Source organism: Gloeomargarita sp. SRBZ-1_bins_9 (genome assembly GCA_039794565.1).
Lineage (GTDB): Bacteria > Cyanobacteriota > Cyanobacteriia > Gloeomargaritales > Gloeomargaritaceae > Gloeomargarita.
The window spans coordinates 1-115,343 of sequence record JAUQVX010000003.1 but is presented as its reverse complement, the minus strand read 5'-3'; the positions used below and the strand labels follow the sequence as shown (position 1 = coordinate 115,343).

At 60.1% G+C, this 115,343-nt stretch carries 102 protein-coding genes (1 of these 102 running past the window's edge); 40 read left to right on the top strand and 62 right to left on the bottom strand.

Annotated elements, in window-relative coordinates; genetic code table 11:
* A protein-coding gene (locus Q6L55_04780) for a glycosyltransferase family 4 protein (GenBank protein ID MEN9258035.1) crosses the window boundary here: on the top strand, positions 1-556 show its 3' portion. Its footprint begins 545 nt before the window's first position; the window shows 556 of its 1,101 coding nt (coding positions 546-1,101); the start codon falls outside the window, past its left edge; the stop codon is at positions 554-556.
* Here Q6L55_04780 and fabG read toward each other — a convergent pair.
* Positions 546-1,286 carry a 3-oxoacyl-[acyl-carrier-protein] reductase gene (gene fabG / locus Q6L55_04775; protein MEN9258034.1) on the bottom strand — a complete coding sequence of 247 codons (741 nt, stop codon included), beginning with the start codon at positions 1,284-1,286 and terminating at the stop codon, positions 546-548. The genes Q6L55_04780 and fabG overlap by 11 nt on opposite strands.
* A 38-nt stretch (positions 1,287-1,324) precedes the next feature.
* Entirely contained in the window at positions 1,325-2,626 is a 1,302-nt protein-coding gene (locus Q6L55_04770) for a tetratricopeptide repeat protein (protein ID MEN9258033.1), read from the bottom strand.
* 242 nt (positions 2,627-2,868) lie between these two features.
* On the opposite strand from Q6L55_04770, the gene Q6L55_04765 reads away from it, so the two are divergent.
* From Q6L55_04765 to Q6L55_04755, 3 genes are read left to right on the top strand one after another with little or no spacing between them, the layout of a single operon-like run.
* Positions 2,869-3,297, top strand: coding sequence for a pentapeptide repeat-containing protein (locus Q6L55_04765; protein ID MEN9258032.1), 429 nt, complete (start codon positions 2,869-2,871; stop codon positions 3,295-3,297).
* 58 nt (positions 3,298-3,355) lie between these two features.
* The gene (locus Q6L55_04760) at positions 3,356-4,246 is read left to right on the top strand and encodes a tetratricopeptide repeat protein (protein MEN9258031.1); all 891 of its coding nucleotides are present in this window, start codon (positions 3,356-3,358) and stop codon (positions 4,244-4,246) included.
* A complete protein-coding gene (locus tag Q6L55_04755) occupies positions 4,243-6,042 on the top strand; it encodes an NFACT RNA binding domain-containing protein (GenBank protein MEN9258030.1) in 1,800 nt (599 codons plus the stop codon). Before Q6L55_04760 ends, Q6L55_04755 begins: the two co-directional genes overlap by 4 nt.
* Here the strand turns inward: Q6L55_04755 and cbiB are convergent.
* Positions 5,974-6,945 (bottom strand): adenosylcobinamide-phosphate synthase CbiB, encoded by a 972-nt coding sequence (cbiB, locus tag Q6L55_04750; GenBank protein ID MEN9258029.1) that lies wholly within the window; start codon positions 6,943-6,945, stop codon positions 5,974-5,976. The genes Q6L55_04755 and cbiB overlap by 69 nt on opposite strands.
* Before the next feature lie 151 nt (positions 6,946-7,096).
* Between cbiB and Q6L55_04745 the strand changes: the two genes are divergently transcribed.
* Entirely contained in the window at positions 7,097-8,104 is a 1,008-nt protein-coding gene (locus tag Q6L55_04745) for an NAD(P)H-binding protein (protein MEN9258028.1), read from the top strand.
* A gap of 44 nt (positions 8,105-8,148) precedes the next feature.
* Complete coding sequence (locus Q6L55_04740; GenBank protein ID MEN9258027.1) at positions 8,149-9,054, top strand: NAD(+) kinase; 906 nt, start codon at positions 8,149-8,151, stop codon at positions 9,052-9,054.
* A 7-nt stretch (positions 9,055-9,061) separates the two neighbouring features.
* Here Q6L55_04740 and purB read toward each other — a convergent pair whose 3' ends face one another.
* Positions 9,062-10,363 carry an adenylosuccinate lyase gene (gene purB, locus Q6L55_04735; protein MEN9258026.1) on the bottom strand — a complete coding sequence of 434 codons (1,302 nt, stop codon included), beginning with the start codon at positions 10,361-10,363 and terminating at the stop codon, positions 9,062-9,064.
* 176 nt (positions 10,364-10,539) lie between these two features.
* On the opposite strand from purB, the gene Q6L55_04730 reads away from it, so the two are divergent.
* A complete protein-coding gene (locus Q6L55_04730; GenBank protein ID MEN9258025.1) occupies positions 10,540-11,301 on the top strand; it encodes a DUF928 domain-containing protein in 762 nt (253 codons plus the stop codon).
* A 3-nt stretch (positions 11,302-11,304) separates the two neighbouring features.
* Here the strand turns inward: Q6L55_04730 and Q6L55_04725 are convergent, their stop codons facing one another.
* Complete coding sequence (locus Q6L55_04725; protein ID MEN9258024.1) at positions 11,305-12,978, bottom strand: EAL domain-containing protein; 1,674 nt, start codon at positions 12,976-12,978, stop codon at positions 11,305-11,307.
* Positions 12,979-13,101: 123 nt separating this feature from the next.
* Between Q6L55_04725 and clpS the strand changes: the two genes are divergently transcribed.
* Genes clpS through Q6L55_04710 form a run of 3 tightly spaced genes read left to right on the top strand, consistent with a single transcriptional unit; the run spans position 13,102 to position 16,163 of the window.
* Positions 13,102-13,401, top strand: coding sequence for an ATP-dependent Clp protease adapter ClpS (clpS, locus tag Q6L55_04720; protein MEN9258023.1), 300 nt, complete (start codon positions 13,102-13,104; stop codon positions 13,399-13,401).
* Positions 13,398-15,392: an excinuclease ABC subunit UvrB gene (gene uvrB / locus Q6L55_04715; GenBank protein ID MEN9258022.1), complete on the top strand. Its 1,995-nt coding sequence runs from the start codon at positions 13,398-13,400 to the stop codon at positions 15,390-15,392. Before clpS ends, uvrB begins: the two co-directional genes overlap by 4 nt.
* Positions 15,393-15,395: 3 nt before the next feature.
* A complete protein-coding gene (locus tag Q6L55_04710; GenBank protein MEN9258021.1) occupies positions 15,396-16,163 on the top strand; it encodes a proteasome-type protease in 768 nt (255 codons plus the stop codon).
* On the opposite strand, the gene Q6L55_04705 is transcribed toward Q6L55_04710, so the two are convergent.
* Complete coding sequence (locus Q6L55_04705; GenBank protein ID MEN9258020.1) at positions 16,160-17,473, bottom strand: FAD/NAD(P)-binding oxidoreductase; 1,314 nt, start codon at positions 17,471-17,473, stop codon at positions 16,160-16,162. The genes Q6L55_04710 and Q6L55_04705 overlap by 4 nt on opposite strands.
* 244 nt (positions 17,474-17,717) lie before the next feature.
* Here Q6L55_04705 and Q6L55_04700 point away from each other — a divergent pair, with 244 nt between their 5' ends.
* Positions 17,718-18,533, top strand: coding sequence for a sulfite exporter TauE/SafE family protein (locus tag Q6L55_04700; protein ID MEN9258019.1), 816 nt, complete (start codon positions 17,718-17,720; stop codon positions 18,531-18,533).
* 346 nt (positions 18,534-18,879) lie between these two features.
* On the top strand, positions 18,880-19,203 hold the full coding sequence (locus Q6L55_04695) for a hypothetical protein (protein MEN9258018.1): 324 nt from the start codon (positions 18,880-18,882) through the stop codon (positions 19,201-19,203).
* Between the two features lie 53 nt (positions 19,204-19,256).
* Here Q6L55_04695 and groL read toward each other — a convergent pair whose 3' ends face one another.
* Positions 19,257-20,888 (bottom strand): chaperonin GroEL, encoded by a 1,632-nt coding sequence (gene groL / locus Q6L55_04690; protein MEN9258017.1) that lies wholly within the window; start codon positions 20,886-20,888, stop codon positions 19,257-19,259.
* A gap of 15 nt (positions 20,889-20,903) precedes the next feature.
* On the bottom strand, positions 20,904-21,215 hold the full coding sequence (gene groES, locus Q6L55_04685; GenBank protein ID MEN9258016.1) for a co-chaperone GroES: 312 nt from the start codon (positions 21,213-21,215) through the stop codon (positions 20,904-20,906).
* 244 nt (positions 21,216-21,459) lie between these two features.
* On the opposite strand from groES, the gene psaK reads away from it, so the two are divergent.
* The gene (gene psaK / locus Q6L55_04680; protein ID MEN9258015.1) at positions 21,460-21,717 is read left to right on the top strand and encodes a photosystem I reaction center subunit PsaK; all 258 of its coding nucleotides are present in this window, start codon (positions 21,460-21,462) and stop codon (positions 21,715-21,717) included.
* A 58-nt stretch (positions 21,718-21,775) separates the two neighbouring features.
* Positions 21,776-23,002: a site-2 protease family protein gene (locus tag Q6L55_04675; GenBank protein MEN9258014.1), complete on the top strand. Its 1,227-nt coding sequence runs from the start codon at positions 21,776-21,778 to the stop codon at positions 23,000-23,002.
* Here Q6L55_04675 and Q6L55_04670 read toward each other — a convergent pair.
* The gene (locus Q6L55_04670) at positions 22,999-24,042 is read right to left on the bottom strand and encodes a type I glyceraldehyde-3-phosphate dehydrogenase (GenBank protein MEN9258013.1); all 1,044 of its coding nucleotides are present in this window, start codon (positions 24,040-24,042) and stop codon (positions 22,999-23,001) included. The two genes, Q6L55_04675 and Q6L55_04670, sit on opposite strands and share 4 nt — an antisense overlap.
* Before the next feature lie 171 nt (positions 24,043-24,213).
* Between Q6L55_04670 and murC the strand changes: the two genes are divergently transcribed.
* From murC to Q6L55_04650, 4 genes are read left to right on the top strand one after another with little or no spacing between them, the layout of a single operon-like run.
* Entirely contained in the window at positions 24,214-25,626 is a 1,413-nt protein-coding gene (gene murC, locus Q6L55_04665) for a UDP-N-acetylmuramate--L-alanine ligase (protein MEN9258012.1), read from the top strand.
* The gene (gene murB / locus Q6L55_04660) at positions 25,623-26,495 is read left to right on the top strand and encodes a UDP-N-acetylmuramate dehydrogenase (protein MEN9258011.1); all 873 of its coding nucleotides are present in this window, start codon (positions 25,623-25,625) and stop codon (positions 26,493-26,495) included. The genes murC and murB overlap by 4 nt, the downstream gene beginning before the upstream one ends.
* A 50-nt stretch (positions 26,496-26,545) precedes the next feature.
* Complete coding sequence (locus tag Q6L55_04655) at positions 26,546-28,183, top strand: AarF/UbiB family protein (GenBank protein ID MEN9258010.1); 1,638 nt, start codon at positions 26,546-26,548, stop codon at positions 28,181-28,183.
* A gap of 54 nt (positions 28,184-28,237) precedes the next feature.
* Complete coding sequence (locus Q6L55_04650) at positions 28,238-29,986, top strand: chloride channel protein (protein ID MEN9258009.1); 1,749 nt, start codon at positions 28,238-28,240, stop codon at positions 29,984-29,986.
* Here Q6L55_04650 and Q6L55_04645 read toward each other — a convergent pair.
* Positions 29,983-30,402, bottom strand: a complete 420-nt coding sequence (locus Q6L55_04645) for a nucleoside 2-deoxyribosyltransferase (GenBank protein ID MEN9258008.1) — start codon at positions 30,400-30,402, stop codon at positions 29,983-29,985. The genes Q6L55_04650 and Q6L55_04645 overlap by 4 nt on opposite strands.
* A 77-nt stretch (positions 30,403-30,479) precedes the next feature.
* Between Q6L55_04645 and Q6L55_04640 the strand changes: the two genes are divergently transcribed.
* Positions 30,480-30,899: an MAPEG family protein gene (locus tag Q6L55_04640; GenBank protein ID MEN9258007.1), complete on the top strand. Its 420-nt coding sequence runs from the start codon at positions 30,480-30,482 to the stop codon at positions 30,897-30,899.
* On the opposite strand, the gene Q6L55_04635 is transcribed toward Q6L55_04640, so the two are convergent.
* The 5 genes from Q6L55_04635 to Q6L55_04615 are packed head-to-tail and all read right to left on the bottom strand — an operon-like array spanning position 30,893 to position 36,759.
* Positions 30,893-32,374 carry a cryptochrome/photolyase family protein gene (locus Q6L55_04635; protein MEN9258006.1) on the bottom strand — a complete coding sequence of 494 codons (1,482 nt, stop codon included), beginning with the start codon at positions 32,372-32,374 and terminating at the stop codon, positions 30,893-30,895. The two genes, Q6L55_04640 and Q6L55_04635, sit on opposite strands and share 7 nt — an antisense overlap.
* Positions 32,374-33,390 (bottom strand): ribosome small subunit-dependent GTPase A, encoded by a 1,017-nt coding sequence (rsgA, locus tag Q6L55_04630; protein MEN9258005.1) that lies wholly within the window; start codon positions 33,388-33,390, stop codon positions 32,374-32,376. The genes Q6L55_04635 and rsgA overlap by 1 nt, the downstream gene beginning before the upstream one ends.
* Positions 33,390-33,608 (bottom strand): sulfurtransferase TusA family protein, encoded by a 219-nt coding sequence (locus Q6L55_04625; GenBank protein ID MEN9258004.1) that lies wholly within the window; start codon positions 33,606-33,608, stop codon positions 33,390-33,392. The genes rsgA and Q6L55_04625 overlap by 1 nt, the downstream gene beginning before the upstream one ends.
* Entirely contained in the window at positions 33,605-34,726 is a 1,122-nt protein-coding gene (gene dnaJ, locus Q6L55_04620) for a molecular chaperone DnaJ (GenBank protein ID MEN9258003.1), read from the bottom strand. Before dnaJ ends, Q6L55_04625 begins: the two co-directional genes overlap by 4 nt.
* 59 nt (positions 34,727-34,785) lie before the next feature.
* Entirely contained in the window at positions 34,786-36,759 is a 1,974-nt protein-coding gene (locus tag Q6L55_04615; protein ID MEN9258002.1) for a PBP1A family penicillin-binding protein, read from the bottom strand.
* A 59-nt stretch (positions 36,760-36,818) separates the two neighbouring features.
* Here Q6L55_04615 and tyrS point away from each other — a divergent pair, with 59 nt between their 5' ends.
* From tyrS to Q6L55_04600, 3 genes are all read left to right on the top strand, one after another.
* Positions 36,819-38,003 (top strand): tyrosine--tRNA ligase, encoded by a 1,185-nt coding sequence (gene tyrS, locus Q6L55_04610; GenBank protein ID MEN9258001.1) that lies wholly within the window; start codon positions 36,819-36,821, stop codon positions 38,001-38,003.
* Between the two features lie 44 nt (positions 38,004-38,047).
* Positions 38,048-41,596: a methionine synthase gene (gene metH / locus Q6L55_04605; GenBank protein MEN9258000.1), complete on the top strand. Its 3,549-nt coding sequence runs from the start codon at positions 38,048-38,050 to the stop codon at positions 41,594-41,596.
* A 168-nt stretch (positions 41,597-41,764) separates the two neighbouring features.
* Positions 41,765-42,487, top strand: a complete 723-nt coding sequence (locus Q6L55_04600) for a DUF4079 domain-containing protein (GenBank protein MEN9257999.1) — start codon at positions 41,765-41,767, stop codon at positions 42,485-42,487.
* Here Q6L55_04600 and Q6L55_04595 read toward each other — a convergent pair.
* The 6 genes from Q6L55_04595 to Q6L55_04570 are packed head-to-tail and all read right to left on the bottom strand — an operon-like array spanning position 42,484 to position 50,970.
* On the bottom strand, positions 42,484-43,101 hold the full coding sequence (locus Q6L55_04595) for an exopolysaccharide biosynthesis protein (GenBank protein MEN9257998.1): 618 nt from the start codon (positions 43,099-43,101) through the stop codon (positions 42,484-42,486). The two genes, Q6L55_04600 and Q6L55_04595, sit on opposite strands and share 4 nt — an antisense overlap.
* Positions 43,102-43,153: 52 nt before the next feature.
* Positions 43,154-44,731, bottom strand: a complete 1,578-nt coding sequence (locus Q6L55_04590) for a glycosyltransferase family 39 protein (protein MEN9257997.1) — start codon at positions 44,729-44,731, stop codon at positions 43,154-43,156.
* The gene (locus Q6L55_04585) at positions 44,728-47,355 is read right to left on the bottom strand and encodes an ATP-binding protein (GenBank protein MEN9257996.1); all 2,628 of its coding nucleotides are present in this window, start codon (positions 47,353-47,355) and stop codon (positions 44,728-44,730) included. Before Q6L55_04585 ends, Q6L55_04590 begins: the two co-directional genes overlap by 4 nt.
* 36 nt (positions 47,356-47,391) lie before the next feature.
* Entirely contained in the window at positions 47,392-49,179 is a 1,788-nt protein-coding gene (locus tag Q6L55_04580; protein ID MEN9257995.1) for a M3 family metallopeptidase, read from the bottom strand.
* Positions 49,176-49,916 carry a 16S rRNA (uracil(1498)-N(3))-methyltransferase gene (locus Q6L55_04575; GenBank protein ID MEN9257994.1) on the bottom strand — a complete coding sequence of 247 codons (741 nt, stop codon included), beginning with the start codon at positions 49,914-49,916 and terminating at the stop codon, positions 49,176-49,178. The genes Q6L55_04580 and Q6L55_04575 overlap by 4 nt, the downstream gene beginning before the upstream one ends.
* Positions 49,906-50,970, bottom strand: coding sequence for an ABC transporter ATP-binding protein (locus Q6L55_04570; protein ID MEN9257993.1), 1,065 nt, complete (start codon positions 50,968-50,970; stop codon positions 49,906-49,908). The genes Q6L55_04575 and Q6L55_04570 overlap by 11 nt, the downstream gene beginning before the upstream one ends.
* A gap of 62 nt (positions 50,971-51,032) precedes the next feature.
* On the opposite strand from Q6L55_04570, the gene Q6L55_04565 reads away from it, so the two are divergent.
* On the top strand, positions 51,033-52,640 hold the full coding sequence (locus Q6L55_04565) for an iron ABC transporter permease (GenBank protein MEN9257992.1): 1,608 nt from the start codon (positions 51,033-51,035) through the stop codon (positions 52,638-52,640).
* Here Q6L55_04565 and miaA read toward each other — a convergent pair.
* The gene (gene miaA, locus Q6L55_04560; GenBank protein MEN9257991.1) at positions 52,634-53,521 is read right to left on the bottom strand and encodes a tRNA (adenosine(37)-N6)-dimethylallyltransferase MiaA; all 888 of its coding nucleotides are present in this window, start codon (positions 53,519-53,521) and stop codon (positions 52,634-52,636) included. The genes Q6L55_04565 and miaA overlap by 7 nt on opposite strands.
* A gap of 139 nt (positions 53,522-53,660) precedes the next feature.
* Between miaA and gyrB the strand changes: the two genes are divergently transcribed.
* Positions 53,661-55,595, top strand: a complete 1,935-nt coding sequence (gyrB, locus tag Q6L55_04555; GenBank protein ID MEN9257990.1) for a DNA topoisomerase (ATP-hydrolyzing) subunit B — start codon at positions 53,661-53,663, stop codon at positions 55,593-55,595.
* Here the strand turns inward: gyrB and Q6L55_04550 are convergent.
* Positions 55,592-56,713 (bottom strand): ABC transporter permease, encoded by a 1,122-nt coding sequence (locus Q6L55_04550; protein ID MEN9257989.1) that lies wholly within the window; start codon positions 56,711-56,713, stop codon positions 55,592-55,594. The two genes, gyrB and Q6L55_04550, sit on opposite strands and share 4 nt — an antisense overlap.
* A 167-nt stretch (positions 56,714-56,880) precedes the next feature.
* Here Q6L55_04550 and Q6L55_04545 point away from each other — a divergent pair, with 167 nt between their 5' ends.
* Positions 56,881-57,348, top strand: coding sequence for a hypothetical protein (locus Q6L55_04545; GenBank protein ID MEN9257988.1), 468 nt, complete (start codon positions 56,881-56,883; stop codon positions 57,346-57,348).
* A 9-nt stretch (positions 57,349-57,357) separates the two neighbouring features.
* Complete coding sequence (gene ispD / locus Q6L55_04540) at positions 57,358-58,044, top strand: 2-C-methyl-D-erythritol 4-phosphate cytidylyltransferase (protein MEN9257987.1); 687 nt, start codon at positions 57,358-57,360, stop codon at positions 58,042-58,044.
* On the opposite strand, the gene Q6L55_04535 is transcribed toward ispD, so the two are convergent.
* From Q6L55_04535 to Q6L55_04520, 4 genes are all read right to left on the bottom strand, one after another.
* Complete coding sequence (locus Q6L55_04535; GenBank protein ID MEN9257986.1) at positions 58,000-59,028, bottom strand: hypothetical protein; 1,029 nt, start codon at positions 59,026-59,028, stop codon at positions 58,000-58,002. The genes ispD and Q6L55_04535 overlap by 45 nt on opposite strands.
* A gap of 82 nt (positions 59,029-59,110) precedes the next feature.
* The gene (locus tag Q6L55_04530) at positions 59,111-59,410 is read right to left on the bottom strand and encodes a DUF3155 domain-containing protein (GenBank protein ID MEN9257985.1); all 300 of its coding nucleotides are present in this window, start codon (positions 59,408-59,410) and stop codon (positions 59,111-59,113) included.
* Positions 59,411-59,652: 242 nt separating this feature from the next.
* Positions 59,653-60,558, bottom strand: a complete 906-nt coding sequence (locus Q6L55_04525) for a MazG family protein (protein MEN9257984.1) — start codon at positions 60,556-60,558, stop codon at positions 59,653-59,655.
* Positions 60,555-61,055 carry a hypothetical protein gene (locus Q6L55_04520; GenBank protein MEN9257983.1) on the bottom strand — a complete coding sequence of 167 codons (501 nt, stop codon included), beginning with the start codon at positions 61,053-61,055 and terminating at the stop codon, positions 60,555-60,557. The genes Q6L55_04525 and Q6L55_04520 overlap by 4 nt, the downstream gene beginning before the upstream one ends.
* Positions 61,056-61,104: 49 nt before the next feature.
* Here Q6L55_04520 and Q6L55_04515 point away from each other — a divergent pair, with 49 nt between their 5' ends.
* From Q6L55_04515 to Q6L55_04500, 4 genes are read left to right on the top strand one after another with little or no spacing between them, the layout of a single operon-like run.
* Positions 61,105-62,439, top strand: a complete 1,335-nt coding sequence (locus tag Q6L55_04515; GenBank protein MEN9257982.1) for a dihydroorotase — start codon at positions 61,105-61,107, stop codon at positions 62,437-62,439.
* A gap of 11 nt (positions 62,440-62,450) precedes the next feature.
* The gene (locus Q6L55_04510; GenBank protein MEN9257981.1) at positions 62,451-64,172 is read left to right on the top strand and encodes a PDZ domain-containing protein; all 1,722 of its coding nucleotides are present in this window, start codon (positions 62,451-62,453) and stop codon (positions 64,170-64,172) included.
* Between the two features lie 25 nt (positions 64,173-64,197).
* Complete coding sequence (locus Q6L55_04505; GenBank protein ID MEN9257980.1) at positions 64,198-64,428, top strand: hypothetical protein; 231 nt, start codon at positions 64,198-64,200, stop codon at positions 64,426-64,428.
* Positions 64,425-65,873 (top strand): FAD-linked oxidase C-terminal domain-containing protein, encoded by a 1,449-nt coding sequence (locus Q6L55_04500; protein MEN9257979.1) that lies wholly within the window; start codon positions 64,425-64,427, stop codon positions 65,871-65,873. Before Q6L55_04505 ends, Q6L55_04500 begins: the two co-directional genes overlap by 4 nt.
* 1,026 nt (positions 65,874-66,899) lie before the next feature.
* Here the strand turns inward: Q6L55_04500 and Q6L55_04495 are convergent.
* From Q6L55_04495 to Q6L55_04435, 13 genes are all read right to left on the bottom strand, one after another.
* Complete coding sequence (locus tag Q6L55_04495; GenBank protein ID MEN9257978.1) at positions 66,900-67,721, bottom strand: phytoene/squalene synthase family protein; 822 nt, start codon at positions 67,719-67,721, stop codon at positions 66,900-66,902.
* A 73-nt stretch (positions 67,722-67,794) separates the two neighbouring features.
* Positions 67,795-69,684, bottom strand: a complete 1,890-nt coding sequence (gene shc / locus Q6L55_04490; GenBank protein ID MEN9257977.1) for a squalene--hopene cyclase — start codon at positions 69,682-69,684, stop codon at positions 67,795-67,797.
* Between the two features lie 61 nt (positions 69,685-69,745).
* Positions 69,746-71,782: a thioredoxin domain-containing protein gene (locus tag Q6L55_04485; protein MEN9257976.1), complete on the bottom strand. Its 2,037-nt coding sequence runs from the start codon at positions 71,780-71,782 to the stop codon at positions 69,746-69,748.
* A gap of 46 nt (positions 71,783-71,828) precedes the next feature.
* A complete protein-coding gene (locus tag Q6L55_04480; protein MEN9257975.1) occupies positions 71,829-73,916 on the bottom strand; it encodes an FkbM family methyltransferase in 2,088 nt (695 codons plus the stop codon).
* 15 nt (positions 73,917-73,931) lie between these two features.
* Positions 73,932-74,861, bottom strand: coding sequence for a hypothetical protein (locus tag Q6L55_04475; GenBank protein MEN9257974.1), 930 nt, complete (start codon positions 74,859-74,861; stop codon positions 73,932-73,934).
* A gap of 2 nt (positions 74,862-74,863) precedes the next feature.
* Entirely contained in the window at positions 74,864-75,193 is a 330-nt protein-coding gene (locus tag Q6L55_04470; GenBank protein MEN9257973.1) for a hypothetical protein, read from the bottom strand.
* 93 nt (positions 75,194-75,286) lie between these two features.
* Positions 75,287-75,808 (bottom strand): hypothetical protein, encoded by a 522-nt coding sequence (locus tag Q6L55_04465; GenBank protein MEN9257972.1) that lies wholly within the window; start codon positions 75,806-75,808, stop codon positions 75,287-75,289.
* A 1-nt stretch (position 75,809) separates the two neighbouring features.
* Entirely contained in the window at positions 75,810-77,714 is a 1,905-nt protein-coding gene (locus Q6L55_04460) for a ribulose bisphosphate carboxylase small subunit (protein ID MEN9257971.1), read from the bottom strand.
* A gap of 38 nt (positions 77,715-77,752) precedes the next feature.
* Positions 77,753-78,058 (bottom strand): EutN/CcmL family microcompartment protein, encoded by a 306-nt coding sequence (locus Q6L55_04455; protein ID MEN9257970.1) that lies wholly within the window; start codon positions 78,056-78,058, stop codon positions 77,753-77,755.
* Entirely contained in the window at positions 78,058-78,399 is a 342-nt protein-coding gene (locus tag Q6L55_04450; GenBank protein MEN9257969.1) for a carbon dioxide-concentrating mechanism protein CcmK, read from the bottom strand. Before Q6L55_04450 ends, Q6L55_04455 begins: the two co-directional genes overlap by 1 nt.
* 14 nt (positions 78,400-78,413) lie before the next feature.
* The gene (locus Q6L55_04445) at positions 78,414-78,722 is read right to left on the bottom strand and encodes a carbon dioxide-concentrating mechanism protein CcmK (protein ID MEN9257968.1); all 309 of its coding nucleotides are present in this window, start codon (positions 78,720-78,722) and stop codon (positions 78,414-78,416) included.
* A 225-nt stretch (positions 78,723-78,947) separates the two neighbouring features.
* Complete coding sequence (locus Q6L55_04440) at positions 78,948-80,780, bottom strand: cation:proton antiporter (GenBank protein ID MEN9257967.1); 1,833 nt, start codon at positions 80,778-80,780, stop codon at positions 78,948-78,950.
* Between the two features lie 17 nt (positions 80,781-80,797).
* Positions 80,798-81,046: a hypothetical protein gene (locus Q6L55_04435; protein ID MEN9257966.1), complete on the bottom strand. Its 249-nt coding sequence runs from the start codon at positions 81,044-81,046 to the stop codon at positions 80,798-80,800.
* 109 nt (positions 81,047-81,155) lie between these two features.
* Between Q6L55_04435 and Q6L55_04430 the strand changes: the two genes are divergently transcribed.
* The gene (locus tag Q6L55_04430) at positions 81,156-81,563 is read left to right on the top strand and encodes a DUF4168 domain-containing protein (protein ID MEN9257965.1); all 408 of its coding nucleotides are present in this window, start codon (positions 81,156-81,158) and stop codon (positions 81,561-81,563) included.
* Here the strand turns inward: Q6L55_04430 and Q6L55_04425 are convergent.
* From Q6L55_04425 to Q6L55_04415, 3 genes are read right to left on the bottom strand one after another with little or no spacing between them, the layout of a single operon-like run.
* Positions 81,560-82,195 carry a ribonuclease H-like domain-containing protein gene (locus Q6L55_04425; protein MEN9257964.1) on the bottom strand — a complete coding sequence of 212 codons (636 nt, stop codon included), beginning with the start codon at positions 82,193-82,195 and terminating at the stop codon, positions 81,560-81,562. The two genes, Q6L55_04430 and Q6L55_04425, sit on opposite strands and share 4 nt — an antisense overlap.
* Complete coding sequence (locus Q6L55_04420; protein ID MEN9257963.1) at positions 82,185-82,508, bottom strand: STAS domain-containing protein; 324 nt, start codon at positions 82,506-82,508, stop codon at positions 82,185-82,187. The genes Q6L55_04425 and Q6L55_04420 overlap by 11 nt, the downstream gene beginning before the upstream one ends.
* A gap of 57 nt (positions 82,509-82,565) precedes the next feature.
* Positions 82,566-82,784, bottom strand: a complete 219-nt coding sequence (locus tag Q6L55_04415; GenBank protein MEN9257962.1) for a hypothetical protein — start codon at positions 82,782-82,784, stop codon at positions 82,566-82,568.
* 494 nt (positions 82,785-83,278) lie between these two features.
* On the opposite strand from Q6L55_04415, the gene Q6L55_04410 reads away from it, so the two are divergent.
* Positions 83,279-84,157: a hypothetical protein gene (locus Q6L55_04410; GenBank protein ID MEN9257961.1), complete on the top strand. Its 879-nt coding sequence runs from the start codon at positions 83,279-83,281 to the stop codon at positions 84,155-84,157.
* On the opposite strand, the gene Q6L55_04405 is transcribed toward Q6L55_04410, so the two are convergent.
* Entirely contained in the window at positions 84,154-85,155 is a 1,002-nt protein-coding gene (locus Q6L55_04405) for a zinc-dependent alcohol dehydrogenase family protein (protein MEN9257960.1), read from the bottom strand. The genes Q6L55_04410 and Q6L55_04405 overlap by 4 nt on opposite strands.
* Before the next feature lie 111 nt (positions 85,156-85,266).
* Between Q6L55_04405 and Q6L55_04400 the strand changes: the two genes are divergently transcribed.
* The 3 genes from Q6L55_04400 (at position 85,267) to Q6L55_04390 (ending at position 88,903) form a co-directional block, all read left to right on the top strand.
* On the top strand, positions 85,267-85,875 hold the full coding sequence (locus tag Q6L55_04400; protein MEN9257959.1) for a DUF3038 domain-containing protein: 609 nt from the start codon (positions 85,267-85,269) through the stop codon (positions 85,873-85,875).
* Positions 85,872-86,798, top strand: coding sequence for a DUF4335 domain-containing protein (locus tag Q6L55_04395; GenBank protein MEN9257958.1), 927 nt, complete (start codon positions 85,872-85,874; stop codon positions 86,796-86,798). The genes Q6L55_04400 and Q6L55_04395 overlap by 4 nt, the downstream gene beginning before the upstream one ends.
* Positions 86,799-86,860: 62 nt before the next feature.
* Positions 86,861-88,903 (top strand): NAD-binding protein, encoded by a 2,043-nt coding sequence (locus Q6L55_04390; protein MEN9257957.1) that lies wholly within the window; start codon positions 86,861-86,863, stop codon positions 88,901-88,903.
* On the opposite strand, the gene Q6L55_04385 is transcribed toward Q6L55_04390, so the two are convergent.
* Complete coding sequence (locus Q6L55_04385; GenBank protein MEN9257956.1) at positions 88,900-89,838, bottom strand: ABC transporter ATP-binding protein; 939 nt, start codon at positions 89,836-89,838, stop codon at positions 88,900-88,902. The genes Q6L55_04390 and Q6L55_04385 overlap by 4 nt on opposite strands.
* Positions 89,839-89,915: 77 nt before the next feature.
* On the opposite strand from Q6L55_04385, the gene hemE reads away from it, so the two are divergent.
* A complete protein-coding gene (gene hemE / locus Q6L55_04380; GenBank protein ID MEN9257955.1) occupies positions 89,916-90,962 on the top strand; it encodes a uroporphyrinogen decarboxylase in 1,047 nt (348 codons plus the stop codon).
* Complete coding sequence (locus tag Q6L55_04375) at positions 90,955-91,932, top strand: NAD(P)-dependent oxidoreductase (protein MEN9257954.1); 978 nt, start codon at positions 90,955-90,957, stop codon at positions 91,930-91,932. The genes hemE and Q6L55_04375 overlap by 8 nt, the downstream gene beginning before the upstream one ends.
* Here the strand turns inward: Q6L55_04375 and Q6L55_04370 are convergent.
* From Q6L55_04370 to Q6L55_04325, 10 genes are all read right to left on the bottom strand, one after another.
* Positions 91,899-93,377 carry a RecQ family ATP-dependent DNA helicase gene (locus Q6L55_04370; GenBank protein ID MEN9257953.1) on the bottom strand — a complete coding sequence of 493 codons (1,479 nt, stop codon included), beginning with the start codon at positions 93,375-93,377 and terminating at the stop codon, positions 91,899-91,901. The two genes, Q6L55_04375 and Q6L55_04370, sit on opposite strands and share 34 nt — an antisense overlap.
* A 6-nt stretch (positions 93,378-93,383) precedes the next feature.
* Positions 93,384-94,826, bottom strand: a complete 1,443-nt coding sequence (gene gndA, locus Q6L55_04365; protein MEN9257952.1) for an NADP-dependent phosphogluconate dehydrogenase — start codon at positions 94,824-94,826, stop codon at positions 93,384-93,386.
* A gap of 75 nt (positions 94,827-94,901) precedes the next feature.
* Entirely contained in the window at positions 94,902-95,702 is an 801-nt protein-coding gene (gene otsB / locus Q6L55_04360; protein ID MEN9257951.1) for a trehalose-phosphatase, read from the bottom strand.
* Positions 95,671-97,164 (bottom strand): trehalose-6-phosphate synthase, encoded by a 1,494-nt coding sequence (locus tag Q6L55_04355; GenBank protein MEN9257950.1) that lies wholly within the window; start codon positions 97,162-97,164, stop codon positions 95,671-95,673. Before Q6L55_04355 ends, otsB begins: the two co-directional genes overlap by 32 nt.
* 12 nt (positions 97,165-97,176) lie before the next feature.
* Positions 97,177-98,970, bottom strand: a complete 1,794-nt coding sequence (locus tag Q6L55_04350; GenBank protein ID MEN9257949.1) for a glycoside hydrolase family 15 protein — start codon at positions 98,968-98,970, stop codon at positions 97,177-97,179.
* A 38-nt stretch (positions 98,971-99,008) separates the two neighbouring features.
* Positions 99,009-100,646 (bottom strand): acetolactate synthase large subunit, encoded by a 1,638-nt coding sequence (locus Q6L55_04345; GenBank protein ID MEN9257948.1) that lies wholly within the window; start codon positions 100,644-100,646, stop codon positions 99,009-99,011.
* A gap of 83 nt (positions 100,647-100,729) precedes the next feature.
* Positions 100,730-101,359 carry a Maf family protein gene (locus Q6L55_04340; protein MEN9257947.1) on the bottom strand — a complete coding sequence of 210 codons (630 nt, stop codon included), beginning with the start codon at positions 101,357-101,359 and terminating at the stop codon, positions 100,730-100,732.
* Positions 101,360-101,722: 363 nt separating this feature from the next.
* On the bottom strand, positions 101,723-102,151 hold the full coding sequence (locus tag Q6L55_04335; GenBank protein ID MEN9257946.1) for a thioesterase family protein: 429 nt from the start codon (positions 102,149-102,151) through the stop codon (positions 101,723-101,725).
* Positions 102,148-102,723 (bottom strand): FHA domain-containing protein, encoded by a 576-nt coding sequence (locus tag Q6L55_04330; protein ID MEN9257945.1) that lies wholly within the window; start codon positions 102,721-102,723, stop codon positions 102,148-102,150. Before Q6L55_04330 ends, Q6L55_04335 begins: the two co-directional genes overlap by 4 nt.
* Before the next feature lie 24 nt (positions 102,724-102,747).
* Positions 102,748-104,916, bottom strand: a complete 2,169-nt coding sequence (locus tag Q6L55_04325; protein ID MEN9257944.1) for a CHASE2 domain-containing serine/threonine-protein kinase — start codon at positions 104,914-104,916, stop codon at positions 102,748-102,750.
* 115 nt (positions 104,917-105,031) lie between these two features.
* Between Q6L55_04325 and Q6L55_04320 the strand changes: the two genes are divergently transcribed.
* Both Q6L55_04320 and Q6L55_04315 read left to right on the top strand, forming a co-directional pair.
* The gene (locus tag Q6L55_04320; protein MEN9257943.1) at positions 105,032-105,688 is read left to right on the top strand and encodes a response regulator transcription factor; all 657 of its coding nucleotides are present in this window, start codon (positions 105,032-105,034) and stop codon (positions 105,686-105,688) included.
* A gap of 68 nt (positions 105,689-105,756) precedes the next feature.
* The gene (locus Q6L55_04315; GenBank protein ID MEN9257942.1) at positions 105,757-106,125 is read left to right on the top strand and encodes a chlorophyll a/b-binding protein; all 369 of its coding nucleotides are present in this window, start codon (positions 105,757-105,759) and stop codon (positions 106,123-106,125) included.
* Here Q6L55_04315 and Q6L55_04310 read toward each other — a convergent pair.
* The 7 genes from Q6L55_04310 to msrB form a co-directional block, all read right to left on the bottom strand.
* The gene (locus Q6L55_04310) at positions 106,028-108,226 is read right to left on the bottom strand and encodes a glycoside hydrolase (protein MEN9257941.1); all 2,199 of its coding nucleotides are present in this window, start codon (positions 108,224-108,226) and stop codon (positions 106,028-106,030) included. The genes Q6L55_04315 and Q6L55_04310 overlap by 98 nt on opposite strands.
* A 47-nt stretch (positions 108,227-108,273) precedes the next feature.
* Positions 108,274-108,645 carry a hypothetical protein gene (locus tag Q6L55_04305; protein ID MEN9257940.1) on the bottom strand — a complete coding sequence of 124 codons (372 nt, stop codon included), beginning with the start codon at positions 108,643-108,645 and terminating at the stop codon, positions 108,274-108,276.
* Positions 108,646-108,674: 29 nt separating this feature from the next.
* Entirely contained in the window at positions 108,675-109,565 is an 891-nt protein-coding gene (locus Q6L55_04300) for a cation diffusion facilitator family transporter (GenBank protein MEN9257939.1), read from the bottom strand.
* Positions 109,555-110,016: a cyclic nucleotide-binding domain-containing protein gene (locus Q6L55_04295; GenBank protein MEN9257938.1), complete on the bottom strand. Its 462-nt coding sequence runs from the start codon at positions 110,014-110,016 to the stop codon at positions 109,555-109,557. Before Q6L55_04295 ends, Q6L55_04300 begins: the two co-directional genes overlap by 11 nt.
* Before the next feature lie 131 nt (positions 110,017-110,147).
* Positions 110,148-112,142: a ribonuclease R gene (locus Q6L55_04290; protein MEN9257937.1), complete on the bottom strand. Its 1,995-nt coding sequence runs from the start codon at positions 112,140-112,142 to the stop codon at positions 110,148-110,150.
* Positions 112,143-112,186: 44 nt separating this feature from the next.
* Entirely contained in the window at positions 112,187-112,786 is a 600-nt protein-coding gene (recR, locus tag Q6L55_04285; GenBank protein ID MEN9257936.1) for a recombination mediator RecR, read from the bottom strand.
* Positions 112,787-112,795: 9 nt separating this feature from the next.
* Entirely contained in the window at positions 112,796-113,218 is a 423-nt protein-coding gene (gene msrB, locus Q6L55_04280) for a peptide-methionine (R)-S-oxide reductase MsrB (protein MEN9257935.1), read from the bottom strand.
* A 107-nt stretch (positions 113,219-113,325) separates the two neighbouring features.
* Between msrB and guaA the strand changes: the two genes are divergently transcribed.
* Positions 113,326-114,903: a glutamine-hydrolyzing GMP synthase gene (guaA, locus tag Q6L55_04275; protein ID MEN9257934.1), complete on the top strand. Its 1,578-nt coding sequence runs from the start codon at positions 113,326-113,328 to the stop codon at positions 114,901-114,903.
* The last annotated feature ends 440 nt before the right edge of the window (positions 114,904-115,343 follow it).

The following is a 115,343-nucleotide window of genomic DNA, read 5'->3' as shown; positions in this document are numbered from 1 at the left end:
ACCGGGACGGGGAACTCCTGTGCGCATTATCACGGTCGGTCGTCTGGAACCCCAAAAAGCCCACGCCGATTTGCTCCGGGCGGTGGCCCAGCTACCGGATAAAACCGTGCGGGTGGAGGTGGTAGGCGATGGTCCCCTGCGCCCCCAACTGGAACACCTGGCCCAGGCCTTGGGTTTGCAGGAGCGGGTGACCTTTTGGGGGTATCGCACCGATGTGGCGCGTTTGTTGGCCCAGGCCCACATCTTTGCCCTGATTTCCCACTGGGAGGCTTTTCCCCGTTCGACCTTGGAGGCCATGCGGGCGGGGTTGCCGGTGGTGGTCTCAGCTGTGGGGGGGGCGGCAGAGGCGGTCGTTCCGGGGGTGACGGGGTATGTGATTCCCCCAGGGGACCAGGAACAACTGGTTCGGTGTCTCCAGCGGCTGGTGCAGGACCCCCAGCATCGCCAGCATCTGGGAGCAGCCGGACGCCGCCGTTACGAAACCCATTTCACCTTTGGGCGGCTGTTGCAGGAGACCTTGGCGGTGTACCGGGAGGTGACCGGCATCACCCCATGACCAGACCGCCGTCAATGTGGAACACCTGGCCGGTGATGTAACGCGCCGCCGGATGCAACCCCAAAAAGGCCACTAACCCCGCTACTTCTTCCGGTTCGCCAAAACGCCCCAGGGGAATCAGCTTAAGCAGTTCGTCTTTTTTCAAGTCCGCCGTCATTTCGGTGGCGATAAAGCCGGGGGCGACGGCGTTGACCGTAATGCCCCGCGAAGCGTATTCTTTAGCGACGGTGCGGGTTAGACCGATCACACCGGCTTTGGCGGCGCTGTAGTTGGCCTGGCCGGGGTTGCCCATCACCCCCGCAATCGAAGTGATGTTGATGATCCGCCCCCCTTTTTGCCGCAGCATGTGCTTCACCGCCGCCCGCGTGCAGTAAAACACGCCGTGGAGATTAAGGTTGATAACCGCGTGCCAGTCCTCGTCCTTGAGGCGCACTAGCAGCCCGTCCCGGGTGATCCCGGCATTGTTGACCAGCACATCCACCCGCCCCCAGTGGGCCATGACCTGTTGAAACAGAGCATCCACCTGGTCCGGTTGGGAAACATCCGCCGGCACCAGCAGGGCCTGGCCCCCCAAACGTTCCACCTCCTGGGCCACCGTTTCCGCCTCAGTAACGGAGCGATGAAAGTTGATGACCACCCGCGCCGGATGGGTTGCAAAGGCCAAAGCGGTGGCTCGACCAATTCCCCGGGAGGCCCCGGTAATCACCACAACGGGTAACTCCTGTGTCATGGTTGTCTCTTTACCCAAGCCCAATGATTATCCCACAGTTAGGGGGACTTAGGCTTCGAGGCGACCTTCTGGATGAGTTCCATGATTTGTTGATACATGGCCTGGTCTCCCCGCTGCTCAAACAAGGACGCCGCCTTGCGAAAGTCTGCCAGGGCCTCCCGCTTGTTCCCCAGCCGCAGGCGTGCCAATCCCCGGTTGAGGTAGGCATCGGCAAAATTGGGGTCGAGCCGCAGGGTGCGGTTGTAGTCCTCGATTTCCCCCAGCACGTCCCCCAGATCAAAGCGTGCTGTCGCTCGGTTGTAGTAGGCCACCGCGTAATCGGGGTTAATGCGGATGGCTTCGGTGTAGTCCGCAATCGCCCCCGTGACATCCCCCAGGTCAAACCGGGCATTGCCCCGCTTGCTATAGACCTCCGCCAAATCCGGGTCCAGCTCCAGGGCCTTGGTGTAGTCGGCAATGGCCTCCGGGAGCCGGTTGAGGCTGTGGTAGGCAAAGCCCCGGTTGCTGTAACAACGGGCGTCTTCGGGGTTGAGCTGAATCGCCTTGGTGTAGTCCGCCAGCGCCCCCTCCTTATCGCCGCTGATGAACCGGGCAATCCCGCGGTTGTAATAGGCCTCGGCAAAGTCTGGGTTAAAGCGAATGGCCTCCGTGTAGTCTTCGATTTCCCGCTGGACCTGCCCCAGCTCCCCGTAGGCCACCCCCCGGTTGTAGTAGGCCTCCGCCAGGGCGGGATTGAGCCGTAGGGCTTCGTTATAGTCCCGCAGGGCTTCCTGGATGTGTCCCAACTCGAAATAGGCGCTCCCTCGCTTGTTGTAGGCCTCGGCAAACTCCGGGTTGTACCGCAGGGCCTGGTCAAAATCAGCGATAGCCGCCGCGTATTGCTCGAGAGCCAGATAGGCCACCCCCCGGTTGTAGTAGGCCTTGGCATCTTGGGGTTGCAACGCCAGGGCCGCCGTGTAGTCGGCAATCGCCTGGGTGTAGTTTTTCAGCATCAGGTGGGCAAAGCCCCGGTTGCCGTGGGCCTTGGGGTCCTGGGGCCGCAACTGAATCGCCTGGGTGTAGTCGGCAATGGCCCCCTCGTAATCCCCCACCATGAAGCGGGCAATCCCCCGGTTGTAATAGGCTTCGCCAAAGTTGGGGTCAATCTGCAAAGCACTGGTGTAATCGTGGATGGCCCGCTCGTAGTCCCCGAGCATGAAGTGGGCAAAGCCCCGGTTATTAAAGGCCTTGGCATCGCCGGGGTTGACCTGCAACGCCTGGGTATAATCCAGAATCGCCCCTTGGTAATCCCCGCGTCGCGCCTTATCAAAAGCCCGGATGAAGAAATTCTCCACAATCATTGGGAGCCGTCCGGTAAACGATTCGCCCTGGGCAGTGGCGATTCCCTGATAGGCACAGGAGTATCAGGGACGTGGTTTTGACCGCAACATGGGAACCTAGTTCGGTTCACTTCCATCTTAAAGTTTCTGGTTTCCCAGACAGGAAACTTTATCTAGGCCGCCAGCGTCTCTCCTGTTTGGTTATACGCTGGCCAATGGTATAGAGACTGCCATCCCAACCTGTCAGTTGAGGGGGTGATTGCATGAACGGTAAATGCTCAGCCCTTACCTTGGTGTTGTTAGCGCTGCTGGCGATGCCGGCCCAGGGCGCGGAAGCGGAACATGTCCGGCAATTACTGCGCACCAATAAATGTACGGGCTGTGACCTGCGGGAAGCCGACCTAAGACGGTTGGAGTTACGTAACGCCGATTTGGCCGATTCGGACCTCACCCGCGCCAACCTGGAGGGGGCGGACCTAAGTGGGGCCAACCTGCGCAATACCGACCTGCGGGGCGCTAATTTCCGTAATGCCAATTTGCGCTATGCCGACCTGCGGGGAGCCGATATTCGGGGTGCCGATTTTACAGGCGCCATTCTCACGGGCACGGAGCTAGAAGACAGTATCCGCCCCCGCGGTTTCATTGAAATTCCCGGTCGACCTGGGCTGCCCCCACGACGCTTCCCGCGCTAGACTTGCGCCGCAATCCCTCCTGTGGGAACATGGGGTAGGGGCCAGGCATGGTGCAGCGATGGAACTGCGCGAGCAAATCGGCCACTACATTGCCCAAGGGGTCCAACAGGCGTTGCAGGGCGAAGGAGCGAGGGCATTGGTATCCCTGGATAAGGCTCTGCTCCTTCAGCCCCATCAGGCAGAAACCCATCTGTTGCAGGCGTTGATTTACACCCAGCAGGAGAAGTACCCCGAGGCCCTGGCCGCCTGTCAACGGGCGTTGCACCTCCAGGGGGAGCTACCGGAAGCGCTGGTGTTGCGGGCCTATCTCTACTGCCGGGGAAAGAAAGTCGCTGCCGCCTTGCCGGACCTAGACCGGGTGCAGGCTTTGTGTCCTCGGTGGTGGCCGGTTTATGCCATCCGCGCCTGGGTCTATAGCCGCCTGGACCGCTGGGCAGAGGCGGAGCAGGATTTGCGGCAGGCCTTGCGTCTAGAGCCGGGGAGTGCAGAAATCTGTTACAACCTGGGGCTGGTGTACCAGGGGCTGGGGCAAAAGGAAACGGCGTTGGAGTACTGGGGGCGAGCCTTGCTGTTACAGCCCCATTTCCCCGAAGCCCATGCCCAGCGGGCTGCCCTGTATGGGGAGATGAAGGACTACGCCCGCAGCCTAGCGGAATACGACCAGTGGTTGCAGCAACAGCCGGACGAACCGCGGGCCTATTACGGGCGGGGACGGGTGCGGGCGGCCAGCGGCGACCGGGAAGGGGCGATTCAGGATTTCAGCCGGGTGCTGGCCTTGAACCCCAACCATGGGGAGGCCTGGTTCCAGCGGGGATTGGCCTACTCGGTGTTGGGACAGACGGAAGCTGCCCTCGCCGATGCCCGTCGCGCCGCCCAGATTTTCCATCAGCAGGGCAACACCACAGCCTACCATCGCGCCCAGGGGCTGGTGGCCTACCTGAAAAAATGACCCTACAACCCTGTGATCTGACGACCCTGGTGGCGGTTTGCCAGGAATTGCGCCGGGATTGGTTGCCTGCCCGCCTGGAACGGGTGCGCCAAACGGACAAGCATCACCTGTACTTGGAATTGCGTACCTGGCAGCGCCGGGGTTGGTTGTTGCTGTCTTGGCATCCCCAGGCCGCCCGGTTGCACCTGAGCGATGGCCCCCCGGATGTACCAGATACCTTCACCTTTAGCCAGCAGCTCTGGCACCAACTGGGGCACCTGGCCCTGACGGATTTGCGGTTGCTGGACCCCTGGGAACGGGTAGTGGTTTTATCCTTTGCCCGGCGCCCCGACGATTCTCCCCGCTGGCACTTGTACCTGGAGGTCATGGGGCGTTACAGCAATGCCGTTTTGACTCAAGCCGACGGCCTGATCATCACCTGCGCCCACCAGGTCAGCCCTCAGGAATCCCGGGTACGCCCCCTCCAAACCGGCGACCATTATCAACCGCCCCCACCCCTAAACCAGACGATTCCCCGCTTAGATGAACCCTTTGAGCCGTGGCATCGGCGGTTGAGTCTGCTGCCTGTCCCCCTACGCCGCGCCCTACTGGAGAACTACCGGGGCCTGAGCGCCAAGTTGGTGCGGGAGATGGCTACCCAACTGGACCTGGACCCGGAGACCCCCGTATCCCACCTGACACCAGACCAATGGCAGCAGCTTTGGACCCTCTGGCAAGGTTGGTTACAGGCCCTCTACAGGGGGCAATTTACACCGGGTTTGACCGAACAGGGATATACCGTGTTGGGGTGGGGCATTACCGAACCCTGCGCCAGCGTAAGTCAACTGCTCCAGGGCTACTACCACCGGCAGCTGACGGCCCAGGCCCTGCACCAGCAACGCCAGCATTTGCAGCACAAGCTCCAGCAGCAGCGGCATAAACTCCAACAAAAACGGCACCTGTTTCAGGCCAAGTTAGACCAGGTCGCCCAGGCGGAAACCTATCGCCAGCAGGCGGATTTGCTCATGGCCCATTTGCAGCTTTGGTCGCCGGGGATGCCAGCGATCCAGGTGCTCGATTTCGCCACCGACAGGCCCATAACCATCCCCATTCCCGCCGATAAAACCGCCCTGCAAACTGCCCAGGACTTGTACAGGCAATATCAAAAACTCAAACGGGCGAAGGCCACCATTGTCCCCCTACTGGCGGAGGTCCAGACCCAACTGGCCTACCTCGACCAAATCGAGACCCAGGTGGATCAACTCGACACAACCGATCCGGAAACGGCCCTGGATTTACTGGCGGACATCTACCAGGAACTGGCCCAACAGGGCTACGACTGGCAACCGACCACCTATCGTCCCCGCACCCCTGGCCGCAACCTTCCCTTCCTCACCTTCACCAGCCCCAGCGGCTATCCCATCTATGTGGGCCGCAACAATCGCCAAAACGAAGCCCTCACCTTTGCTTACGCCGGCGACGATGATTGGTGGTTTCACGCCCAGGAAATTCCGGGAAGTCACGTGCTGCTGCGCCTACCTGCCGGTGTCCCCTTGGACGAAGCCGATGTGCAGGCCGCCGCCGACATTGCTGCCTATTACAGCCGCGCCCGCCAGAGCCAGCAGGTGCCTGTGGTGTACACCCGCGCCCGGTATGTGCAGCGGCTCAAGGGCCATCCCCCCGGCACGGTGCAGTACCGCCGCGAGCAGGTGGTGTGGGGGCATCCTGCCCAGGCACCCATCGTCCCCTCAACGGGGCCATATCCCCAGGACCAGCACCCCCAGCGCCAGCCACGTCAAAAAGCACCGGCGGGTTAGAGTGAGGGCTTGGTGAATGACCGTCGGCGTAATCGGTTGCCCCGGATCGCCCAGGGTCGGTTTCACCTTGACCACCCCCTGGTAGGTATTCACCCCCCCCATTTGCACCCCCAGGGCCGCCGCATAACAGCATTCGCTCCAACCGGCATTAGGACTAGGGTCCTGGGGGGCATCCCGGCAACAAACCCGCCAGACATAACCCGGTCGGCCCGACAGCAGGGCGATGGTGAATACCACCAGGCGACAGGGTAACCACGTCAACAGGTCCTCTAGGCGGGCACTGGCCCAGCCCAGATGGGTATAGGGTTCCCTGCGATAGCCCACCATGGAATCCAAGGTGCTGACCGCCTTGTAGGCCAAGGACCAGACCGCCGGCGATGGTCCCACCACTGCCCCCACCAGCCCATAAAACAGGGGGGCCATGACCCCATCGGTGGCGTTTTCACTCACCGTTTCCAGCACCGCCCGCAAAATTTCCCCTTCCGATAGGTGGGCCGTATCCCGCCCGACGTACCGGCTCAGGACCTGCCGCGCCAGCACCAGGTCTCCCGCCTGCAACGGTGCGAGTACCTCCAGGGCCGCCCGGCGTAAACTGCGTCCGGCGAAGCTACTGGCCAGCCACACCGTCTCCAGGACCCAGGCCCATCCCGGCACCAGGGACCGGACCAGCCCTATCCCCCCCCAGACGACGGCCACCGTCACCCCAACGGTTCCCACCACCAGGCCCACGCCCGCGCTCTTTTGTCCCCGCGCCCCCCATTCTTGGCGCCAGACCCAGCGGCAGTAGCGGTCAATGCCCCACCCCATCACCTGCACCGGATGGAGCCATTGGGGCGGGTCCCCCAGGAGATAGTCCAACCCGGCGGCGACGATGATAATCCCCACCCCCTGCCCGGTCATCATCCTGTCCTTGAGCCAACCCCATTCATCCTAAAAGGAAGGAAGTCACTAGGCACCCGGATCAATGGCCAACCGACCCCCGGGGATCAAGGGTGACCGGGGAAGTTTTCTGATAAACTCTTAATGAAATGTAAAAAAGTTTTTCAGCGGGCGCATGAAGATTTTGGTGGTTGGGGCGACGGGGACGCTGGGACGGCAGGTGGCGCGGCGGGCCTTACAGGAGGGGCATCAGGTGCGGTGTTTCGTGCGCAGTTTGGGCAAGGCCACCTTTTTGCGGGAATGGGGAGCGGAATTGGTCCCGGGCAACCTCTGTCGTCCCGAAACCCTGGCACCGGCCCTGGAGGGGATGGACGTCGTAATTGACGCCGCCACGGCTCGACCCACCGACGCCATTGGCATCCGGGAGGTGGACTGGCAGGGCAAGGTGAGTCTGGTTCAGGCCATGGTGCGGGCCGGGGTGAAGCGACTGGTGTTTTTCTCCATCCTGGGCTGTGAGCGCTATCCCCAAGTGCCGTTGATGAGCGTCAAGGCGGCCACCGAGGCTTTTTTGGCGGAATCGGGGTTGGATTACACCATCTTGGCGCCGGCGGGTTTTTTCCAAGGCTTAATCGGCCAGTTTGCCATTCCTATCCTGGAGGAACAGTCGGTCTGGCTGACCGGGACCTCCACCGCCGTGGCCTACATGGATACCCAAGACATTGCCCGGTTGACCCTGCGTTGTCTGGAGGTGCCGACGACTATCGGCCAAAAACTACCCATGGTGGGACCGCGCCCCTGGACCTCGGAAGAGATTATCGCCCTGTGTGAACGCCTCAGCGGCAAGACGGCCAAGGTGTTGCGGGTGCCCCTGGGGGTATTGACGGCCACCCGGCACCTTTTGCGGGGGTTTCAGTGGACCTGGAATATGGCGGACCGGCTGGCCTTTGCGGCGTTGCTGGCGCGGGGGGAAGTGCTGGATGCGGACATGACGCCGGTGTATGCCCTGTTGGGGGTCGCGCCGACGGAGGTGACGACTCTAGAGGATTACTTGGCGGAGTACTTCGCCCGCATTCTCCAGAAATTAAAGGAGCGCCACTACGAACTCGACCGGCAGAAGCGGCAAGAGGCCGAAAAACGCCAGCGGCGGCGTCCCTTCAAAACGTCGGCGAAAAGCGGCGGTTAAATGGGTTTTATAATCGCTGATTACGGTGGGGGTAAGGGGCATTCGTGGGCAAAATCGGCATTATCTATAACGACGGCAAACCCGAAGCGGCTCAGTACGCCCAGGCGTTGCGGGAGTGGTTGCACCAGCGCGGTCGGCAAGTGTGTGTAGCAACGGGGGTCGGGGGGCTGTTGGGTTACGCCCAGGCGGGGAGTCCGGTCTGTCACACGCCGGTGGAGTGGCTGGTACCGCCGGGGTTTGACCGGGATGTGGAGCTGACGATTGTGTTGGGGGGGGATGGCACCGTTTTATCGGCCAGTCGTCAGTGTGCACCTTTGGGGATTCCCCTGTTGACAGTCAACACCGGACACTTAGGCTTCTTGACGGAAATCTACGTGGAATCCCTGCCGACTGCCCTGGAGGCGGTCTTGAGTGGGGATTACCAGGTGGAAGAACGCATTACGTTACTGGTGCAGGTCTGGGAGGAGGACGCCCGTATTTGGGAGGCCCTGGCCCTGAACGAGGTGGTGCTCCACCGGGAACCCCTGGCCAAACTCTGCCATTTTGAGGTGCAGGTGGGGCACCACGCGGCGGTGGACATTCCGGCGGATGGGGTGATCGTCTCTACTCCCACGGGTTCGACGGCCTATGCCCTGTCGGCGGGGGGACCGGTGCTGGCCCCAGGAGTGGCAGCTTTATTGTTGATTCCCATCTGTCCCCATTCCTTGGCCTCCCGGGCGCTGGTGTTTGACGACCGGGAAAAGGTGCAGGTCTGGGCGGCCAACGCATCGCGGCTGGTCCTGGTGGCGGATGGCAATGCCGGGTGTTACGTGCAGCCGGGCCACTATGTGACCATCCAGCGTTCGCCCTACCTGGCCCGGTTTGTCCGCCTGCGCCCGCCGGAATTTTTTGACCTGCTGCGCCAGAAATTGGGGTGGGGGTTGCCGCACCAGGCCAAGCCTAAAAATTAATTAGTTTTTAGATGTTCAACCGCTGGTAGATGGTCTCCAGGTGCTGGAGATGGGCGGTGGGGTCAAAACAGGCGGCGATCTCCTCCGGGGACAAATACCGTCGCACCGTGGTGTCCTGTTCTACCAGGGCCTGGAAGTTGCCCGCTTCCTGGTTCCAGGCCTGGTGGGCCAGCCGTTGCACCAGGGCGTAGGCCTCCTCCCGGCTCAGGCCCTTTTCCACCAGCGCTAAAAGCACTTGCTGACTGAAGATAACGCCCCCAAACCGGTACAAATTGCGGCGCATGTTGTCCGGATAGACCTGCCATGTCTGCACCAGGTCGGTCAACTCCACCAGCATAAAGTGCAGGGCAATGCTGGCATCCGCCAGGGCCACCCGTTCCACCGCGCTGTGGGAAATATCCCGCTCGTGCCACAGGGCCACATTTTCCAAGCCCGCCGTGGCATAGCCCCGTAACAGGCGCGCCAGACCGGTCAACCGCTCCGAACGCACGGGATTGCGCTTGTGGGGCATGGCCGATGAGCCTTTCTGGCCCGGAGCAAAATACTCCTCCACCTCCAGTACCTCCGTGCGTTGCAGGTGACGGATTTCTACGGCAAAGCGCTCGATGGAGGCCCCCAGCAGCGCCAGGGTCTGGAGATATTCCGCATGGCGGTCGCGGCTGATCACCTGGGTGGAGGCGGTATCGGGCGTCAATCCCAACCGTTGGCAGGTCAGCACCTCCACCCGCGGGTCTACGTGGGCATAGGTCCCTACCGCCCCGGAAATTTTCCCCACCGCCACCTGACTGCGCAGACGGGTCAACCGTTCCCGGTGCCGCAACAGTTCCGCCAGCCACCCCGCCAGCTTGAACCCAAAGGTGATCGGTTCGGCGTGAATCCCGTGGGAGCGTCCCACCATGACCGTATGGCGATGCTGTTGCGCCTGGGAACGCACGGCCTGGATTAACTGTTCCAACTGGGTCAGCAGCACCTCCAGACTGGCCACCAATTGCAGCGCCAGCCCCGTATCCAGCACGTCGGAACTGGTCAACCCCAGGTGCACATAGCGGCCTGCATCCCCCAGGTACTCGTTCAGGTTGGTGAGAAAGGCAATCACGTCATGGCGTACCGTTTGCTCGATTTCCCGGATCCGGGCCGGGTCAAAGCGGGCGTGCTGGCGGATGTGCTCCAGGGCCTCAGGGGGAATGCGCCCTAAAGTGGCTTGGGCTTCACAGACCGCCAATTCCACCCGCAACCAAGTCTGGAATTTGTATTCCTCCGTCCAGAGCTGCCCCATCGCCGGCAAGGTGTAGCGTTCGATCACAGCCATTCCTTTCACAACAGCAGTTCTATCCTACGTCCCCGGTGAGGCCGGTCACCGATGAGATGCCAGTCTATCACCGTAATCCTAATGACCAGGGATTACCCTAGGATGTAGGCAAGGCGGAACCTGCAAACCCGCTTGTCCTTCCTAACTATCATCGCCTTACCCCCGAGGATGGTTCTATGGCTTGCTTCCGATCCCTTGCTTTGGCCACGGCTTTAACCCTCACCCTAACCGCCACCCCCGCCACGGCTAACCCCTTGCAGATATGGGCCGGTCGTCTCCTGCAGTGGAGTCAACGGCGGGCCACGGCCCAACCCACCACGCCGGTTATCGGCTTTGTACCACCCGCGGCCGGATTGCCGGGCAACCGGGAAGGAGGGGCCACCCGGGGAGCCGTTTGTCCGGTGAGCCATAAACGGTTGACCGCCCTACTCCCTGCTTCCCACCTGGGGTTAACCGCCGCCGCCCGGCCCAGCTTCTTCTTCTACCTGCCCCCGGTGGGGGACCGGGAGGTGGAACTGGTCCTCATGGATGGCCGGGGGATGGAACATTACACCTATCGAGGCCGTGCCCAGCAAAGTGGCATCGTGCGCCTGGACCTACCGGAAGAGGCCCCCGCCCTGGCCGTGGGGGACACCTACCAATGGTACTTTTCGGTCATTTGCGACCCCCAGGACCGGACGGCTGACCTGTTTGTACGCGGCTGGGTGCAACGGGTGGCCCTTGCCCCCTCCTTTGAACAGCAACTCCAACGCGCCCCCCGCAGCCAGCATCCCTACCTATACGCCGGCGCCGGCCTGTGGCACGAAACCCTAGCGGCCCTGGTGGAGTTACGCCAATCCCAACCCCAAAATAAGGCCCTCCTCGTGGACTGGCTGGCCCTGTTGCAAACCGAGGGTTTGGACCAATTGGCCACCGAACCCCTGGCGGGTCGGCTCTAGGGCTTACCAGCGCGGCGACTGGTGCAGGAGTTGTTCTACCTGGGCGGCGTCTAGCGGCGGGGAGAACAGATACCCCTGGCCGAAGGCGCACCCCATCTGCCGCAACTGCTGAAGCTGCTCCGCCGTTTCGATGCCCTCCACCACCACCGCCTTCCCAAGGGAGTGGGCCAGCGCCACAATGCCCTGTACAAAGGCCCAGGTGTCCGCATCCGCCGTCTGGATAAAGGATTTATCCACCTTGACCATGTCAATCGGCAGGGTGCGCAGCCGGCTGAGGTTGGAATACCCGGTGCCGAAGTCGTCCATCAGAATCTGTAACCCCAAATCCCGCAACTGGGCCAGCATGGTGGTCACAGTCTCCGGGTTTTCCATGATCAAACTTTCGGTGAGTTCCAATTTCAGGTGATTCCCCGGCAAGCTGGTTTCCTGGAGCAGTTGGGTCACTTGGGCCACCAGGTCCGCCTGGAGAAACTGTTTGCTGGAGACATTCACACTCACGGTCAAGGGCCGCCAGTTGGGAAATTGCTGGTGCCACCGGCAGAGCTGGATGCAGGCCATCTCCAGGACCCACCGGCCAATAGGCTGGATCAAACCGGTTTCTTCCGCCAGGGCAATCAACTGGTCCGAAGGAATGAGACCTACCTGGGGATGCCGCCAGCGCACCAGGGCTTCAAACCCCACAATCTGCCCACTGGCCAGGGCCACAATGGGCTGGTAGCGCAGGGATAACTCGTGGCGTTCCACCGCCCGGCTTAAATCCGTTTCCAACCGCAGGCGCCACCCCGAATCCTCCATCCCTGGGCGAAAAACCACCAACCGCCCCCGGCCCAACTGCTTGGCTTTTTGGGTAGCCGCCCGGGCAAACCGCAACCAGTCCTCCGGCTGCTGCACCGCCACCTGGCTCCAGACCACCCCCATGCTCACCGTAATAAACACCTCCTGCTCCTCCAGCTGGAAGGGTTTGTGTAAATCCTGCTGGATGGTCTCGATATGGGCCAGGGCCGCCTCCGGGGAAGCCAGGTTCTCCAAAATCAAGGCAAATTCATCCCCCTCCAGACGCACCGCCGTATCCCCCGGCGCCAGCCGTTGCCGCAACTTCCGGGCCACCGCCGCTAGCAATTTATCCCCCACCCGGTAGCCTAAGCTGTCGTTGACCTGCTGGAGCCGGTCAATATCCAGATGCACCACCGCAAACTGGAGGGCCGTCTCCACCACCAACCGTTCCTCCAGGGTTTGCAGCAGGGACAGGAACATATGGCGATTGGGCAACCCGGTCAGGGCATCGTGATACACCCCCGGCACGACCGCTGTACTTTCGGAAACGTCTGATGACACCGGCGGTAGCGAACCCAGGGTGCTGAGCACGATCCGGTAGGGACCAATTTGCAGCCGGTCGCCATGGTGGATCTGCCGGTTCGTACCCAAAAAATGCTGGCCGTTCAAAAACGTACCGTTAGTGCTTTTGTCCACCAATTCCAACCCGTTTTCCCCCAGGATGATCAGGGCATGGCAACGGGAGACCTGCTTGTGGGTCAGAACCACCACACTGCCCTTGCCGCCCATGGCTGCCCGCATCGCCTGTTCATCCCGACCAAAGGCTACCGGCACCCTCACCCGGCGTTGCTGCAGATGGCCGGTGGTCAAATCCTCCCAACTCAATTGCAGTTCCACAGTCATCTGGCCGTTGCCTGCCCAGGCGCACCTAATTATCTTAACGGCTGGCCGACCCGGACCGGCCCCGGCGTTCAACTCATATACTAGAACCAGAATCTTGCGTCCAAATGAAGTGGGGAGTTTGCTATGGCTGTGATGATGTCCACCCAAGTCCTACCGGAAAAAGGCCGTCAAGCCACAACCAAGCACTATCCCAACTACAAAGTGATCGTACTCAACGACGACGTCAACACCTTTGAGCACGTGGCCCGGTGCCTGATGCAGTACATTCCCGGCATGACCCCGGACCGGGCCTGGGAACTCACCAACCAGGTGCACTACGAAGGTCAAGCCGTGGTCTGGGTTGGTCCCCAGGAACCGGCGGAACTCTACCATGAACAACTCCAACGGGCCGGTCTGACCATGGCTCCCCTAGAACCCGCATGAGCCGTCCCTTTCACCTACAGGCGCCGTTTGCCCCCACGGGAGACCAGCCCCAGGCCATCGCGCAGTTGGTGCGGGGTCTCCAGGCCGGCTATCGCTACCAAACCCTGTTGGGGGCGACCGGCACCGGCAAAACCTTTGTCATGGCCAATGTCATTGCCCAGGTGGGACGTCCTACCCTGGTGCTGGCCCACAACAAAACTCTGGCGGCCCAACTGTGCAACGAACTGCGGGAATTCTTCCCCCACAACGCCGTCGAGTACTTCATCAGCTATTACGACTACTATCAACCGGAGGCGTATATCCCGGTCACCGACACCTACATCGCCAAAAGCGCCTCCATTAACGACGAGATTGACATGCTACGCCACTCGGCCACCCGGTCTTTGTTTGAACGGCGGGATGTGATCGTGGTGGCCTCCATCAGTTGCATCTATGGGTTGGGGATTCCCAGCGAGTATTTGAAGGCGGCGGTGCATTTGGCGGTGGGGCTGAGTGTGGCGCCGACGCAGGTGGTCCAGGCCCTGGTGAATATCCAGTACGACCGCAACGATAGGGAACTGGGGCGGGGCAAATTCCGGCTGCGGGGGGATGTGCTGGAAATCGGTCCGGCCTACGAAGACCGGGTAATCCGGGTGGCATTTTGGGGGGATGAAATCGAACGCATCGAGCTGCGGGACCCCCTGACGGGCGCGGTGTTGGAAACCCTAGACGCCATTAACATTTACCCGGCCCGCCACTTCGTCACCCCGCCGGAGCAGTTGGAACGGGCCTGTCAGGCCATCGAACAGGAACTGGAGGAACGGCTGGCGGCACTGGAAGCCCAGGGCAAACTCCTGGAGGCCCAACGGCTGAAGCAACGCACCCGCTATGACCTGGAGTTACTGCGTACGGTGGGCTATTGCAACGGGGTAGAAAATTACTCGCGCCACTTAGCGGGCCGGCCCCCCGGTTCTCCCCCCGAATGCCTGGTGGACTATTTCCCCGCCGACTGGTTGCTGATCGTAGATGAATCCCACGTCACCGTGCCGCAACTGCGGGGCATGTACGAAGGGGACCAATCCCGTAAGCAGGTGCTGATTGAGCACGGGTTTCGCCTGCCCAGCGCCGCCGACAACCGCCCCCTGAAAGCGGAAGAATTCTGGGCCAAGGTCAACCAGTGCATCTTTGTCTCGGCCACCCCGGGGGACTGGGAACTGGCGGTGTCCGAACAGGTGGTGGAATTGATCATCCGCCCCACCGGCGTACTGGACCCGGAAATCCTGGTGCGGCCCACGGTCAACCAGGTGGAGGACCTCACCGGCGAGGTGTACCGGCGGGTGGAACGGGGGGAAAAGGTGCTGGTGACCACCTTGACCAAACGCATGGCCGAAGACCTGACCAGCTACTGGCAGGAGCAGGGGTTACGGGTGCGCTACCTGCACTCGGAAATTGACGCCATTGGTCGCATCGAAATTCTACAGGGGCTGCGGGCCGATGAATGCGACGTGATTGTGGGGGTGAACCTGCTGCGGGAGGGGTTGGATTTGCCGGAGGTCTCCCTGGTGGCCATTCTGGATGCGGATAAGGAGGGTTTTTTGCGGTCAGAGCGCTCCCTCATCCAAACCATCGGCCGGGCGGCGCGCCATGTCAACGGCCAAGCCATTTTATACGCCGACATCCTCACCGAAAGCATGCAAAAGGCCATCCAAGAAACCCGACGCCGCCGGCAAAAACAACTGGCCTACAACCAGGCCCACGGCCTCACCCCCCAGCCCATCCGGCGCAAACCGGCCAACCGCATCCTCCAAACCCTGGAGTTCTCCCGTCGGGTGCAGGCCAAAGAGACCCCAGCAACCTACCAAGCGACACCCATGGCCGCCGCCGATATATCTGCCCACATCCAGGAGTTAGAGCAGAAAATGCGCGAGGCCGCTCGCCGCTTAGAATTTGAACAGGCAGCCCGTTACCGAGACCAAATCCAGCAGCTCAAGCAACACCTTGCCGCCCCGTAAGCCATGACCTACTGTTTAGGCATCTTGACCCGGCAGGGATTGGTGATGGCCGCCGATTCCCGCACCCACGCCGGCGTAGACTACATTTCCACCTACCGCAAACTCTTTGACTTTTCCGTGCCGGGACAGCGGGTGCTGTTGCTGTGTACCTCAGGCAATTTAGCCATGACCCAGGCGGTGGTGGCCCAACTGCGGCAGGACATTCACCAACAGTTGCCGGAAAACCTCCACACCATTGGCTGCCTGTACGAAGTGGCGGCCTATTTAGGCAAAAAAATCCGCAAACTCCAGGAGGAGCACCGGCCCTGGCTCGAGCGAGACCACATTGATTACCAGTGCAACTTCCTGTTGGGGGGCCAAATTCCTGGGGAGGACCCGCAACTGTTTCTCATCTATCCCCAGGGCAACTGCATCCACGCCACCCCGGAGACCCCTTTTTTGCAAATCGGGGAGACCAAATACGGCAAGCCCATCCTGGACCGCACCCTCACCTACGAAACCCCCCTGGTAGCCGCCGCCAAGTGCGCCCTGCTGTCATTGGACTCCACCATGAAATCCAATATTTCCGTTGGCCCCCCCATTCACCTGGTGGCCTACGAGCGGGATAGCTTTCAGGTGCTCTACCGGCTGGAGCTGGGGTTAGGGGACCCCTACCTGCTGGAGATGCGCCGCTTTTGGGAACGGTCCCTCAAGGAGGCCTTTGCCCAGGTTCCCGACCCCCACTGGCACACCCAGCCCCCCGCCGATAGCCCTGACGACCCCCTGCTCTAGCGCCGATGCACCAGCCGATTAATGGGCTTGAAGATGTCCGCCTCAAAGGCCTTGCCCTTCAACATGCGGTTCCAGTATAGCCAGGGGAGGACATGCACCTTGGCCAAGTACATCGAATACCGCTCCTGGGTGGGGTCTAAGGGGAATGAGGGCAGCAGCTTGCCGTCATAGCCAAACTCCGCCATGATCGCCGAGTTGTAGCCCGTGATCAAAGGACAGCAGGTATAGCCGTCATAACGGGCCGGCAAGGGTTGCCCATCCATCAACGCCAGCAGGTTTTGCGCCACCACCGGTGCCTGCTTCCGAGCCGCCGCCGCCGTTTTGGACGTAGGCAGGGAAGAGGCATCCCCCAAAGAAAAGACCTCGGGGTAGCGCACATGTTGTAGGGTGTGTTTGTCCACCTCCACCCAGCCCCCCGGACCCGCCAAGGGACTGTTTTTGACAAAATCCGGCGCCCCCATCGGCGGTGTCACATGAATCATGTCGTAGTGCAGGCTGACTTCTTCCACCCCCCCGTCGGTGGTCACCTCAAAGATGGCCTCCCGGGTCTCCGGCCGAATTTCCTTGAGGTTGTGTTTGTACTTCACCACAATGCCCCGCCGGACCACCACCTGCTCTAGGGTTGCAGCGTACTCCGGCACCGCAAACATCCCCCCGGCAGCCGTGCAGAACATGACCGTGGTGTTCACCCCAACGCCGCTTTTGCTCTTGAAATAATCATCCGCCATGTACATGATTTTTTGGGGCGCACCCCCGCATTTGATGGGCGTGGCCGGCTGGGTGAAAATCGCCGTTCCCCCCTTAAAGTGGCGAATGGTTTCCCAGGTGTAAGGGGCATAATCTTTGGAGTAATTGCTGGTGACGCCCCCTTTACCTAACGCTTCTTTTAAACCTTTAATCCCTTCCCAGTTGATGTGAATCCCCGGACAAACAATCAAGTAATCATAGGTAACCGCCAAACCGGAGGCTGTGAGCACCGTACGGTGGTCCGGGTCCAGTTGTACCACCTTATCTTGAATCCAGGCTGTGCCCGGCGGCAACACCTCCTGCTCCGGACGAATAAAATCCCGCAAGGGCCGAATCCCCCCGCCCACCAGAGTCCAACCCGGCTGGTAATAATGCTTGTCCGACGGTTCGATCACGGCAAGGTCCAACCCCCGCCGCCGCTTGAGCAGTTGCGCCGCAACACTGACCCCCGCTGCACCCCCGCCGACAATGACAATTTGGTGATGCCGCGTAGCCCGTTGTTCGGTTACGGCCGTCCCCTGACCCTCAGCCACAATCACATCCGGTACTGACGTTGGCGACACGATGTCTTCTCCAAACTCGTTCCGTTTTCAGTATAGCTTTAATCACTATAGAGTCATATAGGCAATCTTCTAAATTTTTTTTGACAGTCTGCCGTCCATGCAAACCCAGCGTAATACGGTGTTAAATAGGGACACAAATCGCAAACTTGTCACCTAGATGACTATATGGTAATCTAATGATGCCAGTATGCCGGGTGTAGGGAAGGGAGGTATGCTGGCGGTGGGGTCAGTGGAGTCTGAAGTCATGCAAGTCCTTTTCGGCTATGGGTTGGCGTTGCTGATCGGCGTTTCCTTGGGGTTAATCGGCGGGGGCGGTTCGGTCTTAACGGTGCCGGTTTTGGTGTATGTGATGGGGGTCAAGCCCACCCTGGCGACGGCCTACTCCCTGTTTATTGTAGGGGTGACGGCCCTGGTGGGTTCCCTGGATTATTTCCGCAAAAAGTTGGTCAGTGTCCCAACGGCGGTGGTCTTTGGCCTTCCGGCCCTGGTGGCGGTTTTCCTGGTGCGGCGCTTTTTGATACCGGCTATCCCTGAGCGCCTTGTCCAGTTCGGCCCCTGGACCTTGACGCGCGATATCTTACTCATGCTGATTTTTGCGGTGTTGATGCTGTTGGCGGCCCTGTCTATGATCCGCAATGGCCAGGCTGACCAGGCTGACCGGGGAGCTGCCTCCCATGGGTCGCGCTTCCATTTGCCGCTGATTTTTGCCGAGGGGGTAGTGGTGGGTTCCCTGACGGGGCTGGTGGGCGCCGGGGGTGGTTTTTTAATCATTCCGGCTTTGGTGGTGCTGGGGGGATTGCCCATGAAGATGGCGGTGGGAACCTCCCTGCTGATTATTACCGTTAAGTCCCTGATCGGTTTTGTGGGGGATGTGCAGAATCCGAACCTACAGATGGATTGGGGCCTGCTGCTGCTGTTTTCCCTGGTGGCGATCCTCGGCATCTTCCTTGGCTCTTACTGGTCCAATTTCGTTTCCAATCGCCAGCTCAAGAAAGGATTTGGCTGGTTTGTGGCGGTGATGGGGGTTTACATTCTCATCAAGGAAATCCGGGGACTTTGACAAAAGGGTTGCACCCGGCTCCAGGCACCCCTCCGGTCAACCAAACTGTCCCAAGCCTTCTCCTAGACCTGTCATACAATTGCACTACGTTTCCCCGGTCTCCTCTTTGTCACAAAACTATAAATTCGCCTCTCATTTTATTGCGGATTGCAACGAATTGTCCGTCGGCCAAAAATCCCTTTGGTACGATCACGGGTACTGGTTCTGGGAGGAGTCATGGCTGACAAAGTTAGGCATTTGAGTGTCCGGCTCAGCGATGATGAGAATCGGGCCCTGGAAAGCTACTGTCAGCGAACCAGTCAATCCAAAACCGAAGTAATTCGGCAGTTTATTCGCTCGTTAATTCATGCCCATACCAACGGTCATTCCCATCCTGGCAACAACCCCCAGTCCTCCTGAGCCGCCCCCAGAAGATACCTGGCTACCGCTGATTTCCCTGGTTGCTAACTTGGTGCAGGGGATTATTTTTTTACTGGGGTTTACCTTTTCGGGACTGGTGGTGGTGCTCCAGTGGTTTGTGGCCCTGTTGACCTGGGGATTGGGTGTGGTGTGGCGGCCATTGCAGGCTATTTTGACGACGATTCTCCTGCCGTTTGTGGTGACTGGTCTGGGGATATTGTTGCCGCTGCTGGTCCTGCTATTGGTGCTGGTGTTGGTGGCGCGGCGATAAAAAAAGCCCCCATGGCTGGGAGCTAACTGGGTTAGTTGTGGGCAGGTTGGATTTTAGTAGTCGAAGTCACCGCCACCCCCGCCACCGGCCGGAGCTTTTTCCTTGGGTTCGGGCTTGTCCACCACAATACATTCGGTGGTCAGCACCATCCCGGCAATGGAAGCGGCATTTTGCAGGGCGGAACGGGTCACCTTGGCCGGGTCCACAATCCCCGCTTCAAACATGTTGGTGAAGATACCCCGGGCCGCATCGTAACCCACGTCGAAGGGCTTGTCCTTGACCTGGTCGGCAATCACTGCCCCGTTGACCCCAGCGTTTTCGGCAATGCGCATCAGGGGCGCCATCAGGGCACGGCTGACGATCAGGGCACCGGTCAGTTCCTCCTCCGTGAGGTTCTGCTTGGCCCAGGCCTCCAGTTCCGGCGCCAGGTGGGCCAGGGTTGTCCCCCCGCCGGGCACGATCCCTTCCTCCACCGCAGCCTTGGTGGCGTTGATGGCGTCCTCCAGGCGCAGCTTCTTGTCCTTCATTTCGGTTTCCGTCGCCGCACCGACTTTGATCACCGCCACCCCACCGGCCAGTTTCGCTAGCCGTTCTTGCAGTTTTTCCTTGTCGTAGGTGGAGTCGGTCTCTTCAATTTGCCGGCGAATTTGCTCGCACCGGGCTTTCACCGCCGCTTCGTTCCCTTCGGCAATGATGGTGGTGTGGTCCTTGGTGACGGTCACCCGCCGGGCTTTCCCCAGCATGTCCATGCGCACGCTGTCGAGTTTGGTCCCGGTTTCTTCGGAGATCACCTGCCCACCGGTGAGGATGGCGATGTCCTGCAACATGGCCTTCCGCCGGTCGCCAAAGCCCGGGGCCTTCACCGCCGCCACGTTCAAAACACCCCGCAGCTTGTTCACCACTAGGGTGGCCAGGGCTTCTTTTTCAATGTCCTCGGCGATGATCAACAGGGGCTTGCCGGCTCGGGCCACTTGCTCCAGTACCGGCACCAGGTCTTGCACCAGGGTGATTTTCTTGTCGGTGATCAGCACCAGGGCGTCTTCCAGGATGGCCTCCATCCGCTCGGGGTCGGTGGCAAAGTAGGGGGAAATATACCCCTTGTCAAAGCGCATCCCCTCGGTGACCTCCAGTTCGGTGGTGGTGGACTTGCCTTCCTCTAGGGAGATCACCCCTTCCTTGCCCACCTTGTCCATGGCTTCGGCAATCATCTTGCCCACCTCTTCGTCATTCCCAGCGGAGATGGCCGCCACCTGGGCAATGGCCTTGGAGTCTTCCACTGGGCGGGCATGGGCGGCAATTTTTTCCACCACGAATTGGGTGGCCTTGTCGATCCCCCGCTTCAGGGCAATGGGGTTGGCACCGGCGGCCACGTTGCGCATCCCTTCCTTCACCATGGCATGGGCCAGGACGGTCGCCGTGGTGGTCCCGTCACCGGCTACATCATTGGTCTTGGAGGCCGCTTGCCGGATCAGGGCCACGCCGGTGTTTTCCACGTGGTCTTCCAGTTCAATTTCCTTGGCGATGGTCACGCCGTCATTGATGATCTGGGGCGCGCCGAATTTCTTTTCCAGCACCACGTTGCGCCCCTTGGGACCGAGGGTGACCGCCACCGCCTCCGCCAGGGTGTCCATCCCCTTTTCCAGAGCGCGGCGGGCGTCTTCATGATAGAGAATCTTTTTCGCCATGACTTGCCAACCTCCTTATTTCACGGTAGCCAGGATGTCTTTTTCCGCCAGCAGGACATAGTCCTCTGTGCCGATTTTCAACTCCGTCCCGGCATACTTGGAATACAGCACCCTGTCGCCGACTTGGACTTCCATAGGAATCCGCTGACCGTTGTCATCCCGCCGCCCGGGACCAACGGCGACCACTTCCCCCACCTGGGGCTTTTCCTTGGCCGTGTCGGGTAACAGGATACCGCCAGCGGTCCGTTCCTCTGCTTGACTGACTTTGACCAATACCCGGTCCCCTAACGGGGTGACGGTCGAAACGTTTAACGCAACGGTCGCCATAGGCAATGACACTCCCACTGTCGCTAGGATGTTTGTGGCTTTGAGTCGCCCCACCCACCGGGTGTTAGCACTCTCAGCTTCCGAGTGCTAATGTAACTGAAGCTACGGATAAGCCGGGGTGCGGGTTCCCGAACTGGCGGCGGTGTGAATTTGGGCTAAGTTTTGTGGGGAAGTGTTACAGGGGTGGTGGGGCAACGGCGACTGGGAGTTTAGGATGGGGGGTGGCAAGCGTTGGAGGTAGCGCATGGACCTTGTGGTGTTGGCTGTGCCGACGACAGTGCCCTGGTCGCCGAGTGTGGCGCTGGTCATGGTGGCCTGTAATTTGTTTGCGGTGGCCATTGGTTATTGGGCAATTCAAGCCAAAGGGGTGGCCGGTCCGCAATTGCCCCTGCCGGAGTTGTTCCGGGGATTTGGGGTGCCGGAGCTACTGGCAACGGCGGCCTTTGGCCATGTGCTGGGAACGGGGATGGTGTTGGGGCTGGCCAACGCCGGGTTGCTGTAATCACGCCCCCCTGCTCGAGTTTTTACAATAGAGATCAGTGGCGAAGGGGGACAAAAGCATGTATGGGGGAATCAAGGTTGGTTCGTTGTTTGGGATTCCCCTCTATCTGGATCCCTCTTGGTTTGTCATCGCTCTGCTGATCACGGGGGGCAATAGTATTCGCTGGCGACAATTCTATCCCGATTGGCCGGAACTGTGGACTTGGGGAGTGGGGTTGGCTCTGGCGCTGGGGTTGTTTGCCTCGGTGGTGTTGCATGAGTTGGGGCACAGTCTGGTGGCCAAGGCCCAGGGGGTGAAGGTGCGTTCCATCACGCTTTTTTTGTTTGGGGGGGTGGCGACGCTGGAGCAGGAGTCCCGTACCCCCATGCAGGCGTTGCGGGTGGCCCTGGCGGGACCGGCGGTGAGTTTGGGGTTGGCCCTGGGATTGATGCAGGTGGCTCGCCAGTTGGGGGGGCTGGATTCCCCGTGGGGGCGTTTGACCCAGGAACTGATGGCCATGAACTTTGTCCTGGGCTTTTTCAACTTGATTCCGGGGTTGCCGTTAGATGGGGGACAGGTGCTCAAGGCGCTGATCTGGCAGGTCACTGGCAGCCCGTTTCGGGGGATTCAGTGGGCGGCGGCCTTTGGCTGGGCCTTGGGGACGATGGCCATGCTGCTGGGGGTGTTTGCTTTCCTCAGTGGGGCTGGCGGGGGGCTGTGGTTGGCCTTGATCGGTTGGTTTATGGCCAGCAATGCCCAGAGCTATCGCCAATACAGTTTTTTGCAGGAAATTTTGCTTAAGACCAAGGTGCGGGAGGTCATGAGCCGGGACTTCCGGGTGCTGCGGGCGGAAATGTCTCTGCGGGATTTTGTGGATTTGTATTGCTTGCCGGCCCAGACCCCAGAAATTTACTTTGCTGAGGCGGATGGGCGCTACCTGGGGTTGGTGGATAGCAGTCGCCTGGCCCAGATTGAGCGTAGCCGCTGGTCCGAAAAACAACTGCGGGAGATCGTGGTGCCCCTGGCGGAGTTGCCCAGTGTGCGCGAACAGGATTCCCTAGCCCAGGCGATTGTTACCCTAGGAGACCGCCATGCCTGGATCCTGGTGCGCTCCCCGGTGGGCGGGGTGCAGGGGATCGTCATGCGGGGGGATGTCCTCAAACCCTTAGCCCCCTTCCTGGGTATGACTGGGGTGGATATTGAGCGGGCCAATCGGGAGGGGCGTTATCCCCAGGGTTTGAATCTGGTGCCCATTGCCCAAAAGGCCCTGGAGTTGGCGGCCACCCTCCCGGAAACCCAGCTTTAGGCGGGCCAGCAACGGGCGATGTGCTCGGCTAGGTCCACCACCCGTTGGGAGTAGCCCCACTCGTTGTCATACCAGGCCACGACCTTCACCAGGGTGCCTTCCATCACCATGGTCAGGGCAGCATCCACAATGGAGGAGGCGTTGGTGCCCCGGTAGTCGCTGGAGACCAGGGGTTCTTCGTTGTAGTCTAAGATGCCCTTGAGGGGACCTTCGCTGGCGGCTTTCAATACGGTGTTGACCTCTTCGGCAATCGTGGGCCGCTGCACCTCCACCACCAGGTCGGCCAACGACACATTGGGGGTGGGCACCCGGAAGGCGATGCCGTTGAGTTTGCCGTTGAGTTCGGGAATCACCAGCCCAACGGCCTTGGCGGCGCCGGTGGAGGTGGGCACGATGTTGATGGCTGCCGCCCGCGCCCGGCGTAAATCCCGGTGGCTGGCATCTAGAAGACGTTGGTCGCCGGTGTAACTGTGGGTGGTGGTCATCATGCCCTTGACGATGCCGAAGTGTTCATGCAGGACCTTGACTACCGGCGCCAGGCAATTGGTGGTACAACTGGCGTTGCTGATCAGGTGGTGCTGGTCGTGCCGGTACTCGTGATGGTTGACCCCGATGACAAAGGTGGCGATGCCGGCGCCCTTGCCCGGAGCGGTGATCATCACTTTTTTGGCCCCGGCGGTCAGGTGCTTGCTGGCGCCCTTTTCATCCACAAAAACCCCCGTCGCTTCGATGACCAGGTCAATGTCCAGGTCGGCCCAGGGGAGGTTTTCGGGATTGCGGTCGGAATAGCATTTGATAGTTTTGCCGTTAACGGTAATGGAGTTTTCATCACTGGTGATGGCTGCCTCCCACCGCCCCAGCATGGAGTCGTACTTGAGCAGGTGGGCGTTGGTTTTTGGGTCGGATGTGTCATTGATGGCAACTACATCAATGTTGGTAGTCGTCCGGCCCATCCAGCAGCGGAGGAAATTGCGACCAATGCGGCCAAAGCCGTTAATTGCAACCTTAATCACGGTAGTCCTCGACGGTGATGATGGCATGAATTTGCCCATCATCTTACCATTGTTTGGGCTTTCTCACCGGGGATCAAGGCCAAAGGGGGGGGGATTGGGGATTAAGCCGCTGCTAGCCCTGCAGTCTAGAGTTTTCTCCCCGGGCAGTTCCTGGTATGATCACCGCTGAACCCTGCCGTGGTGTCGCCAGGAGTGGACATGCCGCCCCGTTCGGTTGACTTGTCAGGCCGACCATTTCACTTTATTGGTATCGGGGGTATCGGTATGTCGGCCTTGGCCTATGTGCTCACCAAACGGGGTATCCCGGTTTCGGGTTCAGATGTGGCGCCGAACGGGATCAGTGACCGGTTGGCCCATCTGGGGGTACGGATTACGGCCCAGGATGGTTCGGCGCTGCACACGGCAGGGGAACCGTTGCCCCAGGTGGTCTGTTCCTCGGCCATTGGCACTGGGAACCCGGAGTACCAACTGGCCCAGGCGTTGGGCTGCCCGATCCTCCACCGGTCGGATGTGCTGGCGGCTCTGGCCCGGGAGTATGAGAGTATTTTGGTGGCGGGGACCCACGGCAAGACGACAACCAGTAGCTTGATCGGTCATATCCTGCTGCAGGCGGGCTGGGACCCCACGTTGGTCATCGGGGGGGAGGTGAGTACCTGGGGGGGAAATGCGCGCTTGGGACAGGGGCGATGGCTGGTGGCGGAGGCGGATGAGTCGGATGGGACGCTGGTGAATCTCCGGGGCCGGGTGGGGGTGATCACGAACATTGAATGGGACCACACCAATCACTTCCCTTCCCTGGCGGAGGTGGTGGCTACCTTTCGTGCTTTTGCCGATAACTGTGAGCTGCTGGTGGTCTGCACCGATTGCCCGACGGCGGCGGCTTTGGCGGCGGAGGTCCCTAGACCTGTTGTGACCTATGGGTTAAACAGGGCAGCCCGCTACCGGGTATGTCAGGTGGCCTATTCGGCTAGGGGGATTGCGGCCCAGGTGATGCAGGGGGACGAGGTGTTGGGTCCGTTGACGATTCCCTTGTTTGGGGAGCACAATTTGCGCAATACGTTGGCGGCGGTGGCGGTGTGCCGGGAACTGGGTATGGCGTTTGCCGATATCCAACAAGGGGTGGCGACGTTTGTAGGGGCAAGGCGGCGGTTTGAATGGCGGGGGCAGGCGCAAGGGATGGAGTTTTATGATGACTACGCCCATCACCCCAGCGAAATTCGGGCGACATTGAATGCGGCTCGCCAGCGCTGGCCCAAGGGACAACGGCGCTTGGTGGCGGTGTTTCAACCCCATCGCTACAGCCGCACGGTGAGTCTGTTGGGGGATTTTGGGCCGGCGTTTGCCCAGGCGGATGTGGTGGTGCTGGTGGATATTTACGGGGCGGGGGAGGCTAATCCGACGGGGATCACGGGGGAGGCGGTGGCCCAACAGGTGCAGCAGTACCATCCCCAGGTGCGGTACATGGCTACGCTGGAGATGCTCGAACAGGAATTGCCCCAGCTGCTGCAGCCGGGGGATGTGGTGTTGTTTTTGGGGGCGGGCAATGTCAACCGCGTGATTCCCCGGCTGTTGGCCGCTTATCAGGCTGGCGATGCGGTAGCCGCGGGATGATCTTGGTCACACAGGCCCCCCTGGCGGAATGGACCACTTACCGGGTGGGTGGCCCTGCGGAATGGTTGGCCTGTCCCCGCACGCTGGAGGAGTTGCAGATGGCCTTGGCCTGGGCCGAGAAGAGGCAGGTGCCGGTGACGGTGTTGGGGGCGGGGTCCAATGTGTTGATCAGCGACCGGGGGTTACCGGGATTGGTGCTGTGCACGCGCTACCTGCGGGGGATGACCTGGGATGAACAAACGGGGCAGGTGGTGGCGGCAGCAGGGGTGCCTTTGCCCCAGTTGGCCTGGGAGGCGGCGCGGCGGGGCTGGCAAGGACTGGCCTGGGCGGTTGGTATTCCGGGGACAGTGGGGGGAGCGGTGGTGATGAATGCCGGTGCGCAGGGGGGGTGTACCGCTGAGTACCTGGTGAGCGCGCAGGTCTGGCTGGAGGGGACTGTTCACACCTGGACACCGGCGGATTTGCACTACGACTATCGGTTTTCCCGGTTGCAGGGGACGCCGGGAGTGGTCATCGCAGCCTGCTGGCAGTGTCTGCCCGGCCAGGACCCCCAGGTGCTTTTGCGGCAAACGGGGGATTATCTCCAGCAGCGGCGCACCACTCAGCCCTACCATCTGCCCAGTTGCGGCAGCGTGTTTCGCAATCCCCCCGGTTATAAGGCGGGGTGGCTGATTGAGCACAGCGGTCTCAAGGGTTATCGGATCGGGCAGGCCCAGGTATCGCCTTTGCATGCCAATTTCATCGTTAATTTGGGGGGGGCGACGGCGCAGCAGATTTACGACTTGATTGGCTATGTGCAGGCGACGGTGGCGGCCCGCTGGGGTGTTTATTTGCAGCCGGAGGTGAAGTTCTTGGGAAAGTTCGGCTAAGGCCTTGGTCTAGGCGCTACACTGAAACCGTACCACCGGCTGTAGGCGGCATGCTCTCGGGTTTGGCGCGGACGACGGAACGGCAGGGGGAAATTGCCGAGGTTCTCCTGCGCAATGGTTGGAAATTCATGCGGCAGTTGGTGCTGGGCAAAAAAGCGGGTGAGCCGGATTTGCCCCCGCCGGCGGTGCTGCGTCAGATTTTGGTGGAGCTGGGGCCGGTGTATGTGAAGCTGGGGCAACTGCTGAGCACCCGCCCGGACCTGTTGCCGCCGACTTACACGGAAGCTCTCAGCAGCCTGCAAAGCAAAGTGCCGCCGGTGGAGTGGTCGGATATGGAGGCGGTGATTCGCCGGGAGTTGCCCCAGCCGTTTGGGAGTGTTTTTGCCCATGTGCATCCCCAGCCGGTGGCCGCTGGTTCCATTGGCCAGACCTACCGGGCAACCTTAACTGACGGGACGGAGGTGGCCCTGAAGGTGCAACGCCCGGGCATCGGTGAGGTGATTGACCAGGATTTGACGTTGTTGCAGTCGTTGGCGGCTCTAGCGGCGCAAACGGATTGGGGACAGAGTTGGAACTTGCTGGGGCTGGTGGAGGAATTTAGCGCCGTGTTGCGCCAGGAGCTGGATTTCACCCGGGAGGCGGCCTTTACCCGCCAAATTAGCCAGAACCTGCAGCGCTCGCCTTGGCCGGAGGTGCGCACGTTGAAGATTCCTCAGGTCTATGAGGCTTGGACCACTCCCCGGTTGCTGGTTCTGGAATGGCTTGACGGGGTGCCGCTGCTAGCTGGCTATCGCACGACGGATCGCTCCCTAGGACCAGCCATCGCCCGGATGCTGCTGCGGGCCTTTTTCCAACAAATCTGCTGGGATGGCTTGTTCCATGCCGACCCCCACCCGGGCAACTTTTTTTATCTCAAAACGGGGCAGGTGGCGCTTTTGGATTTCGGTAATGTGGCTCGCTTGGATCCGCGCACCCAGGGACTGATCACCGAGTTTTTATTGGCCATCGTGACCCTGGACCCGCGCCGGTGTGTGCAGTTAGTGCTGGAGCTGGCAGAATCGCCCCGCCCGGATGACCTGAACCGGTTGGAGCAGGATTTTGCCCGTCTGTTGCGTCGCTACTATCCCCGCACCTTAGACCAGATGCATTTTGGGCAGTTGCTGCGGGATATTTTGGAGACGGCGCGGCAAAACCGGGTGCGTTTACCGGGGAGTATGGGGGTGCTGGCCCGTACACTGGCTTATTTGGAAAGTCTTGGGCGGGAACTGGACCCCCAATTTGACCTGGTGGGGGAAATCCGACCGTTGATGGGGCGCTTGTTGCAGCAGCAGTTGCTGGGGGGGGATGGGTTGCCGGTGTTGTTGCAAACGGCGCTGGATTTGCGGGCCTTGTCGTTGGATTCCCCTCGGCAGGTGGAGTTGCTGCTGCAGCGGGTGAACTCGGAAAATCTGCGCTGGCAGGTGCAGGTGGCGGACCTGGGGCTGTTACAGCGGGCCTTGGATGTGGCCTCCAGTCGCTTGGCCTATAGCATCGTGGTGGCGGCATTTATTGTCGGGGCGGCGATTATCTTTGACCGGGGACAAGCGAATTTGCAGTTGTTTTTGGGGACGGGGCTGCTGCTGGTGGGGGCCACAACGTTGGGCTTTTGGTTGCTGTTTCGCCTGCTGCGTCCCCAGCGTTGGCGCTAGGCGGCTCCCGACTAGAAACACAATCCCTAGACTAGAGATAGGGTGCACACGGGCATGACGGCAACATCAGAACGGGCGCAACGGGGGTGGGAGGGGCTGCCGCTTTCTCCTGAGGTTGTGCTGCTGACCTTGGCGGCCCTCGTCGGCGGGGGGACGGGGCTGTGTGTGGTGGCCTTCCGGCTGGCGATTGGGGTGGTGCACCAGGGGGCCTTTGAAACCTTGATGGGTTGGCTGGGCCGGTGGGGGGCCTGGAGTTTGGCGCTGGTGCCGGTGCTGGGGGGATTGCTGGTGGGGGGGCTGGCCTGGTGGGGACGGGATTGGCCGGTCGGCAGTATCCGGGCGCAACTGTGGCGGTTGGGGTTGGCGGCTTTGTCGCTAGGGATGGGGGCGTCCCTGGGGCCAGAGGCGCCGAGTGTGGATTTGGGGGTCTATTGGGGGCGCAATTTGGGGCAACGGCTGCGGGTTTCCCAGGAACGGTATTGGGTTTTGCAGGCGGCGGGGGCGGCGGCGGGGCTGGCGGCAGGGTTTAATGCACCAATTGCTGGGGCCTTTTTCGCCTTTGAGGTGGTCCTGGGTACGACCTTTACCGGGTCAGCGGTGCCGTTGGTGCTGTTGGCGGCGGTGGTGGGGGGGTTGGTGGCCCAGGCAGGGTTGGGAGCGCAACCGGCCTTTAGCCTCCCTCCCTATGAGGTGCGCACGGTCCTGGAATTGCCTCTGTATCTGGGGTTGGGCGTCCTGGCCAGTGGCTTGGCCATTGTCTATACGGCGCTGTTGGGGGAATTGCGGCCCGGTCGGCTGCGAGGCCTGCCGATGTGGTTGCAACCGGCGTTGGGGGGGGCTGTCATCGGCGGAGTGGCCTTGGTGTTCCCCCAAACCCTGGGAATTGGCTACGAGGTGATTGAGGCTATGCTCCAGGATGTGCCCTTTCCCCTGGGGTTGCTGTTGACGCTGATCCCGGTCAAGTTGGCCCTGACGGTGGTCAGTTACGCCACGGGTTGGGTGGGGGGCTTGTTTGCACCGGCGTTGTTTTTGGGGGCGGTTCTGGGGTCGGCCTATGGTCAAGTCTTGGGCCAGGTCCTGACGCCCACGGTCACTATTGCCGACCCGCCGGCCTATGCGATGGTGGGCATGGCGGCTCTATTGGCCTGTAGTACCCGCGCCCCCTTGACGGCCATCCTGCTGTTGTTTGAGCTGACCCGCAACTATCTCATCATCATCCCGGCGATGGGGGCGGTGGGGCTGAGTATGTGGTTGCTGGACCAGGTGTATCCCCACGGTGCGCCGATTGGGTTGCACTCCCTCGACCGGGAGGAGCAGTGTTTTTTGGCGGACCTGCGGGTGGCGGATGCCATGGTGCCCCCGCCGTTGTTGGTGACGCCGGAGCGCAGTCTGGGTAAGGTGGCGCAAATGCTCATGGAAAACCAACAACACACGGCCCTAGTCGTCAACAGCCAGCGGGAGTTGATAGGGTTGTTGACGCCCCAGGACATTCAGCGGGCGATTCGCACCCACGGTCCCCTGTGGTATTCGGTGCCGGTGGGGGAATGGTGTACCCGGGAATTGCAAACGATTTATCCGGACCAGAGCTTGGAGCAGGCGCGGCAACGGATGCTTATGCGGGGTTTGTGTCAATTGCCGGTGGTCAGTCGCGGCAAAACCCAACAGGTGATCGGTCTGCTGGAAAAGAACCGGATTGAAACCATCCAGAAATTGGCCCTGACCCAGCGGGTGTTGGCCCAAAGTTTGGATTTGCTCAACGGCCATGCGCCAGCTGGGTCACCCGGTACGTTGAAGTCCGGCTAGTTTGGGGCCAAAAGCTGGGCAATCGCTCGGGCAATGGCCGGAAAGACCTCGTCGTCGGTTTTTTCGACAACAACTGCAGCACTGTAGTAAAGCATGGCGTTAAAGCCACCTGTATCCCCCGAACCCCGAAAGTCGGTGCGTACGGCCACCACGGGAATGCCCTTGGCCACAGCGTAGCCACATTCCCAACAAGTACCGCTGTCGGCATCGGCGCCATCCAGAATGGCCACCACTACATCGGCACGGGTCAAACCCGCTAAACAGGTCTGATAAATGGCCGCCCCGCTTTGGCCCTGACACGCCACCTGGGGGCAAAAGACGGTCAATCCCTGGGCCTTTAAATACTCGGCCAGGCTGAGATTAAAACGCTGTTCCGCCAGGGTAAATAAGGGAGCTGCCAAGTAAATTTGCACCATCGGGGTATCCAGTCACCAGTTCCATCATAGGCGCAACTAAGTTACAATCAAGGCCGAGCGGTTGTTGTCCTGGACCGATGAACCTCCCCATTGCGCCGTCCCTGTTTTTGGCTTGGGCGATAGCCATTGCTGCTGGTCTGGTTTACGTGCCCTCTTATGTGGTGGTGGCTTATGCCCGCGCCAAAAGTGGGTTTGACCCCCGCAACCCCCGCGCCATTTTTGAGAAGTTGCCCCCTTATGCCCAGCGGGCCGTTTGGGCGCACCAAAACGCCTTTGAAAGCCTGACGCTGTTTGCACCGGCGGCCCTTTTGGTGTTGGTGGCCGATGGGACGTCTCCCTACACCAACGCCGTGGCCTTGACCTACCTGGTGGCGCGGTTGGTCCACAGCATCGCTTACATGGTGGGGATTGCCCCTCTGCGGGGTCTGGCGTGGGTCACTAGCATTGCCTGTATCGCCAGCCTTTACGGCACCGGTATTACCGAACTGGCTCACTGAAGGGTTGCCAAAAACGCTTCTGCCCGTTGCCAGTGGGCTTGTCGCTGTTGGGGGGTCATCTTTTGCAGCATCGCTGTCATCGCCGCCAGACGCGGGTTCCGCTGAAAAACCTGCCGATGTTTGTCAATAAACCGCCAATATAGGCTATCCCAAATCCCACACCAATCCCCCGCCGGATAGTCACTCATTTTGCGGATGTAGTTCGACCCACTGAGATAGGGTTTGGTGGTCATCCAGCCCCCATCGCTGTACTGACTCATGCCGTAGACATTGGGCACCATCACCCAGTCGTAACTATCAATCAATAGCTCCATAAACCACTGGTAGACGGCGTGGGGATGAATCTCGCACAGCAGCATGAAATTCCCCAGGACCATCAGGCGCTCGATGTGATGGCAATAGGCCGTTTGCAGCACCCGGCGAATCACGTGGTCCACCGGTAAAACTCCGGTTGTGGCGCTGTAGAAGCAAGAGGGCATGGGGCGGTTATGCTGCCAGAAATTCTGGTTGCGCTGGGGTGTGCCGATTCGCCGGTACATCACCGCCATAAATTCCCGCCAACCGATGATTTGCCGAATAAATCCCTCCAGGCTATTAAGGGGTACCAAATGGTCCTGGGCATAGGCCAAGGTGGCTTGCAAAACCTGCGCCGGCGTCAACAACCCAATGTTCAGCATAGGCGTCAGTACGCTGTGAAAAAGAATGGGGTGGGCAACGCTCATGGCATCTTCATAGTCGCCAAAATGGGCCAGCCGTTGGTGCAGAAAATCGGCCAGCCATGTTTCCGCATCGGCATGGGTCACCGGGTAACCAAACCCCTCAACGGAACCCCAGTGGTCGCCAAAGTTGGCCCGCACATAGGCTTGGGCTTCCGAGATGTAGGGGTTAGCAGCAGGCCAATGGACGGGGGGGATCGCCAGGTCTCTGGGCAGTTTTTTGCGGTTGGCCGGGTCAAAACTCCACTTGCCACCGATGGGTTTGTTGTCCTTGACGAGCACCCCTAGCCGTTGGCGCTGGGCGATGTAGAAGGGAGTTAGGAAATAGGGGGGGCTAGGGGGCAAAATCTGGTCATACCAATCCCACGGCGTCAAAAACTTGGGGCTATCCAGTGTCACCAGTTTGATGTGGTAATGGCGGCACCATTTGTGCAGGCGTTTGGTCAAAACCTCGTCCACCAATTCACAGACGTAAATCACCTCCACCTGCCGCTGCTGTAGAGGCGTAAACAGATAGCCCATGCGGGGGTCGCATTGGTAGGGAATGTAGACAACGCGGTAGCCCTGTTGTTCCAGGTACTGGCGGTAGGCCTGTAGGCTCGCCCGATGGAGCACCAGCTTTTTTTGGTGAAAGCGCGCCGGGTAAAAGTAATCCCGGAAAAACAATTGCTCTTCTACCAGAAACACCCAGCGGTCCCGGTGCAGCCCCGGATGGTCACGAAACAACTGGTCGGGGAAAATGACCGTCGCGCCGGCCATTACTCATCTTCCACCGTGAGTAAGTCCTGATGCCAACGCCGGCGGGAAATAGCCCGGTACTTGTGGGGAGCAAGTTTAGGTTCGGCGCGATAACCACCCTGTTCAGCCGGCTTGTATTTCACCCCCACATCCGAGCGACCCTGGGCTTGTTTTTGGGCTGCCAGCACCTCCAGTTCCTGCCGCCACTGCAAGTAGTGTTCGTAGCGCTCCCAGTCTTTGGCCAGCGCACAGCCCGGTTCGTCCCGATGGCTACAGTCACTGAACTCGCAGGTCACCCCTTGCCGCCGAATTTCCGGGAAGCACAAAGGCAGGCGCGCCGGTTCCATCTCCAACGTGGGCTGCTGAAACCCCGGCGTATCCGCCAGCATCCCCCCCTGGGGCAAGGGCAACAACTGCACATTGCGGGTGGTGTGCCGTCCCCGGCCCGTTTTGGCCGCCACCGCTCCCGTTGCCAACCGCGCCCCCGGCACCAGCCGATTGATCAAGCTGGATTTGCCCACCCCCGATGGCCCCGTCAGCACCGTTAAGTGGTTGACCAAGTGGGGGGTCAGTTGTTCCAGGCCCTGACCGGTGGCCGTGCTGATCAACAGGGGTTGATAGCCCCAACTGGCGAGCTTTTCTTGCCAAACCGCCACCTGCACTGGGGAACACCGATCCACCTTGTTCAGCACCAGCAAAAACGGCAACCCCGTCCCCTCCGCCTTCACCAAAAACCGACTGAGCACCTGGGGTTCCAAAGGGGGTTCCGCCAGGGCCAGCACCAGCAGCAGTTGGTCCACATTGGCCAAAGGCGGTTGGTCCAGGACCGTGCGCCGGGGCAGGATTTCCCCAATGGCCCCCCGTTGGCCCGCCACATCCACCTCCTCAACAACCACCCGGTCCCCCACCAGCACCCACTGGCCCGTTTTTTTCAGGCGCGCCCTGGCGGTACACAACAATTCCCCATACTCCCGGGTCATCACCCGGTAAAAGTTGGCCTGCGCCGCCCACACCTGGCCAATGATTGGTTGATCCATCAGGCCTTCACCGTCAGGACAAAGTAATCGTCTTGCGGATGAATGTCGATCACCTCGTAGCCGCTTTGCCGTAGGCTATCGGGCACCTGCTGAATCGGCTCACCGGCATCCAGCCACACCTCCAGCAGCGTTCCCGGCGGCAATTGCTCCAGCTTCAGGCGCGTGCGCACAAAGTTCAAAGGGCAGGGCGTCCCCCGTAAATCCAAAGGAGCACTCATCCGAAAATCCCGCCAAACAGGTCCCCCAAACCATGCCTGCTGGTTTTTTCATGGCGAATCCGCGCCAGTTTCTCCAGCAACTCCCGCTCCTCGTGGCTGATGTGGGTAGGAATCTCCACCTTGACCGTGACAAAGTGGTCCCCCCGGCTGACGGCATTACCTAAGCGCGGCACCCCCAAGTTCTCCAGGCGAAATTCCGTCCCCGGCTGGGTCCCCGGGGGAATTTTCAGGGGATGACGGCCCCCATCCACCGTCGGCACCTCAATCTGGCACCCCAAAATCGCCTGCAAATAACTGATCTTTACCTCCGAGTAGACGTTGATGCCGTCGCGCCGGAACTGCGGGTCCGGTTTGACCGTGAGATACACATACAGGTCGCCCGGGGGTCCTCCGTTGGGGCCAGCGTCCCCTTCCCCGGAAACTCGCAGGCGCGTGCCCGTATCCACCCCCGGTGGAATGGTGATCTTGAGCTTTTTGGTGACCTGGTGCACCCCCTTGCCGCCGCAGGCCGTACAGAGTTCATCGATCACCTGACCGACACCGCCGCAGGTGGGACAGGTGGTGATTTGGGTAAAGCTGCCAAAGGGGGTTCGGGCCGCCCGGCGGATTTGTCCCGTACCGCCACAGGTGGGACAGGTTTTAGGTTGGGTGCCCGGTTTGGCCCCTGACCCATGACAGACGCTACAGGTTTCCAGGTGGGTGATGCGGATTTGTTTTTCCGCGCCGGTGATCGCTTCCCGAAACTCCAGTTCCAAATCCAGGCGCAGGTCATCCCCCCGCACCGCTCCACTCCGCCGTCGGGTGCCCGCCGTCGCCCCCCCAAATCCGCCAAAAAACTGCTCGAAAATGTCGGCGAACCCGCCAATATCGCCAAAGTCCGGGTAACTGCCGCCGGGTACCCCCGTAAAGGCCGCCTCCCCATACCGGTCGTAGCGGGCGCGGGCTTCTGGGTCCGACAGCACCTCATAGGCCCGGTTGATCTCCTTAAACCGCTCCTCCGCCCCCGGTTCCTTATTCACGTCCGGGTGGTACTTACGCGCCAACCGCCGGTACGAACGTTTGATCTCCTCGAGATCGGCGTCGCGCGAGACCCCAAGAATTTCGTAGTAATCTGCCATAGCACTCACGAACCTTCTTTCAGCTTAACAGGTTCATCCAGGGCTGACAGGTAGGGATGTTACGACCGGTTGGGGCGAGGGCGGACAAAGTTCCCTGGAGGGGCAAATCTTTCCACCGGTACCCCCTTGAGGGCCGCCAGCATAAATTGCCGCCAGATGGGTGCGACCAGGGTGCCTCCGGTGGCCCCGCCCCCCAAAGGCCGGTAGTCGTCGTTGCCGATCCACACCGCCGCCGCCAACTGGGGTACATAGCCCACAAACCAAATGTCCCGCTCCGAACTGGTGGTGCCCGTTTTCCCCGCTGCTGGTCGGCCAATCCGGGCGGCTGTACCCGTCCCGCTTTCGATCACCGTCTGCAAGATGCTGTTGACCGCCGCTGCTGCCCAGGGGTCCAACACCAACTTGGGTTGGGGAATATTTTTCCAGTCAATCTGGCCGCTTTGGTCCTGGACCTGGACGATGATGGAAGCCGGCGCGTACCACCCATTGCTGGCAAAGGTGGCGTAGGCATTGGCCATTTCCAAGGGCGTCAAGTCCACCGCCCCCAGGGGCAAGGACGTCACCGGCAACATGGGGCTGGTGATACCCAAGGCCCGACAGACCTGCACCACCCGCTCCATACCCACTTCCTTGCCCAAGCGCACCGCCGGTACATTACGGGAGGCCGCCATGGCTTGGCGCAGCGTTATAGTCCCCCAAAAGGAGCCGTCGTAATTGCGGGGGGAGTACCAGCCGGCCCCATCCCGGTAGCTCACGGGACTGTCACTGATGAAGGATTCAGGGGTATAGCGCCCCGAGGCAAAGGCCGCATAGTACACGAAGGGTTTGAAGGCTGACCCCGGTTGCCGTAGCGCTTGGTAGGCCCGGTTGAACTGACTTTTGTGGTAGTCCACTCCGCCCACGATGGCTTTGATGTAGTGGGTGCGGGGGTCCACAGCCACCAGGGCCATTTGTAACTGGGACGACCCCCAACCCTGGGCCCGCAACCGGGCGTGGTTTTCCCGCACGATGCGCTCGGCGGTCAACTGCAGTTCCTGGTCCACGCTGGTCTGCACCCGCAAGCCCCCCCGTTGCACCAGTTCTTGGCCAAATCGGTCGTAGAGGGTTTGCAAGGCCATGTCGGTGACGTAGGGCAATTTGCTCGGGCGAAAGGAGGTGACCTGATTGAGATAAATGGGTTCCAGGCGAGCAGCACGGGCCTCCTCCGGCGTCACCCACCCCAGTTCCTCCAGTCGCTCCAGCACCAGTAATTGCCGTTGCTTGGCCGGGCAGGCGTTCCCCAGGGGTCGGTCGCGGCACAGGGGCTGATTGGCAGGGGCAAAGGGACTGTAAAACTCCGGCGCTTGGATGAGTCCGGCCATGAGCGCCCCCTCCGCTAGGGTTAACTCCCGCGCGGATTTACCAAAGTAACTTTGGGCAGCGGTTTCAGCGCCGTAATTGTTGTGTCCCCAGTACACCTGGTTCAGGTACAACTCCAGCAACTCGTCCTTGGTGAACACCTGCTCCATGCGGATGGCCAGGACGGCTTCGGCTACCTTGCGGCTGAGCACCTGCTCAGGGGACAGTAATAGGTTTTTGGCCAACTGCATGGTCAGGGTTGACCCCCCTTCAACAATCTGCCCCGAACGCCAGTTCGCCACCACCGCCCGGACAATGCTGCTGAGATTCACCCCCGGATGGCTGTAGAAGTAACTGTCCTCGATGGCCAGTACCGCCAGTTTCAAGGGATGGGCAATGTGACTCAGGGGTACCACTTCCCGGTTGGCTTCCCCGTGTACCGCCGCCAGTTCCCTCCCCTGGACGTCGTAAATGTAGCTGGTCTGGGGGGGGACATAGGTTTTCAACAGGCGTACATCCGGTAGGTTGCGAAAACTGTAGGCCAACCCCACCAACAAACCAGCGGCACCGGCTGTCCCCACCAGAGCTATACCCATCAGGGTGATCCCTACCCCCTGCACCACCCCACGCCCCACCTGGAAAAGCACCGCCAGGGGTGCGCGCCGACGACTGGGACTTAAGGTTTTGCTAGACACCGGCGGTCAATTCCATCGGGTAAGATGATTTTCACGGTTGACCAGAGGACGGACTATTTGTGAGCATAGCAGACACGACCGCCCTGCTGACGCGGGGGGTAGTGGAAGTGTTTCCCCACCAGCCGGACAGCGACGACCCCCGTCAGTGTTTGACCCGCCTGCTGCAGACTACCGACCGACCGTTGCGGGTGAAGTTAGGGGTGGATCCCACCGGCAGCCTATTGCACCTGGGGCATAGCATCCCTTTGCGCAAACTGCGGGCGTTTCAGGAGGCGGGGCATGTGGCGGTGTTGATCATCGGCGACTTTACGGCCCAAATTGGCGACCCGACCGGTCGGAGTGAGGCCCGTCCCCCCTTGACCCCGGAACAGGTGCAGGCCAACGCCCAGACCTATCTCCACCAGATTCGCCCGCTGTTGGATTTCCAGACACCGGGGCGGTTGGAAATTCACTACAACTCCACCTGGCTATCTCGGTTGGACCTGAAGGAAATCATCGGGTTACTCAGCACCATGACGGTGGGGCAAATGCTGGCCAAGGAAGGCTTTGCCGAGCGCTACAGTCAAAACCACCCCATTTTCCTGCACGAGTTTCTCTATCCCCTGCTACAGGGCTATGACTCGGTGGCGGTGCGGGCGGATATCGAAATTGGGGGCACGGACCAAAAATTCAACATCGCTGTGGGACGGGATTTACAGCGCCATTTCGGTCAACCCCCTCAATTCGGCCTGCTGGTGCCCATCCTCCTCGGGACCGACGGGGTGCAGAAAATGTCCAAATCCCTGGACAATTACATTGCTTTGCAGGACCACCCCAGCGTCATGTACCAGAAGCTGCAAAAAATTCCCGACCACCTGTTGCCCCAGTATTTTGAGCTGCTGACGGATTTGCCCTTGGACCAGTTGCCGACCAACCCTCGCGAGCAGCAGAAATTGCTGGCCTATAGGGTGACGGCGTTTTACTACGGGGAAGAAGTGGCCCAACAGGCAGCCCTGGCGGAAGCGGGCAACATCCCCGAATTTTCCCTGCAGGGGGTGAAGTTTCCGGTGAAGTTGTTTTACTTGGTGGCAGCCAGTGGCCTGTGTCGCAGCAGCAGCGAAGCCCGCCGACAGATGCAAAGCGGGGCGGTGCGCCTAGATGAGGAGCGCATCACGGACGTGGACTGGCAGTGCGATGACCCGGCGCAGTTGGTGGGACGGGTGCTGAAATTGGGCAAGAGCAAATTTGTGCGTCTGGTGCCCTGACCCTACAATAGAATTTGCTTTTGCTTTGCTCGGAAAACGAGGAAATGGCGGCGGCATTTTGGGAGCGGTTGCGGGACCCCCAGCGGCCGGTGCTGGTGTTTGACGGGGCCATGGGTACCAATTTGCAGGCCCAGAACCTGACGGCAGCGGACTTCGGGGGGGCGCTGTACGAAGGCTGCAACGAATACCTGGTCATCAGCAAACCGGAGGCCGTAGCCCAGGTGCACCGGGATTTTTTACAGGCCGGCGCCGATGTGATCGAAACCAATACCTTTGGGGCCAATCCAGTGGTGTTGAGCGAGTACGGCCTGGCGGATCAGACCTACACCATCAATCGCCAGGCGGCCCAGTTGGCCAAGCAATTGGCCCAGGAGTTCAGCACTCCGGAAAAACCCCGGTTTGTGGCGGGTTCCCTGGGGCCGGGGACAAAATTGCCGACGCTGGGGCATATAGATTTCGACACCCTGGCGGCTGGTTACCGGGAGCAGGTGCGGGGGTTACTCGACGGTGGGGTGGATTTGTTGCTGCTGGAAACCTGCCAGGATGTATTGCAGATCAAAGCGGGACTCTACGCCATCGAAGCGGAGTTCCGGGCGCGGGGGGAACGGGTGCCCCTGATGGTGTCGGTGACGATGGAGCAGCAGGGGACGATGCTGGTGGGGTCGGACATCAGTGCCGTTGTGGCCATTCTGGCCCCCTACCCCATTGACATTCTCGGGTTGAACTGCGCCACCGGACCGGATTTGATGGAGTCCCATATCCGTTATCTGGCGGAGCATTCGCCGTTTGTGATTTCCTGTATTCCCAATGCCGGTCTGCCAGAGAATGTCAACGGCCAGGCGGTCTATCGCTTGGAACCCCCGGATTTTGCCGGCGCCCTGAAGCACTTTGTGGAGGATTTGGGGGTGCAGATTATCGGGGGATGCTGCGGCACAAGACCGGCCCACATTCGCCGCCTGGTGGAATTGTCCCAGCATCTGCGACCCAAACCCCGTCAGGTGCGCTACCGCCCGGCCGCCGCCTCCATCTACAGCGCCCAACCCTATACCCAAGAAAATTCGTTTTTGATCGTGGGGGAGCGACTCAACGCCAGCGGTTCCAAAAAGTGCCGGGAATTATTGCTGGCGGAGGACTGGGACGGATTGGTGGCGATGGCCCGGGAACAGGTGCGGGAAGGCGCCCATGTGTTGGATGTGAACGTGGATTATGTGGGGCGCGATGGGGAACGGGATATGCGCGAGTTGGTCTCCCGTTTGGTCACCCAGGTGCCCCTGCCCTTGATGCTGGATTCCACCGAATGGACCAAGATGGAGGCAGGGCTGAAGGTGGCGGGGGGCAAATGTATTTTGAATTCCACCAATTACGAGGACGGGGAATCCCGTTTTTTGCGGGTTTTAGAGCTGGCCAAAACCTACGGGGCGGGGGTGGTCATCGGCACGATTGATGAGGAGGGCATGGCCCGCACCGCCGAGAAAAAATTGGCCATTGCCCAGCGGGCCTACGCTCAAGCCACGGCGTTGGGGATTCCCCCCCAGGAGCTGTTTTTTGACCCCCTGGTGTTGCCCATTTCCACCGGCATTGAAGAGGACCGGCGCAATGGCCTGGAAACCTTGAAAGCCATTCAACTTATCCGCACCCATTTGCCAGACTGCCACATTATTTTGGGGGTGTCGAATTTGTCCTTTGGGTTAAAACCGGCGGCGCGGGTGGCGCTGAATTCTGTGTTTTTGCACCTGGCCCGGGAGGCAGGGATGGATGCAGCCATCGTCAGCGCCAGTAAAATTCTCCCCTTGCACAGGATTCCCGAGGAGGTCCAGACCCTGTGTCGGCAACTGATCTACGACGAGCGCCGGTTTGAGGGGGACCTCTGCGTCTATGACCCCCTGGCGGAATTGACCCGCTATTTCAGCGCAGTGACGGTGGAAAAAAGCACCGCGCCCCCTGAGTCCTTAACCCTGGAAGAACGGCTGCGACGCCATATTATTGATGGGGAACGGCTGGGTTTGGAGGAGACCCTCAAAGCGGCTCTGGAGCGCTATTCCCCCTTGGCAATCATCAATGACCACCTGCTGGATGGCATGAAGACAGTGGGGGATTTATTCGCCAGCGGCCAGATGCAATTGCCCTTTGTGTTGCAGTCGGCGGAAACGATGAAGGCGGCGGTGGCCTTTCTGGAACCCTACATGGAAAAACAACAGGCTGACACCTGCAAAGGGGTGGTGGTCATTGCCACGGTCAAGGGGGACGTTCACGACATCGGCAAAAATCTGGTGGACATCATCCTGAGCAACAACGGCTACCGGGTGATCAATTTGGGCATCAAGCAGGAGGTGAGCAACATCATTGCCGCCTACGAACAATACCGACCGGATTGTATTGCCATGAGCGGCCTGCTGGTAAAATCCACGGCTTTTATGCGGGAGAATCTGGAGGTTTTCAACCAGAAGGGCATTACGGTGCCGGTGATTTTAGGGGGCGCAGCCTTGACCCGCAAATTTGTGGAGCAGGATTGCCAGCAGGTCTATCAGGGCCGGGTGATTTACGGTAAGGATGCGTTTACGGATTTGCATTTCCTAGACCGGTTGATGGCGGCCAAGGCGGCGGGCAAGTGGGATGACCGGCGGGGGTTTCTGGATGACGAGGAACGTATGGGTGAAACACCCGTAACGACGCTGCCAGAAAGCACGCCGACGGTGCCTTTGCCAGGGGTGGAGGAGGTGGTGCCGCCCCAGGTGGCCTTGGATATTCCCCGCCCACAACCACCGTTTTGGGGGACCTGTGTGCTCACCAGCGCCGAGATTCCCCTGGCGGAGGTATGGGATTATTTGGACCAGCAGGCCCTGATTGCCGGACAATGGCAGTTCCGCAAACCCAAGGAGCAGACTAAAGAGGAATACCAAGTTTTCCTGGCGGAAAAAGTCCAGCCGATTTTGGCCACCTGGCGGGCGCGGATCGAGCAGGAGTGTTGTTTGGAACCCCAGGCGGTCTATGGCTATTTCCCCTGCCAATCCCAGGGCAATACGTTGTACCTTTATGACCCGGCCTATGCCCAGGGGTTTGCCGGCCAGCCAGTGCCCTATCGCCCGGATTTAACGCCGATTGCCTGTTTTCGTTTTCCCCGCCAGCGCACGGGTAAACGTTTGTGTATTGCTGACTTTTTCCTGCCGCTGGGGTCGCCCTATTTGGATGTGGTTGGGTTGCAGGCGGTTACGATGGGGCAGATCGCCACTGAATACGCCCAACAACTCTACGCCCAAAACCACTACAGCGATTATTTGTATTTCCATGGGATCGCGGTGCAGATGGCGGAGGCGCTGGCGGAATGGACCCACGCCCGGATCCGCCGGGAGCTGGGGTATCAAGGGCAAGAGCCGGATAACCTGCACGACGTTCTGGCCCAGCGGTATCAGGGGTCACGCTATAGCTTTGGCTATCCGGCCTGCCCCAATTTGGCTGATCAATACACCTTGCTGGCGTTGCTGGGCGCCCACCGGATTCATCTGCACATGGACGAGGCGGAACAGTTGCACCCGGAACAGTCCACCACCGCCCTGGTTTGCTATCACCCGGAGGCCAAGTATTTCACACCTTAGCCCTGGGGTTGATCGGGAAAGCGGCAATCGATCAAGCCGTTAAACAGCCAGTTACCCCCTGCGGCTGCGTCAGGACATGGCACGCCCCCGGATACCTGGCTATAATGCAGGTGAACTCCAGCCGCCTATCCCCCGCGGGTTAGGTGGTGTTGGCGACGGCGATTCCCTATGCAGTTCTTAAAGTTTTGGGACTGGTTGCGCCTGGTGCATCCGACGCTGGCGGTGGTGCTGGTGTTTCCCCTGGTGGGCATGGTCACCCATTTGGCCTGGCAAACCTGGCAACGGCGATGGCAGATAGGGCAGGGGGGCGAAAGTAAAATTCCACCGGTAGTGGGGCCAGAACATGCGCGACTGGGGCGTTGGTTGGCGGGGGCGGTCGTGGGCGTCACGCTGGTGGGGATTCTGATTCCCATTGGCCGCCATATCGCCAAAAACAACATCTGGAGCAAAAACCCCACGCAGGTTATTCTCATTGGCCTGTTTTTCCTGGCGACGGTGGCGGCTTTGGTGGCCCTTTACCATGCCCAAAAACGGGTCTGGCGGGCGGTATGGGCCACCTTGACGGGCATGGGCTTGGTGGTTTTGGGGGCGCAAGACGGGGTTTGGCGTCGGGGTTTTGAATGGTGGGTATCCCACTACTACTACGGGCTGACGGCGGCCTTGTTGATGATTTTTTCGCTAGCCATTTGGCCGGAGATTTACCAGGACCGCACCCATACCTGGCGCAGAATTCATGTTCTGTTAAATAGTCTGGCGTTGTTGCTGTTTATCGGTCAGGGGTTAACAGGAACGCGGGATTTACTGGAAATTCCCTTGAGCTGGCAGGAACCGGCCATCTATTCCTGTGATTTCCAGAACTTGACCTGTCCCCAGGCGCCACCCCCACCCTAACGCCCCAGCCAGGCTTTTACCCACTCCAGCAAATTGCTGCCGCCAAACCACAGGGCGTACAGGATGGAAGCGGTGAGGCTACCGCCGACTAGGGAAATCAACGAACCCAGCAGACAAAACACCCCGTCGCCTTCGATCAGACCCAGCCCGATGCAAAAAATGCCCAGCGCCGGAATTGTGTTGGTGCCGGGTAAGGGAATGATCATGGAAACGGCCATCAGGGCCACCAACCACCCCAACACCCAGTGCCCCTGTTGGGTGACGACCTCCCAGCGGGGACAGGTCAAACGCTCCAGCCGCTGCAACCAGGGAATACCGGCTTTGACCCAGCGGCTCCAGGTCTCCCAAGTCACTTGGCGGCGCAAGAACCACGGGGGTAGCCAGGGAATGGACCGACCAGCTAACCACTGCACCGCCAGCAGCAAAATCATCACCCCAAAGGGCGTGGAATAGCCTGGGGCCGGCAAGGGTAAGGCCGACGGAAACGACAGCAGGGCAAACACCATGCCCCAGGAACTGTCCCCCCCATAGCTCAACACATCGCGCACTGTGACCACCGGCGGGGGATCGGGCTGCTCCACCCAGTCCTGCAATTTCTTGGATAAACGCGGCATGGGATAAGCGGTCTGGCCCCGGACCCATTCTACAGCAGGGGCAGGACAGGCTTTACAACTGGGGTAGGGGGCAGCCGAGGGGCGTCGGTTGCGCCATCACTTGTGCCGGTCCCACCAGCGTATAGTGCTCTGCCTGGCCGTACACCCGATGCCCCGGGAACCGCTCCGGCTGGAATTCCCGGGTTTTGAGCAGCAAAAAGGGCCGGGGAGAACGCTCTTGCCAGAATTTCACCAAGGTATCGAGAGCGTGGGCTTCGATGCGCCGACCGGTGTAAAAGTCTAGGGTGCGCCGGCTGTGGTGACGTTGCAGGTACACGGCATAGTTGGGGGGCACAAATTCCCGCACCAACTGGGCCACCGGTTTCACGGCAAATTCCGAGTTGTTTAGCTCCCAATTCCAATGGGGGGTGGCGAAAAACGCGACCATGGCCACATAAAACCCGCCGGTTAACAGCACCAGAAACTGCCGTTTTTGCCGCCATAGATAAAAGGTGGTTGCCGCCAGGGTCAGCGCCAGAATCATCAAAACCCCCAGCAAATCCCCTTGCCCAGCCATCAACCCGTAGTACATCCCGGCGCCCAAGGCCCCCAGCGCCAAAGCCCCGAAGACATAGGCCCACCAGCGCCGGGGTGTAATTTTGCGCTGCCAAAGGGACGCGACATAGGCCCCCACCGTCAGGGCGAAAAAGGGGTACACCGGCATCACATACCAAGTGATCTTGGTGGTCATCAGGGAAATGATGCCCAGGAATATCCCTGTGCCCACCAGACTCAACCTGGCCCAGGCGCGGTGGCGTTGTTGCCAGGCCAGCACCAACCCCAGGGGCCAAAAGAAAAACCAGGGCCAACTATGGAAGAAGAGATATTGCAGATAGTACCAGGGGGGACCCGGTTCACCGCCGACCACCTCCCAGGTGCGCGCTAGACTTTGTTGCACCAAGTGCCCCTGGATAAACACCGGCCCGTAATGGAGTAGCTGGGCCACAAACCAACTCAACCCCGGCAGCAGCCCTCCCCCTAACCCCAACCAAAACGCCGGTTTGGTGAGCAGTGGGGGTGCATCCCAGGCCAAAAACACCAGGGCAATCAACCCCAGGGGCACAACAATCAGTCCCTTGGTCAGGGCCAAAAACCCCAAAGCCAACCCCATCCCCCAACTCCAGCGCACCTGCCACCGGGTGAGTACCGTTGCCAGCAACAGCCCGACCAACCCCGTGACCACCGTGCCATCCAGCATGGCCAGGCGTCCGTGGCGCACCACCGGCAGCAGCGTCAAAAACACCAGGGCCGACCAGCGGGCCGCGATTTCTTCCGCAAAGAGCTGCCCCCCCAACACATACAAACCCGGCACGGCCAGAGCACTCACTACAGCCGCCGGAAACCGGGTCGTTCCATCCGTGATGCCCCCCAGGTGATAGGCCATGGCCGTCAGCCAGTGCACCAGCGGCGGCTTATTCAGATACGGCTCCCCCAGGCGGGTGGGAAACAGCCAGTTGCCCGTACAAAACATCTCCCGCGCCACCAGGGCCACTTGTCCCTCGTCCACATCCCGCAGCGGGACCCCACCCAGCCCCAGGAGCCAGACCAACAGGGCCAGCACCGTCAGTCCCACCAACCATCGCCGGTTCATAGGGCCAAAGGCAGCCATAAACGACTGGAAAAGCGCCCGTCCGGCAGTTGCTCGTAGCGCAGTTCCCCCCCCATCTGGCGCACCTGGTGACGGCATAAACCTAACTCCCGCACGACTCCATCCACCAGCACAGCCTGGTTATCCAGGTAGTCGGGGCGCAACTGCTCCAGCAACCCCTGGGCAACCGGACCGTAATCGGTAATGGCCACCTCCAATTGACCATCCGCTACAAGTTGCAGCCACACATCCACCCGTCCCTGGCGGGGCGAGCGGTGACAGGCCCAGCGCAACAATGCCGCCAGGATAAACTCCAGCCGTTCCCCATCCCCCCACACCTGCGCCTTTTCCAGTCCCTGGGGATGCACCCGAAACCACAGTTGCTTTTGGTTGAGGAAGTCCTGTACTCGCGCCACCGCCCGCCGCAACAGCCCCACCACCCCCACCATTTGGCGCTGCAGGGTCAAATCCGGCTGGAGCCAGCGCTGGACCTGCTGTTCCTTTTCCAGCCACCGGTCAGGCAGCAACGCCTTGATGTCCGCCGCCCATTCCGGCCACTGTTGTTGTTGCCACCAGCCCTGACAGGCCAACGCCAGATAACCCTGCCGCCACGACTGCGCCTCCGCCTGTAGGGACTGCCACTGCGCCATCGCCTTGGCCAGAACTGACAAAAGCTGGACCACCGCCGCTGGCCAGGGAGTCGTTTCTCCGTCCAGCAGCATCAACACCCTCTGCCGACCCACCGGAACCGCCAGCAATCGCGCGATGCCCGTACCGGTTAACCAGCGCCGGGTGACCGGTTCCACCTCCACGCCCTGTTGCCCCCAAGGCTCCGGCTGGCTCAGCACCCGTTGCAGTAAGGGGTCCTCCACCCAGGGGATAGGCGCGTCGGTCGCCACCGCAAAAGGTTCCAGGTGGGGGTGGGCGGCCACGACCTGGGCGGTTGGGGTTCCGGGTATCTCTTGCACCCACACCACCTGGGGCACCTGCAGCGTCTGGGCCAAATGCCGCACCAGGGCCGGGGGGTCGTCCCAAAGGCCAATGCTTCCCACCAGGGCCTGATACAGGCGGGTTTGGTGTTCCTGGGCCTGCTGGAGCCACCATTGCCGCGCCACCACCCCCAACTGCCGAGCCATCGCCTGGGCCAGTTGCCCATCGCGAGCACTCCAGGGGTAGGGTTGGGAGTGGGCCAACACCAACAGCATGTCCGGCGGTTGTCCCGGTGTAGTGTTAGTCACCAGCACGGCCTGCACCCCCTGCTCCTGTAACGTCTGCTGCCAAGTCAGGAGTTTCAGGTCCGTTTGCCAGTTAGTCACCCATAAAACCGGTTGGTCCCGCCCCAGGACTTCTGCGTCCAACTCGTGCAAGGCCGGTAGCGGTCCCACCAGTGGGCGTTTTTTGCCGCCCTGATACAGCAGGTCGTAGTGACCCCTATCGGGATGCCGGTGCACCAGGAGCCAGCGGTCCCCCGGTAGCTGCTGGTCGAGCAAGTACCCCGCTTTTTGCAGCGCCTGTTGCCAGTCCGCCCAACCGGTCATCGCCCGCGCCACGCCGATATGCAGTTGCAGCTCCGTTTCCAGCCGCGCCACCGCCTGGGATAGATCGGCCAGGGACAACAGCAGGGTCAGCAACCGGGCTACCCCCTGCACCGCCGTTGTGGCCAAGGCATCCCACGCCCAGGGCTGACGACGCAAACAGGCACAAAACCCCAGCAGCTGCTTGCCTTCCCCGCCGTAGACCGGTGCCGCCAGGAGCGCCTGGGCCTGGTGCTGTTGCCAAAACGCCGCGCCAATCGGCATCCGGGTCTGGGCCGCATCGCTAATTACCACCCTGTCAGCCAGCAGCAACTCCTGGTACAACCCTTGGAGAACCCCCAGCGGCACGGTTTCTCCTGGGCGTACAGGGGGTGCACCCGCCTGCCAGCAAAATTGCCCCGCCGCCTCATCATACCGATAAAAAACCGTCTGATCGGCGCCCACCACCTGCCGGAGCTGCTCCAGGACCCATGCCAGCCGTTCCTCGTCGCCCTGGCGTCGCCAGCATTGCTCTATCAAATGCATGAGCCATTCCCCCGCCTGCTGCACCCGTTGCCGCTGCTGCTGGGCCTGCAAACGCTGCCACTGGTGGACCAGCTCCCCCAGCAATAGACGCACCCGCAGTTTACCGTCCGGTTTCAGGGCCGCCCCCCAGGCCGACGTCCCCAAAAAAGCGATGCCCGTGCCCCCCGGCCAGGGATACAGGGTCACCCCCAGGGGTCGCCAGCGCCCCAATCGCTGCCCCCATTCTCCCCGGCGTCCTTCCTTGTTCCAGTCCGGCACATCCAGGGGCTGCCCCTGCGCTAAAACCCGCTGCCACACATCCCCCGGCGTCACCGCCAGCCGTTGCCGCAGCAGCGTCCCTTCCTCCTTGGGGTTAGGCACCACCCCGTCCCGTCCCACTAGCGTTTGCCGCTCCGGGTCATAACTGGCCAGCCACACCCACACCGGTCCTGGGCAGGTCGCCTGTACCTCCTGGGCGAGATACTGGGCCGCCTGCCGCCAGAGTTGCTCCGGTGTCGTTGCCTGCTGCAACTGCTCGACTGTCTGCACCAGCGCCTGTAATTGTCTGTCTCCGTCGGGTGATGACACCCTGTACCCCCAACCATCTCCCACCAGCTTACCAGGTCAGAGCGTGGCCTCCAGCCGGTCGATCAGTTCCGCCACCATGTCTAGGGCCGCCTCGGTGGTCTCTGGCCGGGTCAAATCCACCCCCACGTACTGCCGCAGCGCCGTGATCTGGTCCTGGGAACCCCCCGCCGCCAACAACGCCAAATACCCCGGAATAAAATCCGCCCCCCGCTGCCGGTACTGCTGGTAGCACGCCAGACTGACAATACTGGACGCCGTGTACTGGTAGCAGTAAAAGGGCTTGAAAAAGATGTGGCTAATGCGCGCCCAGTCCACTGCATGTTCCGGCAACACCTCCACCGCCTCGCCGCACAACTCCTGATACAGAGACAGCCAAGTTTGGTTGACAAATTCATGGTCAAAACTCCCCTGGGCCGCCCGTTCGTGAATCGCCAGCTCCAAGCGACTGATTGTGCTCTGGCGAAACAGCAAATTCAACTGGTCCTCGATCAACCGCACCAGCAATACCCGCTGCCAATCCGGCTGCCGGTCTGCCTGGTCCAATAAATAATCCAACAACAGCAACTCGTTAAACACCGACGCAATTTCCGCCAACACCAGGGGGGGGCTGCTGTTGAAGTAGGTTTGTTTTTCGCTGATCCAGGTATAGTGCAGCCCGTGCCCCAACTCGTGGGCCAGGGTAAAGAGCGAGTGGACATCGTCGGTGTAAGAAAGCAGCAGAAAACTGTTTTTGCCGTGGACATAGGCGCAAAACGCTCCCCCCTGTTTGCCTGGGCGCACCTGGGCATCCACCCACCGGCGCCGGAAAAACTCCTCCGCCCGCTGGCGGTACACCGGACTGAACTGCTCCAGGGCCTGCAACAGGAGTTCCACCCCCCGGTCGTAGTCCACCCGCAGCTCCACCGGCTGTTGAGTCGGCCAGGGGGCGATGACATCACAGGTGCGCATTTTCATCCCTAGGACTTCCCCCTTGCGCCGGTAATAGCGCTGAAACAGGTCATAGCGCGCCGCCGTTCCCTGCATGATGGTCTGAAACACCGCCTCCGGCACCTCATCCGCCAGTAATTGCTTGGCCAGGGTGGATGGATAACCCCGCATCTGGTTTTCCAAGTGATGGTCCTGGGCAAGGGTGTTCAGGATGTAGCCATACAGCAGATTGTGGGCCGCCAGTTGCTCCCGGATGCTGGTGTAGGCCTGGTAGCGCGTATCCGGGTCGGGGTGCTGCAGTAAGGCCCCCAGCTCCGCCTCCAACTCCGCCGTCTTGCCCTCCGGCGTCGTTACAGGCCGATAGCGCAGCGACCCCTGGTGCAGCGTATGCAACTGGATAAATGCCTGCCGCCCCGTCAAACTGTCCTGGTTGCGGGTCTGTTCCACCGCCTCGGGCAGTTGATAGGGCTGGAGCAACCGCAGCCGTTCCAAATAGTGCTGATACGTTGCCAGGACGGGGGATTGGGCCAAAGCAGTCAACTGCGCCGGCGGCAACTGCTGCAACTCCAGAGCAAAAAACAACACCTGGTTTTCGATCTGGGTCACGGTCTGGCGTACCCGGTCCAGCACCTGCCGCGCTTGGGTATCCCGCGTGTCGGCGGCAAAGCGCAAGGCCGGATAGGCCCAGCCATATCCCACCCGCTCCCACAGGGCCTCCAGGGTTTGCAGGGCCGTGCGCACCTGCTCCGGCGTTAATTGGGCCACCCGCCCCCGGTACTGCTCCCGAAAGGCCGTCGCCTGGGCGTGCAGTGCCTGTAAGTCCTGGTCTAGGCGGGGATCGTCTAAACCCTGGTACAGCCCCGACAAATCCCACTCGCGGGCGTAGGTCACCGTCATGGCATCGCTCCTGCAGACTTTTCCCATGATGCCGCAACCAAGGCTAGAGCCACCACCGGTGCCGTCACCGTGCGCAAAACCCGCTTACCCAGAGAAACGAAAGTCGCTCCCTGCCGGCGGAACCAGGCCAACTCGCTCCCGCTCCAGCCCCCCTCCGGCCCGACCCATAGCGCCAGGGGTTCCGGCTGGCCCAGGACGTTTAACAGATGGGGCGCATCCTGATCCGGTGCACAGACCAAACAGCGCATGGGGGCCACCTGCGCCCAAGCCTCCGCCAACCCCAACGTAGGAGTGATCTGGGGAATCCACTGGCGCCAGGACTGTTCAGCCGCCTCCGTCGCGATGCGTTGCCAGCGCTGTAGACGCCCTGCCCCCGGCTGCACCTGGGTCCGCTCCGTCAGCAAAGGTATCACCCGCCGCACCCCCAACTCCGTCACCTGGCGCAGCACCTGATCCATCCCATCCCCCTTGGGAATTCCCATCACCAGTACCACCGGCGCCGGCAGTTCACAATCCACCGGCAGCAGGTCCCCCAACCGGGCCTGGCCGGGCGCTGTCAATTCTGCCAGCCACCAGTGCCCCTGCCCGTCCATGGCAATAAAGCGTTCCCCGGACCGGAGCCGCAACACCCGTTCCAGGTAGTGCCGTTGGGGGGGCGTCAAGTGCACCTGCTGCCCTTGGATTTGCTGGGGGGCAATAGCCAGGCGTTGGTAGGCCCGCAGTGCGTTAGGGGCCATGGGGCGACGCAAACACTCGCACCCCCTCCGGTTTGACTCGCAAGCGCACCCGCGTTCCCACCGGCAGCAACGGTCCCTGGGACACCCGGGCGTGCAGCTCCCGCCCCGACGGGATGGTTAAACAGTAGCGGTACTCCCGCCCGAGAAACTGCCCGTCCTGGACCACGGATTCCCCCTGCTCGTCCGGCTCCAGATACACATTCTCCTGGGGAATCATGAGTTCACAGGGGCTGGCCACCGGCATAGGGGCTGTCAATCCCGTAATCACCCCAATGTCCGTCTGCCAGGCTGTCTCTCCCTGGGGCACCGCCGGCAACCAATTCGCCTGGGTCACCAGTTCCGCCACCACCCGCGATGCCGGTTGATGGTAGAGTTCGGCGGGGGTACCGATCTGTTCCAGCCGCCCCCGGTGCAAGACGGCGATGCGGTCACACACGGCAAAGGCCTCCTCCCGATCATGGGTGACAAAAATGCCGCCGGTGCCGGTGCTTTTGAGAATCCGCCGGATGTCGTGCCGCAACTGCTGCCGCACCTGGGCGTCCAGGTTGGATAGGGGTTCATCCAGCAAAAGCAACCGGGGTTGGGGCGCCAAAGCCCGCGCTAAAGCCACCCGTTGCTGCTGCCCACCGGAGAGTTGGTGGGGGTAGCGGTTGCCGTAGTCGGGTAACTTCACCAGTTCCAGCACCTGCTGCACCCGTTGCCGGCGGGCCGCTGCTGACCAATGCCGCAACCCAAAGGCCACATTCTGCCAGACCCGCAGGTGGGGAAACAGGGCCAAATCCTGAAACACCATCCCCAAGCCCCGTTGTTCCGGGGGCACCCACTGTCCCTCTCCAGCCACTAGTCTTTCTGCCAAATAAATCCGCCCCCCCGTGGGCGCAATGAAACCGGCAATCAATCGCAGGAGCGTCGTTTTGCCACAGCCGGATGCCCCCAACAGGCCCAGGATTTCCCCCGGCGCCAGGGTGAAGTAGATGTCCGCTAGCGTAGGCTGTAGCTGGCGAGGAAACCGGTAACTCAACCCTTCGACCCGCAGTAAGGCTGGTGCTTCCATGGGCGTACCCGCATCCCTTCTATTGCAAAATAAGTTCAATAGTTCGTCCTCCAGTTTAGGGCATGAAATATCGGTTTGGGCGATGGCTGTCGGTGTGGGGGTGGGGCGGGCTGGTGGTCGCCGGGGTCTTTTCCATCCCGGTGTTGGTGGTCTTAGCCAGCGTGTTCACGCCCCGCCCAGAGGTGTGGCAACACCTGTGGAGGACAGTTCTCCCAACGTACATCGCCAATACGTTGATTTTGGCAGGGGGGGTGGCTGTTGGTGTGGTGACGGTGGGGGTGGCCACGGCTTGGCTGGTGGGGGTGTGTGAATTTCCGGGGCGGCGGTTTTGGGAGTGGGCTTTGGTGTTGCCCTTTGCTGCACCGGCTTATGTCCTGGCATTTGCCTACACGGAATTGTTGGAGGTGTTTGGGCCGGTCCAGCGCTGGCTGCGGGAAGTGACGGGTTGGCAGGTGGGACAGTACTGGTTCCCCCATATCCGCTCGCTCCCTGGTGCCATTGTGATGTTTGTCTGCGTGCTGTATCCCTATGTCTATCTGCTGGTGCGGGCGAGTTTTCGGCAACAGTCCCGGGCGCTGCTGGAGGCCAGCCGATTGCTGGGGCATTCCCTGTGGGGGACGTTTTGGCGGGTAGCGCTGCCTCTGGCCCGTCCGGCGATGATGGCGGGGTTGGCCTTGGCCCTAATGGAAACCCTGGCGGATTTTGGGGTGGTAGACTACTTTGGGGTGCTGGTGTTTACCACAGGGATTTACCGCACCTGGTACAACCTGGGGGACCGCATCGCGGCTACGCAGTTGTCGGTCTGTTTGCTGGTGTTTGTGTTTGCCCTGGTGGCGTTGGAGTTGGTTTCGCGACAGCAGGTGCGCTATGCGGACAAGGGCACGCCCACACCCCCAACACGGCTGTATCTCAAGGGTCCGGTGGCCGTCATGGCCTGGTTGACCTGTGCGGTGCCGGTGACGATTGGGTTTGGCATTCCAGGGGGGGTGCTGCTGGAGCTGGCGGTGCGCTACCGCACGGAGACCTTTGACGCCACATTTTGGGCCTCGGCTCGCCATACCTGCTTCTTGGCGGTGCTGACGGCGGTACTGGCTTTGGGGATAGCTCTGTTTTTGGGGTATGGGCAGCGGTTGCTGGGGGGCGGCCCGGTGGCTTGGGTTTCTCGCCTAGCGGCCATGGGCTATGCCGTACCGGGGTCGGTGATTGCCGTGGGGGTACTGCTGGTGCTGGGGTGGCTAGACGGTGCCCTCGGCCGGATGGTGGTGGGGGGAACGGTGGCGGCTCTCATCTTTGCCTACCTGGTGCGGTACTTGGCCCTGGCCCTGAGCGCGGTGGAGGCGGGTTTGGCGCGCCTTGCACCGGAGTTGGACGAGGCAGCCCGCAGTTTGGGTCACCGGCCCTGGAGTGCCCTGTGGCGGGTGCATATACCCCTGATGGCCGGGACATTAGCCAGCGCAGCCATTTTGGTGTTTGTGGATGTGGCTAAGGAGTTGCCGGCTACGCTCATCATCCGCCCTTTTAATTTCGACACGCTGGCGGTGCGGGTTTATCGCTACGCCCAGGATTCCCGCTTGATCGAGGCGTCTGGTCCGGCGCTGGCCCTGGTGGTGGTGGGCATGGTCCCGGTGCTGGTTTTGTGTCGCCAAATCGCCCGCGAGTCAGATCAGTAGCTGATGGCCCTCAGAAAATCCTGCACTTTTTGCCAGGCATAAGGGACCAGGTCAGGTCGGTCGGCCTCCAGATGGACCCGTCCTGGTTGAGCGCGAAACCAGGTGCGCTGTTGCTTGGCCAACCGGCGGGTGTGGTGGATGACCAGGGCTCTGGCCTGTTCCAGGTCTATGGCTCTGTCCAGATACAGGCCTACTTCCCGATAGCCCAAGGTTTTGAGCAGGGGTAAATCGGCGCCGTAGGTGGCTCGCAGATACTGGGTTTCCTCCACCAGCCCCTGGGCAAACATCTGGGCGGTGCGCCGGGCAATGCGTTGGGCCAATTGCTGGCTGTCGAGATAGAGAAACAGTACCGGATAGTCCGGCGGGGCTTGGCCTTGGCATTGGGACAAGGGAGTGCCGGTCACATAATAGACCTCCAAGGCCCGCAGGGTGCGCACGGCGTCGTGGGGATGGATTTTGGCGGCACTGGCAGGGTCCACCTGCTGCAAAAACTGATAGCGCTCTGGCTGGCTGTAGGTGGCCAGTTGCTGGCGTAACTGGGGTTGGGGCGGCACCGGCGGAATCTTTAACCCCTGGACCACGGCCTGGATGTATAGCCCACTGCCCCCCACCAGTAACGGCGTAATCCCCCGGCGCTGGTAATCGGCAATCAGGGCTTGGGCGGCCTGTTGATACTCGGCTACGGTCACCGTTGCTGTCGGCGGCACCCAGTCCACAAGATGGTGAGGCACCAATGCCCGTTGCGCTGGCGTGGGTTTGGCCGTACCAATGTCCAACCCCTGGTAAATCTGACGCGAATCCGCATTAATAATGACGCTGCCGAGCTCTTGGGCTAAAGCGATGGCCAAGTCCGTTTTGCCGCTGGCTGTTGGTCCGGCGATGAGAATTAGCGCCAGGATTCCACCCCCCCACTAAATGGCTGCTCATTTCCATTCTGCAGGAGATTCTAGGCGTTTTGTGCTAAAATTAACCTAGATTTGGGGTCACGTGTCGTTTTCGGGTGTTTCTGGGGGATTTAGCATGACGGCCGCCTACGGGGCTGAGCAGATTCAGGTTTTGGAGGGGTTGGAAGCGGTCCGGCGGCGGCCAGGGATGTACATCGGCAGTACGGGACCCAAGGGGTTGCACCACCTGGTGTACGAAGTGGTGGACAATTCGGTGGACGAGGCGCTGGCGGGTTTTTGCACCCATATTGAAGTGGATTTGCACCCGGATGGTTCGGTGGTGGTGACGGACAACGGGCGCGGCATCCCGACGGGCATCCACCCCAAGACGGGGAAATCGGCCCTGGAGACGGTGATGACGGTCTTGCACGCCGGGGGCAAGTTTGGTGGGGAAAACGGTGGCTACAAGGTGTCCGGGGGCTTGCACGGGGTGGGGGTGTCGGTGGTCAATGCCCTGTCTTGCTGGGTGGAGGTGACGGTCTGGCGGGAAGGACGGCAGTTTCGCCAGCGCTATGAACGGGGCAAGCCGGTGACTGAGCTGCACAGTGAACCCCTGACGGAGCCGCGCCGGGGAACAGCAGTGGCCTTTTGCCCAGACCCGGAAATTTTTAAGGAAACCACCGAGTTTGATTTCGCCCTGCTGACGACGCGCCTGCGGGAGTTGGCCTATTTGAATGCGGGGATTCATATCGCTCTGCGGGACTACCGGAAACAACCCCCCCGCATCGAAACGTTTTGTTATTTGGGGGGCATCCGCGAGTACGTGGCCTACCTGAACCAGGACAAACAACCCCTGCACGAGGAGGTGATCTACATCCAGGGGGAGCGGAACCATATCCTGGTGGAGGTGGCCCTCCAGTGGTGCAGCGATGCCTACAGCGAGAACCTACTAGGGTTTGCCAATAACATCCGCACCGTGGATGGGGGCACCCACCTGGAGGGACTCAAGGCGGTCTTGACACGCACCCTCAATCATCTGGCCCGCAAGCGCAATAAGCTCAAGGAGCAGGATGCCAATTTGGCGGGTGAACATATCCGCGAGGGACTGACAGGGATCATTTCCGTGAAGGTGCCCAACCCGGAGTTTGAGGGGCAAACCAAGACCAAGCTGGGCAATACGGAGGTACGGGGGATTGTGGATTCCCTGGTGGGGGAAGCCCTCCTGGAGTACTTAGAAATGCGCCCCCAGGTGGCCGATGCCATTTTGGACAAGGCGATTCAGGCCTATCAAGCGGCGGAGGCGGCACGACGGGCGCGGGAGCTGGTGCGGCGCAAATCGGTTTTAGAGTCCTCCACACTGCCTGGCAAATTAGCCGATTGCAGCAGCCGTGACCCCCGGGAATGCGAGCTGTTTATCGTGGAGGGGGACAGCGCTGGCGGCAGTGCCAAACAAGCCCGGGACCGGCGTTACCAGGCCATCTTGCCCTTGCGAGGCAAAATCATCAACATCGAAAAAACGGACGACGCCCGGGTGTATAAAAACGCGGAAATTCAGGCCCTGATCATGGCCATCGGTTTGGGGATCAAGGGGGAAGAGTTTGACCCGAGTAAGTTGCGCTATCACCGCATTATCTTGTTAACGGATGCCGATGTGGATGGGGCGCACATTCGCACCCTGCTGCTGACCTTTTTCTATCGCTATCAACGGCCTATTATTGAACAGGGCTATATCTACATCGGTTGCCCGCCCTTGTACAAGCTGGAACGTGCCCGGCCTCGGGAAGTGATCTATTGCTACAACGACCGGGAGTTGGAACGGGTGAAACAGGAATTACCGGCCAGCGCCCATTACACGATCCAACGCTTCAAGGGGTTGGGGGAAATGATGCCGGAGCAACTCTGGGAAACCACCATGAACCCGGAAACCCGTACCCTAAAACAGGTGACGATTGAGGATGCGGCGGAGGCAGACCGACTGTTTACGATTCTCATGGGGGACCGGGTGCCGCCCCGGCGGGAGTTCATCGAAACCTATGCTTCCCAATTGCGCTGGGACGAGTTAGATATTTAACGGCTACTCTGGCGGGGGTCGAGCACATCCCGTAGGCCATCCCCCAACAAATTAAACCCCAGCACCGCCAGGACAATCAGCAGCGCTGGCGGCCACACCAGCCAAGGATGCAACAGCAGGATGGAGACATTGGTGGCCAGCGACAGCATATTGCCCCAGGAGGCATCCGGCTGCTCGATCCCCAGCCCGATCAAACTCAGCACCGACTCTGCCACAATAAAGCCCGGCACTGTGAGAGTAGCGGCAATGATGACGTAGGTGCTGGTTTGGGGGAGGACATGGCGCCAGAGAATGCCCCAGGGACTGGCTCCCAACGCCCGCGCCGCCTGCACAAACCCCTGTTCCTTGATGCTCAGCACCTGTCCCCGCACCACCCGCGCTAACCCAGCCCAGTTCACAAACGAAGTAATAAACACAATGAGCAAAAAGCGCTGGGCGCTGGTCAGGCCGGGGGGTAACACCGCCGCCAAGGCCACCAGTAGATAGATGCTAGGAATGGACATGAGCACCTCCACCAGGCGCATCAGCAGGGCATCCACCCAGCCCCCGGCGTACCCGGCGATGCCCCCCAGCACCACCCCAATGGGAAAGGTGACGGCAATCCCCACCAACCCCACCGACAGGCTGATGCGACTCCCCAGCAACAGACGGCTGAACTGGTCCCGTCCCTGGTCATCGGTCCCCAACAGATGCAAGTAAGCCGGCGCCTCGACCCCAAACAGGTGCCAATCGCTGCGGATCCCCGGAAATACCACCCAATCCTGCACCTGCCAGCCCCGCTGGGTGCGCTGGGGAATCGGCAGCGTGAGTTTTAACCAGTCGTAGGTATAGCCCCGCACCAACAGACGCACTGGCTTGGGCTGCGTTCGGTCCACGATGAGTTCCCGGTCCCCCGTTTCCAGGTTCAACGGCCCCTGGCGAGTGGGATAGACGTGGGGCCAGGGACGCCATTCAATGGCTGTCGGCGGTAGTAAGGTCCCCTCCTCACGCCCTTGGTAGGGGTCGTAGGGAGCCAAGAAATCCGCAAACACCATGGCCGTGTAGAGCACCAGCAGGAGGACCAGCCCCCACCGGGCCAGATGATTGTGCCACCAATTTTTCAGAAGGCCGGCCTTCATCGTTCCAGGTACCCTTAGTTCCCCAGGATAACCCAGGGACAACCTTGACGATGGAACAATTTTTCCCCTATGATCCGCGGTGGAATACTTTAAGCGGGTGGAAGAGCGCCTCTACGGAACCGGTTAGCCAAACGGCTAGCTGCGTTTGAAAGCGAGTGGGGGTTTGTATGTCTACGCACGTTATGTGGTTCCGTCGTACCGCCCGCCAATTAAAGGTTTTGGATCCAACCTACGAACTCGATCAACTGGTGCGGGTGCAAACCCTGGTGAAAGAACGATTGGGGGAAGCTTGGAAGCGGATGCAGACCCGGGGGCTAGACCTCAAGGACCCCCTGGTGTGGTGGGAGCAAGTGCGGGTGCACGGAATTTTGCACCTGGAGACCAACCAGGGGTCGCAGGAGCGGGTGGCAGCCTGGTTGGAAACCCTGGAGTCGCGGGCTTATGGGGTGCTGGAGCAGGTTAAGCGGGAACCCTATCCCACCCTGCGCAGTGAGCTGAAAATTGACCGGCACTGGGTGTTCTGGGTACCCCGTTATCCGCTGGATACCGATACCTGGTGTGATGTGTTCTACAGCACGATTGACCAGAGTGGGACCTGCCTGGTGATTCCCTTGGCCACGGCGGGCATGGGATAATATCGGGCCATGTACGTGCTGATCGCCGCCGCCGGTCAGGGCAAACGCATGGGGCATGACCGGAACAAGCTTTTGCTGTCGCTACAGGGGCGGCCCCTGTTGACCTGGACCTTGGAACGGGTGTTGCAAGCGCAGCCCACCTGGGTAGGCATCATGGCCCAACCGGTGGACTGGCCCGATTTCCAGCGCATTTGCGACGCCCTATCGCCGCCAGTTCCCGTGCAGTTGATTCCCGGGGGCGAAACGCGGCAAGCGTCGGTCTGGAACGGCCTACAGGCCCTGCCCCCCCAAGCCACCACCGTCCTGATTCACGATGGCGCCCGCTGTTTGGCCAGTCCCGACCTGTTCCGGCGTTGTCAAATAGCCTTAACCCAAGCGGTAGGGGCCATTGCGGCCATCCCCGTCAAGGACACCATCAAGGTGGTGAAGGACCCACCCCGGATTGACCACACGCCGGAGCGCCAGCACCTGTGGGCCGCCCAAACCCCCCAGGGATTCCAGGTGGAGGTGCTGAAAACCTGTCACCGGCGCGCCCGCGAGGAAGGCTGGCAAACCACAGACGACGCCGCCCTGCTCGAGCGCTACGGTTATCCCGTCCAGGTGGTCCCGGGGGAAGAAACCAACCTGAAAATGACCACACCGGCTGACCTGTTACTCGCCCAGGCCCTGCTGTCCCAAGGTCTCCAGGGGCAGTAGCAACTCCAGTCCCTGGGCCTGCCAGTGTAATTCCCCCCCCAGGGCTGCCAAGCGCTGTTGCCAATGGGCCAGGCTGGGGTAGAGCCGTCCCGTTTGAGGACTGCAGTGCCATCCACCTCCCCAGCGCAGCGAGTCACTTAAGGGTGTGAACTGTAAATACAACACAATTACTTTCCTCTGGGCAATTTGCTTCTGGTGAGCTGCGCCTTGGATGCGGGCACCGGGGGGCAATTCCCCAAGCAGCAAAGGCATGACTTGGGCCAGTAAATGGCGCACGACCGCCGGCAGAGGTGTCATCAATTCCAGATGCAAGACAATGCCCCGCGCCTGGGCCTGGGCCTGCCAATCAGCGATTTCCGTTTGGGTTTCCTGGGGGGCAAACCAGGACCGCCACTGCTCTTGCCGCGCTCGCACCTCCTGGGCAATCGCCTGCAGCCCCTGCACCACCCGCACCGGCAACTGGGACCGGTATTTCAGCAGCAAATCCGTCCAGGTGCCGATCGTACTCAGGGGCGTGGACATTTCGTGCAGCACCGACTGCACCCACTCCTCCGGCAGTTGGACAGCAGCCTGCAACCAATCCTGGTAGAACTGCTCTACCAGCCCCAGGGACGCGGTCGGCCAAGAATCGGGCAGGGCTTCCAACTGCGCCCGCAACTGACCATCCATCACCCGGGGGAGCAGGGCCGACCACACCTGACGCACCACCGCCGGTACAAACGTATGGGCCAGTTGCCCCCCCTCCGTCAGCACCGAGGCCAGTACCCAATCCCCTGTGCGCACCAAAAACACCCGCTGACCCGGCAGCAACTCCCGGTCATCTATCCACAGGGACCCCCGGCGCACTTCAGACGGTCCCACCAGCACCCAGGGGGATTGCTCCACCAGCAGGCGTGCCGCCAGTCGCACCCCAACTTGCCAGTGGGAAAACGCCAACCCCGGCGGCAGTTGTCGGTACTGGGGAAAAAGGTCAATCAAAGCCATCGGTGCTGCCCACCCGCCCTAGGATCGAGCTTAGCCAGCCCTGTATCCCCTGGCGAGGGCAAAAAACCGACCCCAGCCCTACCTACTTGGCTACGCTCACCGTTGCCTCGTGGGCACGCAAACTGGGGAACAGGAAATGATTCTCCTCCACGTATTGCGCCCCGAACAACCCCTTTTCCGCCCAGAAGAAACGGTCAACCGTGTGTTCATTCCGGCGAACCAGCAACAGCGCCGGTGGCGTAATCCCATGGGCGTGGATAAATCGCCGAGCCGCCGTTACGGGTTTGTCCTCACCACTGTCCAACACATACTGGGGTACACACTCCAGAATTTTCTTACCTTCCAAACGCCGCCGACTCCGCCGTTTCCGTCTCCTAGCCAATGCGATCTCCTCCTCGAAAACGTGTGCGAACGTTGCTTTTGTAATGGGGATTACATAACCCTACAGCAGTATAGGGGTTTACTTCTGCCTTGGCAAGGGGTCGTTAATTAGTCGCAACAATTGCCTTCACCCCCCATCCCCTACCCAGAAAATCCCCACCGTTTAATATCTGTTAACAGAATTTAACAATAGGAGGGACCGGGGGTAGGGGCCAGGCTGGTGGGGGGAAGAGGGGGCGGGGATCAAGACGAGCGGCAGTGAGAAATGTAGGCGTGGTTGATGTGTTCTAGGGCCAGGTGTGGGTCCAGGTGATGCTCCACCGCAGCAGCCACCAACCCAAACAATAACTGCCCGAGGGTCTGCGGGTTCGGCTGTTGCCAGTAGCGCTCCCATAGGGCCTGAAGCGTCTTGATATCTGCTGTAGTCTCGTCGGGAAGTCGGTGGTGGGATTTGAGCTTTTGGTAGATTTTGGCGGCGGCCAGCAAGGGGGGAAAGGTCTCGCCGTAGTGCTGCAATTTTTCTGCCAGCGAGTGGCCCTGCTCCTGGTGTTTGATGGCTTCCCAGTTGCGGCGCACAGTCTGCACGTCAGTTACGGCTACGTCCCCAAAAACATGGGGGTGGCGGCGGATGAGTTTGGCGCTGAGGCCCTGGGCGACTTCCACCACGGAAAACTGGCCGGTTTCCTGGGCAATTTGCGCTTGTAGAACCACTTGCAGGAGTAAATCCCCTAGTTCTTCCTGGATGGCAGCGGGCTGGCCTGTTTGGATGGCGTGGACAGTTTCGTAGGCCTCCTCCAGGATGTAGGGGGTCAGGCTCTGGGGGGTTTGGGCCAAATCCCAGGGACAGCCGCGTTGGGGATGGCGCAGCTCGGCCACCACGTCCACTAGTTGCCGGTAGCTTTCCCGCACGGGGTCGGGGAGATAGACCTGCAGGGGGTAGGGCCAGGGCTGGGTGGGCAGGTGTCGGCGCTCTCCCTGAAACAGCAAGGATTCCCCATGCCAAAGGCAGATCCATTGTTCGGGGGGGCAATGGTCTAGGACTTGGGCCAGGTCTGAGGGCTGGGCAATTCCCTGAATCAGGGCCGGTAGGGGGATGGTTCCCCGCTCATCTGCCAGTTGCGCCGCAGCAAGCAGGTGCAAGGGGGTCATCCGTATCCCATCTCTCGCTTGAGTTTTTCAAATTCCTGCTCAATCTCTAGGGCTTGAAATTCCCGTTCCAGGGCGTTGGGGGAAGGGGCTTGGCTGGTGGGAATTTTTACCTGCCGGCGTTGCTTTTGGATTTGTCGCAGGAGGGCTTCGGTTTGCTGGAGGCGTTTTTGATTGACGCGCAATTGCGCCCAGTATTGGTTGCCCTGGGCCATGAGGGTTTGCTGGCGCTGTTGGGCGGCGGCGACTAAATCGGGGCGTTTGGCCTGCTCGGCAACCTGTTGCCGCTCGCGCCACAGGCGGATGTCTCGGGCAGTACTACGGATTTTTTGTTCCAGGTCCTGGCGCTCGCGTTGGAGTTGTTGCAACAGGCAGCGGGTCTGGGTTTCCTGTTCGCTGAGGGTTTCGGCTTCCAGGCGGGCAGCCAGGTCGGGGTGGGTCTGGAGAAATTCGTCTAGCTTGGCCGACAAAGTGGCTTCCAACTCGTCCCACCAGTGCATGGATGGCCCACCCCACCCCATAATGGAAAAAGTCCGTCTCCGTCTGGCGATGTTCAATCAGCATGATAGCTTATGGATTCACCAGGCCCAAATTGTTGGTCCCCAGGGACAGCTCCAGCCCTGCAATGTGGGGATTCGCCAGGGGAAGATCGCGGAAATCACCATTGAGGACCGCCGCGCCCACTACGCCGAGGTGTTGGATGCCCAGGGGTGGCTGCTGCTGCCGGGGGTGATTGATGCCCAGGTGCATTTCCGGGAGCCGGGATTAGAGCACAAGGAGGACCTGCACACCGCCAGTCGCGCCTGCGCCAGGGGAGGAGTGACGTCGTTTTTGGAGATGCCCAATACGTGCCCGAGCACGGTGGACCAGGCGACGTTGGATGACAAGTTGCGCCGGGCGGCGGCAAAGTCCCTGGTCAATTACGGCTTTTTTATCGGAGCAACGCGGGATAACCTGGAGGAACTCAACCGGGTGCAGCCGGTGTGTGGGATCAAGGTGTTTATGGGGTCCATGCACGGAGATTTGCTGGTGGAGGACCCGGCGGTCCTGGAGCGCATTTTTGCCACCGGTCGACGGCTGATTGCGGTGCATGCGGAAAATCACCAGCGCATTCTAGAGCGGCGACGGCTTTTGGCATCGGAATTCCACCGCCCAGATGTGCATTCGGATGTTCAGGATGAGCTGGCGGCTTTGCAGGCGACGGAGTTGGCGGTGCGCTTGGCGAGCAAATACCGGCGACGCCTGCACGTTCTGCACCTGTCTACGGCCCTGGAGGTGGAATTTTTACGCCGGCACAAGCGCCCCTGGATCACGGCGGAGGTGACGCCCCAGCATCTGCTGTTGGACCGCTCGGCCTATTTCACCCTGGGGTCGCTGGCCCAGATGAATCCGCCCTTGCGCACGCCCCACGATAATCAGGTGCTCTGGCAGGGGTTGCAGGAGGGGGTGATTGATTTTATGGCCACGGACCATGCCCCCCACACGCTGGCGGAAAAGGCGCGGCCTTACCCGGAGTCGCCGTCGGGGATGCCGGGGGTGGAAACCTTTTTGCCCCTGATGTTGACGCAAGCCAAAAAGGGCAAATGTACCCTGGCGCAGGTGGTGCAGTGGCTGTCAACCCAACCGGCGCGGGCCTACGGCATCGTCAACAAGGGGCAACTGGCGGTGGGCTATGATGCGGATGTGGTGCTGGTGGATTGGGAGCACACCCAGCCGGTGCGACGGGAGGATTTGCAAACCAAATGCGGCTGGAGTCCCTTTGAGGGGTGGGAACTGACGGGGTGGCCCCAGGTGACCATCGTGGGGGGCCGAATTGTCTACTACCAGGGGCAGTTCAACGAGGCGGTGCGGGGACAACCCCTGCAATTTCAGGCGGCGGCTTGAGGGGCAGGGTTATGACACTGGCCATCCGTTATCACATCACGGCGCCCCATCCGGCTACCCACTATGTGCATATCGAGCTGACGGTGAGGGGTTGGCAGCAGGATATCTTGGAGCTGAGCCTGCCGGTGTGGACGCCGGGGTCCTACCTGGTGCGGGAGTACGCCAAACATCTGGAGAATTTTCGGGTGGCTGGGGGGTTACCCTGGCGCAAGGTGAGCAAAAACCGCTGGCAAATCCAGACCCAGGGCCTTGACCCGATCCGGGTGTATTACGACCTATACGCCAACGATTTATCGGTGCGCACCAACCATGTGGATGCCACCCATCTCTATCTCAACGGGGCGGCGACGTTTTTGTCTGTGCCGGCGGCGCGGGATGTTCCCCATGAGGTTGTCCTGGCGTTGCCGCACCCGGATTGGCGCATCAGTACGGTTTTGCCCGCTTTAGGTCCGGGGCATTTCCGCGCCCCCAACTACGACGCTTTGGTGGATAGTCCCATCGAGGCCGGACGTCAGGCGATTTACCCTTTTACCGTGCGGGGGATTCCCCACGAATTGGCGGTATGGGGGCCACTGCCGGTGGAGGCGCCCCGTGTGCTCCAAGACATCACGCGTATTATCGAGGCCGAAGCGGAACTGTTTGGGGGATTGCCCTATGACCGATACCTGTTTTTGTTGCATCTGCCGCTGCAGGGCTATGGGGGCCTGGAGCATAAAAATTGCTGCTCTTTGCTCTACAGCCGCCGCCAGTTGACCCGCCCGGAGGGTTACCAACGCTTTTTGAACCTGGTGGCCCACGAATTTTTCCACCTGTGGAATGGCAAGCGCATCCAGCCGGCGGAGTTCATCCCCTTGGACTACGACCGGGAAAACTACACCACGTCCCTGTGGTTTTGCGAGGGGACAACCAGCTATTACGACCTGGTGATGCCCTGGCGCGCGGGCCTGTACGACGCCAAACGGTTTTTGGAGCTGCTGAGTGAAGAGATCACCCGTTATTTCCAAACACCGGGGCGGGAGACGCAATCGCTTGCGGAGGCCAGCTTTGACGCCTGGATCAAGTACTACCGCCGGGAGGCCAACAGCATCAACAGCCAGGTTTCCTACTACCTGAAGGGGGCGTTGGTGACGTTGCTGTTGGATTTGCGCATTCGCTGGCGCCACGATAACCGGCGTTCCTTTGACGACGTGATGCGAAAAATGTGGCGGGAATTCGGCCAGACGGGTCAAGGCTTTACGCCGGAGCAACTTTTCCAGGTCATCCAGGCAGTGGCGGGTGAGGATTTGGGGGATTGTTGGCGGGAGGCTATCGAGGGCACGGCTCCTTTACCCCTGGCCGAGACCTTGGCGGCTTTTGGGCTGGAACTCCAGGCGGTGCCCGGCCAAGTCCCCTATAGCGGGTTGGTCCTGGAGACGGGGCGCACCAGGGTCAAATACGTGCTCAAACATTCTCCGGCCTGGTGGGCTGGCCTGGACCCGGGTGATGAACTGGTGGCCGTCAATAACCAGCAAGTGCGCGGGGAAACCGGGGGAGACTGGTGGCAGTCCTGGCGGCCGGGCGAAACGGTGACGATCACGTACCTGCGCCGGGAGGAGTTGCACCAGTGTACGTTGACACTCCAGGACCCCCAACCGGAGCGGTACCGGCTTCAACCCCTGACCCGGCCAACGGCGGAGCAGCGGCGGTTGGGTGTCGGCTGGCTGGGAGCGACCCTGTTCGATTCAGTACAATAGGGCTGTGGTCACAAGGGGGGCGGCCATGTTGCAGGATGCGCGGGCCATTCGCTACTACCAGAAGCTGACGGATACCCTGGTGGAACTGCGGCGGCAGGGTTATTCGCTGGACGAACTGCGGTTGTATTTAGACGGCTACGTGGCGGCCCTGCGACATGGCAGCGAATTGGAACCCTGGTTGGTACATCGCCTGGAGGAGGACGCGGTGCGCTTTCTCTATGACCCCGCCAACTTCGACCTGACCGGGGTGCCGTGACGATTGACTGGAACCATCTGGCGGAGGAATTGACCCGGGTACTAGAACCGCGCCGGGTGGTGCGTCGCCGGGAGGAATTGTTGGTCTATGAGTGCGATGGGTTGATGGCCTATCGTCAGCGTCCCCCCTTGGCCGTCCTGCCCAAAACGACGGAGGAAGTCCAGGCCGTCCTGCAGCTTTGTCGCCGCTATGGGGTGCCGTTTGTGCCCCGGGGAGCAGGTACGGGCCTGTCGGGGGGCGCCCTGCCGGAGGACAACGCCCTGTTGATCGTCACGGCCCTGATGCGCCAGGTATTGCAGGTGGATATTCCCAACCGGCGGGTGGTGGTGCAACCGGGGGTGATCAACCATTGGGTGACGCAGGCGGTGAGTCCCTGGGGCTTTTACTACGCGCCGGACCCGTCGAGTCAAATGGTGTGTTCGGTGGGGGGCAATGTGGCGGAAAATTCCGGGGGCGTCCACTGCCTGAAATACGGGGTGACCACCAACCATGTGCTGGGTCTCAAGCTGGTGACGGCCCTGGGGGAGGTAGTGGACCTGGGGGGCTGGGTGCCGGAAACACCGGGTTATGACTTGACGGGGGTGGTGGTGGGTTCGGAGGGCACCCTGGGCATCGTTACGGAAATCACCCTGAACATTCTGAAAACGCCGCCCTGTGTGCAGGTGCTGTGTGCCGACTTTGCCACCGTGGCCCAGGCGGGTGCGGCGGTCTCGGCCATCATTGCTGCCGGCATCATCCCCGGTGGGATGGAAATCATGGACAACCTGAGCATCAACGCGGTGGAGCAGGTGGTGGCGACGGGATGTTATCCCCGGGATGCGGGCGCCATTTTGCTGGTGGAATTGGACGGGTTGCCGGCGGAGGTGGCGGAGGCCATGGCCCAAGTGCAACGGATTTGCCGGGAGCAGGGGGCGCGCCAACTCCAGGTGGCTAAGGACCCCCAGGAACGGGAGCGGCTGTGGAAAGGACGTAAAGCAGCCTTTGCCGCCATGGGCAAAATCAGTCGCAACTACTACGTGCAGGATGGGGTGGTGCCCCGCAGTCGTCTGCCCTGGATATTGCAGGAAATCGAGCGCCTAAGCCGGGAGTCGGGCTATCGCATTGCCAATGTGTTTCACGCTGGGGATGGCAATCTGCACCCTTTAATTCTCTACGACGGTACGGTGCCGGGGGCGCTGGCTCAGGTGGAACGCCTAGGGGGCGAAATTCTCAAACTCTGTGTCCAGGCGGGGGGGAGCATTTCCGGGGAGCACGGCATCGGGGCGGAAAAACGCTGCTACATGAGCGAGTTGTTCTCCCCCGCCGATTTAGAAACCATGCAACGCCTGCGCCGCGCCTTTGACCCCGACGGCCTGGCCAATCCCAGTAAAGTCTTTCCCACCCCTCGCACCTGTGGCGAACGGGCCTGGGCCACTCAACACTTTCCCAACGTGCCTGCGTTTTAGCGTCAGGGGTTCGCCAGGAATATCGGGATGGGAAAATTGTTGAGATGACCGATGGAACCCCCAATCATAACCAGATTTGTGGCGCTTTTTACCCTCTGGCACGGAGCCACTTGTGAGGCCAACCCTGCGGGTTCCTGAGGGGATGAACTTCAGGAGGTCCGGCAGGACAAGGTTGTGAATTCTCTGCCACCAGCGCCTACGACTGGGGGGAAAGTTTGCCTGGCATCGCACAAGGGACACCCTGCAGGAGTACGTGCGGATTGACCAGTATTGGGTAAGTGTGGATCACTATCGGCGCACCCCACCAGTGGTTACTTACCACCTATGAATCCAAATGTGAACCTAGAAATTTCTTTGGGCGAACTCTACGAGGGCGTTCTGTAGTGCTTTCTTGAGCATGAGTTGACCACGTGGATTGGCGATAATGCCAGCAACCCCGATCTCTATTACCGCAACCAGTAAAGTAGGCCAATTTAATCACCATGATGATTAAATCCCACTGAGTCTGAATTTACCGAGTTAAAAACAGTATGCTTGGCTAATGATTTACCAGCAGGTTTAAAGCTGGCTGATTGGCAGACCATCATCAATCTTGCCTGGGCCTAACGCAAGTTAATAAGGCTTCCCTAGTTGGCATTGCTTTGGCTAAAGGGGAAGGAATGAGCAAACATAGATGCACCATAACTAGAGACTGCAAGATTGACAAGTTACCTACGGTAACAATGCACTATCTGATAAGTACAGACTCCCTCCCAGAGACTGGCCATTTGGTTGTTGCCAGTACGACCTGGTTGGATCAGGTTTATTCGGCAGCTCGCTTTTTTGATTGGGGGATTTGACCAACAGGCAGATGGGTTGGCCGTCCCTCGCATCCAATATTTTTGGGCAAGTCTTTTCGGCGATTGCCTCTTGATGGAACCCCAAGGATTCCCCCCGCACAAACCACCACCCCCGGGTCCAACCTTGCACCAAGGAACAGGGCAGTTGTCCCCACTGATTTTTACATAAATTTTTACATAAACCTATCTAACGGCTGCGACCGGTCACCTGGGCAACAACGGCCATGACCGCACTACGGGTAAGTTTGGCGTGGCCTTGTTGCAGGGCCTCCAAAGTGGCGTGGGCCAGCGCCAGGGGAATTTTACAGAAATCCAGAGCCGGTCCGGGAGGTAGGGCTGCATTATAGGCCTCTGCCAGGGCGAGATTCCGGCGGGCATAGGCATCCATTTCCGCTTTGCCCCAACCATCCGGGAAAAAGTTGACGCCCCGTCGTTGGTCCTCCTCGCGGTTACGCAGGATATTCACCGCCTGCAAACCCCGCCCAAAGCCAATCGCCAGGGAACGATTCGTCTGCGTACCATCATACCAGGCCCACAAATCCGACAGCAGCAAGCCCACCGCCCCCGCCACGCCAAAGGTATAGCGGTCTAGGTCCGCCTCCGTTTGAATCCGCCAGTTACAGGACGCCCAATAGGCCATACGGTCCGCCATCGCTGCCGTGGCATCCCAAATCCGGGGCGCAATCGTTGGGGGAGCCAGCAAAGCCCATTCCCCGATCCGCACCGTCACCTCCGGCAAGGGGGTTTGGTGCACCGCCAGCGCCAGGGATAAATCATTCACCGCAAAGGTATCCGTCGCCGCCTCGAGGGTCAAACTCACCGAGCGCAGCAATTTCACTTTTGTTTCATTATCCAAATCCGGGTGGTCTTCGATTTCGTCAATGGCCCGCATACAGAGATAGGCGGACATCACCGCTTCTTGCAAACCCGCAGGCAAGCCACTGATGGGAATAAAAAACGTGCGGCTTGTTTCTTTGAGTAATTCCAAAGCACCCCGGCGCAGATCCATCCGCTCAACTCCTTTCCACCACTACACACACCATACCATTAGCGCCAAGTATAGCGGAAAAACCGGGGTTGGCCTAGTCCTGCTCCACCTGCTGCCGGTAGCGCCCCAGGGCCATGAGCGGGAAGTGCTGATAGTACAAGTTATAGCGCAGGTAGAAATGGCGGGGAAAACCGGTGCCAGTAAACCATTGCTCCTGCCAAGCGCCATTGGCCTGTTGTTGGGTCAGGAGGTATTCTATTCCCCGCCTTACTGCCGGCTGGGTGGCTTGTCCGGCCGCTAACAAGCCCAACAATGCCCAGGCGGTTTGGGAGGCCGTACTATCCCCCTGGCCCTGGAGCGCTGGGTCATCGTAGCTGCGACAGGTTTCCCCCCACCCCCCGTCGGGATTTTGGTGCGCCAGCAACCAGGTCACCGCCCGTTCCCGTGCCTGTAGCGCTTGCGGTTCGTCCTGCAAAGCAGCCAAAACCCCACTGGTGCCGTAGATGTAATTGACGCCCCAGCGGCCAAACCAACTGCCCGTCGGCTCCTGCACCCGCAACAGGTAATCCAGCGCCCGTTGCTTGACTAGCGGCGGCAAAGGCGGCACCCCCGGATAGCGGGCCATTTCCAACACCCGCGCCGTCACATCCGCCGTCCCCGGGTCAATCATCGCCTGCAAATCCCCGTAGGGAATGAAATTCAACCAGTCCTGGTCATTGTCCTTATCAAAGGCCCCCCAAGCCCCGTTGCGCCCCTGCATGGACACAATCCAGTCCACCGCCCGCCGGATGGCCTGCTGCTTTTCCGCCTCGTTAGGCAGGCGAATTTGACTCAGGGCCATGACTACCACCGCCGTATCGTCCACATCCGGGTAATAGCGATTGTCAAACTCGAAGGCCCAGCCCCCCGGTCGCGCCCAGGGATTTTTTACCGACCAGTCCCCGTAGGTATGGAGAATTTGTTTATGCAACAGCCATTGGCCCGCCTGCACCAGCGCTGGATGGTCCGGTGGCAACCCGCTATCCACTAGCGCCCGCACCGTCAGCGCCGTATCCCACACCGGCGACACGCAGGGCTGCATCCAATACTCCGTGTCGCTTTCGACGCAGAACTTTTCCACCGCCCGGAAGCCCCGCACCACCGCCGGCTCATCCGGGGAATAACCCAAGCAGCGCAACGCCAACAGGGAATTGACCATAGCCGGTTGAATGCCCCCCCAGTCCCCCGTTTCTTCTTGGCGTTGCAAAATCCACTTTTCTGCCGCCGCCAGACCCTCTTGGCGAAACGGCACCAGTCCCAAACTTTCGGCCCACTTCAGCCCCGCATCCAACCAGACAAACACATCGGACCAATCTCCCTTTTGGGGCAATTCGTAGCGGCGAGCCTGGGGCGGTTCTGCATATAGCTCCTCCAACGTCAACCCCTGGGGATACACCGGCTTATGGTCAAAGACGATGAACAAGGGAACCGTACTACTCCTGGCCCAACTGGACATGTCGTAGATGCTAAAGGGACCCCAAGGGGGCAAGAGCATCAACCAGGGGGGCAACGACGGCAACCCCTGCCATGGGTAACAACCGATCAGGGCCAAATTCAGCTTGGTAAAAACCCGGCTACGGGTCACCCCCCCCTGGCGCAAAACGAAAGCTCTGGCCCGTTGCAACGCCGGTTCCGCCGGTTGGCAGCCCAGCAACCGCAACGCCATGTAGGCCTCAATCGTGCAATTCAAATCCCCCCCATCCCCGTAATACAGCTCCCAACCGCCATGTTCCCGCTGCTGGTTGAGCAGGTACGTTTTGATTTTGGTCAGCGGCAGCCGTTCCAGCCGTTCCCAGATGGCATACAGCAGCACCAACTCCGCCGTCATGGTAACGTTGGACTCCAGCGTGGCCCACCAGTACCCCTCCGGATATTGCAGGGACAACAGATATTCCTGACTACGGGCAATCCCCTGCGCCAACTGTGCCAACGTCACCGTACTCATGGGTCAGCCCCCACCAATCGGTCGTTTTCTAGTTATACCAAGGTTAGGGGCAACCCCATGCCTAGAGTTGGTAGCGGGCCAGTTGTTGCAGAGCCATATCTAGGGACGTAGCCGGCTCACGGCAGGTCAGCCCTTGACACACCAGCGCCACCCCCGGCAGGTCCGTAGCCGGTTGCAGCACCGTCGTTGGGAAAAAGCGCGGACCCATCGCCGCCAAAACCTCCGTCGGCCCCTTTACCACCAGCGGGTGTAGAAACGCGTCCAGCGCCACCAGCAAACTGGGACAACTTTGGGGTGCCGTTTGCAGGAGTTGGCCAAAGGCCTGCAACCCCCGTTCCGCCCGCTCCAGGTAGGTCAAGTCCCCCGTCAGCAGCGCCAAACGCACCAGATTGGTCAACGCCACCCCATTGGCCGACGGAATGGCGTTATCTTCGCAGGGCCGCTCCCGCACCAACACATCCCCACTAGCCGTAGCATAGTAGCCCCCCATCTCACTGGCATAGCCTGCCTCAAACGCCCCCTGAAACGTCTGCGCCAGCGCCAACCACCCATCCGCCCCCTGCCCCCCAAACAAACTCACCACCATTTGGTGCACATCCAATAGGGCTTTGATCCACAGGGCATAGTCCTCCGCCTGGGCCGCCACCGCCACCTGACCGTCGTAATTCAAGCGATAGAACTGCCCCCCCACCCACTGGTGCCGGCAAATAAACTCTGCACATTGGATGGCTAAGTCTGCGTAATGCCGCTCCTGGAACACCACCGCCGCCCGCGCCAGCCCCGAAATCACCAAACTATTCCAGGCGACGATCATTTTCGTGTCCGTGACCGGGGGAATCCGACCTGGCCAGGGGATGGTTTTGGCGTGGTGGGCATCCACTGCCGGGGGAAAGGCCCGACAGGCTTCCGGAGACGCCCCATAGCGCCGGACAAACAACTTGCCCAGGGCTGCCTCCACCACCGGCGCTAGGTCACCCCCCTGCAATCGTTGCAGCACAATTTTTCCCTCAAAATTGCCCCGGGGTTCAATGGCAAAGGCAGCCTGCAAAGCAGACAATTCTTCCGCCGTCAACAGCTCGGTCAACTCCTGATACGACCACACGTAGAACGCCCCTTCCTGGGGTTCCCCCTCCTGCGGACGCACAAAGCTATCCGCATCCTGGGCCGCATAGAAATAGCCCGCCGGCGAGCGCATCTCCCGCTCCAACCAAGCCACCGTTTGGGTTACTGCCCGCCGCAGCGCTGCATCTTGCCAACCCGCACTCCACAGGTGGCTGAGATATTCCAGGATCAACCCGTTGTCATAAAGCATCTTTTCAAAGTGGGGCACCGTCCAGGTGGGGTCTACCGTATAGCGATGCCACCCCCCCGCCACGTGGTCAAAAATTCCCCCCAATACCAGGTTCATCCCCCGCCGCACCGCCGGATGGTCCGCAGTCAAAGGACCGCCCCAGCGACTAGCCCACAACACCCCCTGGGCGTAGGGAATCATGGGAAACGAATTCCCCGGCCCTTCGTAGTTGAGAATGCTGGTGATTTTGCGATAGCCGCTTTCCAAGGTGCTTTTATCCGGCACAGCCACCCCCTGCAATTGATTCGGCGATTGCAAATACTCCAGGATTTGAGACTTTACCTGTTGCACCTGGTCTGGGTGCTGGTCGTAGTATTGGCGCACCGCCTGCAACACCTGCAAAAACCCCGGCCGGCCAAAGCGGGGGTGCAGAGGAAAGTAGGTTCCCCCGTAAAACGGTGCCAAATCGTAGGGGTCCAAAAACACATTCAGGGGCCAGCCCGCCTGCCCAATCATGAGCTGCACCGCCTGGATATAGATATGGTCAAGGTCGGGGCGCTCCTCCCGGTCCACCTTAATCGGCAAAAAATACTGGTTCAGGTAGGCGGCCACCGCCGGGTCAGAAAACGCTTCCCCCTCCATGACCGTACACCAGTGGCAACTGGAATAGCCAATGGACAGAAAAATAGGCTTATTTTCCCGCCGGGCTGTGGCAATCGCTTCTTCACTCCAGGGCCACCAGTCAATGGGGTTATGGCCGTGTTTGCGCAAATACAGGCTCTGGGCATGGAGCAAACGGTTCGGCATCGGGCTGGTCCCCCGGGAGCAACATCCCTTTCCAGTGTAATGGGCTTTATAGGGGTTGCAATCCCGGGACCACAGGGCACAACTCCCGGCGAATGTAACACAAGTTACCCCGATGTCCCCCCTTGATGGACCCTTGCCACAGGATGTAGTGGGGCGACAAGAGCTGGTCGATGACCCGGCGGTCTGACTCCGAATGGAATTCCAGGTAGATGACCTTAACCCCCAGGTCGAGTAGGGAGAGATTTCTCAGAATATCCACCTCGCACCCTTCCGTATCTATTTTGAGAATATCCACAGGCGTAATGCCATTTTCCCGCAAGAATTTACTCGCTTCCTTTAGCTCAACTGTGGTCACCCGCTTGGCCAAGGGATTTGGATGCACGGAACTGTGCACCGAACTTTCCCCCAGATAGAAGTGACTGGTTACATCACTGGAATACAGACCGAACGGAAAGGCATGGCATTTTCGTAACTTTCGGGCATTCTCTTGGAGCAGAAGAAAGGCAAAGGGATCGGGTTCAAAGCAATAAATTTCCGCTTCCGGGTAGTTGACCCTAAAGTAGGCCGCAGCTATGCCAATGTTGGCTCCAATATCAACAATTACATGCACATCTTTAACAGCAAAATCTTGAGTTGGGTAGCACGAGTCATCTAGAACTTCATGGATAACTCGTTGGCAACCACTTTCATCAATGTATGTAATGGAGTAGCTCGCGCCCGATTTAGATGTTAGTTTTAGTTGAACCACTTTGTTCAGTCCAGCCAGACCAGAGTAAGCCATTTGATGACGTTCATCCAGTTCGATGACAAAGCGCGAGCGGACCGCAGGAGATGAAGGCTGGCAAATATAAACATCCCATATCTGACCATGCTGAGTATCGGCCTCATCGAGCCAATGGATCTGGTGACTCAGCCCCAATTCTTCGACAAGCTGCCGTTGGCTTTGGTCCCTGGAGCGGACGTAAACTTTTGCCCTTGGCAAATCAACCAAGTCCATTGCTACAATCAACGGGCAACCTTCGTCAATTAGAATGGAGACATGCTCCCGCAACCTATGTACCTCTTGGAGCTGCTCATAGATTGCTACCCGTGTTTCTAGCAGTTCGGCATGTTGTCTACTAATGGTCATCCGGGAGTCATGGTTTTTCAAAAACGGGCTTGATGTATCCCCTGTGAGCACCCATTCCCATAGCTCATTAACTCGATAGGTGGGATGCAGTTGCTGATAAAACTTTTGGTAAGCACGTCTAGCCATAGCGATTGCTTCGTTGGGGTGCTCCAGGTAGTATGCAATCTTTTCCAGTAACTCTGGACGCGAAGTATAGGTATCACACTCTTGACCCGGTGTGAGTAGATGGGTGAAACCCGACTGGGGAGATAGGCTATCTGTCAACAGGAAACCGCCGCTGGAGACAATCTCTAAATTACGTAGAGAAATATCACCATTCAAACTGCAATTCAAGGCGATCAGGGCGTGGGCATAAGCTATCGCCGACTTCCCTCGGTCTAGGGTGGCAATCTCAACAGGCAATGATGAGTGTATCAGAGACTCAATCACCCGATGTCGCTGGGGATGAAACTGGGTATCACCACAAATGAAAACTGCCTTATTCTGCCGCTGCTCGACAAACTCATGGGAGTAAGTTGTCATGGTTATTAGCGGTAGCCACCCCAAGTTATCAAAACCACAGGCATAAAACCAATGCATGTGGTGTCGGCAGTAAGGGAAAACCAAATAGTCATAAGGCTCCAGAGTTAAGTACTCCAAAAGCTCCCCGATAGGACTGCGAAAGCCATGGTGCGTATCTACAACGATCGCCACCGTCGGGCAACCGAATTTCCTGACGTTGTAAGGCAGGTTCAATTTAATCCCCGAGACATTGACAACCACCAGGTCAAAATCATCTTCACACCCCATCTCTTCGCGGACAAATTCATATAGGTCATACGGTTCACCGGCTGGTGTCTCCCCGTGAATTTCTACCTGGGAAACAAATTTAGGAGAATTGGCGGTGTATTTCGTACAGACCGTAACTTGATGTTCCGCTAGTCGTACGGGCGGCACCTGATAGGGATAGGGTTCCCAACTCAACAAAACCCGTAACCCCTTGGACACTAAACCCGGCTGCTGCATGGACACGCGCCTATCCTAACACGACTCGGTCAATGACTCCAGCTCCTGGCGTGCATGCATCAGCACTTGGGCTGCTCGCTGCAACCCTTCATACTCCTCTGGCTGCAAAGGCACCGGCAACACGCGACTCACCCCCTGGCGACTAATGACGGCCAACAGGCTGAGATAGACATCCCCTAGTCCGTAATACCCCTGCGCCCAGCAACTGACCGGCAGGACCCGCGCCTGGTCCCCCAATATCGCTGCGACGAGATGGTCCACCGCCAAAGCAATGCCATAGCTGGTATTTCCTTTGCGCCGGATGACCTCCTGTCCTGCCTGCAATACCTGCCGCCAGAGGGATTCCCGCTTACTGGGTTCCAAGTCCACCGGCCATCCGCCAACCGTGACCCGACTCCACAACGGCACCGCATGCTCCCCATGTTCCCCTAGCACCGGTGCCTGGATACTCTGGGGAGCAACCCCCAGTTTTTGAGCCAGCAGCGTTTGCCAGCGGGCCATATCCAACAGCGTTCCCGTTCCCATCACCCGTTCCGGTGGCAACCCCGACCAGCGCCAGGCTAGGTAAGCCATGACATCCACGGGATTGGTCACCATCACCCAGACCGCTTCCCGGCACAGGGGCGTTAATTCCTGCACAATGTGATGGACGATGGCGGCATTTTTGCGCAGCAGCACCAGACGACTTTCATCTGGTCCCCGCCTGGCTCCTGCCGTCACCACCACCACCTGGGCACCTACCGCCGCTGCCATGTCACCATAGCTGATTTGCAACGGCTCTACAAAGGGTAACCCATGCTGCAAATCCCAGGCTTCCCCCTCAACCCGCAAGTGGTCTATGTCTATTAGCACCAGTTCATCCGCCCGCCGGCGCACAGCCAGAACCAAGGCGCAAGCCATCCCCACCTGACCTGCCCCCACAATGGCCACCTTGCGCCCACCCATGGCTACGGCGTCAATTCCGAGGTAGTGACCGTGGCGGTTGTTGCTGGTGCAGAGCGCTGAGAAGTCTGTAGGGCCGATTCAACGGCATAAATCTCCACATGGCTAAACAAGGTGGTCACAAACGCAAACAACAAAAAGGGCAAAGACAGTACCAGAATCAACCCCACCGCCGCCAAGGCAAAGATAGGGCGCGTAGAAAAGGCCGCCAGGGACACCGCCAGACTCAAGAAAATAATCACCAGCCACGCAATGACTTGCCCGTAGATGTCCCCAAAGGTCAACGTGCATACAAAACGATAACGGTTGATCCGATCCACAGCCTGTACCTCCATACCCAGTATCTAAAACTTAACTGAGTGATGGCCAGCACCCCGGTTTTTTTCCAAAAATTGTTATATCCTGCCAAAGTGTGCAATTAATCGTAACTAGAGAACGCCCCGGGTGCGCAACGTAATCCGCAACTGATTGAAATACTCCAATCCCACAACGGGTGGGCGGTTGGATTGAGAGGAAGTCGGTCCCGTTTCTGGGGCTAGGTCCCCTTGGCGCTGGTCGCCATTATCACTAGGTGTGGGGGGCGGCGTGGTTTCTTGGGCAACTGGACGGCCCGTGTCCCCTAGTAAGGACCCCGGCGCAATCACTTGCCCCGGCCCAATGCAGGTGTTGTACAAGGTACTGGCAGAGCCGATGCAGGCTTGGGCGCCCACCCGCACCGATCCGATCAGGAGGACCCCCGCCCCGACAATCACGCCGTTTTCCAACACAATACCGTCACCGTGGGCGTGCAGGATCGTCCCCATCCCCAAACACACCCCCGCCCCGACCCAGATGTGGCTCCCCGGATTGGCGATGAGACAAACACCAGGTGCCACCACCGCCTGGGGGTCGAGGTAGACCTCTCCCTGTAGGTGACCGGTCGGATGAACGGGGGGTGGGATGGTTAACACGTTAGGGTTTTTGGATGATCTGCTCAAAGACACGGCGTTTGCCCTTGGGGTCAATCCCCAACAAGCGGACATAGTCGCCGGTATGTTCCCGCAAAAGGGCGGCAAGCGCCATCAGGACTTCCCCTTCTTGCTGGCTGGCCGGTAGCGCCACACTCAACCAGGAGCTGGTTTTGTACCGCCGGGGATCGGCTACTTCCGCCCCAATCCGATAGCCCTGGGCCAATAACTGCCGCACCTGAGCAACGATGGCGCTATCGAGACCCGCAACCGGAGAACCGGTCGTCGTTGCCGTTGGCGTCGCCCCTGCCGGAGCCGTCGTGGGGACATTCACGCCCTCGGGACGCTGGATGATTTGTTCGCTCACCCGCCGCTTGGATTTGGGGTCAATCGCCAGCAGGCGCACATACTGCCCGACCGACTCCCGCAACAGGTTTTCTACCGCCTGAGTCACTTCCGTCTCACGGCTGCTCGTCGGCAGGGAAACGCTCAACCAGGAACCGGTCTTGAACCGCCGCACATCCGCTACTTCCGCCCCGATCCGGTAGCCCTGCATCAACCACTGGCGCACCAGTTGACCAACCCCACTAGTCGGTGTCGGGGCTGGGGTTGACCGGTGGGTCGTTGGGGTAGGACTCCCCGGTGGCCGTTGAATAATCTGCTCGCTCACCCGCCGTTTGGATTGGGGATCAATAGCCAGCAGACGCACGTAATGGTCCACCGACTCACTCAGCAGATTCTCCAAAGCAGCGATGACTTCGTACTCGTTCCGGGACTGGGGCAAGGCCACGCTCAACCAGGAACTGGTCTTGAACCGCCGCGCATCCGCCACTTCCGCCCCGATCCGATAGCCCTGGGCCAGCCACTGTCGGACCTGTTGAACAATCTCCGGCGCCAGGGACGTATTGGTGACCTGGGGTGTCCCACCGGTCGGCGGCGGTGCCGAGTAGCTTGCAGAACCGGCTGGGGCGCTGCGTTGGTCACCCGGTCGCTGGATGATCCGTTCCCCCACCCGGCGCTTGCCCCTGGGGTCAATCCCTAACAAGCGCACATATTCCCCCTGGTGCTCCTGCAAACAGGCCTCCAGCGCCCGCACCACCTCCGGCAAATGGGTCGAGGCAATTGGGCTGCAACTGCGCCAGGACCGGCTGCGGAAATGCCGTTCATCGGCGTGCTCCGTACCAATCCGGTAGCCCTGCTCCAGCCACTGGCGCACCTGCTCCACCACCTGGGGTTCCAGCCGTGTGCTGCCGACGTAGCCATTCCCCCCCGATTGGGCTTGCTTTTGTTGCCGCAGGGGCATAATGCATTCAATATCGGCGGCGCAGCGATACCCGGCCCGCAGGGCGTCGTTGATGCCTACCACATGCTGGGCAAAGGTCACATCCTCGGGACGCACCGGCGGTAACCGGTCCGCCTGCTGCTGCGTGGTAATAATCGAACCCGACGGCACGTACCGCCCCGGAGGAATTTCCACATCCTGGATCAGACAGTGCATCATGACGATGCAGCCGTCGTTGACCCGGGCATTGAAGATGGTGGAGCGAAACCCAATAAAACAGTTATTGCCCACGTAGGCCGGCCCATGCACCAGCACCCCGTGGGTAATGGAGGTGTCCTTGCCGATCCAGACCGAGTAGGACTGCCCATCCTCACCAGTGACCCGGCCCTGCTCCAACCCGTGAATGATCACCCCATCTTGCACATTCGTACCGGCCCCGATGTAAAACGGCGTGCCCTCGTCCGCCCGAATCGAGGTCCCCGGCGCAATCAGTACCTCCGGTCCAATCCGTACATCCCCAATGATGTTGGAAAAGGAATGCACGTAGGCCGTCGGGTCAATCTGCGGTTCCGCTAGCGTTTTCGACCAGGGGGTAGGTGGGGCCGCCTCACTGCGTACTGCCACCATAATGATCCGCCTCCTTGCAACCTTTAACTTAAATGCAGTTAACCACGAGCCTGCGCCCGTTTGCTGTACAGCAATTGTCCTTCAACCGTCACCGTATCAATGATACCGATGACCGCCGCATCCACCGGCAAGTCGTCGCCCCGGTCAATCTTCCGAGCCGAACTACCCTCGCAGACCAGCACCCATTCGTCCACCCCCGCCCCCACCCGGTCCGCCGCCACCTGGTACTCGGGAGTCATCTGGCCGTGGATGTCCACCAGTTGCACCAGGAGGAATTTCACCCCCTGGAGCGTGGCTTCTTTTTGGGTGCTGACCACCGTGCCGGCCACCCGTGCAATACGCATTAGGGACGCAGGTAGGGACGGACGTTGGTGGCGTCTTCCCGGAATTGCTGCACCTGCTCGGTATAGCGAATCGGCAGGACATATTCCAGGTTTTCATGGGGCCGGGCAATGATGTGGTGAGACAGCAACTGCCCCCCAGCCACCCGCTTGACCGACTCAATCCCGGCCGCCACGGATGCCTGCACCTCCGACACATCCCCCCGGACGGTCACCGTCACTCGGCCGCTGCCGATTTTTTCGTAGCCCACCAGGGTCACCCGGGCGGCCTTGACCATGGCGTCGGCTGCCTCCACCACCGCCGGAAACCCCAGGGTTTCAATCATCCCCACCGCAATGGGCATAGGTCAACCTCCCTCTAGACGCGAAACTGTTCAACTTCCGGTGTGTAACGAATCGGCAGGACGTACTCCAGGTTTTCGTGGGGCCGGGCAATGATGTGATGGGAAAGCACTTCCCCACCGGCCACCCGCTTAGCCGACTCAATCCCGGCCGCCACCGACGCCTGCACCTCCGACACATCGCCCCGCACAATGACCGTCACCCGGCCACTGCCGATTTTTTCGTAGCCCACCAGGGTTACCCGGGCGGCCTTGACCATGGCGTCGGCTGCCTCCACCACCGCCGGAAACCCCTTCGTCTCAATCATCCCTACGGCAATCGGCATGAATCCAACTCCTTTGTTGCGTAACGTAAAAATCGGGTTACAATTGACAAAAAATGTTTGTCAATGATTAACAAGGCTAATCGCTCAAACCCGCGCAGGGACGGGAGTTGCGAACTTAGCTTGTTTCAATTTTCAGCATAGTTTGCCCCTGTCGCTTTTGGCAATTGGTTACCGATGAATCTTTGAGATAGGAGGGATTAGTTCCGCTAATGGGTTATCGGGGTGTCAACCCAAGCTCAGCAGGGCTTGTACCAGGTCGCTGGCACCGAGGGGTTCGGGTTCCGCCTCTGGCGGGGGTGCCGGCGCTAGGTAAATCAGCCGGTCGCCGGGTTGGTAGTCCATATCCGTGCTGACCACCTCCAGAAATTGATGTCGTTGGCGCACCAGAGGAAGATGTTCGGGGTGAGTCCAGCGGGGCAGAGCTTTTTCCAGGCGGGTTTCCATGAGGCGGACTTCCCCCCGTTCTAGGGCTTCGTTCCACTGGCGCAGGGTGGGTTGGGGATGGAAGGCGCAGCGCACCTGGTGGGTGTTGGCTCCTTGACTGACGGGGAATAGGGCCAGCACCCGGGGCAGGTAGAACTCCTCGGCCACCCGCTGGGCAAGGATGATATTTAATTCGGCGTTTTTCGTCAGGGCCACAAAGGTTCCCATGTCCGTGATGCCGGCCTCCATGAGCACCTCCGGGTCAAGGGCGCTACCGTTGATGGCCCGCAGATTTTCCCGCGCCGCCGCCTGGCAATCTTCCCGGTTGGTGTCAATCAGCACCGCCGGCTCCCCGTGTTCTTGAAACAGGCGGGCCAGCAGGCGCCCCAAGGGATTACTGCCCACAATCACCACCCCGTTGACCTCCGCTGAGCGCACCCCCAGCAGCCGGGCCATCCCCTGGGCCGTCAACCCTGGCACCAGCACCGTCAGGATGATGGTCAAAAACACTAGCCCCTTGACGGAATCGCCGCCGTTGAACCCCCGATCCGTCAGCACGATGGCAAACAAAGAGGCCACCGACGCCGATACAATCCCGCGGGGGGCGATCCAGGCCAAAAACGCCTTTTGCCGCCAGGTCAGGTCGCTATTCCAGGTCGAAACCAAGATATTCAGGGGCCGCACCAGGAACATCAACGCCAGCACCGTCCACAGGCCGCCCCAGCCCAACATGCCCAAACTGGCCAGGGACAGGTCTGCCGCCAGCAGGATAAACAATAGGGACACCGCCAGGGTGGTCAACTGTCCCTTGAACTGACGGAGCAGCCGTTGTTCCGGCGTGGTCAATTGCAGGACGATACCCGCAACTGCTGCCGCCATCAACCCGGATTCGCTTGCCAACCACTGGGCCAGGCCGTAGAGTCCCCAGACCCCCGCCAGTACCGCCAGATTCTTCAGGTCTTGGCTGGGCACCACTGCCTGGCGAAACAAGCCACTCAACAGCCAGCCGCCGACCGCACCGATGACCATCCCCAATCCCAGCCGAGTGGCCAAGGCCCAACCCACCTCCCACCAACCCGTGTTTTCCGCCAGCACCACATTGAGCACCACCACCGCCAGGATGGCCCCTATCGGGTCGATTAGCACCCCTTCCCCCTCCAGTAGGGCGTTAAGTTTGCGGTCAACCTTAACCTGGCGCAGCAGGGGGCCAATCACCGTCGGTCCTGTCACCGTCACCAGCGACCCGTACAACAACGCCAGGGGCCAGGGAAACTCCCCCAGCCAGTGGGCCGCCATGCCTCCCCCCAAAAAGGTAATCAACGCCCCCACCGTCACCAGGTTTTGGATCGTACTCGACACCCGGCCCAATTCCCGCAGGGATAGGCTCAAGCCCCCCTCAAACAGAATCAAGGCCACGCACAGGGAAATCAGCACCTCCAGGCCGACTCCCAGCAGTTGGGGTTGAAGCCAGCCCAGGCCATCGCTCCCCAGTCCAATGCCAAACAGCAGCAAAAAAATCAGGCTCGGCACCCGTAGCCCATCCGCCAGAACCTGTGCCCCGATACCGGCCACCACCGCCAAAACAATTTGCAGGGTGAGGGTCAAGGAATCGCTCATCACCGGCGGTTTATCCACCCACCCCGGGCAAGGACCTAGCGTTCAATGCTGGACAGAAAGACCGGTTCCACGCGAATCGCCACCACCCGCGATGGTCGAATCACCAGAAACTCCCCCTGGAGTCCCCGCACCGGCACATTGATCAGTTCATGGGAATTGCCCTGGGCCAGAAACTCCCCCTGATACCACTTCTGGAACTCCTGGATGGTGCCAAAGCGGATTTCCTCCCGGTGCCCGCCCTCCAGGAGCAGATGCACAGCGTACTCGTCAGCAACCCTGGGCATAGGATAGGCTAAGTAACAGTTACTCAAAAGCCTACTGCACAATTCCATTTCTGTGCAACTGCTGGAACCTTCTCCCCTGCGGTACATCATTAACCAGTAGAGCGTCACTGTGGGACGTAAACAACGGGTACCGCCTATGCGCCGTTACTTGACCCTTGCACTGCTGCTGGTGAGCCTAGCGCGGCCGGTGATGGCCCAAGGCACCTGGAGCGATGACCGGATTCAGCGCTATGCCCAGATTGTGCTGGAGTTGGAACCTATCCGCCAAGCCCATCTGGAGGAAGCCCGTCGGTTATTGGGGCGGGTCAGCACCAGCGGCAATCTCTGCGGTGAACGCAACCTACCCCCGGCGGTGCAGAACGTGTGCGACCGGTTCTTTGAAAAATCCCAGCGTCTGGTGGAGCAACGGGGCCTAACCGTCCAGGAATTCAACGCCATCACCCTCCAGGCCCAACAAGACCCTAACTTAAGCAAACGCATCCAGGAGGCCATGCTGCGACAACGCCGGCCCTTCTAGTGCTCAAAAACGCCCTGGTAAAAGAGCAAATCCAGACTTACCAGGGTCGGCACGCAGGCAAAACAGGACTGGGCCAACTCCCAGCGACCCTCCCGTTTCAGCATGGCCGTAAGCATTTCTGCGATTTGGGGCAAGTAGAGCACATCGTTAGCCGCGTAGGCCACCTGGGTCTCACTGAGGGAGCCGGGGCGCCCCCAATCGGAAGACTGAGCCTGTTTATCCAGCTCGATCCCCAGCAGCTCCTGCACCACATCCTTGAGGCCGTGTTTCGGGGAATAGGTGCGGGCCAATTTGCTGGCAATTTTGGTGCAAAAGATGGGGGCTACATGAATGCCCAGGTGATAGCGCAACGCCGCCAGGTCAAAGCGGGCATAGTGAAAAATCTTGAGCACCTGGGGCGCTTCCAGCAATTGTTGCAACCGGGGGGCTTGGCGCTGACCGGACTGAATCGTCACCAGGGTGGCTTGGCCCTGGGCATCCGCCAATTGCACCAGGCACAACCGGTCGCGGGCAGGAATCAAGCCCATGGTTTCCGTATCCACCCCCACCACCGGCTGATTGAGATAATGCTGCAACAGGTGCTCGGACAAATCCTGCTCGCAGCGGTGAACCGTCGGCGCTTCAGCGGCCATATTCCCGTTCAAACGTCTGCCGGTCTGGATAAATTTTAATAATCCGCTCCAGGCCGGTAATTTCCAACAGGGTTTTTACCTGCTCTGACGGTTGGCACAGTGCCAATTCCCCCCCCACCGACCGCAAACTTTTCAGCGCCGCCACCATCGCCCCCAACCCCGAACTGTCCACAAACTCCACTTTGCTCATATCCAACAACACTAAAAGGGCCTGCTGGCTCGCAAGCTGCTTGACCTGCTGGGTCAGATGGTCTTTGGTCGTCGTATCCAGGCGGCTGGGCGGCACTACCACCTGCACAGGCAATGAACTCATAACGACTCCACCCACACCCTTCTCAGCATAGCACACAGCCGTGGACTCACAACCCCCTTAAGGCGGATTCAGCCAACGCTGGGCCAGTTCCCAGACCCGAACCAGCAACAGCCGCGGCCCAATCCCCAAACCAAACTGCAGGGCTAGCAGCACCGCACCGACGACCAGCAGGGTTTTGACTGTGCTGAAGGTGACCTGGACCAGCCAGCGCAAAATCACCCACACCAAAAACAGTGTCGCGCCGATCAGGACCAGGTCCACCACCGTCATGGGCATAGTCTGTGGGCCAAACAAGCTAAGATAACCCAGTCCCTATTAGGTTAAGACTAATTTATCAAAATTTTGGTTATGTATTGAAGGCGATGGTCATCAAAATAAACCACCCATGCAGAAAGAAAGGCCGGTTCCCGAGGGAGATTCACTCCTTACTGAACTTAAAGGATTGGTCAGGAAAGCTGTTTCCAGGGGTTTGCCCGGGATACGAGAAGAAGAGGGGGGGGTATATGGGTTAATGGAAATTTTTACGGTTGGCAAAACTTGGAGGAGAATCCAGGCTTGGTACAGAAGCTAATCGGTACTATTAGGCAGTTCATTGAGCGGTACACTGTTGAACAAGCAGGGGCAAGTGAACTAGTTATCGAGTGAAAGCATTAGAGAAACCCTGGGAAGGGGCGAAAAGAATTTGAAGACGATGAATAGCGGATAGGGCTGGGGGCCTAGGTTGCATGCGTTAGACATTAGAATGGGCCTGTGGCGAGCGACAGGGATGCATGGGGCGAATTCTGCGGCGACCGACCTGTGAGTTGCGCTGGGGCTGGGGACGTTTTGTGCTCAAGTTGGCCAATGGGCTGGAAATCCAGGGGCGATGGGAGCAATTAACGGCGCTGCGACTTTGGGTTTTGGCCTACCTGACAGCTCCATCGCCGCCCGTGTCTGCAACTGAAGCGGGGGGTGAGATGGTGCCGGTGGGCTACCACTTGTCGCTGACGGGGTTGGCGCCGGCTTTGGACCTGACGCTCCAGGAACTCTACGACTTGGCCTGGGTATTGGAGGCGGCGCAAACGCCCCGCTTTCCCTGGTGGCAACAACTGGCCGGCTGGGTCACTCTGGGGACGGGTTTGGTTTTGGCCCTGGCGTTAGCGTTGATACCCCGGCCGGTGGAGGTGCAAGTGGTGACACCCACCCCGACGCCCCGGAAGTCTCTGCCACCCTCAGCACTCCAAGCCCTACCTTCGCCCCCACCCCCGCCCACGGTTGCGTTGGACACCGTGTTACCGCCGCCGGTAGTTACGCCCGAACCACTGCCACCGTCACCAGCGCCGGTATCACCCCTGCTAACCCGCCCCCAGTCGGTTACCCCAACGACACCTCCCCCAGAACTCCAGGGCGTGCAACGGTATTTCCAACAGCGTTGGCAACCCCCGGATACTCTGCAGCAGCCTTTGTCCTATCGCCTAGTCATTACGCCTACTGGTGTCCTGAGCCGTATCGTTCCCCTGTCCCCGGAAGCGGGCCTGTTTCTGGACCAGACCCCCATGCCCTTGGTGGGTGAGACGTTTATGGGTTTTCTGCCCCGGACGGCCCAATTGCAGGTGGTGTTGGAACCTAGCGGCCAGGTGCGGGTGCAGTTTGAACGGTGGGTGGATTAGCTGACCGTCAGCACTAACTTGCCGAGAAATCCTCCCTGCTCCAGTTGGCGATGGGCGGCGGTGGCTTCCCGCAACGGATAGGTACGGGCCACCTTGACGGTGAGTTCACCCCGGTCCACCAGCGCTGCCAACTGCTCCAGAATGTGGGTTTGGCGTTTTTGCTCCTCCAAAAGCTGGTCGGTCTGGGGGGTAAGCATCAGGGTGTAGCCGATGGTCAAGTTGCGGCGGCGGGCAATGTCCCAGCCGGGTCCCTGGGCCGGGGGTTGCAGGAGGGTGACCAGGCGACCGTAGTAGCGCACCGCTTTGGGGGTTTGGTGGAAGGTCTCGCCGCCGACGGTGTCCAGGGCCAGGTCCACGCCTTTGCCCTGGGTTTGATACAGCACGGCCTGGGCAAAATCCGTCTCCCGGTAATAGACCACGCCGTCGGCTCCCAAGGTCTGGACGAATTGGCCTTTTTCTAGGGAACTGACGGTGGTGAGCACCTGCGCTCCCCGGTGTTTGGCCAGTTGAAGGGCGATGTGACCGACGCCCCCCGCACCGGCATGGACCAACAGGGTTTCCCCGGATTGCAACTGGCCCCGGTCGTACAGGGCTTCCCAGGCGGTAATGCCCACTAGGGGTAAAGCAGCCGCTTCCACAAAATCCAAGCGCTGGGGTTTGGGCGCAAGGGCGGTCTCCGGCAGGACGATGTACTCGGCGTAACTGCCCGTTAGGCCACCGAGTCCCCCGTAGCAGTAATACACGGCTTGGCCTGGACGCACGCGTGTCACCTGGGGGCCACAGGCAATCACCACTCCGCTGCCATCACAGCCCAAGATGGCCGGTTGCCCCGGTTGCAGCAACATCCCCCGGCGGCGCAGTTTAGTGTCAATGGGGTTGACGCTGGCGGCTTTGATTTGTACCAGGACCTGGTTGGGAAATTGAATGTCCGGGCGGGGAACTGATTGATAGGCTAAAACTTCCGGTTCTCCCGGCGTGGTCATGACAACGGCAGCCATGGACATAGGCACGCTCCGGCATCGGTTTAGTTAACCTATTATCGGTCAAGCAGGTGGCCGCCCTGACCTTTCCCCTAAACTGGTAAATTGGTGCCTAACTAGGGTTTGCCCATGATGACGGAATCCCTTACCACCGAGCCGGATGGGTTGTTGGCGCTGCAACAGTTGCCAGACCCCCAACCACCACTGGAGCATTGCCCGCCGGCGGTGGCCGGGAAGTTGGACCTCCTGCTATTGGCGGTCGAGGCGCTGGATTACAATGCCGCTGAATGGATGGTGATGGTGGTCAAGGAGCTGGAACTGACGCGGATCATTCCGAACCGGGTGACCCTGTGGCAATTGCGGGGGGCCAATCCCCTGCGCCGGATTTATAACCGCCGTCTGCTGACACTGTCGCAAGCGCGGGCATTGGTGCTGGTGTTGGTGTATATGGCCAAACGACTAACGATTTTGATCCGGCAGTTGCTCTTGGCGGCGGAACAGTTGCAGCAGCACCGGCTGTCGTTGGCGCATCACCCGCGTCTGGATGACTACTGCCGGCGGTTTCGCAACCATTTCCGCAAGCGGATGAACCTGCGGCGGGAGCGGCTCCAGGTCTATCGGGAGGATGAGCGGCTGAATCTGCTGGCGATGGATTTGCTGGTGCAACTGCTGTTTTGTACGGGCACCTGCGGGGCGCAGCGGCTGTGGGCCAGTTTGTTTGTGGGGGAGGTGCTGTGAGTACCTTGGTGCGGGAGTATCGCTTGCCCCATTGCACTTTGATTCTGGAGGGTTTTAGTACCCAGGTGGGGGGTCCCCTGGCGGTGCTGGTACAGGTGGATTGTTACTTGCCGGGGCTGGACCATCCCATGCGCGGCGGGCGGGAGTTTCTGGAGCATCTATCCTGGACGGTCAGCGAGTATGTGCAGCATTTGCTCAGTTACCGCCAACCCCGGCCGGTGCAACCAACGGGTCCGGTGGCTTTAGAACCGGTGGCCCCTGACCGCCACCGCCTGCGGGTGCATCCGGAATTGCTCCAGGACGTCCGGGAACCGGTGCAGTTGGAGTTGACCACGATTCAACTGTTTGACCTGACGGAGGCCTGTGACCAGGGCATGAGCGACCCGCAAACGCTGCCGGATTGGCGGCTGGATCTGACGCCCCAGGTGCCCCGCACGGTGAAATTGGCCCAACAGGCGGTTCCGGCGGGGGTGGGGTTGGCGACGTTGGGCGCTGCAGCGATGGCTTTGGCCTTCCTCCCCGCACCCAAGGTAGAACCGCCCCGGGAATGGCGGGAAACCCCGGCCCCTGAGACCCAGGCATCACCCCGCCCTTCTCCGGTGGTCACGCCTTCGCCGCCGACGCCTGGTCCGACGCCCCTGGCCAGCCCGGCGACGGTCCTCGACCCGGCGGAATATAGCCGGTTATTGGTTCTGCTGTATGACCAGTTGGACAAGGCTTGGACGCAGCCGGTTACTCAGGACCTGCGCTTTCGGGTGCAAGTCAATCGGGAGGGGAAAATTGTAGCCTTTGCTCCGTTGGACCCGCCGACGGGGGAGGAGAAGCGATTGCCTTTGGCAACACTCCAGCAGCCGGGTGTAGCGGTGGCCGAATTTCAGGTGGTGTTTCGGGCTTCGGGTGCTTTGGAGGTGGGCGCCTACTAAAGGCCCATCCATGGTTTGTGTCTTGGGGCTAAACTAGGGGCAGAAGCAGCCACCAGCCGGTTATGACAGTTTCGGGGATCGTCTTTGACCCAGACAGGGAGAAAACCGTTACGCCCGATACCTGTATCGTCTGTGGGCTGGGCAGTTTGGGGCAGTTTTGTGTGGTCAATCTCAAGGCGTTTGGGATTCGGGTAATTGGCCTAGATGTGCAACGTCCCCCCCACTGGGAGGTCCAACAACTGGACACGCTGTTGGATGGGTTTATTGAAGACGATGCCCGCAATCGGGAGGTGCTGGAACGGGCGGGGGTGGCCCAGGCACGAGCGGTCTTAGCAGTTACTAACGATGAGCGGGTGAATTTGCAAATTGCCTTTGCGGCCCGTTTGCTCAATCCCCAGGTGCGTTTGGTGGTGCGCTCGGCTAAGGAAAATCTCACGGAATTGCTAGGGCATGCCTTGCACAATTTCGTAGCCTACGAACCGACTCAGATGGCGGCGACGGCTTTTGCCCTGGCAGCTTTGGGGGAGGATATCATCGGGTTTTTTCGCGTTGGGGAGCAGTTGTTTCAGGTGCATCGGCGGGTGGTATCTCCCCAGGACCCCTGGGCCAACCGGCGTACCCTGTATGAGCTTTACAGCCGCCAGCGCAAGGTGTTGGGCTATCACTCGGCGACGCGCCCCCCCTCCACTGATGAACTCTACCTGTTTCGCTGGGACCCGGAAACCCTGGTGTACCCCGGCGATAGGTTAATCACGGTGGAGTTGCAGTCAGCCACTAGTCTAAGTCCGGTACGGGTGCCTACCACGCGCCCCCAGACCCGCTGGCAATGGCCGGTGTGGTTGCGCTGGCGTTACTGGCAAGAACGGCTCCAGAGCTGGTGGGAAAAGGGGGGCACTTACCGGGTGGCCCTGGTGGTGGCGGGGTTGATGCTGGTGTTGCTGGTGACGGGAACCTTGCTTTATGAGCTGTACTACCCGGAACTGCGCTTCCCCGACACCTTCTTCACCACCATGATCCTGCTGCTGGGGGGGTTTGGGGATGTTTTTGGCGGGCTGGAGCCGTTTGCAGCGCCGTTGCCCAGCTGGTTGCGCCTGCTGAGTTTGGGGCTGACGCTGACGGGCATTGCCTTTACGGGGGTGATTTACGCCCTGCTGACGGAGAAGTTGTTGGCGACCCAGTTTCAGTTTCTGCAGCGCCGTCCGCCGGTGCCGGCCCAGGGGCATGTGGTGATTGTGGGTTCGGGGCGAGTAGGACAGCGGGTGGCCCGCTTATTGCAGGAGTTTCGTCAGCCCCTGGCGGTGTTGACCTCCCAGGAGGTGGGCAACGAAGTCCTGCCGCAACTGCCGGTGCTGAGTGGTCCGTTGCTCTCCCTGCTGCCCAAGGCCAACCTGACCACCGCTAAAAGCATTGTCACAGTTACCGACGATGAGCTGGAAAACCTGGAAATTGCCCTGCGGGCGCGGGAGACGAATATCCACAGCCACTTGGTAATTCGCACCTACGACCCCCTGTTTAGCGACAATGTACGGCGGTTGTTTCCCTTTGCTCAGGTGCTGTGCGCCAACGAGTTGGCCGCTGAAGCCTTTGCCGCCGCTGCATTTGGGGAAAATATCCTGGGGTTGTTTCGCCTGGAGGGGCGCACGATTTTGGTAGTGGAGTATGGGATTGAGCAGGGGGACACCCTCAATGGGTTAATCCTGGCCCAGGTGGCCTATGGTTATGGGCTGGTGCCGGTGTATTACTACTCGCAACAGGAGCGGGAAGCGCGTACCATGCCGTCGGATGATTGGCGCTTGCATCCGGGGGACCGGTTGGTGGTGCTGGCTACCAGTCGGGCGTTGCAACGAGTAGAGCGGGGGGAACGCCTGCCGCCTCGGTATCAGGTGCGGGTGGAAAAGGCCCTCAGCCAAGAGGCGCTCTTTTATGGGGGCAACGTGATTGCCCAGGTGACGGGCTTTGACCTGAAACGCTGTCGGGAGGTGATGGAGCGCCTGCCTTGTCTGTTGCCGGAACCGATTTATCGCCACCAGGCCTACCGCTTGGTGCGGGAGCTGGCCAAGGCCCAGGTCACCAGCCGGATCATTCCGCCATCGCCTGGGCGTTAGACGCTTTGGGTGTAGCCCCGCTGCCGCAGTTGCTGTACGAAAAATTCCTCGAGGGATTGGCGCGTCCGGTTGAGGTAGAGAATCTCGCCGCCAGTGGCTGCCAGGTGTTGGACAAACTCGGGTAACGGGCGCTGTAATTGGCCGTGCCAATAACCCCCTTGATATTCCAGGGAGTCAAGCCAAGGGGCCAGGTCTTCGGGAGTGCTGCCTCGCCCCTGGACGTGGTAGGTCTGCCCGGTACCCAACAGTTCCGTCAGGGTGCCCACCGCCAGCAATTCCCCCCTGGCCAAGATGGCAATCCGGTCGCACAGTTGCTCCACGTCCGACAGGATATGGGTGTTGAAAAAGATGGTTTTGCCCTGGTTTTTGAGTTGCAGGATGATTTCCCGCACCTGGTAACGTCCTAGAGGGTCCAGGCCCGACATGGGTTCATCCAGCAGCACCAAATCCGGGTCGTTGACCAGCGCCTGGGCTAGGGCAATCCGCTGCAACATCCCCTTGGAGTAACGGCGCAAGGTCTTTTTGCGGGCCGCCGCCAATGATAGCCCCACCCACTCCAGCAACTGGGGTAACCGCCGTTTTTGCACCGACCGGGGGACCTGGTGCAGGGTGGCCATGAGTTCCAGGCACTCCCAACCCGTCAGGGCGTCGTACAGGTAGGGGTTTTCCGGTAGATAACCGATGCGGGCCTTGACCAGCCGGTCCCCCAAAGGACGTCCCAACACGGTGCCGTGGCCTGCCGTTGGGCGAATAATCCCTAGCACCAATTTCAGAAACGTGGTTTTTCCGGCTCCGTTGGGCCCCAACAGCCCAAAGGTTTCCCCCCCATACACCGTCAGGCTCACGTTCTGGAGGGAGGTCACTTTTTGGTGCAACCAAAAGCCGGTGCGGTAGGTTTTGGTGAGGCCTTCCGTATGGAGAACCGTAGCAGGCATGGGTTGGCCCGGCAGTCCCTTCGCCCCTAATTGTACCGCCGGTGGTATAGTCAAAAAAGTCGGGTTTTGCGCCGCCCATGACCAGCCGCGACACCTATTTGCTCAAAAGCGTCCGCCAAGTGCCTCTACCTCGACCCCCAGTGTGGATGATGCGCCAGGCCGGACGGTACATGCGGGCCTATCGGGAGTTGCGCGACCGCTACCCCAGTTTTCGCCAGCGCTCGGAAACGCCAGAGTTGGCGGTGGAAATTTCCCTGCAGCCCTTTCGCGCCTTTGCTCCTGATGGGGTGATTCTGTTTTCCGACATTCTCACGCCCCTGCCGGGGATGGGCATTGATTTTGACATTGTGGAAAGTCGCGGCCCGATTATTGACCCCCCCATTCGCACGGCGGAACAAGTTGCCCAACTGCGCCCTTTGGAACCGGCGGTTTCCCTGCCTTTTATCGGGGAAATTCTGCGCACGTTGCGGGCAGAAATCGGCGACCGGGCCACCCTGCTGGGCTTTGTAGGGGCGCCCTGGACCCTGGCGGCTTACATCGTGGAAGGACGCAGCTCTAAGGACTACACGGTGATTAAATCCCTGGCCTACCACGAACCCCAACTGCTGCACCGGTTGTTGAGCTTTTTGGCTGAGCAAATCGCTACCTACGTCATCTATCAGATTGAGCAGGGGGCGGAGGTAGTGCAAATTTTTGACTCCTGGGCGGGGCAGTTGTCGCCGGTGGACTATCGCACTTTTGTGCTGCCCTACCAACAAAAACTGGTGCAGAAGGTCAAAAGCGTCCATCCAGAAACGCCCCTGATTTTATATATCTGTGGCAGCGGGGCAATCTTGGAACTGATGGCCCAAAGTGGGGTGGATGTGATCAGTTTGGATTGGACGGTGGAGATGGGAGCGGCGCGGCGGCGGTTGGGGGATGTGTGCGTCCAGGGGAATCTAGACCCGGGGGTGTTGTTCGGACCGCCGGCGTTGATTCGGGAGCGGATTCGGGAGGTGATTCACCAGGCGGGACCGGTGGGCCATATTATGAATTTGGGGCATGGGGTGCTGGCCAACACGCCGGAGGACCACGTGCGCGTCTTTTTTGAAACGGTCAAGCAAACCCAATGGTTTGATGCCTAGGCGCATTTTTATTACCGGTGGCAGCGGTTGCGTTGGCCATTACCTGGCAGAGGCGTTGATTGAACAAACAGAGGACGAGCTGTTTTTTTTGCTGCGTCAACCGGAGAAATTGTCTGTTGCGGTCCGGCGCCATCCCAGGGTGCATGTGCTGGTGGGCAGCCTGCCGGAGATGGGTCCCTACGAACACCTGTTGCCCACGATGGATGCGGCGATTCTGTTGGCCACCCAGTGGGGAGGCGAGGGTACGTTTGCGGTCAATGTCACGGGCAATTTACGCATCCTGGGAGCGTTGGACCCGCAGCGGTGTCAGCAGGTGATTTATTTCTCCACCGCCAGTCTTTTGGATCGGCAGTTGCGTTTGCTGCCGGAAGCCAAAACCCTGGGCACCGAGTACATTCGCTCGAAGTACGCCTGTTACGAGGTCCTGGCGGATTTGCCCATTTATCCCCGACTGACGGTGCTGTTTCCCACCCTGATTTTTGGGGGTGAACCGGGTAAGCCCTACAGTCACACGGCCACGGCCCTGGAGCAGTTGCCCCGCTGGTTGCGGTGGTTGCGCTGGTTCCAAGTGGAGGCTTGTTTCCACTTCATTCACGCCCAGGATATTGCCCAGGTGGTGTGTTATTTGCTGGACCACCCCCCAAACGGCTTTCGCCAATTTGTCCTGGGGAATGAGGTGGTTTGGTTCAACCAGGCCATACAGGAGCTGTGTGATTATTTCGGCATTCCTGTACCCCCTTGGCGGCTCAATCTCACGCCGGCACGGGTGGAACTGGCGCTAAAACTAGCCCCCTGGTTGGGGGTGCACCTGTTGCCTTGGGATCGGTTTTGCGCCCGCTATCGCTATTTCTGTTACGAGCAGGTGTTGAATCCGGCGCAGTTGGGGCTGCCGTCGCGCTGTCGCACACTGGCGGAATTGCTGGAGGCTCTGGGGGTTCAGCGCCTGGCCCGCCGACAGTTGTCGCAATGACCGCAGGGCAGGGGGTCCCCCTCTTGCTCCAGCCCCAGCGCCCGTACCAAAAACAGCCAACGGCACTCCTGTGTGCGTAGGTAGGCGTTGATGGCCTGGAGACCCTCATCCCGGGGCCGGACGCGCAATTGGGTCAGGCGTTGTTTGTCTAAACGATAGGTGTAGGGGTCCTCCCACCGTAAAAGCCCCAGGCGATGGAGCAGGGCTAGGGCTGCCGCCAGTTGGGTTTGGTCAGGACGGTGCTCCAGTCGGCCTTGGGCGGGTAAGTTGCGGGCTATTTGCAGTGCTTCATCGTACTGCTTTTGTAACCGCGAGAGGTAGTGTTTTTGGGCGTTGCGTTCAGTGGGATTCAGCCAGTTCCACAGCCACCCCAGCGGCAAGAAGCCCCACCATCCCGTCGGTTGACTCGTCAGGGTAATGGCTTGGGCCACTTCCCCATCACGCCCACCCCGGCCAATGCCCTGGATGTAGTCCAAGGGGCTAAAGGGAGGTTGGAGGTGCAGCACCCAGCGAATGTCCGGCTTGTTGACCCCCATGCCCAGGGCGCTGGTGGACACCAAAAAGGGTACCCCTCCTTTGAGCCACAACTGCTCTAATTCCCGCCGTTGGGTGGCCGAGAGACCGGCATGGTAGGCATGGGTGGTGATCCCCTGTTGGCATAACCAATCCGCCCAGTCCTCCGTATCCCGCCGGGTGGCCACATACACCAGACCGGCTTGTCCGCTGTGGGCTCGAATTGTCTGCAACACCTTTTGGCGGCGCTGGTGGGGGGTCAAGACGGTGTAGACGGTGATGTGGATGTTGGGGCGGTAGGGGCTACGGCGGACAATCAGGGGGTTTTCTAGGCGCAAAACCCGCTGGATAGTAGCTTGCACCGGGGGGTCGGCGGTGGCTGTAAAAGCTGCCAGGGGAAGGCGCGTACCGGAAGGCTTATGGCGCAACAGGGCCGGGCGCACCGCACCGAGCCGCTCGTAGGCCGGGCGAAAATGATCCCCCCACTGCACCAAACAATGGGCCTCATCCAGGATCAACCCGCGAATCTGCACCTCCGGCCAGGTCAACACCTCCCACACCGGCGGACTCAGCAGGGTTTCCGGCGCCAGATACAGCAAACGCAACTGGTTGTTTTGCAAAGCCCGCAGGGTAGCCCGCCGTTGCACCGGCAATTGCTGGCTGTGGAGTGTAGCCGCCGGCAAGTTTTTCGCCACCAGCCCCTGCACCTGGTCCTCCATCAGGGCAATCAGGGGACTGATCACCAGCGTCACCCCCTCCTGCAACAGCGCCGGCAACTGGAAACAGATGGACTTGCCAAATCCCGTCGGCAGGACGATGAGACTATCGCGGCCCTCCAGCAGGCACTGGATGATTTCTCCCTGGGGCGGTCGGAAGTCGGGATAGCCCCAGATTTCCTGAAACTTGGCCCGCGCCTGCGCCAGGGTGAACATGGCCCATTAGCACGCCACCGGACGGGGTTTTTCCTTAATTTCGACCCATTCCGTGTGAAAGACCCCCGGTTGATCCACCCGCTCGTAGGTGTGCGACCCAAAGTAATCCCGCTGGGCCTGGACGAGATTCTGGGGCAGCGTCGCCCGCCGGTAACTGTCAAAGTAATCCAACGACGCGCTAAAAGCCGGCACCGGAATCCCCCAGTGGACCGCCGTGGCCACCACCTCCCGCCAGGCCCGTTGCCGCTCCAGGATCGTCTGCTTAAATTCCGGCGCCAGGAGCAAATTGGGCAAATCCGGCTGCTGGGCAAACGCCTGCTTGATCTTCTTCAAAAAGCCCGCCCGGATGATACAGCCCCCCTGCCAAATCCGCGCCAGCTCACTCAAGTTCAAGTCGTAGTGCAACTCCCGGGACGCCGTCGCCAGCAGGGCCATCCCCTGGGCATAGGAGCAAATCTTCGAGCAATACAGGGCATCCCGCACCTGGTCAATAAACGCCTGCTTATCCACCGGCGGCGCAATGGTGGGACCTGGCAGTTGAGTTGCTGCTGCCACCCGTTCCTCCTTCAGGCCGGAGATGATGCGGGCGTTGACCGCCGCCGTGATGGTGGGAATGGGCACCCCCAGCTCAAGAGCGCTGTTGACCGTCCAGCGCCCCGTACCCTTTTGCCCTGCCTTATCCAAGATCATTTCCACCAGGGGCCGACCTGTTTCCGGGTCCATGACCTGAAAAATGCGGGCCGTGATTTCGATCAAAAACGAGTGCAACTCCGGCGTTTGGTTCCAGGCCGCAAACACCTCGTGCAACTGGGCCGCCGACAGCCCCAGCCCGTTTTTGAGCAGGTCATAGGCCTCGGCAATCAGCTGCATATCCCCGTATTCGATGCCGTTGTGCACCATTTTGACGTAGTGCCCTGCCCCCCCCGGACCCACGTAGGTTACGCAAGGGCCATCCTCCGTCTGGGCGGCAATTTTCGTCAGGATGGGTTCCAGGGCCTCATAGGCTGCCCGGGGTCCCCCTGGCATGAGACTCGGGCCGTTGAGCGCCCCCTCTTCGCCGCCGCTGACCCCCATGCCCACGTAGTGCAACCCCAACGCCTCCAGTTCCCGAGCACGGGCCTCCGTATCCTCGTACCAAGAGTTCCCCCCGTCAATCAGGATGTCCCCCGGTTCCAGCAGGGGTTTGAGCTGGTCAATCACCGCCTGCACCGGACTCCCCGCCTTCACCATGATCACGACCTTGCGGGGCCGTTCTAGGCTGGCCACGAACTCCGGCAGCGAATGGGTGCCCAGGATATTGCGACCGGCGGCCCGTCCCCGGATAAACTCATCCACTTTTTCCGTCGTGCGGTTATAGACCGCCACTCCAAACCCATTGCGTTCCAGGTTAAGCGCCAAATTTTCGCCCATGACCGCCAGCCCGATCAGGCCGATTTGCTGCTGTGCCATCCCTTCACCTCAAGCCATCCCTGGGTTCAGCTTAACGCCCACTTTCAGCCCCCCGTCCAACTTTACCGAATGGTTTTACGATTCCAGGAGGGCGGCCAACTCGCGATACACCCCCCCCACATCGGGGCAGGTCAACCGGGCCTGGGTCGTCCCCGGCGCTTTCCCCACCGCGATGGACAATCCCCCCCGTTGATTCACCACCGCAAACGCCGCCTCATCCGTCAAGTCATCCCCGATATAACATCCCTGGCGCAGCCCCCAGGTCTCCCACAAAAAGGCCACCCCCTGCCCCTTATCAAACGTGGCCGGCAGCACCTCCAACACCTCCTTCCCCGGCTGCAACTTAAACCGCTGACACATCGTTAGATGCTCGGCGAAATAGCGGTGCACCAGGGCCACGACCTTTTCTTTCACCAGCGGGGCCGCCTGGCGATAATGCACAGCGAACGAATAGGTTTTGTCCTCGATGTGCACCCCTTGCGCCAGCAAACCCTGCCGCTGCAACAGCTCCTGGATATCCGACCGCAGGGGGGCCAAAGCCCGCTGTATGCCCTCCCGGTCCGGCTGGCGCAGAAACTCCCCCGTTTGGGTCCGGTAAATTTCCCCCCCATGCAGGCCACACAGTACCAGGTTCTCCGGCAACAACTCGGCCAAAAAATCCTGAAGCTGGGGCACCGAGCGGCCACTGATAATCGCCACGCGCAGTTGGGGATGGCGGCACAGGCGGCGCAACAACTCCACCCCTGCAGGGGGCAAAAACGCCTGGTCCGGCCGGGGGACGATGGGAGTTAACGTGCCGTCGTAATCCAAAAACAACCCCAACGGCTCCTCCCGACGCCAGTAATCAGCGATGGGCGACGGCATCGGCAAAGGCATCCATGTAAGACTGCACCCACTGGTGAATATCGTGGCTGGCAATCGTCTGGCGCAACGCCCGCATTTTCCCCTGGGCCACCTCCGGGGGCAACGTCAACGCCTGGTACAACGTATCCGCCATCTGTTCGATGGAAAAGGGATTCACCAGCAGCGCCTCCTTCAACTCATAGGCCGCCCCCGTAAACTCACTTAGAATCAACACCCCCGAATGGTCCACCCGCGCCGCGCAATACTCCTTCGCCACCAAATTCATCCCATCCCGCAGGGGCGTAATCATCGCCACATCCGCGATCAGGAAATAGGTGAGCACCTCCTCCAAAGAAAACTTGCGGTAGAAGTAGTAGATGGGCACCCAGTTATTACGGGAAAACAGCCCATTAATGCGCCCAATCGCCTGCTCCACCTGTTCCCGCATCTGCTGATAGGCCGGTACCGCCGTGCGGGTAGGCGCCGCAATTTGAATGAAAGAAAATCGCTCCAGATACTGGGGATATTTCTCAAAAAACACCTGCAGCGCCTCCAGGTTTTCCAAAATGCCCTTGGTGTAATCCAACCGGTCCACACTAATGCCGATGTATTCCACCGGATAGGTTTCCCGCAGTTGCTTGGCCTTGGCTTGCAGAGTAGGAGAGCGCACCAGCCCCTCGATTTTTTTGACATCAATACTAATGGGAAACGCCCCCACCTGAATCCGCCGCCCCTGATAAAAAATACATTTTTCCGCGCGGCATACCTGCACCTCCTCCGCCGGCAGCAACCGCTCCACCGCATCCAAAAAATACTCCGCGTAATCCGGGATATGGAACCCCAGCAGGTCGCTCCCCAACATCCCCCGCAGAATCACATCCCGCTTAGGCAATATCTTAAACACCTCCAGCGCCGGAAACGGAATGTGCAAAAACAAGCTGATTTTGTGGTGTGGGCACTGTTGCCGCACCAACTCCGGCACCAACAGCAAGTGATAATCCTGCACCCAAATCCAGTCCTCCTGGGTCGTGCAAGTCACCACCGCATCGGCAAATTTTTGGTTGGCCGTTACATAGTTGGGCCAGTCCCGCTCATCAAAAAAGTTGCACCGGGAAATGAAGTAGTGAAACAGGGGCCACAGACGCGTATTGGCATAGCCGTAGTAATAGTGATTGATTTCCTCCTGCGTCAAAGGCACCGGATGGATGCGGTAGGGCAGCTCAATCCTGTCCCAGTCAATCGAGTCATCATCGCTAGAAACATCATCCACCTCCACGGACCGTTTCGACGCATCCTCCCAACAAATCCAGATGCCATCCCGCCGACGCAAAACCGGGTCCAAAGCCGACACCAACCCCCCCGGCAACCGCTCAATGCGAATTTCATTCCCATGGGTCTGAATCGTGTAGGGTTCCCGATTGGACACAATGATGAGACGCCCCGGTGTTTGCAACTCCCTGGTGGCGGGCACCTGTAGCGCTTTCGCTTCCGTCATAGTGGGTTCCTCTTAGCTCTGGGCCAACAACATCGCTGAATTAATAATGGCCACATGGGTATAGGCCTGGGGAAAATTCCCTGTCAGTTCCCCCGTTTTTTGGTTAATGTCCTCCGAAAACAACCCCAAGTGATTCCCAAAGGAAAGCACATGTTCAAAGTAGCTCCGCGCCTTGCGCTTTTGTCCCGACAGGGTTAGGGCATCAATAAACCAGAACGTACAGATGGTAAAGGCATTTTCCGGGAAGCCTAACTCGTCTTGGTTCGTGTAGCGAAAGATAAGACCATCCACCATCAATTCCTCTTCCGAACGCTTAATCGTAGCCAGCATGCGGGGGTCCTTGGGGTCAATGATCCCGAGAATGGGCATCAGCAAATTGCTAGCATCCAAATCCGGTTTGCCATAGGCCTGGGTAAAAGCCTGCCGTTCCTCATTCCAGGCCATCCCCAAAATCATCTCCCGCATCAATTTCCGTTTTTGATTCCACTTGCGGTAAGCCGACAGCCGCTTCAGTTTGTAGGCAATTTTACAACCCCGGTCCACCGCCACCCAACACATCATTTTCGAGAACGTGTAATGGTCCGGTCGGTTGCCGATCTCCCAAATACCGTTGTCTTTTTCCGGAAACTTCTCAATCGCCAAATTCACCAGCCGCTCCACGCAGGTCCAGAGCATATCGCAATCGGGGCACACCACCCGCTCATCCACAAACACCGGGTACATGCTCAGCAGCGCCTCCCCGTACACATCCGTTTGGTGGTGTAGCGTCGCGTCATTGCCGATGCGCACCGGTCGGCTGTTGCGATAGCCCGGCAGATAATCCAGATAGGTCACCGTCGGCACATCATGCCCCTCAATCGTGTATAGGGGTTTTAGGTAATCCGTGTGGGACAAAACGATCTTCGACAAATAGGAAACAAAATTTTCCGTCTCCTCAAATTTGGAAATTTTCAGCAGGGCGTTGACTGTAAAAAACGAATCGCGAATCCAACAGTAGCGGTAATCCCAGTTGCGCACCCCCCCCACAATCTCCGGCAGGCTGGTCGTTGGCGCTGCAATAATCGCCCCCGTCGGCTCATAGATCATTTGTTTGAGGGTCAACGCCGACCGAATAATTTGACTTTGATATTCATTGGGCAAATAGCAATGCTTCACCCACCGCTGCCAGTAGTGGTTGGTGCGCATGAGCTTTTCCTTAATCGCCCCCACGGAATGGTCATGGATGGGCTGGTAGTAAGACAGGCTCAAAAACGCATCCCCTTTCAGGCGCACCGGCTCCCGACCCACAATCTGCACCGGGGAAATGTTGGTCACCAAAAACAATTGATTGTCCTGGTGGGGGGAGGAAATCGTGCTCTCGTTCACAATCGTCAACTCCGCCAGCTCGGGGTGGTACCCCGGTTTGGGGTGGTAATGGATAATCAATTCCGGCTCCCCGTGGCGCACCTCGATATAGCGGCACAGCTCCGGCGGCGTATAGGACCGATTCCCATCCCAAATCTCCCACCGGGGCGCAAAATCATGAATCACAAAACCGGCAAACGCCGACTCAAAAATCGTGAGCAAAACATTGCTGTTGCGCTCGTACACCTGCCGGACGGTGTAGAGATGGCTATCCACCGGTTCGATGGCAAAATAGCCCCCCCGTTCCCCATCTAACAACCGGTCAAACACAAACGGACTATCAAAAGTTGGCATACACAGATACTCAATACTCCCTGACCTGGACACCAAGGCACAAATTCGCCCGTTACCAATCAACCCGTAATCCAACGACGACCGCGACTTGACCAGAGCGCCCACCACCTATGGCACCAATGCTGTACTTTTTCTATTCTGCCAGATTAAATCCGACAGACCAAATCCCCCGCCCGCTGGGTAAAGCGCAGGTTTTCCCGATAATCCACTGGGCAGTCAATCACCGTCGGCACCGGTTGCTCTAGCGCCGTTTTGAGGGTAGGGATAAACTCCTCCGTGGTTTCTAGCCGGTAGCCCTTCAGCCCCATGCTTTCCGCCAGCTTGACAAAATCGGGATTGTTAAAGCGGATGTACTGACTATGGCCGTAGTGCTGGTACTGCTTCCACTCAATCAGACCGTACCCCCCATCGTTAAAGATGATGGTGACAAAGGGCGTCCCTACCCGCAGGGCCGTTTCCAGCTCTTGGCAGTTCATCATAAAGCCCCCATCCCCGGTTACGGCCACCACATGGCGGTCCGGCGCCACCAATTTGGCTGCAATCCCCCCCGGCACCGCAATCCCCATGGCCGCAAAACCATTGGAAATCAAACAGGTATTGGGTTTGAGGCAGTGGTAATGCCGAGCCATCCACATCTTGTGCGCCCCCACATCGCAAATCACAATGTCATCGGGGCCGAGCACCTGCCGCAGGTCATAAATTAACTTTTGCGGCTTGATGGGAAAAGACGTGTCCTGGGCGTAGCGCTCGTAGTCTGCGCGAATCTCATCCCGATAGCGCAGGGCATAGGGGTCCGGTTTCCCCCGCCGATTGGTACGCTGGGAAATCGCTTGCAACGATGCGGAAATGTCCCCCACCACCTCTACAATGGGGATATAGCTACTGTCAATTTCCGCCGCCGTTTGGGCGATGTGAATAATGGGAATCGTGCCCTGGGGATTCCATTTTTTGGGAGAGTACTCCACCAAATCATACCCCACCGCAATCACCAAATCCGTGTGCTCCAAGGCGCAGTTAATGTAGTCCCGCAGTTGCAGCCCCACACTCCAAAGGGCCAGGGGATGGGTATAGGGAATCACCCCCTTGCCCATAAACGTATTGGCCACCGGAATGTTAAGTTGTTCGGCAAAGGCCGTTAGCGCCTCGTGGGCCTGATTGCGAATCGCCCCATTGCCCACCAAAATTAAAGGACTATGGGCATTTTCAATGGCCTCTGCCGCCAGAGAAATACTCCGCTCCGAAGCGCAAATTTTCTCCTGGCGATTCTGGCGCAAGGCATAACCGGCAGCGGGCATGGCGGCAATATTTTCCGGCAGGTCAATGTGCACAGCCCCCGGTTTTTCCTGCTGGGCAATTTTAAAGGCCTTACGCACAATTTCCGGGGTAATGCTGGGGCGAACAATTTGGGCGTTCCACTTGGTCACCGGCGCAAACATGGCCACCAAGTCTAGGTATTGGTGGGATTCAATGTGCATGCGGTCCGTGCCCACCTGTCCGGTAATGGCCACCAGGGGCGCCCCGTCTAAATTGGCATCCGCCACCCCGGTCATTAAATTTGTGGCCCCCGGCCCCAACGTAGATAAACACACCCCTGCCCGCCCCGTCAATCGCCCGTACACATCCGCCATAAAAGCCGCTCCCTGTTCGTGGCGGGTCGTGATGAACTGAATCGAAGAGTGACTAATGGCTTCTAACAGGTCCAAATTCTCCTCACCGGGTAACCCAAAAATATATTCCACACCCTCATTTTCTAAACAATGCACCAATAACTCAGCGGTATTCATAGCCCTTGTGGTTAACCCCCCTTCCTCTAGCTTAGTCTGCCCCTACTGCTAGCACAGTTATCCCTGGCAAAAGCCTATCAAATTTAACAATCCTGGGAAGATGTTTGCAAAACTTTAGATTCCCAGTACTGGGTGAGGTCGTAGCCCAGGTGTTGCATCATCTCCCGCAGCAGGGGCAGGCTGAGGCCGATGACGTTGCTGGGGCAGCCGGTGAGGCGTTCTACCCACAGGCCCCCTTTACCTTCCAGGGCAAAGGCGCCGGCGCACTGCAGGGGTTCCCCCGTTTGGACGTAGGCGCTTATCTGGGCGGGGGTCAACCGGGCAAAAAAGACCTGGGTGGTGGCGACGCGGCTGAGGGTTTCCCCCGTGCTCAGGTCAATCAGGGTGTGGCCTGTATGCAGATGGCCGTGCCGACCGCTGAGCTTTTCCAGTTGGGCAACCGCCGCTTCAGGGGTTTCCGGTTTGCCATGGACCACCCCGTCGAGTTCCAACAGGGAATCACACCCCAGGACCACCCCGGGCGGGTCAAACCGGCGGGCCACTGCTTGGGCTTTGGCGGTCGCCAGGGTCCTCACCAGGGTTTGGGGGTCCGGGGCCGTAATAGCCTCTTCGTCCACACCGCTGGGACAAACCACCGGTTCGATGCCGATTTGCCGCAGCAGTTGCCGCCGAGCCGGTGACGCCGAAGCCAAGATCAAACGCGGGGGATGCATGGTGAACAGACGATTCTCCCACATCAGGAACTAGAATAGCGTCACGGAATACGGGCAGCAGTCTCCTGGTCAAGTTCGGTTTGCCCGGGAATTAACTGCAGTTTTCCCCCTGCTAGGCGCTGCCTTGGCATGATGTTAAGACCTATGGTGTTCCCCATGGGTTTTTCGGCCAATTACATGGCCGGTCATCTGCCCTGTTGCGATCCCTCGGCATAAGGCTTCTGCATCCTGCGCAGCATCACCGGGAGCAGGTTTATCGGCCACGGATTGGCCCTATTAAAATGGTCTGTTTTTTTGGGGGTGTTTCGCCGGGGATGGTATCAAAACCTGGTTCCTTAGCTGTACCTCCTGGCTGCCGTAGCTTTACACCCATCGGCCATCCCGTTCCCATGCCGCGAAAACCCGATCGAGCAGGGGGGGCAGGCGTCGGTAGAGTTTGCCAGTGAGGCGATTCAGGGGAGCCAAGGAGACCACCGCCGTACAAACGGGTTCCCCCTGCCGGGTTAACTCGTAATCCCACACTAAACGTACCCCCTGGCGGGGCCGGAGTCGCGTTTTCACCAGCACTTCATCCCCCAAGTAAACGGGCCGATGGTAACGGATGAATAAATCCACCACGGGTAAATCGCAATTGGCGGCCACCAGGTCCCTGAACTTGATGCCCTGCTGGTCTAACCAGGCCACCCGCGCTTGTTCCAGCCAGTACAGGTAGCGCCCGTGCCAAACAACGCCCGCATAGTCGGTGTCCTGGGGATAAACTTGCACCGGATAGATAAACCATTCCTGTTTCATCGGTTCCAGGCCATGACCTGCGGGGAAGGGGGCGAGGATTTGGGACGGAACTGCTCCAGAAGGGTGGTCACCAGGGTCCAGGTGGCGGCGGCGGCAATCATCACCAGCACCAGGGCCAGGACGATGACCAAGCCGGTGTAACTGGCGGGCTGTTTGGGGCTTAGGGTATGGGGGGCGGCGGTGGTGGGGGTGTTGATCTGAGTGGCATTGGGGTCGTTGGTGGTGGTGAAGGTGACGGTGATGCGGTGACTGCCCAGGCGAATGACGTCTTGACCGTGCAGGACGCGGCTGGCTTGGTGGAACCGTTCCCCGTTGAGTTCGGTGCCGTTGGCGCTGCGGTCCGTGAGAAGGACTTTTCCGCCGCTGCTGATGATCAGGGCGTGATACCGGGAAATCTGCCGGTCCGGTAAAACCAGGCGGTTGACGGGTTTGCCCCCCAGGTGACTGGGCATCTGGTCGTATTCACGGCCAATGGCAATGGGAGGCAGGTAGGTCTGCTGATTGACCGCCCCGGTTTGGGGATCGTTCCAGGTCAGTTGGATGTACAGGGGTTCTTCCATGGCTAACTCCACCGCCAGTGGTGACCTTGCTTGGTCTTAAAGTAACATCTGCAAATCCCGCAGCACCTCGATGGCCGTTTGATAGCGCTCGGTGTAGAAGTAAGCCACCATTTTGTCTAGTATATCCGCCAGGCGGGGACTGACCTGGGCATAGGGCCGCCAAATGGGCAATCCCGTATCGGGGTGCAATTCCAAATCCCGGGGGGGTTTGCCCGTCAGGGCCTGGATGGCAATCATCCCCACCGCATACAGGTCGCTGTTGAGTTGGGGGCGTCCGCCCATCTGTTCACTCGGCGCATAGCCGCGGGTGCCAACCGCCACGGTGTACTCGGTTTCGTCGTGGCCGATGGCGGGACGGATCTGCTTGACGGCCCCAAAGTCAATCAACACCAAGCGCTGGTCCTTGGCCCGCCGGATCAGATTGGCCGGTTTGATGTCCCGGTGGATGACCTGATGGGCATGGACAAACGCCAGCACCTCTAAAATGCCCCGCAGCAGGGCCAGGGTATAGGCTTCATCGTGGGTTTGCCCCGGCGTTAATTCCTGGTCCAGCCCCGTTCCCTCGATGTACTCCTGCACCAGGTAAAACTCTTGGTTTTCTTCAAAATAGGCCAGGAGTTGGGGAATCTGGGGGTGCCGACCTAAGACTTCCAAAATTTCCGCCTCCGTGTTGAACAGGCGCCGGGCAATCTCCAGGAACTGGGCATCAGTGCGGGCCGGTCGCAATTGCTTGACGACACAGGGGGGACGCCCCGGGCGCTGGGTGTCATGGGCCAGATAGGTGCAGCCAAACCCCCCTTTCCCCAACACCCGCTCCACCTGATAACGACCCGCCAGCAATCCAGTTTCCTGCCGCGTTGGTTGCGTCCCCAAGGGTCCTAGGGCGGTCACCTGGGTAGTGGCCAACAGGGTCTGGAGCCGGGTAATTTGTTCCTGCTGTTGGGCCACCTTGGCTGCCACTAGCCGATGTTGCCGGTCAGTTTCGTAGGCCCTGTAGGCTACCACCCCCATCGCTGCGGTCATCCAGCCCAGGACTGGCGGCGCCAGGGGAATCCACCCCCCCACCCGCAACAAGGCCACTGCCAGCACACCCAGGCCCAGCACCCCAGCCACTAGACCCAGCGCCAACTGCCAAGGATGCCGCAATCGCCAGCCTAGGAGTCCCCCCACCCCGGCCCAGACCCAGGTCCATACAATTTCCCACCCCTGGGGCCAGTACCAAATCTGGGGGCGACCGTCGAGGGCGGCGCTGATGAGCTGGCTGGCAATTTGGCCATGAATCACCACCCCCGCCATTTTCTGGTCATCGGTTAATCCGGCGCTGTAGGGGGTATAGAACTCATCCTTGGCGCTGGCAGCCGTGGTCCCGATCAACACCAACCGGTCCCGGATCAGCGCCGGTGGCACTTGGTGCGCCAGCAGTTCCCCCAAGGTCACCTGGGCAACCCCCTGGCGCGCCCCCCGGTAGTTCAACAGGATTTGGTACCCCCGGTCGTCGAGTCCCTGGTACGGCCCACTGCGAGGGGTTAAGCGCGGGAAAACTCCCCGGCCCAAGACAATCGTGCCGTCGGGGGTTTGGCGGGGTTGAATGCCCAGGGGAGCTAAATACCGCAACGCCGCCTGGACTGCTAAGGCATGGGGGGTCGGGCAGGGCGCACTCGGGTCCGGTCGCACCCCCAGCAAGGCCCGGCGCACCGTTCCCCCCGCATCTACCAGAATGTCGGCAAACCCCACCCGCACCACCATCGTTTCCGGCGTCACCACCGGCGGTGGTTTAATCCCGGGACTTTGGCCATCCCCTAACTTGCAAACCACGATGAGATGAGGGTTTTGGGCCAGTAGCTGGTGCAGGTGGGCGGTGCCGGGGGGCTGGGGAATGTCTCGGTACAAGTCCAGGCCGATGACCCGAGGTTGGGCCGCCAGTAACACCTGGATTGCCCTGGCCAGGACACCATCCCGTAGAGGCCACTGCCCCAGGCGCTGAATATCGGCCTCGGTAATTCCCACCACCAGCACCCGTTTATCGGTTGGCTCAGGCGGGCGCCAGCGCAGCATTTGGTCATAAAGGGCCAACTCCAGGGGCTGGAATGCTCCTACCCAACGCACCCCGGTGATGACCAGCCCCACCAGGCATCCCCCCACCACTGCCGGCCAGCCGGACCAACGCCTCCCCGTCTCCCACCCATGCCGGAACCAGCCTGCCACGTCCGTTCCCTGCCCTGGTGTTGGCTGCTAGTCTATCACACCCCTGTCATCAGTCCGTTGACGACCCCCGCCGGCAACGCCTAAGTTAGTAGCCAAGCCCCTTTTTAGTATCGCCATGTCTCCCCATGTGCTGTTGGTGGATGACGAGCCTGGTTTACGCCAAGCCGTCCAAGCCTACCTCGAAGACAGCGGTTTTACAGTCACCACCGCCCCCAACGCCCAGGTCGCCTGGGAACTGTTGCAACAGCAGCGCCCCGATGTGGTGGTCTCCGACATCATGATGCCCCAGGTGAATGGCTACGAGTTTCTGCAGCGCCTGCGCCAGGACCCCCGTTTTCACCACCTGCCGGTAATTTTTCTCACCGCCCGGGGACTGACCAAGGACCGGATTGCCGGGTTTCGCGCCGGGGTGGACGCCTATATCCCCAAACCCTTTGACCCGGAGGAACTGGTGGCGGTGATCGAAAACCTCCTGCGCCGCAAGGAACCCCCCTCCCCCGATGTGGTGCAGCAGTTGGCCGAAATTAAAGCCCTGTTGACCCAGCAGGGGCACCTCCTTCCCAAGGAACCTCCACCTATCGAGCTAACCCCCCGGGAACGCAGCGTTCTGGAACTCCTGGCCCAGGGGCTAATGAACAAAGAAATCGCCCACCGCTTGAACACCAGCGTCCGCAACGTGGAAAAGTACGTCAGCCGCCTGTTTGCCAAAACCGGCACCAACAGCCGCACCGAATTGGTCCGCTTCGCCCTGGAACACGGCCTGGCCAAATAACCCCCACCTGGACAAATCCCTTAACCAAATGTAACAATTTGTCACAAGTGGTGACGTTGAGGCAGAACATGCGGCGGTTGTTGGACAAGGTGAATGTGAATCCCACGGGTGAAGGTACGTTTGGCTTTACCCATGTGGCCGAGAAGTGGAACGGGCGGCTGGCGATGATCGGGATGGTCTGTTTAGTGGTGGGGGAAATCACCACCGGCAAGGGGCAGTTGGCGCAAATGGGGCTCACTGAGCGGGGTCAGGCATTGGTGGTGGTACTGTTGTTACTCGCCTTGACGATTGCCACCATGCTGGGCTATTACGCGGTGGGATACGCCAAGCAGATGTCTCTCACGGTACCGCCAAGTTCAACAAGCCCTGATCGGGCAAGTACCCCCGAAACTGTCCCGTCCGACCCAGCACCAGCAGTAGAGACACGGACCAATTAGGAGCCACCTGCAACTCCCCCCAGGGCACGGCAATTTCCAAGCAGCTCCCCAGGGCCATCTGACTGGTGGTGGGTTGGGGTATCCAGGTATCGTCAGGGCCGGCCACCGCCAACCAGCAAAACCGTTCCTGCAAATGGACCCCCAGGTGATGGCGGAAGCGGTAGTTACAGGGGGGAATGTCCGGCACCTCCGCCAGGGGAATCGGGCTGGTCTGTCCCAACTGTCCCGGATAAAACCAGACCAGGTGCAAGCTGGTGAAATCCGCCTTGGCCGGTAAAAACTCCGGTTGAAAGTCCACCCGCACATAGAAATGCAAATGGTCGGCGCCGTAGCGAATCGCCTCGATGGGATGCCGTTGGTACATCGTGGCCCGCGCCGTACCTACCCGCACCAGACCCGCCTGGAACCAGTCCTGCTCATCCCCCTGCCCATCAATGACTGGATGGATCAACCCCTCCGGCGGATAATCTCCAGGAAATTGCTGGGGTTCTAAGGGGTAATCCAGGACGTCCGGGGGTGTTTGTCCCAGATACCGATACAAGGCCTGCAAATGCTCCCGAAACAGGGCATCAAACACCGGGTCCAGCCGGGAACTGTTCCCCGCCCCGAACCACCAGAACCAATCCGATCCCTCCGCCGCTGCTAAAGCTTCCCAGGCCGCCGCCGAGGGTCGCTCCACCCCTGCGAAAACGGCCCGCGCCTGGGCTAGGTAATCCCACGCCCGATTTTTCACCGGGTCGCCGATCCAGGTAGTGAAACTAGCTTCAATCCACGACCCGCTGTGCAAGTGCTCCAGGGTAACCCGGGGCGGAAACTGGGCCAAAAACTCCGATACCGTTACCCCGCAAAATCGTTCGTCCCGGCTCAAGGCGCTGAACAAGGCCTCCAAAAACGGCCCCCCATCCTGGGGGTAGTGCTCCCAACAATTTTCCCCATCCAAGGCAATGGTCACCAGCCAGGGGTCGTTGGCGGTTGTTTCCTCCTGGGCGCGGGCGTGAATATGCCCCAACCGGCCTACGAAATCCGCCACCGCCTTTTCCACCGGCACATGACAGTAGGAAAACCCAATCAAATCCGAGAGCCGATGGTCCCGGAAGACCAGGGCCAAGTCCCCGGCGGGGGTGGACATGCGGTAGGGACGATAGAGGTCATCCGGCGCCAGGACCTGCCCTTGACCATCCCGCTCGATGGGTCGGCGCAAGCTGGCGGCTAGCACCCCCTCATCGCTGCACAACCAACGAAACCCCTGGCGCACCACCGGCTCGAGAATCGCCGGACTCACTGCTTGTTCCGACGGCCATAGCCCCCTGGGAGTACAGTCAAAGGTCTGTTGATAATGGGCCCATGCCTTTTCCAATTGCCAACTAACGTCCTGGGGCCAGCAAAACCGCTGTTGCGGTAAAGGTAATTGGGGAACGGCCACCCGCGCCGACTCCGTATCCGCCAACAGGGGTAGGATGGGGTGAGTATAGGGACTGGTGGTGAGTTCGATCACACCGGCCTCCTGCCAGCGGCGATGCTCCGGGATGATCTGGGCCAGAATCTCCCGTTGGATTTGCCAGAGGGCCTGCCGGTCCGCCAGAGTAAACCCTTGCCCGCGTTCGTACCAGGTTTGCACATCCAGACGTTCCCGGAACAGGGGGTCCAGCCAGGTCAAGTTGTGCCACATCAACAAATCCTCAAAATCCTGGAGCGACCAGTTTTCCAGACACCAGGCCCGTCCCTTGGTCTGCACCTGCTCGTACAGGCGGCGATAGGTCGGGTAGGGGTCAATCATGGTGCGGTGGGGGGCATCAAAAAAACTGGTGACGACAAAATGGCGCTCCCATTCGTTCAGGTCAGCAGCGGCCTTCAGGCTCACGGCCAGGTAGGGGTCCATGGCCCGCCCTTGGACGTAGTCCTCGATTTGCACCAGCAGCGACGGCACCAGGTTAATGGTGTGATGGAAGGTGGGGTAACGGGTCAGGTGTAACAACAAATCCAAATAATCTTTAGTGCCGTGCAAACGCACCCAGGGCAGCCGGTATTCCCCGGTGAGCAGGCTTTTATAGAACGGTTGATGCTGGTGCCAGATAAAGGCGATGTAGAGGGGATGGGGCATCGGCCTCCTCTAGGCAAACTACCCCCACTCTAGCAGAAGCCCCCCCTTTAAGCAGGGTCATCCGGGCGCAATTGTTCTAGGGATTCCCGCAACGCAGCCAGCTCCTGGGTCAGTTCCTGCAATTGGGCCGCCGCCTGGGTGGGTGGGTTGTCCTCTTGAATGGTGACCTCCACGGGTGGAGATGCCGGCGGCGGCGAAGTCTGACGGCCAAACAGGCGTTCGACAAATTCCCGGGCCTCCGCTTCGGTTTTTTCCCCCTTGGCGACTAACTCCTGCACCAGTTGCTGCATCTCCCGCTGCCATTGCTGGAGTTGGGCCTGGCGTTTTTGCTCATCCTGCACCCACTCCACCACGGTGCTAGCGCAACCCAACAAGGCCCGGAATCCCTGCTGCAACCACATTTCTGGCGTACTGACCATGGGTCTGTCCTCGTTTTGGTTCTACTGTATCAACCGGTCGGCTCCGCTGGCAAATCACCGGGACTCGGTTCGATGTGAATGGTAATCCGGGCCGGGCCGTAGTGTTTTTGCAACAGGGCCTCCACCTGCTCGCTCACCCGATGGGCGGTGGTTAAATCCTGGGTTGTCACCACCAGGTGCAATTCGATAAACACCTGCCGTCCCACCACCCCCCGGGAAGAAATGTCGTGGCAACTCTCGACCCCGGGCACCTGGGTTGCCAGGCGAGCAATGGCCTCCGGCGCAATCGCCATCGCATCCACCAGCCAGGGCAAGTTGATGGTTAGAATCCGCCAGCCGCTGTAGAGCACCAAGGCCGCCACTGGAATCGCCAACACCGTATCCAGCCAGGTCCAGCCGGCCAATACCCCCGCCATCCCCACCAGCACCGTGAGATTGATCCACAGGTCCCCCAGGGTGTGTAGGGCATCCGCCCGCAGGATGGGACTGTCCAGCCGTTGGCCCTGCTGGTACTCGTACCAGGTGATGGCGCTGTTGACCAGCAACACCAGCAGCAACAAAGCGAAATCCGCCAGGCGAAAACGGGGTGGAGGGGTTGCTGCCATCAGCCGCACCACCGCCTGCTGGATCACCTCAAAACTCACCACCCCCAGCAACACGGCAATCACCAGCGCCCCCACCGCCTCAAATTTCTGGTGGCCGTAGGGGTGTTCCCGGTCCGGCTCCGGTTTAGCCCAGCTCTGGGTCACCAGGCCCACTCCACTGCTGAGGCAATCGGTCAAGCTGTGCAGGGTATCCGCCACGATCGCCAGGGAACCGGTCCCCAAGCCCACCGCGAGTTTCACCCCGAAGATGGCCAAGTTATAGCCCAGCACGATGCGCAGTACCCGCTTGACCTGACCGCCCCGGCTAAGCTGCATAGGTCCCCACGCTGACCAACTGGTTGAGCCGCCGAATCCGTTGACACAGGTTCTGGATGATATTCAGGGCAATGGCCGGGTTGTTGAGAATGGCTTCCTGCATTTGCGGCTGGGACAGACACAGGCAGGTGCAGGGGGTTAACGCGGTCACCGACGCCGAGCGGGGTTCGCTGTCAAAAAGGGACATCTCCCCAAAGTAGGCACCAGCCTCCAACCGGGCCAACTCCACCTCGCCGATGTGAATCTTCACCTGGCCCGCCGAGAGGATGTAAAACAGTTGACCGATGTCCCCCCGCTCAAAAATCGTTTCCCCTGGTTGAAAGCGCAGTTCCATCATTTGCTCCGCCAAATCCCGCAGGAAATCGTAATCATTGATCCCCCGAAAAATCGGTACATTCCGCAGGAACATTAGGCGGTCTGTCAAGCTCAAATCTGATGTATCAATCGTCATCCTGAACCCCCCTGCACCGACCAACCATTACGTTTTTTGGCATTCCCTCACCACCCTGATTCTAACCCAGGCGTTTTCCCGTCCCCGAGTACCACCGAAAATTTTTATGAAAATAGCCGGGGCGGCACAGTTTAGGGGCCGGTGACCTCCTGCAAATGGATGACATCCCGGTAGGGGTCCACATGGGTCACCTTCACCCGGAGTTGCTCTCCCAATTTCACCGACCGTTGCACCCGCATGGACAATTCCAGCCCCAATTCTTCCAGCAGCACCAGCACCAGGTCCCCCTCTTCTCGCAGCCAGCGCAGGACCACCGCCGTCCAGATGGTATCGGCATGGCGGCGCAGGTACTCCAAGCTCCAGTAGCGGTTGGTTTGGCGTTCCACAGCGCTGGCTTCCTGGGTTGCCGCTGTCACCCCCTGGAGGATGGTTTGCAATTGGGTCGCATCGAAAACCGGTGGTTCCCCCCGCAGGTGGGCCTTCAGTTGCCAGTGGGCCAGCAAATCCCCGTAGCGCCGGATGGGGGATGTCGCCTGCACATAGGCCTCTAAGCCCAAACTGGCGTGGCGACCGGGGGTTACACTGACCTCGCTTTTAGTCAGACAGCGGCGGATGGCCAAGGTGCGCACCGGCCCACTCGGCAGTTGCTGGAGTTCTTCCTCCGGGGGCAACTCTGGCTGGGCTTGGGAACGAAAGGGCATAGGCAACCCGGCGGCCTGGGCATAGCGGGCGGTGACCTCCCCAGCCAGGATCATCATTTCCGCCACCAGCAGGCGAGCGGGGGATGGCTGCTGCACTTGCACGTCCACCTGGTCATCCACCACCCGGATGGTCGCCTCCGGCATCTGAATCTGGATCGCCCCCTGGGCCAAGCGCCAGGCCAAGCGCCGCTGCGCCCACCGGTACAGGTGCGACAACTCCCCTTCGTTGGACTCCTGCAACGCCAACAGTTCATCCACGTCGTCGTAGGTGAGCCGGTAGGTGGGGCGCACCCAACTGGGCATGATCCGGTAGTCGGCAACCGCCCCCGCGGGGTCCAATGTCACCGCAAAACTGAGGGCGCAACAGGTTTGACCCTGCTGCAGGCTCATGGGACCGGTGGCCAGGGCCTCGGGAAACATGGGAATGACCCCGGTAGGCAGATAAACGCTGGTGCTGCGGCGGCGGGCCTCCTGGTCGAGCACATCCCCCGGCGTCAACCAGCGGGACGGGTCGGCGATATGAATCCACAGGCGTTCCTGGCCATCGGGGAGTCGTTCCCAGCTCAGGCCATCGTCAATTTCCTGGGTGCTGCTGTCGTCAATCGTATAGACCTTCAGACCCGTCAAATCCTGACGCCAGGGGGCATCGGGGTCCGGGGGCGGGTGGTCCAGGCGCATAGCGGCCGCCTCCAAAACGGCGGGGGGAAAGGTGGTGGGCACGGAACTACGGCGGAGGGCCAGATTCTCGTGGGGATGCCACCAGCCCAGGGCGACCAGCAGCCCTCGCGCTTCGGTTGGGGTCACCCCCCGGTTCAACTGGGTTAGCAGTTCCGCCACAGCACGCGCCGGTTGCCCCTCTACGATAACAAACTGTTCCACCTGTTCCAAAATTTGCCGTTCCTTGGCCGTCCAGGTCACCGTTTCCCCCGCCAGCGCTTGGTGGACTTTGGTGTAAAACGCTTGGGTTTCCTGTTGTTTTTGCGCTGCCTTTTGGAGTTGGTGGCGGATGTCCTGGACCTGTTGGGGGGGACGGGGTTCGTAGTATGCCCCCTTTTGCTTGAAGAAAATCCGGTCCTGGCGCAACAGGCGGTGGGCGGCGTAGCACAAGGGGGGGTCGGTTTGGTTAAACAGTAGCTGGGCCAATTCTTCGGGATTCACCAGCCGGTTTTCACTGCTGAGCAATTCCCAGGCCACCTCTAGGGCGTCCGGGTCGGTGTAGGCATCGGCGGTTTGGGCAAAGTCGGCGATATCCTCGACGGTATAGGAACGGCCTAGGGCCACAAAACTGATCTGGCGGGGGTGTACGCTGTAGGTCCGCCCCTGGGCATCGGCGGCAATCCAGTTCTTTTTGCCATCCGGGCGCTGGATCACCCCCAGCCGGGTCTCCCCATCGGTTTCAAATTCAATCAGCGTGCCTTTCTCCACACGCCTCCAAAGCCCTTTTGGTGTCTATATATATTATTGCCCCCCTAAAGCTCCCGCCGTCCCTCCAGGGCTTTGGCCAGGGTCAACTCATCGGCGTACTCCAAATCCCCCCCCACCGGCAACCCAAAGGCAATCCGCGTCACCCGGGTCAGGGGTTTGAGCAGACGCCCCAGGTACAAAATGGTGGTCTCCCCTTCGATCGTGGGGCTGAGGGCTAGGATGACTTCTTTGATGGGCCGTTCCCCCACCCGTTTCACCAGGGCAGCGATGGTGAGTTGCTCCGGGCCGATGCCATCCATCGGGGAAATCACCCCCCCCAGGACGTGGTACTTGCCCCGGTACTCGCGGGTTTTTTCCAGGGCCATCACATCCCGGGAGTCGCTCACCACACAGATGACCTCATCATCCCGGTCTGGGTCGGCGCAGATGTCACACACCGGTTCCGCCGATAGGTGATAGCAGATTTGGCAATGGCCCACCTGTTGTTTGGCCTCCAGAAGTGCCTGGGCCAGGGCCTGCACCTCCGCCTCCGGTTGCTTGAGGATGTATAGGGCCAGCCGTTGGGCCGACTTGGGGCCGATCCCAGGCAGCCGTTGCAACCGTTCAATCAGACGCGCCAGGGGACGGGTGTAGGCAGCACTCAAGGGCAGTTCCTAACGGTGAAGCACAGGCGCCGGCTCCCCTTCCGGGACAAAAATCAGGGCCACCCCATTGATACAGTAGCGCAGGCCGGTGGGGGCAGGGCCATCGGGAAACACATGCCCCAAATGTCCCCCACAGCGTTGGCAGTGCACCTCAATCCGCCGCATGCCGTAGGACAAATCCTCACGGGTGCCAATAGCTCCCTCCACCGGCGCATAAAAACTGGGCCACCCCGTGCCGCTGTTGAACTTGGTCGCGGAGGTAAACAGCAACGCCCCACAACCGGCGCAGTAGTACTTACCCGGAGCATAGTTTTTGTCCAAGGGGCTGCTACCGGGGCGTTCCGTGCCATGTTGCCGTAATACACGAAACTGATCCGGCGTGAGTACTTTCTGCCATTCTTCCTCAGTGCGGGGTAACGGGGCCGAATCCATAGGATTGCTTTCCTGATAAGGGGTTTCTTCTATACCTTTTAACATAACTTCATACACGCCGCCAGCGGGTTAGAATGGGGGAGTAGTGGCTGGGACAGGGTGCGCCTGTGGATGGTGTTGACTTGGCTCACCGGCAGATGATTGCCATTTTGGATTTCGGCTCCCAATATTCCGAGCTGATTGCCCGGCGGATTCGGGAGACGCAGGTGTATTCCGAGTTATTACCCTACCACACCACCGCCGAGGCCCTACGTCGGTTGCAACCCCGGGGCATTATTCTTTCCGGCGGTCCTAATTCTGTGTACGACCGGGGCGCACCCCAATGTGATCCAGAAATTTGGAACCTGGGCATCCCCATCCTGGGGGTCTGCTATGGGATGCAATTGATGGTGCAGCAGTTGGGGGGCAAGGTGGTGCGCTCGGCCCTGGGGGAATACGGGAGAGCGGCGCTGCACATTGACGACCCCACCGATTTGCTCACCAATGTGGAGGACGGCACCATCATGTGGATGAGCCACGGGGACAGTGTGGTGCAGTTGCCCGAGGGTTTTGCCATCCTGGCCCATACGGAAAATTGTCCCTGCGCAGCCATTGCCCACCACGAGCGCAACCTCTACGGGGTGCAATTTCACCCGGAGGTGGCCCACTCCCAGGGGGGCATGGCCATTATTCGCAATTTCGTCTATCACATCTGCGGCTGTGAACCGACGTGGACGACGGCCGCTTTTGTGGAGGAGGCCATCAACGAAATCCGGGCCAAGGTGGGCCATAAGCGGGTGTTGCTGGCGTTGTCGGGGGGCGTGGATTCGTCCACCCTAGCCTTTTTGCTGCACAAGGCCATTGGCAACCAGCTTACCTGTGTGTTTATTGACCAGGGGTTCATGCGCAAGCTGGAGCCGGAGCGGTTGTTGAAGCTCTTTCACGAGCAATTTCACATCCCGGTGGAGTATGTCAATGCGCGGGACCAGTTCCTGGAGGCCATCAAGGGGGTGACCGACCCGGAGGAAAAACGGCGCATTATCGGCCACGAATTTATTAAGGTGTTTGAGCGGGAGTCCCAGCGCTTGGGGCCGTTTGATTACCTGGCCCAGGGGACCCTCTACCCGGATGTGATCGAATCGGCGGGTGGGCCGGTGGACCCCCAAACGGGTGAGCGGGTAGCGGTCAAGATCAAAAGCCATCACAACGTGGGGGGGCTACCGAAAAATCTCCAGTTCAAACTGATTGAACCCCTGCGGCGGCTATTCAAGGACGAGGTGCGCAAGGTGGCCCGCTCCCTGGGACTGCCGGAGGAGATCGTGCAGCGGCAACCGTTTCCGGGGCCGGGGTTGGCCATTCGCATCATCGGGGAGGTGACGCCAGAACGCCTGGAGATGCTGCGGGAGGCGGACTGGATCGTGCGGCAGGAGATCAACCGGCATGGGTTGTACAACCAGCTTTGGCAGGCCTTTGCCGTGTTGTTGCCGGTGCGCTCGGTGGGGGTCATGGGGGACAAACGCACCTACGCCTACCCGATTGTCCTGCGGCTGGTCACCAGCGAAGACGGCATGACGGCGGACTGGGCTAAGGTGCCCTATGAGTTTCTGGAGGTGGTGGCTAATCGCATCGTCAACGAGGTGCCGGGCATCAACCGCGTGGTGTATGACATTACTTCCAAACCGCCGGGCACGATCGAGTGGGAGTGATAAAGAGAGCAAGTAGCAAGCAAGTGCAACTGGAGCGAGAAGAACGATGCGCAAGGTGGTTCTACTCCGGAGGTCGAACACGAGCCCACAAGAGCGCCCACAGGCATGTCCTCGGTGCGGACACACAGCCCTACAGGGCTAGGGGACGGTAGAGAAGATTGTTGGCACGACCACCCTTGCTTGTATGCCCGATTTAGGTGCTCCTGCGCCTTAGGTGGTGCTTGCTGTCTGGACACGCGCCAGCACGTCCCCGATCTCGCTGAGGCGGCGCGCCACCGCCCAGTGCCAACGACCAAAGCCGCCATGCGCGTTGACAGCCTGAACCCACTCGTCCAAAGCGTTGACGATGAAGCGGTCAACGGGTGTGCAGCCTCTCACTCTATCCCTATCCCGTAGCTGCCTGCTATCCCACCCTGCACCTGCATTCGCTCGCCTCAAAC

Coding starts and splice junctions, on each gene's coding strand:
- purB (MEN9258026.1), bottom strand. CDS start 10,363: ATGGCTGTGATCGAACGCTACACCTTGCCGGCGATGGGGCAGCTCTGG.
- otsB (MEN9257951.1), bottom strand. CDS start 95,702: ATGCCTTTGCCGATGCCGTCGCCCATCGCTGATTACTGGCGTCGGGAG.
- groES (MEN9258016.1), bottom strand. CDS start 21,215: ATGGCGACCGTTGCGTTAAACGTTTCGACCGTCACCCCGTTAGGGGAC.
- fabG (MEN9258034.1), bottom strand. CDS start 1,286: ATGACACAGGAGTTACCCGTTGTGGTGATTACCGGGGCCTCCCGGGGA.
- groL (MEN9258017.1), bottom strand. CDS start 20,888: ATGGCGAAAAAGATTCTCTATCATGAAGACGCCCGCCGCGCTCTGGAA.
- Q6L55_04645 (MEN9258008.1), bottom strand. CDS start 30,402: ATGGTGCAAATTTACTTGGCAGCTCCCTTATTTACCCTGGCGGAACAG.
- cbiB (MEN9258029.1), bottom strand. CDS start 6,945: ATGATGACCGGGCAGGGGGTGGGGATTATCATCGTCGCCGCCGGGTTG.
- Q6L55_04305 (MEN9257940.1), bottom strand. CDS start 108,645: ATGGTCAGTACGCCAGAAATGTGGTTGCAGCAGGGATTCCGGGCCTTG.
- Q6L55_04535 (MEN9257986.1), bottom strand. CDS start 59,028: ATGGCTTTGATTGACCTTTTTCCCCAGTACCGACAACTGCCGCCGGGG.
- Q6L55_04515 (MEN9257982.1), top strand. CDS start 61,105: ATGTTCAATCAGCATGATAGCTTATGGATTCACCAGGCCCAAATTGTT.
- murC (MEN9258012.1), top strand. CDS start 24,214: ATGCCGCCCCGTTCGGTTGACTTGTCAGGCCGACCATTTCACTTTATT.
- Q6L55_04640 (MEN9258007.1), top strand. CDS start 30,480: ATGAACCTCCCCATTGCGCCGTCCCTGTTTTTGGCTTGGGCGATAGCC.
- Q6L55_04520 (MEN9257983.1), bottom strand. CDS start 61,055: ATGCACTGGTGGGACGAGTTGGAAGCCACTTTGTCGGCCAAGCTAGAC.
- Q6L55_04320 (MEN9257943.1), top strand. CDS start 105,032: ATGTCTCCCCATGTGCTGTTGGTGGATGACGAGCCTGGTTTACGCCAA.
- Q6L55_04755 (MEN9258030.1), top strand. CDS start 4,243: ATGACCCTACAACCCTGTGATCTGACGACCCTGGTGGCGGTTTGCCAG.
- Q6L55_04450 (MEN9257969.1), bottom strand. CDS start 78,399: ATGCCCATTGCGGTGGGGATGATTGAAACCCTGGGGTTTCCGGCGGTG.
- Q6L55_04550 (MEN9257989.1), bottom strand. CDS start 56,713: ATGAAGGCCGGCCTTCTGAAAAATTGGTGGCACAATCATCTGGCCCGG.
- uvrB (MEN9258022.1), top strand. CDS start 13,398: ATGAGCCGTCCCTTTCACCTACAGGCGCCGTTTGCCCCCACGGGAGAC.
- Q6L55_04415 (MEN9257962.1), bottom strand. CDS start 82,784: ATGCCCATGACGGTGGTGGACCTGGTCCTGATCGGCGCGACACTGTTT.
- Q6L55_04300 (MEN9257939.1), bottom strand. CDS start 109,565: ATGCAGCTTAGCCGGGGCGGTCAGGTCAAGCGGGTACTGCGCATCGTG.
- Q6L55_04345 (MEN9257948.1), bottom strand. CDS start 100,646: ATGAATACCGCTGAGTTATTGGTGCATTGTTTAGAAAATGAGGGTGTG.
- Q6L55_04730 (MEN9258025.1), top strand. CDS start 10,540: ATGGCTTGCTTCCGATCCCTTGCTTTGGCCACGGCTTTAACCCTCACC.
- Q6L55_04655 (MEN9258010.1), top strand. CDS start 26,546: ATGCTCTCGGGTTTGGCGCGGACGACGGAACGGCAGGGGGAAATTGCC.
- Q6L55_04635 (MEN9258006.1), bottom strand. CDS start 32,374: ATGGCCGGCGCGACGGTCATTTTCCCCGACCAGTTGTTTCGTGACCAT.
- shc (MEN9257977.1), bottom strand. CDS start 69,684: ATGAGTACGGTGACGTTGGCACAGTTGGCGCAGGGGATTGCCCGTAGT.
- Q6L55_04525 (MEN9257984.1), bottom strand. CDS start 60,558: ATGACCCCCTTGCACCTGCTTGCTGCGGCGCAACTGGCAGATGAGCGG.
- Q6L55_04400 (MEN9257959.1), top strand. CDS start 85,267: ATGATGACGGAATCCCTTACCACCGAGCCGGATGGGTTGTTGGCGCTG.
- Q6L55_04460 (MEN9257971.1), bottom strand. CDS start 77,714: ATGGTGGCAGTACGCAGTGAGGCGGCCCCACCTACCCCCTGGTCGAAA.
- Q6L55_04545 (MEN9257988.1), top strand. CDS start 56,881: ATGTCTACGCACGTTATGTGGTTCCGTCGTACCGCCCGCCAATTAAAG.
- Q6L55_04580 (MEN9257995.1), bottom strand. CDS start 49,179: ATGACGGTGACCTACGCCCGCGAGTGGGATTTGTCGGGGCTGTACCAG.
- Q6L55_04510 (MEN9257981.1), top strand. CDS start 62,451: ATGACACTGGCCATCCGTTATCACATCACGGCGCCCCATCCGGCTACC.
- hemE (MEN9257955.1), top strand. CDS start 89,916: ATGACCAGCCGCGACACCTATTTGCTCAAAAGCGTCCGCCAAGTGCCT.
- Q6L55_04475 (MEN9257974.1), bottom strand. CDS start 74,861: ATGGGTGGGCGCAAGGTGGCCATTGTGGGGGCAGGTCAGGTGGGGATG.
- Q6L55_04700 (MEN9258019.1), top strand. CDS start 17,718: ATGCAAGTCCTTTTCGGCTATGGGTTGGCGTTGCTGATCGGCGTTTCC.
- metH (MEN9258000.1), top strand. CDS start 38,048: ATGGCGGCGGCATTTTGGGAGCGGTTGCGGGACCCCCAGCGGCCGGTG.
- Q6L55_04435 (MEN9257966.1), bottom strand. CDS start 81,046: ATGCCCAGGGTTGCTGACGAGTACGCTGTGCATCTGCTCCTGGAGGGC.
- Q6L55_04470 (MEN9257973.1), bottom strand. CDS start 75,193: ATGGAGGTACAGGCTGTGGATCGGATCAACCGTTATCGTTTTGTATGC.
- Q6L55_04420 (MEN9257963.1), bottom strand. CDS start 82,508: ATGAGTTCATTGCCTGTGCAGGTGGTAGTGCCGCCCAGCCGCCTGGAT.
- rsgA (MEN9258005.1), bottom strand. CDS start 33,390: ATGGATCAACCAATCATTGGCCAGGTGTGGGCGGCGCAGGCCAACTTT.
- Q6L55_04485 (MEN9257976.1), bottom strand. CDS start 71,782: ATGCCGAACCGTTTGCTCCATGCCCAGAGCCTGTATTTGCGCAAACAC.
- Q6L55_04695 (MEN9258018.1), top strand. CDS start 18,880: ATGCCCATACCAACGGTCATTCCCATCCTGGCAACAACCCCCAGTCCT.
- Q6L55_04495 (MEN9257978.1), bottom strand. CDS start 67,721: ATGGATCTGCGCCGGGGTGCTTTGGAATTACTCAAAGAAACAAGCCGC.
- Q6L55_04770 (MEN9258033.1), bottom strand. CDS start 2,626: ATGATTGTGGAGAATTTCTTCATCCGGGCTTTTGATAAGGCGCGACGC.
- Q6L55_04480 (MEN9257975.1), bottom strand. CDS start 73,916: ATGCAGCAGCCGGGTTTAGTGTCCAAGGGGTTACGGGTTTTGTTGAGT.
- Q6L55_04600 (MEN9257999.1), top strand. CDS start 41,765: ATGCAGTTCTTAAAGTTTTGGGACTGGTTGCGCCTGGTGCATCCGACG.
- murB (MEN9258011.1), top strand. CDS start 25,623: ATGATCTTGGTCACACAGGCCCCCCTGGCGGAATGGACCACTTACCGG.
- Q6L55_04375 (MEN9257954.1), top strand. CDS start 90,955: ATGCCTAGGCGCATTTTTATTACCGGTGGCAGCGGTTGCGTTGGCCAT.
- gndA (MEN9257952.1), bottom strand. CDS start 94,826: ATGGCACAGCAGCAAATCGGCCTGATCGGGCTGGCGGTCATGGGCGAA.
- Q6L55_04425 (MEN9257964.1), bottom strand. CDS start 82,195: ATGGCCGCTGAAGCGCCGACGGTTCACCGCTGCGAGCAGGATTTGTCC.
- Q6L55_04405 (MEN9257960.1), bottom strand. CDS start 85,155: ATGGCTGCCGTTGTCATGACCACGCCGGGAGAACCGGAAGTTTTAGCC.
- Q6L55_04445 (MEN9257968.1), bottom strand. CDS start 78,722: ATGCCGATTGCCGTAGGGATGATTGAGACGAAGGGGTTTCCGGCGGTG.
- Q6L55_04725 (MEN9258024.1), bottom strand. CDS start 12,978: ATGACTGTGGAACTGCAATTGAGTTGGGAGGATTTGACCACCGGCCAT.
- Q6L55_04390 (MEN9257957.1), top strand. CDS start 86,861: ATGACAGTTTCGGGGATCGTCTTTGACCCAGACAGGGAGAAAACCGTT.
- Q6L55_04625 (MEN9258004.1), bottom strand. CDS start 33,608: ATGAGTGCTCCTTTGGATTTACGGGGGACGCCCTGCCCTTTGAACTTT.
- Q6L55_04335 (MEN9257946.1), bottom strand. CDS start 102,151: ATGAAACAGGAATGGTTTATCTATCCGGTGCAAGTTTATCCCCAGGAC.
- Q6L55_04745 (MEN9258028.1), top strand. CDS start 7,097: ATGAAGATTTTGGTGGTTGGGGCGACGGGGACGCTGGGACGGCAGGTG.
- Q6L55_04310 (MEN9257941.1), bottom strand. CDS start 108,226: ATGCCCCATCCCCTCTACATCGCCTTTATCTGGCACCAGCATCAACCG.
- Q6L55_04570 (MEN9257993.1), bottom strand. CDS start 50,970: ATGGAAGCACCAGCCTTACTGCGGGTCGAAGGGTTGAGTTACCGGTTT.
- Q6L55_04575 (MEN9257994.1), bottom strand. CDS start 49,916: ATGGCCCCTAACGCACTGCGGGCCTACCAACGCCTGGCTATTGCCCCC.
- clpS (MEN9258023.1), top strand. CDS start 13,102: ATGGCTGTGATGATGTCCACCCAAGTCCTACCGGAAAAAGGCCGTCAA.
- Q6L55_04385 (MEN9257956.1), bottom strand. CDS start 89,838: ATGCCTGCTACGGTTCTCCATACGGAAGGCCTCACCAAAACCTACCGC.
- Q6L55_04710 (MEN9258021.1), top strand. CDS start 15,396: ATGACCTACTGTTTAGGCATCTTGACCCGGCAGGGATTGGTGATGGCC.
- Q6L55_04410 (MEN9257961.1), top strand. CDS start 83,279: ATGGGGCGAATTCTGCGGCGACCGACCTGTGAGTTGCGCTGGGGCTGG.
- Q6L55_04355 (MEN9257950.1), bottom strand. CDS start 97,164: ATGACGGAAGCGAAAGCGCTACAGGTGCCCGCCACCAGGGAGTTGCAA.
- Q6L55_04670 (MEN9258013.1), bottom strand. CDS start 24,042: ATGCCATCATCACCGTCGAGGACTACCGTGATTAAGGTTGCAATTAAC.
- Q6L55_04340 (MEN9257947.1), bottom strand. CDS start 101,359: ATGCATCCCCCGCGTTTGATCTTGGCTTCGGCGTCACCGGCTCGGCGG.
- Q6L55_04590 (MEN9257997.1), bottom strand. CDS start 44,731: ATGAACCGGCGATGGTTGGTGGGACTGACGGTGCTGGCCCTGTTGGTC.
- ispD (MEN9257987.1), top strand. CDS start 57,358: ATGTACGTGCTGATCGCCGCCGCCGGTCAGGGCAAACGCATGGGGCAT.
- Q6L55_04595 (MEN9257998.1), bottom strand. CDS start 43,101: ATGCCGCGTTTATCCAAGAAATTGCAGGACTGGGTGGAGCAGCCCGAT.
- Q6L55_04675 (MEN9258014.1), top strand. CDS start 21,776: ATGTATGGGGGAATCAAGGTTGGTTCGTTGTTTGGGATTCCCCTCTAT.
- Q6L55_04765 (MEN9258032.1), top strand. CDS start 2,869: ATGAACGGTAAATGCTCAGCCCTTACCTTGGTGTTGTTAGCGCTGCTG.
- Q6L55_04295 (MEN9257938.1), bottom strand. CDS start 110,016: ATGACGATTGATACATCAGATTTGAGCTTGACAGACCGCCTAATGTTC.
- Q6L55_04370 (MEN9257953.1), bottom strand. CDS start 93,377: ATGTTCACCCTGGCGCAGGCGCGGGCCAAGTTTCAGGAAATCTGGGGC.
- Q6L55_04760 (MEN9258031.1), top strand. CDS start 3,356: ATGGAACTGCGCGAGCAAATCGGCCACTACATTGCCCAAGGGGTCCAA.
- Q6L55_04315 (MEN9257942.1), top strand. CDS start 105,757: ATGCGGCGGTTGTTGGACAAGGTGAATGTGAATCCCACGGGTGAAGGT.
- Q6L55_04565 (MEN9257992.1), top strand. CDS start 51,033: ATGAAATATCGGTTTGGGCGATGGCTGTCGGTGTGGGGGTGGGGCGGG.
- Q6L55_04505 (MEN9257980.1), top strand. CDS start 64,198: ATGTTGCAGGATGCGCGGGCCATTCGCTACTACCAGAAGCTGACGGAT.
- gyrB (MEN9257990.1), top strand. CDS start 53,661: ATGACGGCCGCCTACGGGGCTGAGCAGATTCAGGTTTTGGAGGGGTTG.
- psaK (MEN9258015.1), top strand. CDS start 21,460: ATGGACCTTGTGGTGTTGGCTGTGCCGACGACAGTGCCCTGGTCGCCG.
- msrB (MEN9257935.1), bottom strand. CDS start 113,218: ATGGATTCGGCCCCGTTACCCCGCACTGAGGAAGAATGGCAGAAAGTA.
- dnaJ (MEN9258003.1), bottom strand. CDS start 34,726: ATGGCAGATTACTACGAAATTCTTGGGGTCTCGCGCGACGCCGATCTC.
- Q6L55_04650 (MEN9258009.1), top strand. CDS start 28,238: ATGACGGCAACATCAGAACGGGCGCAACGGGGGTGGGAGGGGCTGCCG.
- Q6L55_04455 (MEN9257970.1), bottom strand. CDS start 78,058: ATGCGTATTGCACGGGTGGCCGGCACGGTGGTCAGCACCCAAAAAGAA.